The sequence below is a fragment of the Nocardiopsis potens DSM 45234 genome, assembly GCF_000341105.1.
GTDB lineage: Bacteria > Actinomycetota > Actinomycetes > Streptosporangiales > Streptosporangiaceae > Nocardiopsis_A > Nocardiopsis_A potens.
In genome coordinates this window covers 1-114,249 of sequence record NZ_ANBB01000002.1, presented here as the reverse complement: position 1 = coordinate 114,249, position 114,249 = coordinate 1, and the positions used below count along the sequence as shown (strand labels likewise).

Genomic DNA, 114,249 nt, shown 5'->3' with positions numbered 1-114,249 from the left:
AGCTCCACTCCCGCCGCACCCATTCGCGGCCCCGCGCCCCCATCCGGGCGGCGTCCTCCGGGGCGCTCAGCAGGCGGATGAGGGCCCGGGCGGTGGGGCCGGGGAGGGCGCCGTCGACGACCAGGCCGGTCTCGCCGTCCTGCACCGCGTCGGGGGCGCCGCCGGAGTCGCCGGCGACCACCGGGAGGCCGGCCGCCGAGGCCTCCAGGAAGACGATGCCCAGCCCTTCGACGTCCAGGCCGCCGTTGCGGGTGCGGCAGGGCATCGCGAAGACGTCCCCCGCGTCGTAGTGGGCGGGCAGCTCCTCCGCCGGGACGTCGCCGGTGAAGACCACCGACCCCGCGACGCGCCGCTCCCCGGCCAGCGTCTCCAGCCGGGCCCGGTCCGGGCCGCCGCCGACCACCAGCAGCACCGCGTCGGGGACGTCGGCCAGTACCCGCGGCCAGGCCCGCACCAGGGTGTCCTGCCCCTTCCGCCGGACCAGGCGGGAGACGCAGACCACGACCGGGCGCCCGGCGATCCCGTGCCGCTCGCGGACCTCTTCGCCGCCGGCGCCGGGGCGGAAGCGCCCGGTGTCGACGCCGGGGGCGAGCCGGCGCATCCGGGCGGCCGCCGGCGGGGAGAGCGCGCGCCCGATCCTGGCCCTGGTGTAGTCCCCCAGGTAGGTGAGGACGTCCACCGAGTCGCCGACCCGGCGCAGCGCCGAGCGCGCCCCCGGCAGCAGCGCCCAGCCGGCCTCGTGGCCGTGGGTGAGCGCGACCGAGCGGCGCACTCCGGCCCGGCGCAGCGCCCCGCCCATCAGGCCGAGCGGGGCGGCCGCGCCGAACAGCGCGGTGTCGCAGCCCTCCAGGCGGGCGATCCGGCACGCCCTGTCCACCACCCGCGGCACCGGGAGCAGCGCGGGCGTCCGCTCCCGCACCACCGGGAACGGCTGGGCCAGGTCGAACGCCTCGACCTCGCTGCGCGGCACCCGGCGCCCGCTCGGCGCCGAGCAGTAGACGACGACCGACTCCGGCGGCCGGCGCACCGCCAGCTCGTGGACGAACGCCTGGATCCCGCCGGTCTGCGGGGGGAAGTCGTTGGTGACGATCAGAGTGCGCGACACCCGGCCGAGTCTAGGGCGTCGCCGGGGCCCGGCGGCTCCTCCCCGATGATCTTGACGTTGCGGGGGTGTCAGAGCGCTCTGACACCCCCGCAACGTCAAGATCATCGGAGTGGGAAAAGGCCGCGGCGCATCCGGGACAGGGCCGGATGCGCCGCGGCGGGGGGCGGATGCGCCCGATCGGGTCGGGCGCCCCGGGGTCAGGGGCGGATGGCGCCGGTGAACTGCCCGCTCCAGTAGGGGGACATCTGCACCTCCGCGACCGGCTTGGACGGGTTGGAGGCGTGCACCATCTTGCCGTCGCCGACGTACAGCCCGACGTGGGACGGCCCGCTGTAGAAGAAGACGAGGTCGCCCGGCTGCAGGTTGTCGTAGGAGACCGAGGTCCCGGCGTTGATCTGGTCGTAGGTGGTGCGGGGCAGGTTCACCCCGGCCTCGCGCCAGGCCGCCTGGACCAGGCTGGAGCAGTCCCACACGTCGGGGCCGTTGGCGCCGAGGCTGTAGGAGTCGCCGATCTGGGCGTAGGCGAAGTCGATCGCGGTCCGGGCGTTTCCGCTGGCCGAGCCGTTGTAGGAGGCGCCGCCGGTGGAGCCGCCCGAGGAGGAGGAGCCGCCGCCGGAGGAGGAAGAGGAGCCGCCGTCGACGCCCTCGGTGGCCTCGGCGCGCTCGTCCGCGGTGAGGCCGTCCAGGATCTCCTCCTGCTCGGCGATCTTCTCCTCGGCGTCGCTCTTGGCCTCCTTGGACTCCTTCAGCTTCTCCTTGGCCTCGTCGGCCGTGTCGTCGGCCTCGGCCTCGAGCTTGTCGAGCTTGTCCTTCTCCTCGGTGTAGTTGCCCAGCTGGTCCTGCTGGCTCTGGGACAGGTAGCCGAGGTCGGAGGCCTGCGCCAGGGCGTCCTCCGGGCCGGTGGAGGAGGCCAGGAAGGGGACGGAGCCGTAGTCGGAGCCGGAGTAGGCCGCGGTGGCCAGCTCGCGCACGCCCGACCGCATCTCCTCGAGCTTCTCCTGGACGCCCTTCCGCTCCTCGCGGATGTCGGCCAGCTTGCTCTTGGCGGCGTCGTGGTCCTCCTTGGCCTGGTTGTAGGCCTCCGCGAGTCCCGCGTACTCCTCCTGGAGCTTCTCGATCTTGCTGCGGACGTCGTCCGCGGACGGGTCGGCGTACGCCGTCCCGGTGACGGCGGTAGAAGCCAGCAGGGCGCCGGCGGCGATGAAGCCGACGGTCGCGAAGGTGCGGCGGTGCGTGCCGCGCTCGCGTCGTTGGTCCACGGTGGTGGCCCACCTTTCTCCCGTGGTCCGCCTACCGGAAGGACATGAGGGGCGCCTGCTGAGGCGCCGAGCCTTTGGCGAAGGAGCGCTGGGACGCGCGCGCCGGGGGGGCGCGGCCGGGTGCCGCTGCGGTGAAGGGGCGGCGCGCGTGCGGTCCTCCGGTCTCCTGGCCGCGGCGGGGGCCTGCGCGGCGGAGTACGGCGGGTGCGGATCGCAGCCGCCCCGATGGCGGCGAGAGGAACGATCCGGTTCGGCGCGCAACACTAGCCGATCCTCGACCCACTCTCAACCATTTCGTTACCTTAGCGCCCGATTTATGACCTGTCCGAAACCCGGAAAAAGGCCGCGCCGCCCGCCCTCCGCGCTGAGCGGGGGCGGGCGGCGCACCGCCGATATGGCGCTCGCTACACGCGCACGCCGTACATGAACTGGCCGTCCCAGTAGCCGGCCAGCGGCACGACCTCGATGTTCTTGCCGGTGCGCGGGGCGTGCACCATCTGGCCGTTGCCGAGGTAGAGGCCGTCGTGGCCCAGCCCGCTGAAGAACAGGATGTCGCCGGGCTGCAGCGCGTCGCGGCCCACCCGGGTGCCCGCCTCGGCCTGGCCGTAGGTGGTGCGGGGCAGGCTCACGCCGGCCGCGCCCCAGGAGCGCATGACCAGGCCGGAGCAGTCGTAGCCGTCCGGGCCGGCGGCGCCGTACACGTACGGCTTGCCGACCTGGGACAGGGCGAAGTCCAGGGCGGTGCGGGCGTTGCCCGAGGCGCCCTCGGCCGAGCCGCCGCCGGAGGAGGTCTCCTCCCCCTCGGGGGAGGCGTCGGCGTCGGGGAACTGGGCGAGGAGGTCCTCCTGCTCGGAGATCTTCTCCTCGACCTCCTCCTTCTTCTCCTCCGCGGCCTCCTTGTCGTCCTTGGCCTTCTCCAGGGCCTCGTCGGCCTCGTCCTTGAGCTTGAACAGCCGCTCGGAGGAGTCGCTGAACTCGTCCAGCTTGGCCTGCTGGTCCTCGGAGAGCTTGCTGACGTCCGCGGACTGGTCGAGGAGGTCGGAGGGGTCGTCGACGCTCAGCACGACCGAAGTGGAGTCCAGGTCCCGGCCCTGGTAGGCGGCGCTGGCGAACTCCGAGACCTGGTCCCGCAGCTCCTCGTAGCGCTCCTGCTCGTCGCCGACCTCTTCGTCGAGCTCGTCGGCCTTGGCCTTGGCGGCCTTGTAGTCCTCGTTGGCCTTGTTGTACTCGTCGACGACCTTGCCGGCCTCTTCGTTGAGTTCGTCCAGCTTCTCCTGGACGTCCTCCTTGCTCTGCTCCGGCTCGGCGTTGGCCACGCCGGCACCGGTGGACGCGATCAGGCTGCCGGCCGCCACGACCCCGAGGCCGGTCGCTACCCGGCGGGCCGTGCGCCGACCACCGTTGTTCGCCATGGCGGTCCACGCTCCTTGCTGGTCGATCCCCGCTTGGTGGGGACTGGGGACGGGGGACGGGGGTCAGTGCTGCGGATCGGCGCACTCGGACCGGGGAGCGGGGACCGCGGTCGCGAAGAGTCGCTCGGGCATCCGTTCGACACGGCAGCACGACCGCGCGCTCCCGCTGGGGTTCATCGGGGAGCCCCGCGGCGGCCGGCGGCGGACCCGGAAGTGTCGACCCTGCCGGGGCCCGCCTCCTGCGCTGGGGTGCGCGGGGCGGTCAAGCTCCTGGGAAAAACTAGCGGACCCTCCCAGCAGGCTCAACCACAACAACGAAGCGGTAACGGGGGGCGCCGCCCCCGCGACAGGGGCGTTCTTCCTGCCCAGTCGGCCGATCCAGCCCCGGCGGAACCCGCATTACAGATGGGTCACACAGATCACAGATGGGCCACACCGCGTACACGGGCGGCCCCGCGACGCTATCAGGGGCCGCGGCGACCCGGTGCCGCGCCCCGGGCGATGGGGCGGTGGTCTCGGTGCCGCGGCCCCGCCGGAGCGCTCCGGCGGGGCCGCGGCACCGAGACCGTCGGGGAAGCGGGGTCAGACCCGGGCCAGCCGCTGCAGCAGCAGCTCGGAGGGGACCGCGCGGGCCCCCTCGGCGCGCACCGCGGCGATGATCTCCTTGTCCGCGGTGACCACGGCCAGCGGGCGGCCCGGAGGCTCGGCCCGGACCAGCCGCACGATCAGCTCGTCGGCCGTCTCCCCCGGGTCGCTGAACAGCACCCGGGTCCGCCGCCCCTGCACCGTCGGGGCGTCCACGTCGGCGCCGTCGAACACGCAGGTGATCTCGGCCTTGCTCCGCCCGGCGAGCCCGTCCAGCGCGTTCAGCAGCCGGGTGCGCTGGTCGGCCAGGGGCAGCGTGGGGTAGCCGGTCTTGGTCACGTTGTAGCCGTCGACCAGCAGGTGCACCCGGGGCAGCGCGAGCAGCCGGTCGACCAGGGCCGGGTCGTCCCCGGGCAGGCCCAGGTCGCCGACGCCCCGCCCGGCCCCGGAGCGGGCCCGGTCCTCGGCGATCAGCTCCGCGGGGGTCTCGATGGAGGTGGGCAGGGCGAGCTCCCGGCGCAGCCCGTGGGCCGACTCCACCAGCACGTCCAGCAGCACCCTCAGCCTGGCGTCGTCGGAGCTGCGCTCGGCCCGCACCGCCCGCCGGGCCGCCTCCACCTGGGCCTCCGCCGCCGCCAGCCGGCCGCGCAGCCGGCGGTTCTCCGCCTCCGCCGAACCGAGCCGGACCGAGGCGGAGTCGGAGAGGCCGCGCGCCTGCTCCTCGGCCTGCTCCGCCCGGTGCTGGGCCTCCTTGGCCCGCTTCCGCTCGCCGTGCACCCGGCGGCGCAGGTCGGCGACCTCGCTGCGGTACTCGCGCAGCTCCCCGCGGAGCCGGTTGAGCTCCTTGCGGTGCTCGGCCCGCTCCTCCTCCAGCCGGGCCCGGAGCCCGGCCAGCGCCTCGGCGGCCTCGTCCGCCTCCTTGGCGGTCTCCTGCCGCTCCAGTTCGCTGTGGACCCGGCCGACGATCTCCTCCCAGCCCTCGGGGCGGAGCAGGTAGGCGGCGGCCGCCACCACCACCGGGTCGGCCGCGGGCGGCAGCACGCCGCGGCGGAGTCCTTCGGCGAGCTCCGGCCAGACCTGCTCGACCCGCTCGGCGACCAGGCCGCGGAAGGCGGCGTCGGTCTCCAGCTGCGCGGCGATCTGCGGGCCGGCCAGCCGGGCCCGGCGGCGCGGCTCGAACCGGGCGACGCGGCGCAGCGCGGCGGGGACCTCGGCGGCGGGCAGGCCGCCGAGCACGTCCGAGCCGTACTCGATGATCCGGGCGCGCACCGGCTCGGGCAGCGGCCGGTCCGCGGCGCCGCCCGGCGGGTCCGGCCGCGCGTCCCGCTCCTCCCCCGGGTTCCCCCCGCCCTGCGAGCCCATCAGGCCCCCGCGCCGCTTTCCGCGGAGTCCGGGCGCTCCACGGACTCCACCGCGTCCACCGCGTTGCACCAGCGGCAGCGGACCTGCTCGATCCGCTCCTCCAGCACCTCGCGCTCCTCCACCCGGCTCTCCCCCGAGAGCTCGAAGTGGAGGTAGTCGCGCGAGCGCACGGTCCGCACCACGTCGAAGCGGGTGAGGTTGCCGCACTGGGCGCAGCGCCAGCGCCGGTCGCCGGTCGGGGCCTCGATGCTCACTTCGCGTCCTCCTTCTCCCTCGACCCTAGGTCCAGGGCACGCGGAGGCCGCCGGCCGACACGGGCGGCTCCCCCCGATTCCCGTCCCATCCGGTCCGGTAGGAAATATGGTTCCGGCCATCTTTCCACGTCCGGGGGCGGTCGCGTTTACGCTGTGCGGGTGAACGACGGAACGGACCGGGGCGCCGCGGAGGCGGAAGCGGTCCAGATCTCCCTGGACGAGATGGGCACCCCGCTCTCCGAGGGGACCTTCGTCGTGGTCGATCTGGAGACCACCGGCGGCCGCGCCGGGGCCGCGGCGATCACCGAGATCGGGGCGGTCAAGGTGCGCGGCGGGGAGGTCCTCGGCGAGTTCTCCTCGCTGGTGGACCCGGAGATGCCGATCCCGCCCAGCATCACCCTCCTCACCGGCATCACCCAGGCGATGGTGGCCACCGCGCCGCCGATCGGCGCGGTGCTCCCCGCCTTCCTGGAGTTCGCCGGGCTGGACCAGGGCCCGCCGGACACCGTGCTGGTGGCGCACAACGCCCCGTTCGACATCGGGTTCCTCAAGGCCGCCTGCGCGGCCCAGGGCCGCCGCTGGCCGTCCCCGCGGACCGCGGACACCCTGCCGCTGGCCCGGCGGCTGCTCAACCGGGAGGAGGTCCGCGACCACAAGCTGGGCACCCTGGCCCGGTTCTTCGGCGTCACCGACCGGCCCTCGCACCGCGCCCTGCAGGACGCGCGGGCCACCGTCGGCGTGCTGCACGGCCTGTTCGAGCGGCTCGGCCCGATCGGCGTGCACAGCGTCGAGGAGCTGCTCACCTTCCGCACCGCGCCCACCGCCGCGCAGCGCGGCAAGCGGCACCTGGCCGACGGGGTGCCCGACGCGCCCGGCGTCTACCTGTTCACCGACGCCCGCGGCGAGACGCTCTACGTCGGCAAGAGCAACCGGCTCCGCCGCCGGGTGCGCTCCTACTTCACCGCGGCCGAGACCCGGAGCCGGGTCCGGGAGATGATCGGCCTGGTGGAGGGGGTCACCCCGATCGTCTGCGCCACCGGGCTGGAGGCCGAGGTCCGGGAGATCCGGCTGATCTCGGAACGCAAACCGCCCTACAACCGGCGGTCCCGCAACGCCGAGCGGACCGTCTGGCTCACCCTCACCTCCGACGCCCACCCCCGGCTGTCCCGGGTCACCCGGGTCCGCGACGACGGCGCCCCCTACCTCGGCCCGTTCCCGTCGGTGCGCCAGGCCGAGCTCGCTCGGGAGGCGATCCTGGAGGCGTTCCCGCTCCGCAGGTGCACGCACCGGTTCTCCCCGGCCCGCCCCGTCCCCGCCTGCGTCCTGGCCGACCTGGGCCGGTGCGGCGCCCCCTGCGAGGGGCGGGAGTCGCCCGAGGAGTACGCGGTGCACGCCCGGGCCGCCGCCGCGGCGATGACCGGCGACCCGTCCCCGGTGATCGAGGCGGTGCGCGCCGCCATCGGCTCGCTCGCGGCCCAGCAGCGGTACGAGGAGGCCGCCGTCCGCCGCGACCGGCTCACCGCCTTCCTGCGCGGCGCCGCCCGGGCGCAGCGGCTCGGTGCGCTCTCCGCGATCCCGCAGCTGGTGGCGGCCTGCCCGGCGGAGGCGGAGCCGGGCGCCTGGGAGGTGCACGCGGTGCGGCACGGGCGGCTCGCCGGCAGCGCCCTGATGCGGCGCGGCGCCGACCCGCAGGCCTTCGTCGCCGCGCTGACCGCCGCCGCCGAGACCGTCCCGCCCGGCCCCGGGCCCGCCCCGCGCGCCACCGCCGCCGAGATGGAGTGCGTGCTGCAGTGGCTGGACCGGCCCGGGGTGCGCCTGGTCGAGCTGGACCGTCCGTGGACATGCCCGGCCGACGGGGCGGAGCGCCACCGCGACCTGACAGACTGGGCCCGCGCCCCGATGGCCGACGACCTCTGACCGAGCTGAACGGACCAGGCACCCATGGCAGGCATCCCGCTGAGCGACGACTACCCGGTGCGCCGGATCCCGGTCGCCACCTACCTGCTGATCGCCGCCAACGTGCTGGTCTACCTGCTCTCCCCGATGTCGCTCATCGCGGTCTGGTACGGCGCCGACCTGCCGGCCCGGCTCTGCTCCGTCGAGGTGTACATCAACCGGTGGGGGGCGATCCCGGCGGAGCTGCTCGGCGGCGGGCGGGTGCCCCCGCCCCCGGAGTGCCCCGGCGGCGGCGCCGAGGCGGCCTGGATCTCGGCGTTCACCTCGATGTTCCTGCACGGCGGGGTGGCCCACCTGCTCGGCAACATGGTGTACCTGTTCGTGTTCGGCCCGGTGGTGGAGGACCGCCTGGGCCGGCTCCGCTACCTGGCGCTCTACCTGCTCTGCGGGCTCGTCTCGGTGTACGCCTACGCGCTGACCGACCCGGCGGGGCAGTCGCCGCTGGTCGGCGCGTCCGGGGCGATCTCCGCGGTGCTCGGCGCCTACCTGGTGGTGCAGTTCCGCAGCAGGGTGATCACCCTGGTGCTGGTCTTCCCGGTCCGGCTGCCCGGCTGGGCGCTCGTGGGCACCTACTTCGTGCTCCAATATGTTCTCTACATCGGCATGCCGTCCTCGCCGGGCGGCGGGGACAGCGTCGCCTACGCCGCGCACGTCTACGGGTTCATCGCCGGCGTCCTCGGCGGCCTGCTGATCCACCGTGTCCGCTGGCGCTCCGGAACGCGCCTGTCCGACATGTACTGACCCGCGCCGGCCCCGGCCCGCGCGGGCGCCCCGCCCCGGCGGGCGGGCGCGCGGCCCCGCGCCCGGCCGCCGCTTCCGATCCGCACCCGAGCACCCCAGGAGGGCAACAGTGATCACCGCGATCGTCATGATCAAGGCGGACGTCGACCGGATCCCCGAGGTCGCCGAGGAGATCGCCGAGGTCGAGGGGGTCAGCGAGGTCTACTCGGTCACCGGCGACGTGGACCTGATCGCCCTGGTCCGCGTGCGGCGCCACGACGAGCTCGCCGAGGTGATCCCCGGCCGGGTGAACAAGATCCCGGGGGTCCGCTCCTCCGACACCCACATCGCGTTCGACGCCTACTCCCAGCACGACCTGGAGGCCGCCTTCTCGCTCGGCATCTGACCGGGGCCGGGCCGCGGCGGGGCCGCGGACGGCGCAGGGCCCCGCTCCGGCGTCCGGAGCGGGGCCCTCGCCCTTCCGATGGCGGCCGCAACGCGGCCCGTGCGGCTCAGCCGCGCTTGGCGTGCTCCTGGCTGACGCCGACCCAGCGGTCCAGCAGGGTCTCGGCGCGGCCGTCGTCGACCGCCGCCGCCGCCCGCGCCACGCCCTGCTCCAGCATCTCGGTGAGGGAGCCGGGCGGCTCCTCCACCGCGGCGATGGCCGCGCCCGCGTTGAGCAGCACCGCGTCGCGCACCGGGCCGCGCTCGCCGCGCACCAGGTCGCGGACGGCCCGGGCGTTGACCTCGACGTCGCCGCCGCGCAGGTCCTCCGGGAGCGCCCGGGGGATGCCCAGGTCGCGCGGGTCCAGGCGCTCGGCGCGCACCTCCCCGCCGCGGGCGATCCAGACCGAGGAGGTGGTCGTGGTGGTGAGCTCGTCCAGCCCGTCGTCGCCCCGGAACACCAGGGCGGAGACGCCCCGCCGGGCGAACACCCCGGCGACCGTGGCGCACATGCCCTGGTCGAACACGCCGACCGCGGCCGCGCGGGGGGCGGCCGGGTTGGTCAGCGGGCCGAGGAAGTTGAAGACGGTGGGCACCGCCAGCTCGCGCCGGGTCCTGGCGGCGTGCCGCAGCGCCGGGTGGAACAGCGGGGCGAAGCAGAAGGTGATGCCGGCCTCCTCGGCGACCCGCGCGGTCACCGCGGGCGGCAGGTCGATCACCACGCCCAGCCGCTCCAGCACGTCGGCGGTGCCGCAGGAGGAGGAGGCCGCGCGGTTTCCGTGCTTGACCACCTTGGCCCCGGCCGCCGCGGCGACGATCGCCGCCATGGTGGAGACGTTGACGGTGTGCGCCTGGTCGCCGCCGGTGCCGACGATGTCCACGGTGCGGCCGGGGACCTCGATCCGCACCGCGTTGTCCAGCATGCCCTCGGCCAGGCCGACCACCTCGTCGACGCCGGCGCCCTTGGCGCGCAGCGCCACGGCGAAGCCGGCGATCTGCACGTCGCTGGCGGCTCCGGACATGATCTCGTTCATCGCCCAGCCGGTGTCGGCGGAGCTCAGCGATTCCCCGCCGAGCAGGGCGTTGATCAGCGCGGACCAGGTCCGCCGGGTGCTGTTCGCGGTTGTGTTCACGATGCTCTCACGCTCTGTGCTCGCTCTCCTCGGCCGCCCCGGGGCCGGCGGTTCCGGGCCGGAGGCCCTCTCCGGCCGCGCCGGCGGGGCGCCGTTCCTGTCGGGTTCTCAGCGCCGTGCGGACGGCGTGCCGGTGCGCCATCGCCATCGGGCGCCGGCCGTGCCGCGCTGCCAGGCATGGCCGGCGCGGGAGGAGAAGGAGAAGCGGAGGGGTGAACCGCCGTGGCCGGGCACGGCGGCGGCGTATCGATGCATCGGAGATCGGAGTCCGTTCCGTGGATCTGCGGATCGGGCCCCGGCGCGCCGGGGCCCGGTTCCCGAGCCTACCGGCGGCCCTGCGCCGCCGCGAGCCCGGCGGACAGGCCGCGCATCAGCTCGGCCAGCGACTCGGCCAGGGCGACCGGGTCGATCGGGTGGCTGACCACCTTGTCCGCCCGCGACCAGGTGGCGAGCCAGCCGTCGTCGCGGCGGCCGATGAGCAGCAGCACCGGCGGGCAGCGGTAGATCTCGTCCTTGGCCTGGCGGCACAGGCCCATGCCGCCGGTGGGGGCGGCCTCGCCGTCGAAGACGCACACGTCGACGCCGCCGTCGTCGAGCCGCTTGAGCGCCGCCGCCGCGGTGGCGCACTCGACGAACTCGACCCGGGGCACGTCCGCCGCCGGGCGCCGGCCGACGGCCAGGCGGACCTGCTCGCGCGTATCGGCCTTGTCGCTGTAGACGAGCACCCGCACCGCGGGGCCCTGCGCGGCGGCCGCGCCGTCCGCTGGAGTGGAGGAGCTGGCGGCGTTACCCATATCGGACCGTCCCTCACTTGTCGCGTGGCGGTTCTTCGCCACACCGCGGTTGTGACCGAGCCTATTGCCTTGAGACCTTCGACACGACAGGATGCCACCGCCCGTGCGATCCGGGCCACGCCGGGAGGGCGCGGAAACGCCCCTCCGTGACACAGATGAGACCACCGAAGACCGCGAACCCGCCCGAACCGGCCTTCCGGCCCCGTTTCGGGGCGGCGGGAGATAACGGGGGCATCACGGCCCGGCGACGGGCCGCGCCGCAGTTCAGCGCCGAACCGGCGCCTTACGGGGGGTCGTGCACCAACCCCCGCCAGATGCCGCAATAATGCAGGCGTGGCGACAGCAACCGCGAACCAAGAAACAGCACCGACACCAGTACATGGTGCGGCCAAGCGTCCTGACCTGGTGAGCGTTGGCACCATCGTGTGGTTGGCCAACGAGCTCATGTTCTTCGCAGCGCTGTTCGCGATGTACTACACCATCCGATCGGTGACCAAGGGCAACCCGGACCTCGGCGAGTGGCCAGCCGCTCACCTGAACGTGCCGTGGGCCCTGACCATCACCGTCATCCTGGTGGCCTCCAGCTTCACCGCTCAGTTCGGCGTCTGGGCCGCTGAGCGCGGTGATGTCCGGAAGCTTCGCAAGTGGTTCTTCATCTCGTTCCTCATGGGCCTCGTCTTCGTTCTGGGGCAGGCCTACGAGTACTACGAGCTCATCGCGCACGAGGGCCTGACTCTGCAGTCCAGCGCCTACGGCTCGATGTTCTACCTGACCACCGGCTTCCACGGCCTCCACGTCATCGGCGGTCTGATCGCGTTCCTGATCATGCTCGGACGTACGTACGCCGCGAAGCGCTTCACCCACCAGCAGGCCACGAGCGCCATCGTTGTGTCCTACTACTGGCACTTCGTCGACGTGGTCTGGGTCGCTCTGTTCGCAACCATCTACTTCATCCAGTAACCCGAAACGGGGAAACCGTGAAATGGATTACCGCGCGGCGACGGCATCCCCTTGCGGGGTACGTCGTCGTCCTACTCGCGCTCGCCGTGTTCGGCGTCGGGTACGCCGCCCTGGCGCCCAACGCCGAACGGGCTGAAGCACAGGTCCTCGCAGCGCAGAGCAGCGGCCCCGAAGAGGGGGCCGTCGACGTCTCCGAGGGCAGGGACATCTGGAACCGCAGCTGCGCGAGCTGCCACGGCCTGAACGGCGGGGGGTCGGGCAACGCCCCCGACATCACCACCGCCGGCGGCGCCGCGATCGACTTCCAGGTGAGCACCGGCCGCATGCCGTCGAGCAACCCCGACGCGCAGATGCCCCGGAAGTACCCCGCGTTCTCCCGCTCCGAGATCGACAACCTGATCGCCTTCTACGAGCAGGAGATCGGCAAGGGCCCCGCGGTCCCGGTGGACGTCCCCGGCGACGCCCCGCTCCGCGAGGACTTCGAGAGCGAAGAGGCCTACGAGAAGGCCAACGAGGAGTACAAGGCGGAGTACGACGCCTACATCGCCGGCGCCGACGACGTCGAGGCCGGCATGAAGCTCTACCTCGCCAACTGCGCGCACTGCCACTCGTGGTCGGGCGCCGGCGGCGGTCTGACCGGCGGCCACTGGGCCCCGGAGCTCACCGACGCCACGCCGCGCCAGATCTACGAGGCCATGGTCACCGGCCCGGGCCAGATGCCCGTGTTCAACGACCTGGCGATCAACCCCGATGACAAGCAGGAGCTGATCGCCTACGTGAAGGACCTCCAGGCCGAGCCGGACGCCGGCGGCCCCTTCGCCCTGAACCGGGTGGGCCAGGTCGCCGAGGGCCTGATCGGCTGGACGGTCGGTCTGACCCTGATCATCGCGTGCGCGATCTGGATCACCGCGAAGCAGCGAGCCCATGACTGATAACAACGACACCAACGCCTCCGGAGCCTCCGGCGGCCCCGACGACCGGGTCATCGGGACGCCGTCCTCCGCGGAGGGCGAGACGATCGTCTCCGGCGCGGACGAACCGCGCCGCGAGCACGCGGGCCCCTATCCCGCGGAGGAGACGCACAAGCACAGCGAGGAGGAGCAGCGGCGCGCGGAGAAGACCGCCGCCGTCTGGTTCCTCATCGCCTTCCTCGCCGGCATCGGCTTCTTCGTCGCCTACTTCGCGTGGGGGCCGAACGCCGAGGGCGAGCAGGCCATCGCCGACCCGCAGATCGCGCAGTACTCGAACATGGCGCTGGGCGGCACGCTCGCCCTGGCCCTGTTCGGCATCGGCGCCGGCATGACGGTGTGGGCGCGGCGGATCATGCCGCACTACGAGGTCTCCTCGCCCTACGACGAGCTCCCCTCCTCCCCGGAGGAGAAGGGCTCGTTCAGCGAGTTCTTCATGAAGAGCGCCGACGAGAGCGGCTTCACCAAGCGGCCGCTGCTCCGGCGGACGCTGCTGCTCTCCATGGTGCCGCTGGGCCTGGCCCCGATCGTGCTGCTCCGCGACACCGGCCCGCTCCCCGGCGACAAGCTGAAGAAGACGCTGTGGGAAGACGGCACCCGGATGGTCGTCGAGGGGACCAACCAGCTGATCAAGGCGTCCGACCTCGCCGAGGACGGCTCCATGGTCACGGCCTTCCCGGAGTACCCGCACAACGAGGAGCACCCGCACGGACTCAGCCTGAACGACCAGGCCAAGACCGTCATCATGCTGATCAAGATCCCCGAGGGCGACTTCAAGCCCGGGATGAGCGAGCAGCAGATGAACTGGACCCACGACGGGATCATCGCGTACTCCAAGATCTGCACGCACGTGGGCTGCCCTGCGGCCCTGTACGAGCGGGGCTCGCACCGTATCCTGTGCCCGTGCCACCAGTCGACGTTCGACGCCACCGACGGCGCGAAGGTCGTCTTCGGCCCGGCGCACCGGCCGCTGCCGCAGCTGCCCATCGGTGTCGACGACGAGGGGTACCTCATCGCCAAGGGCGACTTCTCCAGTGCGGTCGGCCCGACGTTCTGGGACGCGGAGAAGGGGGACTAGCCGATGAGCACCGATTCTCAGGCGCCCAAGGCGCTCCGCGGCGTCGGAAACTTCATCGACGACCGCTTCCACCTCGCCAAGACCGGTGAGAAGAACCTGCGCAAGGTCTTCCCGAACCACTGGTCGTTCATGCTCGGCGAGATCGCGCTGTACTCGTTCATCATCCTGCTGGTCACCGGTGTCTTCCTGACCCTGTGGTTCAAGCCCAGCATGCAGGAGATCGTCTACGACGGTCCCTACGAGCGCTTGAACGGCGTGCTGATGAGCGAGGCCTACGCCTCGACCCTGCACATCGACTTCGGTGTCCGGGGCGGCTTCCTGGTCCGGCAGATCCACCACTGGGCGGCGCTGATCTTCGTCGCGTCGCTGGTGGTGCACATGTTGCGGGTGTTCTTCACCGGTGCGTTCCGCAAGCCGCGCGAGATCAACTGGCTGATCGGCGTCGGGATCTTCACCCTGGCGATGATCGAGGGCCTCTTCGGCTACTCGCTCCCCGACGACCTGCCGTCCGGCATGGGCGTCCGGATCCTGCAGGGCGTCATGCTCGCCCTGCCGCTGGTCGGAACCTATGTCTCGATGTTCCTGTTCGGCGGGGAGTTCCCCGGCGAGGACATCATCTCCCGGCTGTACATGCTGCACATCCTGCTGATCCCGGGGATCCTGCTGGCGCTCATCGCGGCGCACTTCATGATCCTGTGGCACCAGAAGCACACCCAGTACCCGGGCACCGGCCGCACCAACAAGAAGGTCGTGGGCACCCCGATGTTCCCGGGCTTCGCGGTGAAGGCCGGCGGGTTCTTCTTCTTCGTGTTCGCGGTGACGGTGGGCCTCAGTGCCTTCGTGCAGATCAACCCGATCCACCTGTTCGGCCCGTTCACGCCGACGTCCATCACCTCGGGTCTCCAGCCCGACTGGTACATGGGCTTCATGGAGGGCTCGCTGCGGATCTTCCCGAACTGGCTGGACTTCCAGATCTTCGGGTACGCGGTCCCGATCGGCGTGCTGGTCCCGGGCCTGGTCGTTCCGGGTCTGATCTTCGGCGGACTGGGCGCCTGGCCGTTCATCGAGCGGTGGATCACCGGGGACCACCGTGCGCACAACGTCGCCGACCGCCCGCGCAACGCCCCGGTCCGCACCGGTGTCGGCGTGGCCGGCATCGTGTTCTACGGCCTGCTCTGGCTGGCGGGGTCGAACGACATCCTGTCGCACACGTTCTCCATCAGCCTGTACTGGACGACCTACTTCTTCCGGGTCGCCGTGATCGTGGGCCCGATCATCGGGTTCATCGTCGCCAAGCGGATCTGCCTCGGCCTGCAGCGCCGGGACCGGGAGACGCTGGAGCACGGCTACGAGAGCGGCACCATCCAGCAGCTGCCCAGCGGTGAGTTCATCGAGGTCCACAAGGAGTCCTCGGCGGACACCGTGCACGTGCTGGAGAGCAAGGAGGAGGTGGACCGGATCGACGCGGAGACCATCTCCTCGATCGAGGCGGCCACCGACGCCAACGGTGTGGAGGCCCCGGCCGCCCGCGGCCTCAAGGGCCGGCTCCGCGCCAAGCTCGCCCACTGGTACACGAAGGACAACGTCTCCTTCGAGGGGGTGGAGGCCCACACCGGCCACCACCTGCACCACGGTGCGGCGGAGGAGAAGGAGCCCGCTCAGACGCACTGAGCGCGGCCCGGCGGGTAGGGCTCCGGCCCCGCCCGCGCGCCCGAGCCGAGAGGCCCGGTCCCCGAAGAGGGGGCCGGGCCTCTCGGCGTTCCCGTGCTCCGCTCCCCTCCCCCGCCGGGCGGTCCGTTCCTCCGCCCCCGCGCCCCGGCGCGCTGAGCCGCCCGCTGCCGCTCCCGCCCCTCGGATCGGCCTGGGGGGCCGCCGCGCACGGGAAAGGCCCCCCACCGTGCGGTGAGGGGCCTGTGAGAGCCGTGCGGGCCGAAGGGGCCCCGGGGGTCACTCCTGCGGGTCGCCGTGGACCTCGCCCGGGGTGCCGGTGTCGTCGGTGCGGTCCGGCTCGCCGGTCGCGCTCTTCTCCTGCCACTCCTCCCAGGAGAGCTGCCAGAAGCCCCACCCGTTGTCCCACTCGAGCTCGCGGTCGGTGTTCTCCACGATCAGCGGGTCGCCCATGTAGGAGTTCTCGTAGAACCACTTGGCGTCCGCGGGGGCCATGTTCGGGCAGCCGTGGCTGAGGTTGGCCTCGCCGAGCGAGTTGTTCCACGGGGCGGAGTGGGTGAACTCGCCGCTGTTGGAGAAGCGGACGGCGTAGTCCACGTCCAGCTTGTACCCCTCCGGGCTGTCCACCGGGACGCCGACCGTGGAGGAGTCCATCACCAGCTCCTCGTACTTCTCCATGGTCAGGTGGGTGCCGCTGGTGGTGGTGTAGGCGCGGGTGTCGGCCCGGCCGATGCTGACCGGGAAGTCCTTGACCTGCTCGCCGTCCTGCTCGACCACCATCCGGTGGGTGTCGCTGTCGATGGTGCTGATCTGCTCGCGGCCGACCTCGAAGTTGAGCTGGTGGTTCTCGACCCCGTACACGCCGTCCGAGGCCTCCACGCCGGCCAGCCGCAGGTTGACCCGGATCTTCTGGTTCGGCTCCCAGTACTCCTTGGGGCGGAACACCGCGGTCTGGTCGTCCAGCCAGGCCCAGGAGCCCTCGTTGGGCTGCTCGGAGACGACCTCCATGGAGTTCTCCACCCGCGCCTTGTTCTGCACCGGCAGATCGAAGTTGACGATGAGCGGCATGCCCACGCCGACGGTGTCGCCGCTGGTGGGGAAGTTGGACTGGAGCTCCAGCCGGGCCCCCTCCTCGGCCTGGAGGGTGGTGAACTCCGAGGTGAACTCGCTCTCCTCGCCCGACTCGCCGTCCTTGGCCACCGCGGTGACGGTGACCTCCGCACCGGGGACCAGGTTCCAGTCCGCGACCCAGGCGGTCTCGTCCTCGTTCAGCGCCCCGGTGACCTCGTCGGCCTCGGTGGGCTCCCCGTCCTGCTCACCGCCGGCGGCCTTCTGCTCGACCTTGACGTCGCTGATGGTGCCGCCCTCGGCCTCGACCTTGAGGGGAAGGTCGGGGCGGACGTCCGCGCTGCCGTCCTCGGGGGTGATGGTGACCTTGACCGAGTCGGCACCGCTCCCCGCCCCGGCCGGGTCCGCGCCTTCCGACCCCGAGCAGGCGGCCGTGAGCAGCAGCACGGTCCCGGCCAGTCCCGCGCCGAGCCCGCGGGCCGCGGACGGGTTCGCAGTGAGCTTCACAGGTACGCCCTCCAGACTCTCGCGCACGGAGGCACCCAGTGCGCGTCTGGGTGGGACGTCCGCGCCGAGGAGAAAGTTCCGAAACCGGGTGGTCGAAGCGGCCCGTACCGGACCAGCGGTCGACGGTCGGCGGGCCGTCCCAAAAGAATACCTCGGCCCGCCCCCTCCCCTTGTGGCACAGGGGAAGCGGGCGGGCCGAGGTTGGTCACACGAGGTGCGCCGCTAGTGCTGGAACTCCTTGCGGTAGTACTCGAAGACCCAGCCGATCGCGGTGAGGATGATCGCGAAGAAGCCGAGGAAGACCATCCACCAGCCGATCGCCACGCCGACCGCGGTGAAGGCCACGGACAGCGCCACGAACAGCGGCCACCAGCTGTGCGGGCTGAAGAACCCGTACTCGCCGGCGTTCTCGGCGATGTCGCCGTCCAGGCGCTCCTCCGGCGGCAGGCCGTGGAACCGCTCGCTGCGGCGGGCGGACTGCCAGAGCCAGAAGCCGATCATCCAGCCGAAGCCGATCGAGACGATCAGGGCGACGAAGCCCGTCCACTCGATCTTCCCCTCGGCGGCCCAGCCCCAGTAGCCGTAGAGCGCCGCCGCCAGGCCGAAGAAGGTCGAGACGCCCATAAACAGATATGCCTGCATCTTCATGGTGTGCGCCCTACTTCCCGGATCCTGCTGCTGCGGGGGCCGCTCCAGGGGCCGCCGCGTGCGGGTGGTTCAGGTCGAAGGCCGGCCGCTCGGAGCGGATCCGCGGCAGCGAGGTGAAGTTGTGCCGCGGCGGCGGGCAGGACGTCGCCCACTCCAGCGAGCAGCCGTAGCCCCACGGGTCGTCGACCTCGACCTTCTCCGCCTTGCGGTGGGTGACCCACATGTTCCAGAAGAACACCAGCGTGGAGATGCCCAGGATGAAGGCGCCGATGGAGGAGATCAGGTTGAGCTCGGTGAACCCGTCGGTGGGCAGGTAGTAGGCGTAGCGGCGCGGGAAGCCCGCGGCGCCCAGCCAGTGCTGCACCAGGAACGTCATGTGGAACCCGAGGAACAGGCCCCAGAAGTGCAGCTTGCCCAGGCCCTCGTTGAGCATCTTGCCGGTGAACTTGGGCCACCAGAAGTAGAACCCGGCGAACATCGCGAAGACCACGGTGCCGAACACCACGTAGTGGAAGTGGGCCACCACGAAGTAGGAGTCGGTGACGTGGAAGTCGATCGGCGGGGAGGCCAGCAGGACGCCGGTCAGGCCGCCGAACAGGAAGGTCACCAGGAACCCGATGGTGAACAGCATCGGCGTGGCCATCACGATCTGGCCGCGCCACATGGTGCCGATCCAGTTGAAGAACTTCACGCCGGTCGGGACGGCGATCAGGAACGTCATGAAGGAGAAGAACGGCAGCAGCACGGCGCCGGTCGGGAACATGTGGTGCGCCCACACGGTGACCGACAGGCCGGCGATGGCGATCGTCGCGCCCACCAGGCTCTTGTAGCCGAAGATCGGCTTGCGGCTGAAGACCGGCAGGATCTCGGTCGCGATGCCGAAGAACGGCAGCGCGATGATGTAGACCTCCGGGTGGCCGAAGAACCAGAACAGGTGCTGCCAGAGGATGGCGCCGCCGTGCGCCGGGTCGTAGACGTGGGTGCCGATCATCCGGTCGGCGCCCAGCGCGATCAGCGCCGCGGTCAGCACCGGGAACGCGATCAGCACCAGCACGCTGGTGAGCATCGTGTTCCAGGTGAAGATCGGCATCCGGAACATCGTCATACCGGGGGCGCGCATGCACAGCCCGGTGGTGATGAAGTTGACCGCACCGAGGATGGTGCCCAGACCGCTGACGGCCAGGCCGAGGATCCACAGGTCGCCGCCGAGGCCCGGGGAGCGGACCGCGTCGGAGAGCGGGGTGTAGGCGAACCAGCCGAAGCTCGCCGCGCCACCCGGGGTCAGGAACCCGCCGACGGCGATCAGCGAACCGAACAGGTACAGGTAGTACCCGAACAGGTTGATCCGCGGGAACGCCACGTCGGGCGCGCCGATCTGCAGCGGCATGATGATGTTGGAGAAGCCCACGAACAGCGGCGTCGCGAACATCAGCAGCATGATCGTGCCGTGCATGGTGAACATCTGGTTGAACTGCTCGTACGACATCACCTGCTGTCCCGGGTAGAACAGCTCGGCGCGCATGAGCAGCGCCAGGATGCCGCCGAAGATGAAGAACCCGAACGAGGTGATCAGGTACATGTACCCGATGACCTTGTGGTCGGTCGACGTCAGCCAGCTGACGATGATCGACCCCTTGCGGGTCGTCGGCCGCTTGACGGCCTGAGACTGGGTAGCCGTAGCCATCAGTGGCCTGCCTCCTCGTTCTGGGAGCCCTCGGCCTGGCCGGCGGAGTCGGAGCCGTCCTGCTGCTCCTCCTCGGAGGAGGCGCCCTGGGCGTCCTCTTCCTCGTCCCGGCCCTGCTGGCCCCCGTCCTGCTGCTCGGAGCCGGCGGCCTCGGCGGCCTCCTCGGAGGCCTGCTCGTCGGCGGCCTCCTGCTCGGCGGCCGCAGCGGCCTCGGCCTCGGCCGCCGCCTCCTGCTCGGCGTACCAGGCGTCGTAGGCCTCCGGCTCCATGACCTCGACCTTGAAGAGCATCCGGGTGTGGTCGACGCCGCAGAGCTCGGCGCAGCGGCCCATGTAGGTGCCGGCCGTTCCCTCGTTGACCTTGACCTGGAACTCGTTGTCGTGGCCCGGGATGACGTCCATCTTGAACGCGAACGCCGGGACCCAGAACGAGTGGATGACGTCCGGGCTGTGCAGGTCGAAGTGGACGACGTCGCCCTCGCGCAGCACGAGGGTCGGCATCTGGTCCGGGGTGCCGACCTCGGAGAACAGGGTCTCCGGCTGGGCCTCCTCGGGGTCGACCTCGTCGGCCTCCTTGCCCTCGGCCTCGGCGGCGGCTTCCGCCTCCTCCAGGGCCTCGGCCTTGGACTGGTCCAGGTACTTGAACTCCCAGCTCCACTGGAAGCCGACGACTTCGACGTTGGTGTCGGCCTTCTCGTCGGTCTCCAGCAGGTAGGTCTGGTCGCGCGCGGTGAAGTAGAAGAGCACCGCGATCACCACGATCGGGAGCACGGTGTAGAGCGCCTCGATGGGCATGTTGTACCGCACCTGCGGCGGCAGCTGCTCAGAGCGCTTGCGGTGGAAGATGATCGACCAGATGATCAGCCCCCACACGAGAATGCCGACCGCGAACGCCGCCACCCACGAGCCCTGCCACAGCGCGAGGACGCGCTGCCCCTGCTCGGTGATCGGCTCAGGCACACCCAAACGAGTGAACTCGTTCGACGCGCACCCGGTCGCGGCCAGTCCCAACGCGGCGAGCACGGCGCCACGTGGTGCCCATCGGCGCAGTGCGGCGCGCCGATTCCTATGGCGGGTCGGACTCACGGATTGCCTTCCCAGCGGTGATGCCCGCAGCCGAAGCGCGGGCGGTCGTATATCCAAAGCTTGTCAAGGGGAAACATTATCGCGGACCGTTCGCTCCACCGGTCACGGGCTTGCCGGGCCAGCGTGTCTCCGCTGCCGTCCCGAGCGGCCTCCCCGCGGGTGCGCGCGGCCTCTCCTCCGTCCCCGGCCCCCGTCCCGCCTGGGCGGTCCGTACGGCCGGGAGCGGCGGTCACGATGCCGTTTCCGCCGTTCCCCGTCCCCGCTCCGTCGGGCCTTCCCGGTCGGACAGGGCGCGGACTAAGGCGAGAGTATCGCTGGTTTTACAGCACCCTTAACCGGGTGCCCCTTTGCCGGGGGCGGGGGTAAAGATTGGGATACGACGGGCGCGGCTCCCCTGGCCGCGCCCCGGGCGGGAGGCGCATGGCGGGCAGGCACAGGAGACCGGAGGCGGACGAGCGGCCGCTGGTGACGGTGGAGGCGGTCGGGCGGAAGTGCCCGATCCCGATCATCATGCTCGCGGCGCGGCTGCACGAGGTGCCGATCGGGTCGGTGATCGCGGTGACCGCGGACGATCCGGCGGCCTCCGCCGACATCCCGGCGTGGTGCAGGCTGAAGCTGCACGGCTTCGTCGCGGAGGTGCCGCTGGAGCGCGGCAGCGCGTTCCTCATCCGGCGGGCCTACTGAGCCGGCGGACGGCGGCCGAGGCTCCGCGCCGCGGCGCCCGCTCCGGCGCCGTGGCCGTTCCGTGACCATGGTGACGTTCGTCGTCACGCCCCGGCGCGGGCCCGGGCGGCCCCGGCTCCGCGCCGGGGCTCCCCGGGAACGGCGCGGGGGCCGCGCCCCTTCCGGGACGCGGCCCCCGCCGCGGCAGAGCCTCCGGCTCTAGCGCGCGTAGTACTCGACGACGAGCTGCTCGTCGAAGGGCACCGGGACCTGGTCGCGCTTGGGGCGGTCGACGACCGCGACGCGCAGGTCCTTGTGGCTCACCGCGAGGTAGCCGGCGATCTTGTCGTCGGCGTGCACGCCCTCGGATGCCTCGACGAACGGCACCATCTGGCGCGACTTCTCGCGGACCGAGACGATCTGGCCCGGCTTCACCCGGTAGGACGGGATGTCGACCTTCTTGCCGTCCACGGTGATGTGGCCGTGCGTGACGAACTGGCGGGCCGCGTAGATGGACGGCGCCAGGCCGGAGCGGAGCACCACGGTGACGAGGCGCAGCTCGAGCTCGGCGATCATCTCCTCACCGGTGCGGCCGGTCCGCTTCTTGGCGGTCTCGTAGACGCGGGCCAGCTGCTTCTCGGAGAGGTCGTAGTACCAGCGCAGCTTCTGCTTCTCCGCCTGGCGGACCGCGTAGTCGCTGGTGGAGCGGCGGACGCGGCGGCCGTGCTCACCCGGGGGGTAGGGCCGCTTCTCGAAGTAGCTGACCGCCTTACGGGTCAGCGGGGTACCCGCGCGCCGGGACAACCGCACCTTAGGTCCGGTGTAGCGCATTGAAGTCCTCCGTACTGGATTGCTTGCGTAGGGAATCCCAGGTAAGGCTCGCCTAGTTCTGGGAGGCGTCGGACGACGGCCCCGGCCGCCCGAGGGCGGCGCCGTTCCCGCGCCGGCGCGGCCGACCCCCGCCGCGGCGGCATTGGCGTTGACTGGAAGCCGCCGCGCATCTCAGCGCGGGGCCTGGTCGTGCACGCGCGGCGCGGCCGTCCGCCGTGAGGCGGCCGGCGTTCGGTCCGGGCATGCGGGTCGAGCCTCTACTTTACGCGGTCGAGGGGGATGCCCCGACCACTCCGGGCGCCGTGCACCGGCGGCGGGCGCGCGCCGCGCACCGCGGGCCTCCCCGGAGGCCCCCGGGAAGCGCCGCGGCCCCCGCCCGGTCGGGGCGGGGGCCGCGGCGGTCCCGGCGGGGCCGGTCACAGGTGCGGTTCGACCTCGGCGGCGCTCTGCTCGCCGTAGCTGGCCGAGATCCGGGCCAGCAGCCCGGCCTTGGTCAGCTCGTACTCCTGCGGCCCGTCGACCTCCAGGCTGTGCACCGCGGTGGCGTTGCCGACCTGCGCGGCGCGCTCCAGCGGCAGGCCCCAGGCGGTGGCGGCGAGGAAGCCGGCCCGGAAGGCGTCGCCGACGCCGGTGGGGTCGGCCTTGGTGGCGACCTCGGCGGCGTCGACGCTGATCGGCGGCTCGCCCTTGCGGTCGATCCGGACGCCCTTGCCCCCCAGGGTGGTCACCCGGATGCCGACGCGGTCCAGGATCTCCTCGTCGGTCCAGCCGGTCTTCTGCTCTGCGAGGGCCTTCTCGTACTCGTTGGTGAACAGGTAGGCGGCCCCGTCGATGAGGCGGCGGACGTCCTCGCCGTCCATCAGGGCGAGCTGCTGGGAGGGGTCGGCGGCGAACGGCAGGCCGCGGTCCCGGCAGGCGTCGCTGTGCCGCAGCATCGCCTGCGGGTCGTCGGCGCCGATCAGGGCCAGCTCGATGCCGTGCTCCTCGACCAGGGCGCCCAGGTCGATCTCGCGGGCCTCGGTCATCGCGCCCGCGTAGAAGGAGGCGATCTGGTTCTGGTCGCGGTCGCTGGTGCAGACGAAGCGCGCGGTGTGCCTGCGGTCGGAGATGCGGACGCAGGCGGTGTCCACTCCGTGCCGCTCCAGCCAGGCCCGGTACTCGTCGAAGTCGGCGCCGGCCGATCCGACGAGCAGCGGCCTGAGCCCGAGGCGGCCCATGCCGAAGCTGATGTTGGCCGCGACACCGCCGCGGCGCACATCCAGCTCCTCGACCAGGAACGACAGGGAGACCTGCTCCAACTGGTCGGCGATCAGCTGTTCGGCGAAACGCCCCTCGAAGGTCATCAGGTGGTCGGTGGCGATCGAACCGGTAACCGCGATGCGCACTCGAAGTGCTCCTTGCAGTCGGGGAGATTCTGGACGGTGAACCACCCTACATAGCCTTCGGCGCTCCCAGGGAGGGCCCTGCCCGGGGCCGGGCCCGGGTTAGGGGGTGCGGAGGGGTGCGCGCACGAAAGCAGGGCCCGCGCTCGGCTGCGCGGGCCCTGCGGTGCCGTGGACCGGCTAGTTGAAGGAGTCGCCGCAGGCGCAGGAGCCGGTGGCGTTGGGGTTGTCGATGGTGAACCCCTGCTTCTCGATGGTGTCCACGAAGTCGATGGTGGCGCCGATGAGGTAGGGCGCGCTCATCCGGTCGGTGACGACCTCGACGCCGTTGAAGTCGGCCACCACGTCGCCGTCGAGCTCGCGCTCGTCGAAGAACAGCTGGTAGCGCAGGCCGGAGCAGCCCCCGGGCTGGACCGCCACGCGCAGCCGCAGGTCGTCGCGCCCCTCCTGGTCGAGAAGGGCCTTGACCTTGCCCGACGCGTCGTCCGTCAGGATGATCCCCTGCGCCGTGGCCTCGTCGGTCTTAACCGTCATCTGCTAGCTCCTCCAAAAGGCGTGGGCGGCCGCCGAGGCGGCCTGGTGCTCCTCAGCGTTCCTCAACACCGCGGCCCGGAAGGGCATTCCCGCCCGCGGCGGCACGCGGGACGCGCCGTGCTGCTCCATCCAGGTTAGGTCCTCTCCGGCCGCCCCGCCATCAGCCGCCCAGGCTCTCCGGCACCCCGGAGGCGATGGAGGCGGCCAGGGCGCGCAGCTCCTCGGCGGAGCGGGCCATCGCCGCCTCCTTGGATCCGGCCGACTCCACCAGGGAGTAGGTGGCGGTGACGCCGGCCGCGGCGGCCTCCTCCGGGTCGACCGAGGCCGCTCCGGCGGTGACCACGCAGGGCAGCCCGTGCGCCGCGGCGACCTGCGCCACACCGTGCGGGAGCTTGCCGCGCAGCGACTGGAAGTCGAACGAGCCCTCCCCGGTGATCAGCAGGTCGGCGCCGGCGGCCAGGCCGTCCAGGTCGACGGCGGACAGCACCCGGGCCACCCCGGACTCGACGGTCCCGCCGAGCAGCAGCAGGGCGAAGCCGAGGCCGCCCGCCGCGCCCGCGCCCGGCTCCACCCGCAGCCCGCCGAGCGGGTCGGTGGCCTCGGCGAACGCGGTGAGGGCGGCGTCCAGGGCGCGCACCTGCTCGGGGTCGGCGCCCTTCTGCGGGCCGAACACGGCGCTCGCGCCGTGCTCGCCGAGCAGCGGGTTGTCCACGTCGGTGGCGGCGACCAGGCGGACCCCCTGCACGGCCCGGCGGGCCGGCTCCAGGTCGACCGCGGAGACCGCGGCCAGCGGGGCGCCGCCCCGGTCCAGGGAGTCGCCGGGGGCCGCGCCGAGCGCGGCGAGCATGCCCGCGCCGCCGTCGTTGGTGGAGCTGCCGCCGAGGCCGACGACGACCGTGCGGGCGCCGGCGGCCACCGCGCGGGCGATGAGCTCGCCGACGCCGCGGCTGGTGGTGCGGCCGGGGTCGCGTCGGTCCTGGGGGACCAGGTGCAGGCCGCAGGCCTGGGCGCTCTCGATGTAGGCGGTCTCCCCGTCGAGCAGGTAGTCGGCGGTGACGGTCTCGCCGAGCGGGCCGGTGACGCGCTCGGTGACGGTCTTGCCGCCGAGGGCCGCGTGCAGCACCTCGACGAAGCCCGGTCCGCCGTCGGAGAGCGGGACGGTGGCCGCCTCGTCCTGGGGACGGCTGTCGCGCCAGCCCAGGGCGACGGCCTCGGCGGCCTCGATCGCGCTCAGGGTGCCGGCGAACTTGTCTGGGGCGATAACGATACGCACGTGCCCAGTCTGCCCGCCCGGGGCCGCGCAGACCAGGGGGAAGCGGCAAAATTATCCGCTTTCCGAGAATTGGTTTCCTCTATGTGGAATTCAACCTCGGTTCGGGGTGTTTCTCACAGCCCCGGCGCCCCGTAGACCGGGAACCAGCGCCCCTTGTCCTTCTCGATCGGCAGGTCCCCGCCGATCGAGGCGGCCAGCTGCAGCTCCAGCGCGTTGTCCCGCCGCTGCCCGCCGAGCGGCGCGAACGGGTAGAAGGTGCCGCGCTTGTAGAGGTAGACCAGGGCCGCGCGGCGCCCCCGCCCGTCGGCGAAGGCCGCCAGCGAGCAGAGCAGGGACGGCCCGAACCCGGCCGCCTCCAGCGAGGAGTTGACCGCGTGGACGTCGGTCACCAGGTCGGACAGGCCGCCCCCGGCGGGAGTGCGCAGCACCAGCCAGGTGTAGCCGTACTCGTCCTCGGCCGGCTCCACCGCGGGGCCGTCGTCGGCGTTGAGCAGCTCGGTGACCTCCCGCTCCAGGTCGGCGAAGGCCTTGCCCTCGGCGGCGCGGAACGCCACCGACCCGGTCCCGGTCGGGCGGAACCCGGCCGCGGCCTCCAGGGTCACCGCCGCCGAGGGGAGCCCGAACAGCGCGTCCAGGTCGGGTCGGACCGGCTTCGAGCGGCCCAGCAGGGCCCGGAAGAAACTCACCGCGGCTGCTCCTCACCACTTCGCCCGCCCGGCCGGCGGAACGTCCTCTGCACCGCGAGCCTACGCCCCGGTGCCCAGCTGCCGGGAGATCGCCGCCAGCTGCTCCAGGCGCTGCTCCACCGGCGGGTGGGTGGCGATCAGCCGCCCCATGTTGAACCCGCTCTTGGAGAAGGCCGGGGTGAAGAAGAACGCGTTGAACGGCTCGGCCTGGCGCAGGTCCCGGCTGGGAATGCGGGCCATGTCGCCGGTGATCTTGGTGAGCGCGCTGCCCAGCGCGGAGGGGCGCCCGGTCAGGTAGGCCGCGGCGCGGTCGGCGGAGAGCTCCCGGTAGCGGGAGAGCATCCGGGTGAGCAGGAAGCTCAGCGCCCAGACCACCGCGCTGACCACCACCACGGCCAGCGCGATCACCGCCGGGGAGGGCCCGTTGTTGTTCCGGTTGCCCCCGCCGCCGAAGGCCGCGAACCGCAGGCCCATCTGGGTGAGGAAGCCCGCGACCACGCCGAGGAAGCCGGCGATGGTCATCACCATCACGTCCCGGTGGGCCACGTGCGACAGCTCGTGCGCCAGCACCGCCTCCAGCTCCTCCGTCTCCAGCCGGCGCAGGATGCCGGTGGTCGCGCAGACCACCGCGTTCTTCTCGCTGTGGCCGGTGGCGAAGGCGTTGGGCACGTCGGTGTCGGCGACGGCCACCCGCGGCTTGGGCATGTCCGCCATGGCGCACAGCCGGTCCACCACCGCGTGCAGCTGCGGGGCCTGCTCGGGGGTGACCTCGTGCGCGCCCATCGCGTACAGGGTGAGCTTGTCCGAGGTGAAGTACTGGAACAGCGCGAAGCCGGCGACGACCAGCAGCACCACCGGCCAGGGCAGGCCGACCAGGATCAGGGCGATGATGAACGCGACGTAGACGATGCCGAGCAGGGCCATCGTGCTGACCATGCGGGCGGTCAGGCCGCGGTCGGGAGCGAACTTCGAACCAGCCACAGCGCGCCTTCCTCCGACCGGGGGCACCGCCCGGTCCGCGCGGCTGCGCGGGATCCGGGCCGGATTGCGGGCGCCGGGCATCTCCCGGCTCGCCCCGGTAGCTCCCAGTCTAGGCATCCCCTGGTGAGAGCCGGGTTAGAGAAGGGCGGGACACGCGGAAGGCCGCCGCGGCGCGGTGCCGCGGCGGCCTTCCGTCCCCCTGCCCACGGGGAAGCGCGCTCGCTCGGGGAGAGCCACCGGGGTCAGGAGACGTCGGGGATGAGCCCTTCGTCGCCGAGCATGGCCCGGACCTCCTCCATGGTGGCGTCCTCATGCGGGAGGATGAACTCCGACGGCTCCAGCGAGTCCAGCGGCAGCGCCTTGCCGTGCTCGCGGACCTTGGCCAGCAGGTCGCGCAGGGCGGTTCGGAAGGTCTCCTCGCTGCCCGACTCGATGGCCTGCTCCAGGGTCCGGTCGACGTCGTTGAGCAGCTCCATGTCGGCCTCGGTGAGGTCGATCTGGCCCTCTCCCATGATCCGGACGATCATGCGCCCTCCCCCTGGCGGTAGGGCTGCACCTGGTTGTTCTGGCCGCCGGTGGCCGAACCGCCCTCGATCTGCGGGGTGGAGCCGCCGCTGCCCTGGCCCAGCTCCTGCTTCATCTGCTCCAGCTCCAGCTCGACCCCGCTGGTGCTGGCCATCCGGTCCAGCTCGGACTGGATGTCGTCCTTGGAGGAGCCGGTGACGTCGTCCAGCGCGCCGGAGGCGAGCAGCTCGTCGACGGCGCCGGCCCGGGCCTGCATCTCGGCGGTCTTGTCCTCGGCCCGCTGCACCGCCATGCCGACGTCGCCCATCTCCTCGGAGATGCCGGAGAAGGCCTCGCTGATCTGGGTCTGCGCCTGGGCCGCGGTGTAGGTGGCCTTGATCGTCTCCTTGCGGGTCCGGAAGGCGTCCACCTTGGCCTGCAGCCGCTGGGCGGCCAGCGTGAGCTTCTGCTCCTCGCCCTGCAGCTGCTCGTGCTGCTGCTTGAGGCCGTCGATCTGGGACTGCAGCCCGGACCGGCGGGTCAGCGCCTCGCGGGCCAGGTCCTCGCGGCCCTGCTGCAGCGCGGCGCGGCTCTGGTTGTGCAGCTTGTCGGACTGCTGGTCCAGCTGCTGGATCTGCAGCTCGACGCGCTTGCGGGACGTGGCGACGTCGGCCACCCCGCGCCGGACCTTCTGCAACAGTTCCAGTTGCCTCTGGTAAGAGTAGTCGAGGGTCTCACGCGGGTCCTCGACGGAGTCCAGGGCCTTATTGGCCTTGGACTTGAAGATCATGGAAAGTCGCTGAAACACGCTCATCGGCGTGGCCGTCCCCTTCTCGGTCCGTACATCGGCTGTTCCCGGCGGGCGCTGTCTAACAACCCTACGCGCTCTGGCAAGCGGTCGCCATGAAGCGGGGAGCGGCTACCCTGAAGGATGTGTTCCGACGTCGCTCCGCTTCCGCATCCAAAGAGCCGGCCGCTGCCGGCCCTGCCGGTAATGAGACTACTGAAGCCCCCAAGGACAAGGGATACACCCCCAAAAAGGGTGTCCCCACCCCTAAACGCCGCGAAAGCCAGGCCGATCTGCGCCGCCCGCTGAACGCTCCGCGCACCCGCAAGGAGGCCTACCAGCAGTTCCGCGAGCGCCGCGCGCGCGACCAGCAGCGCAGCGCGGCCAAGTCCGGGGCCCCCAAGGGCGAAGAGCGCTACTTCCGCCCGCAGGACTACGGGCCCGCGCGCGCCTACGCCCGGGACTTCGTCGACTCCCGGCGCAGCGCCAGCGAGTTCTTCCTCTACTTCTCGCTGCTGATCATCGTGCTGCTGATCGCGCTGCCGTACCAGTACCAGGCCGCGGTCACCTACATCGCCTGGCCGCTGATGATGGTGACCATCGTGGTCGAGGGCGTCTTCGTCTCCCGGCAGGTCAAGAAGCACGTCGCCGAGCACTTCCCCAACGACGACAACGTGCGCGGCATCGGCCTCTACGCCGCCACCCGCCAGCTGCAGATCCGCCGCCTCCGGCTGCCCAAGCCGCGGCTCAAGCCGGGCCAGCCGATCGAGTCGGCCAAGCACTGACACCCCCCGGGGCAGCACCGCCCCGCATCCCCCACCGGAACGCCGGCGCGACCCGGGCCCCGATCCCCTCCCGGATCGGGGCCCGGCGCGGTTAGGGTGCCCGCATGGAACACCGGCGGTTGGGCCGCAGCGGCCTCATGGTCAGCGAGATCTCCTACGGCAACTGGATCACCCACGGCTCCCAGGTGGCGGAGGACTCCGCCGCCGCGTGCGTGCGGGCCGCCCTGGACGCGGGCGTCACCACCTTCGACACCGCCGACGTCTACGCCGGCGGCCGCGCGGAGGAGGTGCTGGGCCGCGCGCTGAAGGGCGAGCGCCGGGACGGCCTGGAGATCTTCTCCAAGGTCTACTGGCCGATGGGCGAGGGCCGGAACGACCGTGGGCTCTCCCGCAAGCACATCGTCCGCGGCTGCGAGGACTCGCTGCGCCGGCTGGGCACCGACTACCTGGACCTCTACCAGGCGCACCGGTTCGACTACGCCGCCCCGCTGGAGGAGACCCTGCGCGCCTTCGACGACCTGGTCCGCCAGGGCAAGGTGCTCTACGTGGGCGTCTCGGAGTGGCGCGCGGACGAGATCGAGCGCGCCGTGCGGATCGCCGACGACATGGGGTTCGACCGGCTCGTCTCGAACCAGCCGCGGTACAACATGGTCTGGCGGGTGATCGAGTCGGCCGTGGTCCCGGCCTCGGTGCGGGAGGGGCTCGGCCAGATCGTCTGGTCCCCGATCGAGCAGGGCGTGCTCACCGGCAAGTACCTGCCGGGCCAGGCCCCGCCGGCCGGCTCCCGGGCCACCGACCCGAACGGCGGCGCGAGCGACATCGCCCACCTGGTCTCCGACGACGAGCTGCTCCACCGGGTGCAGCGGCTCAAGCCGGTCGCCGAGGAGGTCGGGCTGAGCATGGCGGCCCTCGCCGTGGCCTGGGTGCTGCAGAACCCGGCGGTCTCCTCGGCGATCATCGGCGCCAGCCGCCCCGAGCAGGTCCGGGACAACGTGCGCGCCGCCGGCGTGGTCCTCTCCCCCGACGTGATGTCCCGGATCGACGAGATCCTCGGCGACAAGGTCGAACGGGACCCGGCCCGCACGGTCAGCCCGGCCGTCCGCCCCTGAACGCCCGAGCCCCCGACCGGTCGCGGCGGCGGGCGGCCGCACCGGCCCCCGCCGCCACCGCTCAGACCTCCTCGGAGAGCGGCATCGAGTAGTGCACCCGCTCGTCCTCCAGCAGGCTCACCCGGCCCACCCCGGCCTCGGCCAGGCCGCGCCACTCCTCACCCAGCCAGGACTCGGCGTCCCCGCGCGAGGTGAACACCTCCGCGGACAACTCCTCGTCCCGCAGCACCTCGCCGTCGTCCTTCTCGTAGCGCCAGCTCCACGCCATGGGGACTCCCTTCCTCGCACCGGCCTCCGCCGGGTGCGGCCGAGCCTACTCTCCGCCCCCTCGGAGGAGAGCGGGCCTCACCGCACCTCCCCTACCCCGTGCACGCGGCGCCGCCCCGCCCGGCCGCGGCCGCCTCCTCGGACCTCGAACACCCGGCGCCCGGCCGGGCCCTCCGGGGGACCGCCCCGCGCGCGGACGCGCGCGCCGGCTCGCCGCCGGGGCGGGCGGGGCGGGGAGCCCTGGCGAGCGGCCCCGCCTTTCGGCCGGGACGTCCCGCCTGAACCGCCCCGCGTGCGGACGGGCGCACCGGCTTCCGCCCCGCCGCCGGGACCCGGGGCGAAGGCACCGGCGGCCGCCGCGCGGCCGGATCGGGCCACCGCCTCCCCTCGGCCGGCGGGCCCCCTCGGCCGGGCCGGAGTCCGTCGCGATGGTGTTGACTGGCGCCCGTGCGAATCAGATTCACCGGAACCGCGGGGGCGACCGGCTGGCCTGCGCCGGGATGCCGCTGCGCCTCGTGCAACCGCGCCGCCGAGGCACCGCGCCGTCCGCTGGAGGCGCTGGTCGACGGAACCGTCCCGATCGGCCCCGGCGGCCTTGCCGGTGCGCCGCCGGCCGGCTACCGCGCCGCTCCGCTGGCCTGCGGGACGCTCCTGGAGGGCCCGGACGGCGCCCGGCTGCTGTGCGCCCCGCCCGCCGGGCCGGACGGCGCCGACCTCTCCGGCGCCCCGGGAGGACCGGTCGACCTGGCCCTGGTCGACGCGGCGCGCCCGGAGCTGATCGGCGCGCTGCGCCGCTCCGGGGTCCTGGACGCCCGGTCCGGGGTGGCCGTGGTCGGCGGCGGGCACGGCGTGCACTCCCCCGCCGAGTTCGCCCGGCGGGCCGCCCTGTGGGGCGCCGAGGCGGTGGCCGACGGCGACGCCCTGGACGTCCTCCCCGGTGGGCCGGGCCGGGCCGCCCCGGGCGCGCGGGCCTCCGCCCGTCCGCGCCGCGTCCTGGTCACCGGCGGGGCGCGGTCCGGGAAGTCCTCCGAGGCGGAGCGGCGGCTGCTCGCCGAGCCCGAGGTCGTCTACGTCGCCACCGGCCCGGCCCCCGACGGCGACGCGGACTGGGCCGCGCGCGTCGCCGCGCACCGCGGCCGCCGCCCGCCCTGGTGGGGCCTGGAGGAGACGCTGGACGCGGCGGGGGCCCTGGACCGCGCGGCGGCCTCCGGCTCCGCGGTCCTGCTGGACTGCGCGGGGACCTGGCTGGCCGGGGTGATGGGCGAGTGCGGCATGTGGGAGGAGGAGCCCCCCGCGGACGCCGGGCAGGCGGTGGAGGCGCGCATCGCCGATCTGCTCTCCGCCTGGGAGCGCTTCCCCGGCCTGCTGGTCGCGGTCACCAACGAGGTCGGTTCCGGGGTCGTCCCGGCCACCCGCAGCGGCGGCCTCTTCCGCGACCTCCTCGGCCGCCTCAACCAGCGGCTCGCCGCCGCCTCCGAGGAGGTCCTGCTCGCCGCCGCCGGCCGGATCATCGAGCTTCCCTGAGCCGTCCCGCTCCTCCGCGGCCCGCCCGGCGGTGGGGAGCGGCGGGCTCGCCGCCGAGGGGGCCGGCGCTTCGGCGTGCGGGCGCGGGGCGGCGGTCCCGAGCGCGGCCGGCCGGCGGTCCGGTGCGGGCTCTGCAGCACCGGGCCGGCCCCCGCGGGGTGCCGGGCCGCCGGCGGGTCCGGGGCGGGGCCGCTCCGCCTCCGGCCGGTCGGCGGGGGCGGGGGCTCGGCCAGACTGGTGGGGTCGGATGCGGGCGGCCGGAGGGCCGGTGAGGGGGCGCGGAGCGGTGCGCGACGCGGTGGACGGGGCTCGGATGGCGGTGGGCACGCTCACCGCGATACCGGTGCGGGTGGACCGGGTGGACCGGGCCGTGGCCGGCTGGGCGATGGCGCTCGCCCCCCTGGTCGGCGCCGGGCTGGGGGCGGCCGGGGCGGCCGTGCTCGCGGCCGGCCTGCTGCTCGGGGCCGGCGGGCCGCTCTCCGCGGTGCTCGCCCTGGGCCTGCTCGCGCTGCTCACCCGGGCGCTGCACCTGGACGGGCTGGCCGACCTCGCCGACGGGCTGGGCAGCGGGCGCCCGGCCGATGAGGCGCTGGTGGTGATGAAGCGCTCCGACATCGGCCCGTTCGGGGTGGTCGCGCTGGTGTTCGCGGTGCTGGTCCAGGCGGCCGCCCTGGTGCGGCTGGCCGAGACCGGCCTGTGGCCGGCGGCGGCCGCGCTGGTGGCGGCGGCCGCCGCCGGCCGGCTGGCGATCACCGCGGCCTGCACCCCGGGGATCCCCCCGGCCCGCCCGGACGGCCTGGGCGCGTTCGTCGCGGGCAGCGTCTCCCGGCCGGCCGCGGCGGCCGCCGCGGCCGGGGTGCTCGCCCTGGCGGCCCTCTGCGGCCTGGCGCACTCCGCCGGTGCGGCGCTGGCCCTGCCCGCCGCCGCGGCGCTGGGCGTCGGCGCCGCGCTCGCCCTGCTCCTCCGGGCCCGGCGGCGGCTGGGCGGCATCACCGGGGACGTGCTGGGCGCGCTCTGCGAGACCGCCTCGGCCACCGCGCTGGCCGCCGCCGCGGTCCTGCTCTGACCTCCTCTTCCCGATGGCCTCGGCGCCGCGGCCCGATCGGGGCGCTCCGCCGCGGCCGCGGCGGCGGGACCATCGGGGCGGGGTGGGGGCCGTCACGGGGCGGGCGGGGCGCCGCGCCCGGTGACCGCACTTGTCAGCATCATCACATTTCTTCACACGACTCCGCCCCGGGCCGGGCCGACCGCCGGTGAGCGGGGCGAAGCCGCAGGTGACAGAAGAAAAGGAGATCGTCACCCAGCGAGCGGTTCCACACCCGAACCGGGGAAAGAAACGCGCTTCTTCACGTTCGGTGCAACGCCGGGGGCCGGGGCCCCGGGGCCGGCGGAGCGCGTTCCGCGTGCCCGCGCGGCCCGCATAAGGACTAGCATCGGTCCCGTGAGCACGTCGCTGTCAGTCATTACGGAATCCCCCTGTTCGCTCGACGTCGACGCGGTTGTCGTCGGCTACCACTCCGGAGCCGACGGCCCGGAGCCCGCGTCGGGCGCTCACGATGTCGACGCCGCCTTCACCGGCGGCCTCGCCCGGACCCTGTCGCTGCTGGGGGCGAGCGGCGCCCTTGAGGAGGTGCACCACGTCCCCTCCGGCGGAGCGCTGACCGCTCCGCTCGTCGTCGCCGTCGGCCTCGGCCCCGCCCCCGAGCAGGGCGACGGCCCCGACCCCGACCACCTGGCCCGCGCGGCCGGCGCCGCGCTGCGCGCGCGGGGCGCCAAGCAGGCCCGCGTCGCCCTCGCCCTGCCCGCCGAGACCGCCGGCCAGGCCGGCGCCGTCGCCACCGGCGCGCTGCTCGGCGACTACTCCTTCACCCGCTACCGCACCGGCGACGGCGCGGAGAAGGCCGCCGCCGAGGCGCTGCTGGTGGTCTCCGCGGCCGAGGGCGCGGAGCGGGCGGCCGAGCGCGCGCAGACCATCGCCGAATCGGTCAACCTCACCCGCGACCTGGTCAACACCGCCCCGGCCGACCTGGTCCCCGAGGACCTGGCCGGCGTGGCCGAGGAGGTCGCCCGGGAGACCGGCATGGAGGTGCTGACCCTCACCGAGAAGGAGCTCGCCGAGGGCGGCTACGGCGGCATCATCGGCGTGGGCCAGGGCTCGGCCAACCCGCCCCGGCTGGTCCGGCTGGCCTACTCCCACCCCGAGGCCTCCTCCACCATCGCCTTCGTCGGCAAGGGCATCACCTTCGACTCCGGCGGCCTGTCGCTCAAGCCGGCCGGGTCGATGGACTGGATGAAGTCCGACATGGGCGGCGCCGCCGCGGTGCTCGCCGCGATGCGCTCGCTGGCCCTGCTCAAGCCGAAGGTGAACGCGGTCGGCTACCTGGCCATCGCGGAGAACATGCCCAGCGGCACCGCCCAGCGCCCCTCCGACGTGCTGACCATGTACGGCGGCAAGACCGTCGAGGTGCTCAACACCGACGCCGAGGGCCGGCTGGTGATGGCGGACGCGCTGGTCCGCGCCCAGGAGGACGAGCCCGACCTGGTCGTGGACGTGGCCACGCTGACCGGCGCGCAGCTGGTCGCGCTGGGCACCCGCGTCTTCGCGGTGATGGCCGGCGACGACGAGACCCGCGAGTCGGTCACCGCCTCGGCCGCGGCCGCGGGCGAGGCCGCCTGGCCGATGCCGCTCCCCGAGGAGCTGCGCAAGGGCCTGGACTCCGCGGTCGCCGACATCGCCAACGTGGCGGGCGAGCGCTGGGGCGGCATGCTCAGCGCCGGCGTCTTCCTCAAGGAGTTCATCTCCGACGGGCAGCGCTGGGCCCACCTGGACATCGCCGGGCCCTCCTTCAACCAGGGCGCCCCCTTCGGCTACACGCCCAAGGGCGGCACCGGCTCGGCCACCCGCACCCTGGTGCGGATCGCCGAGGACCTGGCCGAGAACTGAATCACCTGACGCGGCCGGATGAGACACGCATCCGGCCGCGTTGAACCGTCACACCGACGGACGAACACCATCACATCCACACCAAGGAGTGTCCTTCCCGTGAGTGAGAGCGGCGGCACCTTCGACCTCGTCATTCTTGGCGCCGGCAGCGGCGGCTACGCGGCGGCGCTGCGCGCGGCCGAACTGGACATGAGCGTCGCCCTGATCGAGAAAGACAAGCTGGGCGGCACCTGCCTGCACCAGGGCTGCATCCCGACCAAGGCCCTGCTGCACGCCGCCGAGGTCGCCGACTCCGCCAAGGAGAGCGAGAAGTTCGGTGTCAAGGCCAGCTTCGACGGCATCGACATGCCCGCGGTGCACGCCTACAAGGACAAGGTCATCGGCGGCCTGCACAAGGGCCTGACCGGTCTGATCAAGTCCCGCGGCATCACCGTCGTGCAGGGCGAGGGCAAGCTGACCGGCGCCGACGAGGTCACCGTCGACGGCAAGGTCTACAAGGGCCGCAACATCGTCCTGGCCACCGGCTCCCAGCCGAAGACCCTGGGCCTGGACATCGACGGCGAGAAGGTGCTCACCAGCGAGCAGGCCCTGAAGGACGAGCGCGTCCCGTCCTCGGCCGTGGTGCTGGGCGGCGGCGTGATCGGTGTGGAGTTCGCCAGCGTGTGGCGGTCCTTCGGCGCCGAGGTCACCATCGTCGAGGCCCTGCCGCACCTGGTGCCGGTGGAGGAGGAGTCCAGCTCCAAGCTGCTGGAGCGGGCCTTCCGCAAGCGCGGCATCAAGTACGAGCTGGGCACCCCGTTCGAGAGCGTCAAGACCACCGACTCCGGCGTCGTCGTCACCCTCAAGGGCGGCAAGACCCTGGAGGCCGACGTGCTGCTGGTCGCCATCGGCCGCGGCCCGGTCTCCGAGGGCCTGGGCTTCGAGGAGAACGGCGTCCGGATGGAGCGCGGCTTCGTCCAGGTCGACGAGAACCTGCACACCGGCGTCGGCAACGTCTACGCGGTCGGCGACCTCATCCCGACCCTGCAGCTGGCGCACGTCGGCTTCGCCGAGGGCATCTTCGTCGCCGAGCGGATCGCCGGGCTCAACCCGCCGGCCATCGACTACGACGGCGTCCCGCGGATCACCTACAGCGAGCCGGAGGTCGCCTCGGTCGGCATCACCTCGGCCAAGGCCAAGGAGCGCGGCCTCGAGATCATCGAGACCAACTACAACCTGGCCGGCAACGGCAAGAGCCAGATCCTGCAGACGCAGGGCGCGGTCAAGATCATCGCCGAGAAGGACGGCCCCGTCCTGGGCGTGCACATGGTCGGCAGCCGCGTCGGCGAACTGATCGCCGAGGGCCAGCTCATCTACAACTGGGAGGCCCTGCCCGCGGAGGTCGCCCAGCTGATCCACCCGCACCCGACCCAGTCCGAGGCGCTCGGCGAGGCCCACCTCGCCCTGGCGGGCAAGCCGCTGCACGTCCACGACTGACGCACCGAGCGGGGCGGGCCGGCGCCCGCCCCGCCTCCTTTCGCGTCCACCGCTTCCGGGCCGGTTCCGACCCGGCCGGCGCCGACCGCGTAAGCCTCGCCCGCTCGGAGAGCGGGCGAGCCGTGCGAGCCGGGAATCCCCTTCGCCGCCGAGGGGGAGGGTTCAACAAGCTTCTCTGCTTCTTCACGAAGAGGACCCATGCCGACTTCAGTTGAAATGCCAGCCCTGGGCGAGAGCGTCACCGAGGGCACCGTCACCCAGTGGCTGAAGCAGGAGGGGGACACCGTCGAGGCCGACGAGCCGCTGCTCGAAGTCTCTACGGACAAGGTCGACACCGAGATCCCCTCCCCCGTCTCCGGGGTGCTGACCAAGATCCTCGTCGCCGAGGACGAGACGGTCGACATCGGCGCCGAGATCGCCGTCATCAGCGAGTCCGGGGAGGCCCCCGCCGAGGAGGGTGCGCCCGCGGCCAAGGAGGCGCAGCCCGAGCCGGAGCCCGAGCCCGCCCCGGCGCCCGCCGCGCAGCCGGAGCCCGCTCCGGCGCCGGCCCCCGAGCCCGCTCGCGCCCCGGCGCCCGAGCCGGCCCGCGCCACCCGCGAGGACCGCACCCCGCCGGTGGACGTGGAGACCATCAGCGGCACCGGGAAGGCGTCCGGCACCGACGCGGTCACCGAGGCCTACGTGACCCCGCTGGTCCGCAAGCTCGCCGCGGAGTACGGCGTCGACCTGTCCACGGTGCGCGGCACCGGGGTGGGCGGCCGGATCCGCAAGCAGGACGTGCAGGACGCCGCCGCGGCCGCGGCGGAGCAGCGCGCCGCCGCTCCGGCCGCCGCGAAGGCCGCCAAGCCGGCCCCCGCGGTCGACGGCACGCTGCGCGGGCGCACCGAGAAGATGTCCCCGCTGCGCCGGCACATCGCCGACCAGATGGCGGAGTCGCTGCGCATCTCGGCCGAGGTCACCCAGGTGATCGAGGTCGACATGACCAACATCGCCCGGCTCCAGGACCTGGCCGGCGCCGAGTTCGAGGCCCGGGAGGGCGTCGAGCTGGGCTTCTTCCCGTTCTTCGCGGTGGCCGCCGTGGAGGCGCTCAAGGCCAACCCGAAGCTCAACGCGGTCATCGACAGCGAGAGCTACGAGGTCACCTACCACGACCTGGAGAACCTCTCCATCTCGGTGGACACCGAGCGCGGCCTGCTGGCCCCGGTCATCAAGGACGCCGGCGACCTCAACCTGGGCGGGCTGGCCCGCAAGATCGCCGACCTGAGCGAGCGGGCGCACACCGGCCTGCTCGCCCCGGACGAGCTGAGCGGCGGCACCTTCACCCTGGCCGAGACCGGTGCGGTCGGCGCGCTGTTCGACACGCCGATCATCAACCAGCCGCAGGTGGCGATCCTGAGCACCGGCGCCGTGGTCAAGCGCCCGGTCGTCGTGGAGGACCCGGAGCTGGGCGAGGTCATCGCGGTCCGCTCGATGGCCTACCTGGCGCTCACCCACGACCACCGGCTGATCGACAGCGCCGACGCCGGGCGGTTCCTGCAGACCGTCCGGGAGCGCCTGGAGGAGGGCTCCTTCGAGGCGGAGCTGGGCCTGGCCTGACCGGCCCCGGGCCCCGGGCGCGCCCGGGGCCCGCTCCGGCGCGGCCGGACACGGACGCAGAGGCGGGGCGGCGCCCGAACGGGCGCCGCCCCGCCTTGTTACCCCACCATTCACCATCCCCCTGGTGATCCCCATCACCAAAGGTCGGCTCCGGTAGCCGTGCTCCGGCTCCGGATGCCTCCACGGTATGCCCGGGAGGGTCCGCCGCGCAGGCGTTCGGCGGAAAAACCCGGTGCGGCCCCGGGCGCCGCCCCCTAGGCTCGTCCGCCGTGGAGAAGAGACTGCTGAACGTCGTCGACGTCGAGGCGACCTGCTGGGAGGGGTCCCCGCCGCCCGGCCAGGTCAGCGAGATCATCGAGATCGGGTTGGCCGTGGTCGACCTGAAGGCCGGCGAGCGGATCGCCCGGCACCGGATCATGGTCCGCCCGGCGCGCTCCTCGGTCAGCCGGTTCTGCACCGAGCTGACCGGGATCACCCCGGCCGAGGCGGAGAGCGGCGCGGACTTCGCCGAGGCCTGCCGGATCCTGGCCGCCGAGCACCGGGCCGGCGCCCTGCCCTGGGCCTCCTGGGGCGACTACGACCGCCTCCAGTTCGCCCGGCAGTGCGCGGCGACCGGTACCCCCTACCCGTTCGGGAGGCGGCACACCAACGCCAAGGTGCTCTTCACCGAGGTGCACGGCCTGCGGAAGCGCCCCGGGATGGCGCAGGCGCTGGGCGTCGCCGGGCTCCCGCTGGAGGGGCGGCACCACCGGGGCGAGGACGACGCGTGGAACATCGCCGCCCTGGTGCTCTCGCTGAACGCCCGGGGCGCCTGGCGCACCGGCCCGCCGGCCGGGCCGTGATCGGCGGCCCGCAGCGGGCATACAGGCCGGAGAGCCGAGTACAGGGGGCCAGGATGAAGATCGCGATCTCCGGGGCGAGCGGGCTGATCGGGTCGGCGCTGGGCCGGTCGCTGACCGAGGACGGGCACGAGGTGGTGCACCTGGTGCGGCGGCCTGCCCGCACCCTCGCGGAGGCCCGCTGGGACCCGGTCGGCGGCACCGTGGACACCGGCCCGCTCTCCGGTGCGGACGCCGTGGTGCACCTGGCCGGCGTGCCGATCGGGCCGGCCCGGTGGACCCGGGCCCGCAAGGCGGCCATCCGGGGCAGCCGGGTCCGCGGGACCCGCGTCCTGGCCGAGGCGCTGGCCCGGATGGACCGGCCGCCGGCCCGGCTGGTCTGCGGTTCCGCGGTGGGCTACTACGGCGACACCGGGGGCGAGCCGGCCGGCGAGGACGCGCCGCGGGGCACCGGCTTCCTGGCCGACCTGGTCCGCGACTGGGAGGCGGCGACCGCCCCCGCCGCCGAGGCCGGGATCCCGGTGGCCCACTCCCGCACCGGGATGGTGCTGTCCGCCTCCGGCGGGCTGCTGGGGACGGTGCTCCCGCTGTTCCGGCTGGGGCTCGGCGCCCGGCTCGGCTCCGGTGCGCAGTACATGAGCTGGATCAGCCTGGACGACGAGGTGGCGGCGCTCCGCTTCCTGCTGGAGCGCCCCGGGATCATCGGCCCGGTGAACCTCTGCGCCCCGGAGCCGGTCACCAACGCCGCCTACACCGAGGCCGTCGCGCGTGCGCTGCACCGCCCGGCGGTCCTGGCCGTCCCCGGCTTCGCGATCCGCGCCGCCCTGGGCGGCTTCGCCGACGAGGCGGCCCTGATCGACCAGCGGGCCGTCCCCGACCGCCTCACCGCGGCCGGCTTCGCCTTCCGCCACCCCGACATCGACACCGCCCTGAGCGAACTTCTCTGAAGTCGCCGATGAAGGTTTCGCCCGGCCCGTACCGACTGTACCGGGCACCGGCACGGCCCCCTGTGGTGAAGTCCCACCCGCAGCGCCACCCGCCCGCACCACAGCACCACCTCGAACGTCGCCATGACGATGGCGGGAAGGCGCGGCAAGGGCAGGCGGTGGCGGGCGGAGCCTCGACACGATGACGTTGAGCTGTGGTGTGCGGGCGCGGCCGGAGGTCAGGCGTGCTCGTCCAGGAGCCGGTCGATGAAGGCGCGGTACTCGCGCAGGGTGAGGCGGAGGGTCTCGGTGTCCGGATCGGCCGGGGCCTGCCAGGCGCCGCGCAGCGCGGTGCGGCGGGCCTGGATGCCGGCGATGACCGCGGCGGTGACCTCCTCGGCGAGGTCGTCGGCGTCGCGGACGGAGAGCCCGGGGTCGTCGACGAAGCCGCCCTGCACGTCCCGCCAGCGGGCCCGGACCCCCGGGGCGTCGATCTCCGGGCCGGCGGGCGGCCGGGGCGGCGGGACCGGTGCGGCGGGCGCCCGCTCCGCCGTCGGCTGCATCGCCTGCTCCTCCGGGTCCCCGGCCGGCCCGTCCACCGGTCCGTCCGGGGGCGGCTGCGGGGCCGCGGGCGGCCGCTCCGCCCCCTGCACCCTGCCCTGCTCCGGCGCCGGCTCCGTCACCGGATCCGCCACCGGGTCCCGCTCGGCCGCGGCGGGCACCGGCTCCTCCGGGGCGGTCCGCGGCGGCACCGGCCGCGAGCGGGCCGCCTCCGCCGAGCGCCGCCGCTCGCGGATCCGGAAGTCCCAGCGCGCCTCGCGCCGCTCGCGCTCGGCCGTGTCCTGCGCCTCCGCCCCGGGGGCCTCCCCCGCCTGCCGCTCTTCCCGCTTCACCGCGTCCCTTCCTCTCCTGCTCCGCCCGCTCCGTCCGCGGCCCGCGGGGGCGGCCCGTCCGCCGCTCCGCGCAGGCCGGTGCCGTCCGCTCCGCGCGGCGGGGGCGCTCCCCCGCCGCCCGGCCGCCCCGGTGCCGGGCCGGTGCCGCCCAGCAGCCCGGCGAGCAGCCCGCGGAAGCCGACCATCGCCTCCCTGAGCTCCTCCGTTCCGGCCCCGCCCTCCCGGTCCCGGCGGGCGGTGCCGCAGGCCCGCCGGTAGCCGCCGATCTCGTGCGGGTGGTCGACGGAGAGGTCGTCCTCCCGCCGCTCGCCGTCGGGGTAGCCGCGCTCGGTCGCGGCCTTCTCCACCAGGCGGTGCGCGGCGCGGACCGCCGCCGAGGGGTCGTCGACGAAGTCCCGCTGGATCACGGCCCAGGCCTCGGCGTGCGCCGCGCGCCGCTCGGCGGTGAGGGGCCGGACCTCGATCCCGGCCCGGCGCCGCCGGCGGCGGGCCAGCTCGCGCCGGGCCGCGCGCTCGCCGCCGCCGGCCCGTACGGCGCGGTCGTACTCCGGCCCGAAGCGCTCCGCGAGGGCCCTGCCGCGCCGCGCCGCGGCGGCCCATGCCGCGACGGCGAGGACGGCCGCCGCGGCGAGCGCGGCGAGCACGGCTCCGGTGACCACGCGGCACCTCCTGCGGCCCCGGGGAGGGGGCGGGGCTCGCAACGTCCATTGCCGCCCGCGGCCGCGGCCAAACGGGAACGGCCCGCCCCGGCCACGGGGCGGCGTCGAACACTCCGGCGGAGCGGTTTATTCCACCCCTTTTCCGGCGGGGTGGCCTGCATCACCCGGCAGCGACCGGCGGGTGTCCCAGGCTTTAAGGTGGGATGTATGAGTGAGCTCGTCTTCGCGTGGCTCGGTGACGACCCGGTCCCCTACCAGGAGGGCTGGGATCTCCAGAAGCGACTCCACCAGAGCCGTGTCGCCGACCTCATCCCCGACACCGTGCTGCTGCTCCAGCACGAGCCCGTCTACACGGCGGGCAAGCGCACCGGCGAGTGGGACCGCCGGCAGACCGTCCCCGGGACCCCCATCGTCGACATCGACCGCGGGGGCAAGATCACCTGGCACGGTCCGGGGCAGCTCACCGGCTACCCCATGGTCAAGCTGGCCGACCCGATCGACGTCGTCGCCTACGTCCGGATGCTGGAGGAGGCGATGATCCGCACCATCGCCGAGTACGGCCTGACCGGGCGGCGGATCGAGGGCAAGACCGGGGTGTGGCTGGACGCCGACCCCGGGCGGGGCCTGATCGAGCGGAAGATCGGCGCGATCGGCTGCCGGATCTCCCGCGGGGTGGGTATGCACGGGTTCGCCCTCAACTGCGACAATGACCTCTCGTGGTTCCAGAGGATCGTCCCGTGCGGCATCCCGTCCGACGAGGGGGATGTCACCAGCATCTCCCGCGAGGTCGGCCGGGACGTGACCGTGGCCGAGGTGCTGCCCGCCGTGGAGCGGCACCTGGCCGACGTGCTCGGTGCGACCGTCCACAGCCGCAGCGACGGGGTTCCGGCGCACTTCCCCGGGGCCGCCGCCCCGGTGGAGCCGGCCTCCGCCTGACCCCGACGCGTTCCGGCGCACCGGCACGACGACGACCTCCCCACAAGGGACGAGGAAAGGAAGGGTCCGCGTGACCATCGCTCCCGAGGGGCGCAAGCTGCTGCGGATCGAGGCCCGCAACAGCCAGACCCCCATCGAGAAGAAGCCGCCCTGGATCAAGATCAAGGCGAAGATGGGCCCGGAGTACACCGAGCTCCACTCGCTGGTGAAGAAGCAGGGCCTGCACACCGTCTGCCAGGAGGCCGGCTGCCCCAACATCTACGAGTGCTGGGAGGACCGCGAGGCCACCTTCCTCATCGGCGGCGACCAGTGCACCCGGCGGTGCGACTTCTGCCAGATCGCCACCGGCAAGCCGACCGCCCTGGACCGGATGGAGCCGACCAAGGTCGCCCGCTCGGTGCAGACCATGGAGCTGCGCTACGCCACGGTCACCGGGGTGGCCCGGGACGACCTGGAGGACGGCGGGGCGTGGCTGTACGCCGAGACGGTCCGCAAGATCCATGAGTTCAACCCCGGCACCGGCGTCGAGCTGCTGATCCCCGACTTCAACGCCGACCCCGACCAGCTGGCCGAGGTGTTCGGGTCGCGGCCGGAGGTGCTGGCGCACAACGTGGAGACGGTGCCGCGGATCTTCAAGCGGATCCGCCCCGGCTTCCGCTACGAGCGCTCGCTGGAGGTGATCACCCGCGCCCGCGAGGACGGCCTGGTCACCAAGTCCAACCTGATCCTGGGCATGGGCGAGGAGCGCGAGGAGATCTCCCAGGCCATGCGGGACCTGCACGAGGCCGGCTGCGACCTGCTCACCATCACCCAGTACCTGCGCCCCTCCAAGCTGCACCACCCGATCGACCGGTGGGTCAAGCCGGAGGAGTTCGTGGAGCTGGCCGCCGAGGCCGAGGAGATCGGCTTCGCCGGGGTCATGTCCGGGCCGCTGGTGCGCTCCTCCTACCGGGCCGGCCGGCTGTACCGGCAGGCCGCGGAGAAGCGCGGCCTGGACGTCGCCGCGAAGCTCTGACCTGCCCGGACCGGGCCTCCGGGCCGCCCTGGACACGGGGGCGGCCCGGGGGACCGGCGCCGCGCAGGACAAAAGCGGCAAAGTAATCAAGCTGAAACGGCGGCCGTCGGCCGCCGCTTCACGTCCGCCCGTCCGTTCCCCATATCCTGGAAGCATGGCGAAGAAGCCCAAGGAAACCAAGACAGCCCAGGCCACCGACGCCGCCGGGCAGAAGAAGCCGGGCCGGTTCAAGCAGATCGGCATGGTCGCCAAGGTCGTCCACCAGCAGAGCCCGAAGAGCATCCCGATCGCGGTGGCGATCTTCGTCGGGGTCGTGGCGCTCTCCGTGGTCGGCGCGGTCCTCACCGGCGGCTGGCTCTACTGGATGAGCCTGGGCATCCCGATCGGCTTCCTCGCCGGGTTCATCTTCTTCACCCGCTCGGCCCAGAAGATCCAGTACAAGATGCTCGACGGCCAGCTCGGCGCGGGCATGGCGGTGCTGGAGAACATGCGCGGCGACTGGAGCGTGGACCCCGGCGTCGGCGCCACCCGGCAGATGGACGTGGTGCACCGGGTCGTCGGCCGCCCCGGCATCGTCCTGGTCGGCGAGGGCGACCCGAACCGGCTCCGCAAGGTGATCGGCGCGGAGAAGAAGCGCGTCGCCCGGGTGGCCTACAACATGCCCATCTACGACCTGGTCGTGGGCAACGGCGAGGGCCAGGTCAAGATCGGCGACCTGCAGAAGCACATGATGAAGCTGCCGCGGAACCTGGACAAGACCGAGGTCGCCGAGGTCCGCTACCGGCTCCGCGCGCTGCCCGCCGCGGTCCAGATGCCCAAGGGGCCGATGCCCAAGGGCGTCAAGATGCCGAAGGGGCCCAAGGCGCAGGGACGGGGCTGAGACCCCGGCCGAGCTTCTCGCCATACACGTACCGACGGCGCCGCCCGGATCGAATCCGGGCGGCGCCGTTCCGCGTCCGCGCCCCGCGGGGCGGCGGGGTCACAGCCGCCGGCTGACCGTACCGGCCGCCCGGTCGTGCAGGCCGCGCTGGTCCCGGTCGTAGACGACGGCCGGAATGACCAGGCAGAGCAGGGCGGTGCGGATGACCACCGCCAGCGGCCACGGGAAGGAGCGCTCGCCGGTGGCGGCGATCCCGATGCCGGTGATCCGCTTGCCCAGGGTGGTGCCGAACAGGCTGAGCAGCACCACCGTCATCAGCGCGAAGACCAGGACCGGGGTCAGCTGCTCGGTCTGCGGGTCCGCGCCGATCAGGCCGTAGGCCACGGCCAGGCTGAGGCCCCAGTCCAGGGCGAGGGCCAGCAGTCTGCGCCCCACTCCGGGGACCGACCCCGGCCCCGTCTCCGGCATCCCCAGCCGGTTCCCCCGGTAGGCGAAGGCGTCGTCGCCCCCGCCGGTCTCGCGTTCTCTCTCCATGCGGACCACGGTATCGGCGCCGCGCGGGCCCCGGTTCCGGGCTTCCCTCCAGGCCCCGGGCACCGCCCTCCGCCGTGCCCGGTTTCACCGCCGATCAGGGAGTTCATCCGGACACACCCGGATCGGCGGCGAAAACCCCGGGGAGCGTAACGCGGAGGAAACATTGGAGACATTGCCAAGAAACGGCCTGGTCATAGCTTCGGGACCGTGGCCGGAGAGGTGGCGCGGACAGCGAAGTCCCGACGACGGAGCCCACCCGCGGGCCGCTTCTCACATCTGCTCGGAGGTATGTCTTGTTCAGCAGCGCCGATGAGGCCCTCGCCTTCATCCGCAACGAGGACGTGAAGTTCCTCGACGTCCGGTTCACCGACCTCTTCGGTGGCGTCAACCACGTCACGCTCCCGGTGGAGAACGTCGACGAGGACACGTTCACCAAGGGCCAGATGTTCGACGGCTCCTCGATCCGCGGCTTCCAGGCCATCCACGAGTCGGACATGCTGCTCCTGCCCGACCTGAGCACCGCCGTCCTGGACCCGTTCCGCGAGTTCAAGACGCTGAACATGACCTTCTTCGTGCACGACCCGCTGACGCTGGAGTCCTACAGCCGGGACCCGCGCAACGTGGCCCGCAAGGCCGAGGCGTTCCTGAAGAGCACCGGCATCGCCGACACCGCCTTCTTCGGCCCCGAGGCCGAGTTCTACATCTTCGACGACGTCCGGTTCGAGACCCGGGCCAACGCCGGCTTCTACCAGATCGACTCGATCGAGGGCGCCTGGAACACCGGCGCCGCGCGGGACGGCGGCAACCTGGGCTACCGCCCCCGCTACAAGGGCGGCTACTTCCCGGTCGAGCCGGTCGACCACTACAGCGACCTGCGCTCCCGGATGGTCCGCAACCTGATCGACGCGGGCCTGGAGGTCGAGCTCCAGCACCACGAGGTCGGCACCGCCGGCCAGGCCGAGATCGGCATCAAGTTCGGCACCCTGCTCCAGGAGGCCGACCGGGTGCAGCTCTACAAGTACATCGTGAAGAACACGGCCAACGCCGCCGGCAAGACCGTGACCTTCATGCCGAAGCCGCTCTTCGGCGACAACGGCTCGGGCATGCACTGCCACCAGAGCCTGTGGAAGGACGGCGAGCCGCTCTTCTTCGACGAGTCCGGCTACGCCCAGCTCTCCGACACCGCCCGGTACTACATCGGCGGCCTGCTCAAGCACGCCGACGCGCTGCTGGCCTTCACCAACCCGACGGTCAACTCCTTCCACCGCCTGGTCCCCGGCTACGAGGCCCCGATCAACCTGGTCTACTCCCAGCGCAACCGCTCGGCCTGCATCCGCATCCCGCTGACCGGCCCGAGCCCCAAGGCCAAGCGCCTGGAGTTCCGCGTCCCGGACCCGTCGGCCAACCCCTACCTGGCCTTCTCCGCCATGCTGATGGCCGGCATCGACGGCGTGAAGAACAAGATCGAGCCGCCGGAGCCGCTGGACAAGGACCTCTACGAGCTGCCCCCGGCCGAGGCCGCCGCGGTCAAGACCGTGCCCGCCTCCCTGGAGGCCGCACTGGACGCCCTGGAGGCCGACCACGAGTTCCTGCTCGAGGGCGGCGTCTTCACCTCGGACCTGATCGAGACCTACATCGACTTCAAGCGCACCGAGGAGATCGACTCCCTGCGGCTCCGCCCGCACCCGCGCGAGTTCGAGCTCTACTACGACATCTAAGGGCGATGTCCAAGGGCACCGCGGGCCTTCAGCGGCCGATCCGCCGCTGAGGACCGGTCACGGGCCGCCGGCCGCCGCTCGGGCGCGCCGGCGGCCCCTCGCTTTTCCGTCCCTTTTCCCGAGGCCGGCGCCCGGCCCCGGGAGGCGGGCCCCGGTCACGACTCGGGGTTCCGGTCACGCCTCGGCGGTGAGGGCGTCGCGGAGCCTCCGGTAGCCGGGGGCGGCGCGGCGCAGGAGCGAGGCCAGCTCTTCGTCGTCCCCGGTGGCCAGGGGGTACTGCAGGGCCCCTACCGCCCGGGCCTGCTCGTCCGCGGCGGCCGCGGCCTTCTCCAGGCCGATCAGGGACAGGGAGCCGGCCGCGTCGGCGAGACGGCGGGCGCCGAGGCGGACGCCGAACTCCGCCAGCAGGCCGCGCACCCGCGCGTCGAGGCCCCGCTCGGCCTGTGCGGCCAGGGCTTCGAGCGCCGCCGCCCCGCCGAGCGTCCCCCGGGGCACGGGCCGGTCGCCGCGCCCCTCCAGCCACCGGACGGCGCCGGGCAGCGATGCGCGCAGCGCCTCGGCGGGGTCCACGGCGCGCTCTTCGGTGAATCCGGCCCGCATCACGTACGGCTCGTCGGTGTAGTCGACCGACTCCGCCCGCCAGGCGTCGGCGAACGCCCGGGCCGGCAGGGTCGCGTAGGGATGGCCGTGCGGGTCGTGCAGCAGCACGGTCCCGCCGCCGGCCGCGAGGACCACGGCGTAGTGGTCCCCTTCGCCCGGGGCCGGGGTGCCGGGCCGGTAGAGCAGCAGCCCCATGTCGACCGGCCCGACCAGGACGGGGCCGCGCGCGCAGGCCGCGCGGAGCCGCTCCAGGGCCTCCTCCGCGGTCCCTCCGGCGCTCCGCTCGCAGGACCGGCCGAGCAGGCCGACGGCGGTGTCCAGGCCGATCTCCGGATCCCAGCCGAAGGGGTCGAAGAGCGGCAGGGAGCCGCCGATCAGCTGGGCGCCGAACGGCGAGCCGGTCAGCGTCTCGACGACGCCCGGCGGAGGGGCGGAGGGGCCGATCACCATCCTCAGGGAGTGCGTGTAGCAGTAGGGGCCGGAGCCGGTGTAGGCGGGCATGCGGGGTCCTTCGGTCGGCCGGCGGTCCCCGGACCGGCCGGACGCGCCACCGGCCCCGGGGCCGCCGACGGCGGGCTCGGTGCCCCCAGTGCAGGGCATGACACGGGGGCAGGGTCAACCGGGCCCGGGCGGCCCCTCCCCCAGGGCGATGATCTCGACGCTGCGGCCCTGTCAGAGCGGGTGGCCTCAGTGTCCGTCGCAACACCGCCCACCGGAGGAAAGAAGAGGAGGGGAGGGAAGGGGACCGGCCGGTCGGTCGGGCGGGCGCGGCGCCTCGCAGAGTGCAGGTTCAAGCGAGCGGTGACGGCGCAGGAAGGAGCGGAGCGAAGGTCCTTACCCGGGCGCGGCGTCCCACAGAGCGAAGGTTCAAGCAGGCAGCAAGGGCGGGGAGGGGGACCGGCCGGTCGGTCGAGCGCGGCGCCCCACGGGGCCAGGGCTCAAGCAGGCAGCGACGGCAGAGGTGGGGGCGGAGTGCGGGGGCCGCCCGGGTACGGCGCCCCACAGGGCCAGGGTTCAAACCGGCGGCGACGGCGAAGGTAGGACCGGGGCGAAGGCGGTCACCCGAGCGCGGCGCCTCGCGGAGCGAGGGTTCAAGCGGGCGGCGACGGCGGGAGGACGTGCCGGCCGGTCGGTCGGGTGCGGCGCCTCGCGGGGCCGGGGTTCAAGCAGGCAGCGAGGGCGGGAGGGGCGGGCGCCGCGTTCGCCGGCCAGGGCCGCGAGGGCTCTCGGCGGGGAGCGGGGCGGCGCCCCGGCGAAGGCGGGAGTGGGCCTGCCCGGGCCCACTAGGGGACCTTATCCCTATATGCCGGATTCGCGGCGGGAAGCAGGCAGGGGCGAGGGCACCCTGCGCACCCCGGCGGCACCCCGATTACATCTACCAGCGAGTAGTAAGCCCCCAGACCCCCACCACCCCCCTGCCGGTCACCCAGAGTGGCCAAAGCGAGACCTCCCAGGGAAACAAAAGCGACATCTCGCCCCCACATCGCCCCTGCTCGGGTTCCGGCCCCCTACATCCCGGCCTTCCGGGCGGCTCGAACCCCGATCACCAGCCCGATCAGGGCCAATCGGGCCTCCCGAGAGCCGATCCGGGCCGGGATGCGCGCCCAGGAATCACCGGGGTGCTCTCGCGGTGCGCAGGGCACCCCCCACCACCATCACCGTGTGTATTCACGCAGGTCAGAGAGGTGCAGCGGTTTCAAGGGCAGCCGGCCCCGGCGCTCGGACGACGCGGGCACGGTGAACCCGCCCCCCTACCCGCCCCGGCCGCCTCGCTCTGCTCCGCCGCACTGGACCGACCGGCCGGTCCCCACCGCCGCCTTCGCCGCCCGCTTGAACCCCACCCCGTGAGGCGCCGCGCCCGGGCGACCACCTGCACCCCGCCCCCACCGGTGCCGTCGCCGCCTGCTTGAACCTTCGCTCCGTGAGGCGCCGCGCCGGACCGACCGGCCGGCCCCCACCCCTGCCCTCGCCGCCCGCCTGAACCTTCACTCCGCGGGGCGCCGCGCCCGACCGACCGGCCGGCCCCCACCCCTGCCCTCGCCGCCCGCCTGAACCTTCACTCCGCGGGGCGCCGCGCCCGACCGACCGGCCGGCCCCCACCCCTGCCCTCGCCGCCCGCTCGAATCCTCCCCCCGTGGGGCGCCGCGCTCGGTCGGGGCATCTTCCCGTCCCTCCGTCCCTCGCCCCTCCCCGAGTTCCTCGCTGTTCCTCATTGCAGCGGCCAATTGACGACAAGGCGCTCTGCCAGGGTCGCAGCGTCAAGATCATCGGGAAGGGGCGAGGGCGCGCGCCGGGGCGCGGGGCCCGCCCGGCGGGCGCCCGGGCACCGCGCGTACGGTTGCCGCGTACGGTAACCGGATCACCGAGGAGAGTCACTATGCGACTGGGATTCGCCCTCCCCCAGTTCGGTGCCGCCGCGCACCGGCCGGAGGAGGCCGCGCGGTTCGCCCGGGAGGCGGAGAGGATGGGGGCGGCCAGCCTGTGGGCCGGCGACCGGCTGCTCGCCCCGGTCCACCCGAGCGTCGGCTACGGCGGCTCGGACACCCTGCCGCCGCAGTTCCGCTCGGCGCTCGACCCGTTCGTGCTGCTCACCGCCGCCGCCGGCGCGACGGAGCGGGCGCTGCTGGGCACCAGCGTGCTCAACGCCCCGTGGTATCCCCCGGCGGTGCTCGCGCGCTCGCTCACCGCGATCGACCGGATCAGCGGCGGCCGCCTCCTCCCCGGCCTGGGCACCGGCTGGTCCCCGGAGGAGTACCGGGCCACCGGGGTGCCGATGGGCGAGCGCGGCCGGCGCCTGGACGAGTGCCTGGACGCGCTGGAGGAGCTCTGGTCGGACGGCCCGGCCGAGTACCGGGGCGAGCTGTGGGAGGTCCCGGAGAGCCACGTCGACCTCAAGCCGGTCCAGCGGCCCCGCCCGCCGATCTACCTCGGCGCCTTCGCCCCCGGTGCGCTGCGGCGGGTGGCCCGGCGGGCGGACGGCTGGCTCCCGGTGGCGGTGCTGCCCGGGCGCGCCGACCCCGCCGAGGTGGTGGCCGGGCCGCTGGCCGCCATCCGCGAGGAGGCCGCCCGGCAGGGGCGCGACCCGTCCTCCGTCGACGCGGTCCTGCGGATCAACCCCGCGCGCTCCGTCTCGGTGGCCGAGATCGCCGAAGCGGCGCTGGCCGCCGAGCGGGAGGCCGGGGTGGAGCACGTCTTCGTCGACCTGATGTACCTCGCCGAGGACGCCGACCGGATGCTGGAGCTGGCCGACCGCCTCCTGGAGAAGACCGGCGCGCGGTGACCCGGGGTTGACCGCCGCGCCGAGGGGTGAGAACGGAGGTATGGGACGCACCGGGCGCGCCGCGCGGCGGCCGCGCCCGGGGTGCGCCCCGCGGATCGGGACGGCCCGGCCGGCGCGGAGGCCGGGCCCGAGCAGGGGCCTGCCCCCGGGCCCCGCTGAGGCGGGCGTCGCATGCACTACCACGGCTATCTCTGGCAGGGGTCCGGGGAGGAGCGGCAGTACCGGGTCCCGGAGACCTACCCCGACCACCCCGCCTTCGGGCTGTCGCCGCTGCCGCCGCAGCGGGTCTGCTGGTGGCTGCTGAAGCCGGCGTCGATGGTCGAGGGGACCTGGGAGGACCCGGCCGAGGCCGTCGCCTGGCTGGCGGCCCGGTACCGGGCGGTCTTCCCGCGGATCCGGACCGAGCGGCCGGAGTGGTACGCCCCGCGGGCCCGGAAGGGGTTCTGGCTGGACTCCCTGGACCAGGGCACCGACCTGGTGTGCGCGCATTGGCTGCAGGACGGCGACGGGTTCACCGCCGCGGTGGTCTGCTGCCCCAACCGCTGGGAGGACCTCCCCTGCCCGGTGACCGGCGCCCCGGCACCGCCCGCCGAGCGCATGTGACCGCCCCGCTCCCCGGCGATCTCGGCGGTCCGGCCCTGTCAGAGCGCTCTGACAGGGCCGGACCGCCAAGGCCATCGCCTCGGAGACGGCGCCCTTGAAGCGAACGGCGCCCGGCCCGCCGCCCGTACGCCCCGGCCCGGGAGGCGGGGGCGCACCGGCGGCGGTGCGCGGCGGCTCCGGGGGCGCCGGTGCCGCCGGGGTCAGCCGCCGTGGCCGGAGTGGTCCATGTCCTCCATGTCCTCCGCGCCGCCTCCGCCGGTGCCGGCCATCACGTCCTCCACCTCGGCATCGACGGTGACGTCGCCGGACTCGGCGAAGGAGAGGGTGAGCCGCACCGTGTCGCCCGCCTCCAGCTCACCGGGGTCCATCAGCATCAGGTGCAGCCCGCCGGTGGCGAACTCGACGCTCTCGCCGGCCCGGACCGGGACCTCGTAGCGCTGCTCCATGGAGGTGGTGCCGTCCTCCTCCACGGTGGCGTGCATCTGGACCTCCTCCGCCGCGTCGGTGGTGACGCCGGTCAGGATGTCGTCGGCGCCGCCGGTGTTCTCGACGGTCAGGTAGCCGGCGGTGACGTCGGGGTTGCTGGGCACCCGGACGGTGGCGCCGGTCGCGCTGATCTCCGGGGCTCCGCCGGAGCAGCCGGCCAGCAGGGCCGCGGCCAGGGCGGCGGTCGCCGCGGCGGCGGTGCGCGCGGTGGCGGCGGGCATCAGGCGCCCTCCTCGTCCAGCAGCGCGCCGAAGTCCTCGGCGATGGCGTCCGGGCCGGTCCCGTAGCGCCACATCAGCTCCGACTCGCCCTCCGGGGAGAACAGCAGCACCTGGCTGCCGTGGCCGACCTGGTAGTCGCCCTTGCGGTCCTCCTCCTCCGGGCGGTCGATGGAGATGCCCAGCTCGGAGGCTGCGGCGTCGGTGGTCTCCAGGTCGCCGCTGAGCCCGGTGAAGGAGGGGTCGAAGCTGCTCAGCCACATGTCGAGCAGCTCCGGGTCGTCCCGGTCCGGGTCGGCGGTCACGAAGACCACGTTGAGCCGGTCCCGCTCCGCCTCGTCCAGCTCGGCGACGGCCTGCGCCATGTCGGCCATGGTCGTCGGGCAGATGTCCGGGCAGTTGGTGAAGCCGAAGAAGACCGCGGTGTAGGCGCCGGCCGAGTCCTCCCTGAGGTTGTACTCCTCGCCCTTGGAGTCGGTGAAGTCGGCGTCGGGCAGGGTGAAGGCGCCCTGCACCTCGCTGCCGTTGTAGGGGGAGTCGTCGCCGGTGGCGGCCTGCGGGCCGCCGCAGCCGGCCAGCAGGACGGCCGCCGCCGCGCCCGCCGCGGCGGTGGTCAGGGTTGTGCGCATGCTCGTTCTCTCGTGCTCGTGCGGGCGCGCCGGCGCGTCCGCGCGGTCGGCGGAGGCCGGGGCCCGTGGGGTCGGGACTGCTCAGCGGGCCGCGCGGAGCGGCCGGGGCGCGAGCGGCGGCGCGCGCCCGTCCAGGGCGTGCCGGAGCATGCGCGGGCGCAGCCCCGGGGCCGGCGCCGGGAGGGCCCGCGCCGCGGGGGCGGCGAGCAGCGGCGCCGGGGCGGCGGGAGGGGCGTCCAGCGCGGCCCGGAGCCGGTGCAGCAGCGTCCACAGCGCCTCTTCGCCGCCGGCCAGCCACCAGCCGGTGACCAGCGCGGCCCACAGGTGGGCGGCGAGCATCCCGGTGCCGCCGCCGTGCTCCGCCCCGCCGGAGCACATGTGCTCGGCGGCGGGGAGCAGCCCGCCGGCCGGCAGCGGGCCCGCGGCCAGGGTGAAGAAGAGGTGGAGCAGGAGCTGGGCGCCGAGGACGCCGGCGATGAGCGCCGGGGCCGAGCGCGGTGCCCGGGCCGGCGGTGTGCCGAGGAGCGTGAGGCCCGCCCAGGCGGCGGCGAAGACGCCGGCGTCCGGCCCGGGCGCCCCGGCGGCGACGTGCCCGAGCAGCGCGACGGCCGTGCACACGGCCGCGAACATCGCGGCCCTGGGCACGGCTACGGCGAGCGGGTACCGGGCGTCCGACATGGCGTGACACATCATCTCAGCCCTCGGCGGCGCGCCCCGCCGGGGTGGGGCGCCGGCCGGGTGTGACCTCCGCCCGGGTGCCGGCGCGCCCCCTGCCGGGCGGCCTCGGGGGCCCTTCCGCCCCGCACCCTCCGGCGTTCCGGCGGTACGCCCGCACCCGGTCGGCCGGCGGGGCCCGGCGGGGTCAGTCCGCGCCGGGCTCCTCCGGTGCGGGGGCTCCGGCTCCCAGTACGTGCCGCAGCACCGCGGCCATCTCCTCGGCGGAGACGTCCTCCTCGGCGAGCAGCGCCTCCATGGAGAGGCCGTTGGCGGCGGCGACCGCGGCCCGGACCGCGACCGGGTCGTCGGTGTAGCGGCGGGCGACGCCGGCCACCAGGTCGTTCCAGCGGCGGACGACGGGGCGCAGCGACGGCCGGCGGGCGGCGAGCAGGGAGAGCTCGAACTCGGCGAGGACGCGCTCCCGGCCGCCGGGGCGGCAGCCGTCGGACAGCACCCCGCCCAGCGCCCGCACCGGGTCGTCCCCGGCGTGCAGGGCCTCGCGGAGGCGGCGCAGGTAGTCCTCGGTGGCCTCGGTGAGGGTGGCGACGAGGAGGTCGTCGATGGTGGCGAAGTAGTAGACGGCCGAGCTCGGCGGCGCGCCCGCCTCCTTGGCGACCGCCCGGTGGGTGACCTTGGCCGCGCCGTCCCGGGCGACCACCCGCAGCGTCGCCGCGAGCAGCTCCGCGCGCCGCCGCTCGCCGCGGGCGCGGCGGCCGTCGACCGCCTCCCCCATCAGTGCGCACCGCCCGTCTCCAGGGCCAGCACCCCGGCGATGACCAGGGCGATCCCGCCGACCTGGATCCAGCTGAGGCTCTCCCCCAGGAAGACCGCGCCGATGATCGCGACCAGGGACACCCCGACCGCCGCCCAGATCCCGTAGGCGACCCCGACCGGCATCCCCTGCTTGAGGGCCGCCCCGAGCATCCAGAACGCGGCCCCGTAGGCCAGCACGGTGACGACCGACGGCAGCGGCCGGGTGAACCCCTCGGAGAACCTCAGCGAGATCGTCCCGGTGACCTCGGCGACGATCGCGACGGCGAGCAGCAGCAGCGGGGGCACGGCCCCTCCTCTCCCTCGTCCTTCGGCGGCGCGGACTCCGGCGGCGCCGGCGCCGGGCGACTAGTTGAACAGAAGTTCAACTTATCTCATTCCGCTGGGCGGCCGGCCCCGGTCCCCTGCCGCGGCGGCGGGCGCGGGCCGCCCCGCCGGCGTCCGGTGCCGACGGGCTAACGTTGTCCCGTGGCGACGCGCGACGGACTCTCAATGACGGCGGGTGCCCTGGCCCGGCAGGGCTTCGGGGACGGGGCGCGGGCACTGCGCCTGTTCTCCGGTGCCGGGATCGACCCGGGGGACAACCCCGAGCTGGTGGAGGCGCTCGGCGCCTCCGCCGACCCGGACCAGGCGCTGACCGGGCTGACCCGGATCATCGAGCGCTCCGGGGAGGGCTCCGAACTGCTGGAGGCCCTGGCCGCCGACCCGGACCTGCGCGCCCGGCTGACCGCGGTGCTCGGGGCGAGCATCGCGCTCACCGACCACCTGGTGCGCCACCCGGGCGACTGGCGGGAGCTGTGCGGCCCGGACGCCGCCCGCACCCCCTCCCCCGCCGAGCTCCGCGCCGGCCTGCTGCACACCGTGGGCGCCGACCCCAACTCCGCCGCCCCCGCCGCCGCCCCGGAGGCGTTCGGGACCGAGGGGCCGGCCCCCGCGCTGCGCGCCGCCTACCACCGCCGGGTGCTCCGGCTGGCCGGGCGCGACCTGACCGGGGCGGCCGACGTCGCCGAGGTCGGCGCGGAGCTGGCCGACCTGGCGGCGGCGGTGCTGGACGCCGCGCTGGCCATCGCCCGGGCCGAGGCGCCCGAGGACGCCGCCGCCTGCCGGATCGCGGTGATCGGCATGGGCAAGTGCGGCGGCCGGGAGCTGAACTACGTCAGCGACGTCGACGTGGTGTTCGTCGCCGAGCCCGCCGAGGACGCCCCCGGGGACGGCGATCCGATGGCCTCCGCCACCCGCCTGGCCTCGCGGATGATGGCGATCCCCGCGGACACCGACGGCGAGGGCACCCTGTGGGAGGTGGACCCCGCGCTGCGCCCGGAGGGCCGGAACGGGCCGCTGGTCCGGCCGCTGGCCGGGCACATCGCCTACTACGAGCGGTGGGCCAAGACCTGGGAGTTCCAGGCGCTGCTCAAGGCCCGCCCGATCGCGGGCGACGCCGCCCTCGGCGCCGCCTACGCCGAGGCGATCGCGCCGATGGTGTGGAGCGCGGCGGGCCGCCCCAACTTCGTGGACGACGTGCAGGCCATGCGGCGGCGGGTGGTCGCGCACATCCCCGCGGCCGAGGCGAACCGGGAGCTCAAGCTCGGCCCCGGGGGCCTGCGCGACATCGAGTTCAGCGTCCAGCTGCTCCAGCTGGTGCACGGCCGGGCCGACGAGACGCTGCGCTCCGGCAACACCCTGTCCGCGCTGGAGGCGCTCTCCGCCGGCGGCTACGTGGGGCGCGCCGACGCCGCCGGGCTGGCCTCCTCCTACCGCTTCCTGCGGGACGTGGAGCACCTGCTGCAGATGCACCGGCTGCGCCGCACCCACCTGCTGCCCGACGGGCGGACCGAGGCGGGGCAGGACGCGCTGCGTCGGCTGGGCCGGGCGCTGGGGCACACCGCGAACCCGGTGACCGACGTGACGGCGGCCTGGCGGCGGACCGCGGGCGAGGTCCGGCGGCTGCACGAGAAGCTGTTCTACCGGCCGCTGCTCAACGCGGTGGCGCGGCTGCCCGAGGACGGGGTCCGGCTCAGCGCCGAGCAGGCCGGGCAGCGGCTGGAGGCGCTGGGCTTCGCCGACCCGGCGGGGGCGCTGCGCCACCTGGAGTCGCTGACCTCGGGGGTCTCCCGGCGGGCGGCGATCCAGCGCACCCTGCTCCCGGTGATGCTCGGCTGGTTCTCCGACGCGCCCCGCCCGGACGCCGGCCTGCTGGGGTTCCGGCAGGTCAGCGAGGCCCTCGGCACCACGCCGTGGTATCTGCGGCTGCTCCGCGACGACGTGCGGGTGGCCGAGCGGATGGCGCGGCTGCTGGGCACCGGCCGGTACACCACCGAGCTGCTGCTCCGCGCCCCGGAGGCGGTCGCGATCCTGGACGACGACGCCGACCTGGAGCCGCGCCCCACCGAGCTGCTGCAGGCCGAGGCCGCCGCGGCGCTGCGCCGGCACGACTCGATGGAGACCGCGGTCGCCGCGGTGCGCGCGCTGCGCCGCCGGGAGCTGTTCCGCACCGCCGCCGCCGACCTGCTGGAGGTCTCCGGGATCGACTCCGTGGGGCGGGCGCTGACCGCGATCGCCCGGGTGACCGTCGACGCCGCGCTGCAGGCCGCCGGCCGGGTGGTCGCCGAGGAGCTGGGCGAGGAGCCGCGGACCCGGATGGCGGTGATCGGCATGGGCCGGTTCGGCGGCCGGGAGCTGAGCTACGCCAGCGACGCCGACGTGATGTTCGTGCACGACCCGCTGCCCGGCGCCGACCCGGCGGTCGCCGGCCGGCACGCCGAGATGCTCGTGCGCGAGCTGCGCCGGCTGCTGGAGATGCCGGCGGCGGACCCGCCGCTGCCGGTCGACGCCGACCTGCGCCCGGAGGGCCGCAGCGGCCCGCTGGTGCGCACCTTCGACTCCTACGCCGCCTACTACCGGCGGTGGGCGTCGGCCTGGGAGTGGCAGGCGCTGCTGCGCGCCGAGCCGGTCGCGGGCGACGCCGAGCTGGGCGGGCGCTTCGTCGAGCTGGTGGACCCGGTGCGCTACCCCGAGGGCGGGGTGGGCGACGCCGAGGTGCTGGAGATCCGCCGGCTCAAGGCCCGGATGGAGGCCGAGCGGCTGCCCCGCGGCGCCGACCCTACGCTCCACACCAAGCTGGGCCGGGGCGGGCTGTCCGACGTGGAGTGGGTGGCGCAGCTGCTGCAGCTGCGGCACGCGCACCGGGTCCCGGCGCTGCGCACCACCGGCACCCTGCCCGCGCTGCAGGCCGCGGTGGACGAGGGGCTGCTGGACCCGGAGGACTGCGGCACCCTGGAGGTCGCCTGGCGGCTGGCGGCCCGGGTGCGCGGCGCGATCATGCTGGTCCGGGGGCGCGCCGGCGACTCGATCCCCTCCGACACCCGCGAGGCGGCCGTCCTCGCCGGGGCGCTGGGCTACGGCGGCGACGAGGACGGGGAGGGCCCCGCCGCCCGGCTGCTGCAGGACTACCGCCAGGCCACCCGGCGCGCCCGCGCGGTGATGGAGCGGGTCTTCTACGACGACTGAACCGGGCGGGGGCCGGCGAGCGCCCTCCCGCCCCCGCACATGACCGAGGCGCCCGCCGGTGGGCGGGCGCCTCGGGCGGCTCCTCCGGTGCGCGGCCCCGGCGGGGCCGGTTCCGGGCGGAGCCCTGCTGCGTGCGCGGAGGGTGCGGACGTCACTGCCAGAAGACGGCGACGGCGACGTTCAGCACGGCCAGCGCGCCGGCGATGATGCCGAGGCGGGTGGCGGGCTTGCGGACGTTGAGCACCGCCACGACCGTCACGGCGATCGCCACGACCAGCTTGACCCCGATCTTGACGTGGTCGACGGCGCCGTCGCCCATCTCGGCCAGCCCGACCAGCACCAGTCCGGTGACCAGCTGCAGCAGCGAGCTGTGCAGGATCGCCTTGGGCGCCTTGATGCTGTCGGTCGCGACCTGCATCAGGAAGCCGGCGATGATCCCCGCCATGCCGAGAAGGTGGAGGAACACGAGGAGCGAGTGAATGAAAGCCATGCCCCAGACGCTACTACACCTTGTAGTGGCAAAACGTCGTGACGGCGGCACAGCCGGGTAACGGCGATGCACCCGCCCGGCGGCCCCGCAGGGGCGCCATGAGGCACGACGCCGGAGCCCGGCGCGGAGTTCCCGCCCGCCGGGCCGGGGGCCGGCGCACCGGCCCCTGCACCGCCCCGCCGGCTCCTCCCCCGCGCTGCCGGAGGCGGGCCGGGCACGCCCCGCCCGGCCCGGCCCCGATCCCGGGCCGGGGTCCCGGCGGCCCCGGCCCCGGTCACCACCCCTCGTCGAACTTCTTCAGTTCGCGGCGGCGCCACAGGGCGTAGCCGACCGCGCCGACGGCCAGCAGGGCGATGGAGGCGCCGCCGACGACGGCCTCCTCGATCCCCGGCCGGGCCGGCCCGGAGGGGACCGCGGCGGCGCCGGCCTTCGCCGGGTCGGGCCGCAGGTCGGCGTCGGTGGCGCAGGCCAGCGGCGGGGCGTCCCGGTCGAGGCCGGCGCAGGCCGTGGTCGCGACCCGCCAGGGGGCGCCCTCCGCCGAGTCCAGCCTCCCGGTGACGCGTCCGGTGGCGCTCTCCCCCGGTTCCAGGTCGACCCGCCAGAACGCGACGCCGTCCGCCGGGCGCCCGGAGTCGGAGGGCCGCTCCCCGTCGGTCTCCACGAGCTCGAGCTCCGGGGCCAGGGTGAGGTAGAGCAGGACGTCCTCCACCGCCTCCCCGCCTTCGTTGCGGAGCGTGACGACGTACTCGGCCTCGCCGCCCGGCTCCAGCCGGTCCACCCCGTCGGTCACGTCCACGGAGAGCCCCTCCGAACCGACTCCCGCCCAGGCCGCACCTCCCCCGGAGACCCCTGCTGATACCGCCACCACCAGCGCCGCCGTCCCGCGAACGGCGTTCCTTCGCACCCGCTCGGCCACCCTCGCCGCACCCCCTCGGAGCATGGGCCGCCGCCGACTCGGCGGACCTGCACACTCGATAAGTACTCACAACGTGACCGTGACGGAGAGTGACACGCCCGGGCGGCCCGCATCGGATGCCCGCACCCGGCAGGGGCCGTCCCGCCCCGGGGGGTCTTAGTCCGCCGGGCGTCTTAGCCGCCGCCTCATGCCGGCCCCGGCCGGATATAAGGCATCCGTCCGATGCCCCTCCCCCCGTCTTAGAACGAATCTGGGACCACACCGGAACGGCGACCCGCGCCGCTCCCACCGGGAGGGACCACGATGATGCACAGCGCCCTGATCAACGACCTGGCCCGCGAGCGCGTCGCCGACCTGATGCGCGAGGCGCGGCGGACCGGGCCCGCGGTGACCGAGCCCGCCGGCGACGGCCCCGGCGGGGGCCGGCCCCGCGCCGGCCTGGAGACGCTCCTGCGCTACCTGGGCGGCGCCGGTGCCGCGGAGAGCTGGATGCCGGCCCCGCGCACCCCTTCGGAGAAGTGACCGGCCGCGCGGCCGCCGCACCGGCGGCCGGAGCCCCGGCGGACACCCGGCCGGGCGGGCCTGCACGGCCCGTCCGGCCGCTCCGTTCCGGCGGAGCGGCCCGGTTCGCCCCCGCGCAGAACGAAAATCAGGCATGAAACCCCACACGGCCGCCATAATGGGCATCATGTCCACCCCTGGCATCCGCCACGAGCTCGTCGGCCGGCGAGCGGAACTCAGCATCCTGCTCGACCACACGCAGCGCACCCGCTCCGGCAAGACCGGGACGATCATCGTCGGCGGCGAGGCGGGGATGGGCAAGTCCCGCCTGCTCACCGAGTTCGCCCGGCACGTCCCGGAGGGCCGGCTCATCGCGGGGGGCTGCCTGGAGCTGGGCGTCGACGGCCTCCCGTTCGCCCCCTTCGTCACCGTGCTGCGGCAGCTGATCCGGATGCACGGCCCCGAACTGACCACCGCCGCGGGCGGCGGCAGCGAACTCCCCCGCCTCCTCCCCGAGCTCGGCGCGGTCCCCGACGACCGGCGCGACGCCCGCGGCCTGCTCTTCCAGCAGATCCTGCTGCTGCTCACCGCGGCCGCCGGCACCGAAGGGCTCACCGTCGTGCTGGAGGACCTGCACTGGGCCGACAGCGCCACCCGCGACCTGCTGGTCTTCCTGGTCCGCAGCCTGGACACCGCGCCGGTGCAGATCGTGGCCACCTACCGCAGCGACGAGCTCCACCGCGACCACCCGCTCCGCCCGCTCCTGCCCGAACTGGAGCGGCTGCCCGACGTCGAGCGGCTGGACCTGGCACCGCTCACCCCGGAGGAGGCCGCCGAGCTGGCCGGCGCGATCCGCGGCGCCCCGCTGAGCGGCGCCGAGGCCGAGGCGCTCTACTCCCGGTCCCAGGGCAACGCGCTGTTCGTGGAGTCGCTGGCCGAGCAGCCGATGCTGCTCGACTCCCCCGTCCCCGAGCGCCCGCGCGAGATGCTGCTCTCCGCGCTGCGCCGGCTGGACGAGCGCGCCGCCGACGTGGTCCGCACCGCCAGCGTGGGCGCGGTCAGCGGCGGGCACGTCGAGCACGAGCTGCTCGCGCACGTCTGCGGGCTGCCCCACGGCGAGCTGGACGCGGCGCTGCGCAGCGTGGTCGACGCCAACGTGCTGCACCCCACCGAGAGCGGGTTCCGGTTCCGGCACGCGCTGCTGCGCGAGGCCGTCCACGCCGATCTGCTCCCCGGCCGGCACACCCGGCTGCACCTCGCCTTCGCCGAGGCGCTGGACGCCCTGCCCGACGCGGTCCCGGCGCACCGGCTCGCCGCCGAGCAGGCGCACCACTACCACGCCGCGCACGAGCTGCCGCGCGCGCTCAGCGCCTCCTGGTGGGCCGCGGTCTACGCCGGCCGCAAGCTGGCCCACGCAGAGGAGCTCCGGATGCTGGAGCGGGTGCTGGAGCTGTGGGACCGGGTCCCCGACGCCGCCGAGCGCACCGAGGGCAACGACCGGTTCGCGGTGCTCAACCGGGCCGCCGACGCCGCCCTGGAGAAGGGCGACCCGCTGCGCGCCATCGAGCTGTGCGAGGAGGGCCTGCGCGACCTGCCCGCCGAGGGCGGCACCGGGGTCCAGGCCAAGCGCGGCCTGCTGCTGCGCCGCCGCGCCCAGGCCCGCTACGACGCCGCCGACCGCAGGGCGATGGACGACCTGTTCGGCGCGCTGGAGGTCTTCCCGCCGGACGCCCCCGGCTACGCGATGCTGCTCTCGCTGCTGGCCCGCGGGTGCATGCGCGCGCCCGACGTCGACCCCGCCGAGCACCCGGTGCTGCGCCGCCTGCTCGACGTCCCCGAGCAGGACGGCGCCCCCGGCCCCGGGGTGGTGAACAGGCGGCTGCGGCTCTCCCAGCACGCGCTGGCGCAGGCCGCGCTGGACGCCGCCCGGCGCACCGGGGACCGCTGCGCCGAGGCCGACGCGCTCAGCTCGATCGGCTCGGCGCTGTTCAACGAGAGCGACTTCGAGGCCGGGCGGAGCGCGATGGAGCGCGGCGCCCGGCTCGCCCGGGAGCTGGGCGAGTCCACCGTGGAGACCAGCAACCACTCGGTGCTCGCGCACTACCTGCGCGAGTTCGGCCGGCACGGCGAAGCGGTGGAGCTGCTGCTGGAGGCGCTGGATCGGCTGCGCCGGATGGGGCAGTCCAACAGCGGCGCCCCGTTCGCCGCCTCCAACCTGGCCGAGACCTACTGGGAGACCGGCGACCTGGCCGAGTGCGAGGAGTGGGCGCGCAGGGGCGAGGCGCTCTCCCCTCCCCCGAAGATCCGCATCTACCTGGCCACCTCGCTGGTCCGCGCGGCCCTGGCCCGGGGCGACCTGGCGGCGGCGCGCCGCGCGGGCGTCCTGCTGGAGGACCTCGACCCGTTCGGCCAGCCGCACATGCAGGCGGTGCAGCTCTCGGTGACCGCCCGGGTCGAGCTGCTGCTGGCCGAAGGGGAGGTCGCCGAGGCCGCGGAACTGGCCCGGACCGCGCTCTCCAGCGGCGACTTCACCACCTCGCCCGGCTACGGCTGGGAGATGCTCGACCTGTTCGCCGAGGTGCTGGCGGTCTCCGCCGCCGACCGCAGGGTCACCGCGGAGGGCGCGGCGGGGCTGCGCGCGGTGGTCGACCGGAACATCGGGGTGATGCCGCTCCGCGGCCCGGTGACCCGGGCCCGGCAGGCCACGGTGGCGGCGCGGCTGAGCGAGGTGTCCGGTGCCTCGCCGGCCGAGTCGGCCCGGCTGTGGCAGGAGGCCGTGGAGCTGTGGCGGCCGCTGCCGCTGCGGCTGCGGCTGGCCGACGCCCTGCTCCGGTCCGCCGAGGCCCGGGCGGCGGCCGACGGCGACCGGGACCGCAGCGCCGAGGAGGTGCGCGAGGCCGCCGGACTGGCCAAGGACTGCGGGGCGCCGGTGCTGCGCAACCGCGCCGAGGACCTGGCCCGGCGCCTGGGCCTGCCGCTGGACGCGTCCTCCGGTGCGCCCCCGGCCCGCCCCTCCGGGCTCACCCCGCGCGAGGTCGAGGTGCTGCGCCTGCTGGCCCGCGGCAGCACCAACGCCGAGATCGGCGCCGAGCTGTTCATCAGCGCCAAGACGGCCAGCGTGCACGTGTCCAACATCCTCGCCAAGCTCGACGTCGCCAACCGGGCCGCCGCCGGCGCCCGCGCCCGCGAACTGGGCCTGGCCGAACCCCAGAGCACCTCGGGCTGAGCGGCGGTTTCTCCCAGCAACGATCCGGGGTCCGGCCGGACGGAAACGGGCCGGAAGCGGCCGACAGGTCAGCCGCCGTGCCCCGGCGACCAGCCCGGGTCCCGGCCGAGCGCGCCGAGGAGCCGGTCCTGCAGGGACGCCTCCCCGGGGACCCCCACCTCGGGGCCGTACACCTCGACGCCCTCGCCGAAGGCCCCCGGCGTCCGCAGCCGCTCCATCGTTTCGGCGGGGACCGCGTTCACCCGCGCCCACAGCGCGGCCGCGTCGCCGGGGTCGAGGTCGGCGTCCTGCCCGGTGGCCTTGGCCAGGTCCCAGCAGTGCAGGACGATGTCGTCGCTGAGCACCTCGTCGATGTGCCGCTCCGCGGACACCGTGCCGGCGGGCGTGTCGCAGGGGGCCGCGGCGAGCGCGGGATCGGCGAGCACGGCCTCGACGTCGGCGCGGGCGGACAGGAAGGCGGCGAGCGGGTCGTCGGCCGCGGCGGGCGCGGGGCCGAGCGTGCGGCCGAGCGGCCGCAGCATGGCCTCGTGCATGTCGACGACGTGGCCGACCACGTCCAGTGCCGACCACCCCTCGCACGGGGACGGCCGGTGCCACTGCCCGTCCCCGGTCCCCTCGATCCTCCGCTGGAAGGCGTCGGCCCGGTCCCGGTAGCGCTGCGCGATGGCGGTCATACCGGGAAGTCTGGCACCGCCGCGCCCTCGGCGCCAGGCGGCGGCGCAGGCGGCGGCCCCGTCCGGCCGGGCCTCGCCGGTGCCCGCCGCCCGCTCTTTCCCGATGATCTCGACGGCTGTCAGAGCGTTCTGACAGGGCCGCGACGCCAAGATCATCGCGTGGGGGCGGGCTTCTCCCGGCGGCGGTCTAAGGCGTCCAGCGGTTGGTGATCGGCAGCCGGCGGTCCCGGCCGAGGTTGCGGGAGCTGATCTTGGTGCCGGGCGGGTACTGGCGGCGCTTGTACTCGGCCCGGTCGACCAGCCGGATCACCCGCTCGACCAGCGCCGGGTCGAACCCGTCGTGGACCAGTTCGCGCAGCCCCTTGTCGGTGCCGATGTAGGCGTCCAGCAGCGCGTCGAGCAGCTCGTAGTCGGGCAGCGAGTCGGTGTCCAGCTGGTCCGGGCGGAGTTCGGCGCTGGGCGGCTTGGTGATGGAGTTCTCCGGGATCGGCGGGGTGGCGCCCTCGGCGCGGGCCTGCTCGTTGCGCCACTCGGCCAGCTCCCAGACCAGGGTCTTCCAGCAGTCCTTGATCGGCGCGTACCCGCCGACCGAGTCGCCGTAGAGGGTGGAGTAGCCGGTGGCCAGCTCGCTCTTGTTGCCGGTGGCCAGCACCAGGTGGCCCTCCTGGTTGGAGAGCGACATCAGCAGCGTGCCGCGCACCCGGGCCTGGAGGTTCTCCGCGGCCAGCCCGTCCAGCCCGACGGCCTCGCCGAAGGCGTCCACGATCGGCTGCACCGCCAGGGTGCGGGTGCGCACGCCCTGCCGCGCGGCCAGCTCCTCGGCGTCGGCGACCGAGTGGTCGCTGGAGTACTTGCTGGGCAGCAGCAGCCCGTGCACGCTCCCGGCGCCCAGGGCGTCGACGGCGATGGTGGCGGTGAGCGCCGAGTCGATGCCGCCGGAGAGCGCGACCAGGGCGCTGCGGAAGCCGTTCTTGCGCACGTAGTCGCGGAGGCCGGTGACCAGCGCCCGGTAGACCTCGCCGGTGTCGGAGATCGGGTCGGGGCGGGGCGCGACCAGCGGCGGCTCCGGTTCGTAGGGCGCCACCGGGCGGGCGGAGACGGTGTACCGGACGATGCGGACCCCGTCCACCCGGTCCGCCTCCGGGGCGGGGTCGGGGGCGTCGGGCAGCCGCAGGTCGGTGACGAGCAGCGCGTCGGTGAACTGCGGGGCGCGCGCCACCAGCTCGCCGTCGGCGTCGACGATGAGCGAGTCGCCCTCGAAGACCAGCTCGTCCTGGCCGCCGGTCATGTTCACGTACCCCACCGCGGCGCCGGTCTCCCGGGCCCGGCGCTGGCACAGCTCCAGCCGGACGTCGTCCTTGGCCCGCTCGTAGGGCGACCCGTTGAGCGTGATGAGCATCCCGGCCCGCGCCGCGCGCACCGCGGTGACCGGGCCGCCCTCCTGCCAGAGGTCCTCGCAGATGGCGAAGGCGATGTCGGCGCCGCGCACCCGCACCACGGGCAGGGCGTCGCCGGGGACGAAGTTCCGGAACTCGTCGAAGACCCCGTAGTTGGGCAGGTGGTGCTTGGCGGAGATGAGCCGCACCTCGCCGCCGTGCAGCAGCGCGGCGGAGTTCTGCGGGGCGCCGGCGGGCTGGCCGAACCGGGCGCCCACGCCCTCGCGGCGGTTGAGGAAGCCGACCACGGCCGGCAGCTCGCCCAGGCCCTCCTCGGCGAGCCGCGCGGCCAGCGCGTGCACCGCCTTGACCGAGGCGGACACGAAGGAGTTGCGCAGCGCCAGGTCCTCCACCGGGTAGCCGGTGACCACCATTTCCGGGAAGACGACGAGGTGCGCCCCGGCGGCGGCCGCCTCGCGGGCGGTGTCCAGCACCAGGCGGCAATTGCCCTCCAGGTCGCCGACGACCGGGTTGACCTGTGCCAATGCGATTCTCAGCTGTGCCACGCCCTGAGCCTACCCGGCGCGGGCCCGGCCCGCCGGGCGCCGTGTCGCACGTTTCCCGTGGGGCCTGTGATAATGCCGACGGACCCCCTTTCCACATTGCCCACCTGCGTTAATGCGCCGGAAACGTATACCCGGCAGACTGGAGGGGGTGCCGTCCCGCCGGGGCCCGGACCGGGGGCCGCGCGGCCCGGCACCGACGATCGACGAGGAAGGTGAACCGTGAATCGACAGCAGGAATTCGTGCTCCGGACGCTGGAGGAGCGCGATATCCGGTTCGTCCGCCTGTGGTTCACCGATGTGCTCGGTTACCTCAAGTCGGTGGCGGTGGCCCCCGCCGAGCTGGAGGCCGCCTTCACCGAGGGCATCGGCTTCGACGGATCGGCGATCGAGGGCTTCGCCCGCGTCTACGAGGCCGACATGCTGGCCCAGCCGGACCCGACCACGTTCCAGGTGCTCCCGTGGCGGAACGAGCCGCACGGCACCGCGCGGATGTACTGCGACATCCTGATGCCGGACGGCTCGCCCAGCTACGCCGACCCGCGGCACGTCCTCAAGCGCCAGCTGAGCAAGGCGTCCGACCTCGGGTTCAGCTTCTACACCCACCCCGAGATCGAGTTCTATCTGCTGAAGAAGATGCCCGCCCCGGGCGAGTTCCCCGAGCCGAACGACTCCGGCGGCTACTTCGACCACACCCCGCACAACAGCGCGCACGACTTCCGGCGCAACGCCATCAACATGCTGGAGGCCATGGGCATCTCGGTGGAGTTCAGCCACCACGAGGGCGGCCCGGGCCAGCAGGAGATCGACCTGCGCTACGCCGACGCGCTCACCACCGCGGACAACATCATGACGTTCCGGCTGGTGATGAAGGAGGTCGCGCTGGAGCAGGGCGTCTACGCCACGTTCATGCCCAAGCCGTTCACCGAGTTCCCCGGTTCGGGCATGCACACCCACATGTCGCTGTTCGAGGGCGAGCGGAACGCGTTCCACGAGCCGGGCGCCGAGTACCGGCTCTCCAAGGTGGGGCGGGGTTTCATCGCGGGGCTGCTGCGGCACGCCGCGGAGATCACCGCGGTGTGCAACCAGTGGGTCAACTCCTACAAGCGGCTGTGGGACAACGCCGCCGCCTCGGCCGGTGCCGGCGGCGAGGCGCCCGCCTACATCTGCTGGGGCCACAACAACCGCTCCGCGCTGGTGCGGGTGCCGATGTACAAGCCCACCAAGAGCAACTCCAGCCGGATCGAGTTCCGCTCGCTGGACACCGCCTGCAACCCCTACCTGGCCTACGCGGTGATCCTGGCCGCCGGGCTGAAGGGCATCGAGGAGGGCTACGACCTGCCTCCGGGCGCCGAGGACGACGTGTGGGCGCTGACCGACGCCGAGCGCCGGGCGATGGGCATCGCGCCGCTGCCGCAGAGCCTGGACGAGGCGATACGGGCGATGGAGGGCAGCGAACTGGTCGCCGAGACCCTGGGCGAGCACGTCTTCGACTTCTTCTTGCGCAACAAGCGGGCGGAGTGGGAGTCCTACCGCCGCCAGGTGACGCCGTACGAGCTCCAGCGCTACCTGCCGACGCTGTGACGGCGCCGCGCCGGGCACAGGACCGGGCGCAGGGGTAAGGAGCGGGCCGGAACCCCGCCCGAGGGGGTTCCGGCCCGCTCCCTCACTCCACTTCGACGACCTTCTCCCGGACCGCGTAGACCGCGGCCTCGGTGCGCGAGTGCAGCTGGAGCTTCTCCAGGATGTTGCGGATGTGGTTCTTCACCGTGTTCTCGGAGATGAAGAGCTCGTCGGCGATCTCGCGGTTGTTCAGGCACCTGGCCACCAGGCGGAGCACCTCGGTCTCCCGGGCGGTGAGCTGCGGGGCCGCGGGGCGGGCCGCGGCGGCGTCCCGCTTGGCCAGCTGGGTGAACTCCCCGATGAGCTTGGTGGCCATGGAGGCGTTGATGAACGACTGGCCGTCGGCGATGGCGCGGACCGCGTCGGGCAGCTCGTCCACGGAGATCTCCTTGAGCAGGTAGCCGTCGGCGCCGGCCTTGAGCGCCTGGAACAGGTCGTCCTCCTCGTCGCTCATGGTGAGCATGGTGATCTTGGCTCTGGGCAGGCGCCGCCGGATGGCCGCGCAGGCCTCGATCCCGTTGCCGCGCGGCATCCACACGTCCATCAGCACCACGTCGGGGGCGAGCGCGGCGGCCCGGCCGACGGCCTCCTCCCCGCCGCCGCACTCCCCGACGACGTCGATGTCGGGCTCCTCTTCCAGGACGGAGGCCAGCCCGCGCCGGAAGAAGGCGTGGTCATCGACGAGCATGGTGCGGATGGGTCCGCCGCGTTCCGCGGCACCGCCGTGATCGGCCGGTCGGGGGACCGGCACCTCGGTCATATCGGAGGGGTGCCCACTCACTGCGGAATTCCTTCCTGGCGCAAGTCGTCCCGGGTCAAGGAAATCGAACCCTTCCGCCGTCGCCGGAACAGCCTATTGCATTCGGCGCGCGAGTCACAGGGGCTCGGACCGGCACTCTTCACCGCTTGGAGCTGGGAAATCCGGAGACCTCCCGGAGCGCTACACCCTACCTCGAAAACGGATCGGTAACTTACGCCCGGCGCCCCTTTGAAAGGGACAATTGGCTTCCCCGTTCACTCCAGTCCGGAATCGCGCGCTTTCAGGGCGGCCGCATTCCGATTCGAAACACCGAGCTTGGCCAGCACGTTCGAAACGTGGACGCTCACTGTTTTGACGGATATGACCAGTTCCGCGGCGATCTCCCGGTTGGTTCGGCCGTGCGCCACCAGCCGCAGGACCTCCAGCTCACGCGGGGTGAGCGCGGCCAGCGGACCGGCCGCCCGCCCGTCCCGGCCCGGCTCCGCCGCCTCCGGGGCGCCCGGCTCCGCCGCCCCCTCCGGCCCGGCCGGCGCGGGGAGGGCGATCCCGTGCTCCTCCATCAGCCGCACCGCGTCCCGCAGGTACCGGCCCGCGCCCATCTCCGCGGCGAGCGCGTGCGCCTCCAGGACCAGCGGCTCCGCCTCCTCCCGCGCGCCCGGGAGCAGGTTGCGGGCCCGGCAGAGCAGCGCGGCAGGCAGCCACAGCCGCAGCTCCGAGGAGCGGAGCCACCCGATGGTGCGGCGCCGCAGCGCGTCGTCCTCCTCGGTGCGGCCGCCGAGGACGCCCAGCGCCAGCCCCAGCGAGATCCGGCCGAACACCCCCATGCCGGCGCCGTCGCCCAGCGGCACGGCGCGCTCCCGCAGCACCTCGCGGAGCCGGTCCACCGTTCCGTCGGGCCCGCCGCCCCCGCGCCCCGATTCGTCGAGCAGCCGCCAGACCTCGGCCGCGTCGAACAGCCACATCGCCAGCCGGAACCCGCGCAGCCAGGGCCGCTCCCGCTCCATCAGCGCGGTGACCCCCTCCACCGCCCGGGCCGGCCTCCCCTGCTCCGCGTCGACCCACGCCTGGAGCAGCCGCACCCCGACGAACTCGATCTCGGCCACCGCCTCGTCGGGGTAGCACCGGTGGACGGCGTCCAGTTCGCGGGCGGTCCCGGAGACCGACCCGCGCACCTGCTCGATCTGGGCCAGCAGGTCGTGCCGGCGCCCCTGGGTGCGCGGGTTGGCCGCCGGGGGCGCGCTGCGCAGCAGCGTCGCCGCCTCGCCGACCTTCCCGGAGTTGAGCAGGCCGATCGCCAGCCCGTTGAGGAAGCCGCCGCCGCGGGTGCGGGACACCCCCAGCTCGGCGGCGCGCTCCAGCGCCGCCCGGTTCAGCCGCAGCCCCTCGGCGATCCGGCCCGCGTCGTTCAGCACCGCCGCGGTGTTGTTCATCCCGCGCAGCTCGGTGGGCATGTCCCCGCTGCGCCGCGCCAGCTCGGTGCCCTGGCGGAGCGGGTCGAGGGCGGGCTCGCCGCCGGCCCTGTTGGAGCGGGCCCCGCCCAGGGTGATCAGGGCGTCGGCCTCGGTGTGCACGTCCCCGGCCTCGCGGGCGCGCAGCAGCGCGGCCGCGGCCGTGCGCTCGGCCTCCTCGTCGTGGCCGCGCACCGACAGCGTGGCGGCCATCGCCGCGGTGACCGCGGGGCGCAGCGGGTGCCGGTCCGGCAGCACGGTCAGCGCCTCGCCGAAGTCCTCCAGGGCGCCGTCCCGGGACATCTCCCGGGCCGCCTGGCCCCGGGCGTACAGCAGCATGCCCATCGCCACCGCGTCCTGCTCCGGGATCTCCCGGGAGGCCCGCACCGGGCACATCCCGGTGTCCAGCCACCGGGCGTGGGTCCGCAGCCCGGTGTCGGCGTAGTCGTGCGCGCGCCGCGGGTTGTCCAGCGCCTTCGCGGTCTCGCTGGCGGCGCAGAGCACCTCGGCGTGGGACCGGCCGATCCGCTCCGCGGCGTCGGGGACCCGCTCCCACAGCTCCAGGACCCGGTCGAGCAGGGCGAGCCGCTCGGGGGCGGCCGCGGCGCGCCGGGCCGCCTCGGCTGCGCGCCAGGCGCTCTCCAGCGCCCGCGGCAGGTCGTGGGCGGCGTAGGCGTGGTGGGCGAGCATGGCGGCGGCGCGCCCGTCGTCGATCCCGGGGACGCCGGCGGCCAGCGCGTCGGCGTAGCGGAGGTGCAGCCGGATGCGCTCGCCGGGGAGCAGGTCCTCCTGGACCGCCTCGGCGAGCAGCGCGTGCCGGAACCTGTACCCCTCGGCCAGCGGGTGCAGCGCGTTGGCGTCCACCGCGGCGCGCACCGCGGCGTCGAACCGGTCCGCGGGCAGCTCGCAGACGGCCTCCAGCAGGGCGTGGTCGACCCGGTCCCCGGTGAGCGAGGCCGCCTTGAGCACCGAGAGCGCGGTCCGGTCCAGCGGGCGCAGCGCGCCGAGCAGCATCTCCCGGGGGCCGGCCGGCACCGGAGCCCCGGCCAGGTCCGATTGGTCCAGGAAGGACTCGACGAACAGCGGGTTGCCGCCGCTGCGCTGGTAGACCAGGTCCACGTCGCCGGCGGAGAGCGCCCCGCCGCGCAGCGCGGCGGCCTGGTCGGCGACCTCGTCCCTGGAGAGCGGGGCCAGGTCGAGCCGGGTGACCGGGTCCAGCCGCTCCAGTTCGGGGAGGAGGCGGCGGAGCGGGTGGGTGCGGTGCAGGTCGTCGGTGCGGACCGTGGCGATCAGCTGGACCCGGGCGGCGTCCAGGTTGCCCAGCAGGAAGACGAGCAGGTCCCGGGTGGAGGCGTCGGACCAGTGCAGGTCCTCCAGGACCAGGGTGAGGCCGCCGGCTCCGGCGGCCTTCTCCAGCAGGACCAGGACCTCCTCGAACAGCCGGGCGCGGCCCTCGCCGGAGGGTTCCGGGACCGGGCCGAGCTCGGGCAGCAGCCGGGCCAGCTCGCCGGGGCGCGGCCCGGTCTCGACCGCCCCCTCCCGGACCAGGCGGCGCAGCGCGGTGGCGAACGGGGCGAAGGGGAGCCCGTCCACGCCCAGCTCGGGGCAGCCCCCGGCGACGGTCCGGAGCATCGGCGAGCCGGCCGCGTACTCGCGCACCAGGCGGGACTTGCCCACCCCGGCCTCGCCGGCGACGAGCACGGCGGTGGCGCCGTCCCGCAGCGCCCGCCGGGCGTCGCCGCGGAGGGCCGCCAGCTCCGCCTCCCGGCCGACGAAGGCGGATTCCCGGTCGGTTCTGTCCATGGCGCCCAGTATTCCGGGCTCCGCCGGCGGAGCGCTCACCCCGCTTCTGCTCCGCGGCGGCCCGCGCGCGGGCGGCCGCCCCGGGCCGGGCGCCGGGGCCCGCGCCCCGCCCGCGCTGGGCACCGGGCCGCCGTCACTCCGCCGTCCCGTACCCGGACCGGCCCCGGCGCCCCCGTGCGGAGCCCTCCGGGCCCTCGGGATCGGGGCGGGGGCGCCGGCCGCGCCGCTCCCTGCGGCGCTGCTCCCTGCGGGCGCGCTCGGCGGCGGCCTCGGCCTCGGCGCGCTCGCGGTTCTGCCGGGCGAGCTCGGCCATGTGGTCGTGGTGCAAGGTCATCGCGGTCCCTCGTTCCGTTCCGGTCGATGCGTTCTCAGGAACCACGATCGCGCTGAGAAAGGCGCCCCGCCATCCGAAGATCGCCCTATCTTTCCTGCTCAGATGGGCCTTAGGGAGGCCGCCGAGCGCCTCGGCCCTCCCTAGGGAACCCGCCGGGCGGCCCGGTGTGACCTCCGGCTCGGCGCCGGACGGGATGGGCGAAAGGGGCGATCGCGTTGCCCCGGGAGGAGAGCGGCATATCCGCCCGTGCGAGGATGAGCCGACAAGTTACCGACAACGTCCGGGGACGCCGAGAGGCGCTTCGAGACAGTGGAGGAACGCATAATGAGCACCACGTCCGCCCCCGCCCTCTACGGGGGAACGTCCACCCGCCGGGTGACCGTGCGCGACATCGCCGCCGCCAAGGCCCGCGGCGAGCGCTGGCCCATGCTCACCGCCTACGACGCGCTCTCCTCGCGCGTCTTCGACGAGGCCGGGATCCCGGTGCTGCTCGTCGGGGACTCCGCGGCGATGGTCGTCTACGGCTACGAGTCCACGCTCCCGGTCACCGTGGACGAGCTCGTCCCGCTCACCGCCGCGGTGGAGCGGGCCACCTCCCGCGCGCTGGTCGTCGCCGACCTGCCGTTCGGGTCCTACCAGGCCTCGCCCGAGCAGGCCCTGGGCACCGCCGCCCGGTTCATGAAGGAGGGCCGCGCGCACGCGGTCAAGCTGGAGGGCGGGCGCCGGATGGTGCCCCAGGTGGAGACGCTGGTCTCGGCCGGCGTCCCGGTGATGGGGCATATCGGCCTGACCCCCCAGTCGGTCAACACCCTGGGCGGCTACCGGGTCCAGGGGCGCAGCGACGAGCAGGCCGCCGAGCTGCTGGCCGACGCCAAGGAGCTGGAGCGGGCCGGGGCGTTCGCGGTCGTGCTGGAGTGCGTGCCCAACGCCGTGGCCGAGCGGATCACCGGCGAGCTGAACATCCCCACGGTGGGCATCGGCGCCGGGCCGGGCACCGACGCGCAGGTGCTGGTCTGGCAGGACATGGCCGGCCTCAGCCCGCGGGTGGCCAAGTTCGTCAAGACCTACGCCGCGCTGAACGAGACGCTGGCCGAGGCGGCCCGCGGCTTCGCCGAGGAGGTCGTCTCCGGCGCCTTCCCGGACGAGGCGCACTCCTACGCCTGACCCCTGCCCCCCTGACTCCCCGGGCGCACACCGCTGAGGCGCCCGGGGCCGGGCGCCGCCCCCTCCGCGGGGCGGCGCCCTTTTCTTCTGCTTCTCCTGCGCCGGGCCCTCCGGGGCGGACCGGCAGCGCGCCGCCCCACCCCGGCCACGGAACCGAACGCCGCTCGGTTGTAGAGTTTCGCCGACCCGGGCGAGACGACCCAACGGAGGCACCATGCGCATCTCCATGCCGCTGCAGTACGCGGGCGACCCGAAGCAGTCCGTCGAGCAGGTCGCGGAGCTGGAGAAGGTCGGACTGGACACCGTCTGGGTGGCCGAGGCCTACGGTTACGACAGCCCCACCCTGATGGGCTACATCGCGGCGCGCACCGAGCGGGTCCGGATCGGCGCGGCGATCCTCCCGGTCTACACCCGCACCCCCACCCTGATCGCGCAGACCGCCGCCGGCCTGGACTACCTCTCCGACGGGCGGGCCGTGCTCGGCCTGGGCGCCAGCGGGCCGCAGGTCATCGAGGGCTGGCACGGGGTGCCCTACACCAGGCCGCTGGCCCGCACCCGCGAGGTGGTGGAGATCTGCCGCAAGGTGTGGGCCCGCGAGGAGCGGCTCACCCACGACGGCCGGGTCTTCACCCTGCCGCTCCCCCCGGAGCAGGGCACCGGACTGGGCAAGCCGCTGAAGATCATCAACCACCCGGTGCGCAGCGCGGTCCCGGTCTACCTCGCCTCGCTCGGCGAGAAGAACGTGCGGATGACCGCCGAGATCGCCGACGGCTGGCTGCCCATCTTCTTCATCCCGGAGAAGGCCGACGAGGTGTGGGGCGGGTCGCTGCGCGCCGGCGCGGCCGACCGGGACCCCTCGCTGGCCCCGCTGGAGATCGCCGCCGGCGGCATGCTCGCCATCGGCGAGGGCGAGGAGACCAAGAAGCTGCTGGACTTCGTCCGCCCGATGATCGCGCTCTACGTCGGCGGCATGGGCGCCAAGGGCCGGAACTTCTACAACACCCTGGCCCGCAGGTACGGCTACGAGGAGGCCGCGGAGAAGATCCAGGACCTCTACCTGGCCGGGAAGAAGGACGAGGCCGCGGCCGCCGTCCCGGAGGAGATGCTGGAGCTGACCAACCTGGTCGGCCCGGAGTCCTACGTCCGCGAGCGGGTCGAGGCGTTCCGCGCCGCCGGCGTCACCGACCTCAACGTCACCCCGGTCGGCGACGACCCGGTCGCCCTGGTCGAGAAGGTCAAGAGCTGGCTCTGAGCCCCGCCCCTCCCGGACGGTCTCGGCGCTGCGGCCCTGTCGGAGCGCTCCGATGGGACCGCAGCGCCGAGATCACCGGGCTCAGCGACCGATCAGGGAGAGCGTCTCCCGCTTGCGGATCCAGGCGACGGCCAGCAGGAGGACGGTGAGCACCGCGGGCGTCGTCCAGCCGGAGTCGACCAGGATGAACAGGTGGGTGAGGACCGCGCCCACCACGATCACCGCCAGGCCGAGCGCGGCCAGCCCGGCCAGCCTGGGCACCAGCAGCAGGAGCGCTCCGGCCACCTCGGCCGCGCCCACCGCGTAGCGCAGCCACTGCCCCATCCCGATCTCCTCGAAGACCTGGACGTGGTCCGGCCAGCCCAGCAGCTTGCCCGATCCGAACATCGCGAACGCGGCGAAGCAGAGCACCTGGAGAACCCAGGCCAGCACGGTGAGGGCGGTCGCCCTCCCGGCCGCCGGATGCTGTGCGGTCCGTTCCATCGTGGCCTCGCTTCCCTGGGCCGGCGCCCCCGCTCCGCCGCGGGCGGGCCGGCTACGCCCTGTCCTCGACGCCATGCTCGCACGCCGCGCCGCCGCACGGGAGGGCCCTTTCCGCGGCACCGTCGACGCACGCTCGGCGCGGGCTCGGAGCGCGGTCGAGGCGCGCTCGACGCGCGGTCGGGCGCGGCCGGCGCCGGTGCCCTCCGATCCGGTTCTAGGCTGGAAGCGGCCGCCTTCGGCGGCCGCCCGCCCCGTCCCGAGACTCCCAGCAGCGAGGTGCACGTTGTCCCAGCCGGACGTCCCGACGGAGGCCGCCGGGCTCGGCGCGACCGCGGCCGAGGCCGTCTTCCGCCCGGTGCGCACCGGCAACGCCTTCGAGGAGACGGTGGAGCGGCTGCTGTCCGCGATCAAGCTCGGCGTGGTCGCCCGCGGCGACCGGTTCCCGCCCGAGCGGGAGCTGGCCGCCCGGCTCGGGGTCAGCCGGATCACCCTGCGCGAGGCCATCCGCGCGCTGCAGGAGGCGGGGTACGCGGAGTCGCGCCGGGGCCGGGCCGGCGGCACCTTCGTCACCTACATCCCGCCGCGCCCGAGCAGGGCCGAGGCGCAGCGGGTGCTGGAGCGGATGAACGCCCCGCTGGACGACCTGTTCACCTTCCGCCGGGCGCTGGAGGTCGGCGCGGCCGTCCGGCTCGCCGAGGACGGCCTGGGCGAGGAGGGCGAGCGGCTGCTGAGCGCCCGGCTGGCGGCGGTGGACTCCGCCTGCACCGACGACTACCGCCGCCTGGACACCGTCTTCCACCTGACCCTGGCCGAGCTGACCGGTTCGGCCTCGCTCACCTCGGCCCTGGCCGACACCCGGATGCGGATCAACGACCTGCTCAACGCCATGCCCATCCTCGCCCGCAACCTGGAGCACAGCAGCCGGCAGCACCGCGCCATCGTCGCCGCGGTCCGCGCCGGCGACCCGGAGGGGGCGCGCCGGGCGGTCGGCGAGCACCTGGACGGCACCGCCGCGCTGCTCCGGGCCTTCCTCGGCTGACCGGGGCCCGGCGCTACTTCAGCTCCGACTCGGCCTGCTCGACCAGGGCGAACTCCTCCTCGGGGGCGTCGGCGACCAGCCGGTGCCGGGAGTGGAACCAGAAGTAGGCCAGGAAGGCGGCCAGGATCCCGGCGGCCACCGCGGCCCCGGCCATGTCGACCAGGAAGGTGGCGACCACCGCGCACAGCGCCAGCACCAGGGCGATGCCGGTGGTCACCGCGCCGCCGGGGGTGCGGTAGGGCCGCTCCAGGCCGGGCTCGCGGCGGCGCAGCACGATGTGCGAGACCATCATCAGCGCGTAGGAGACGGTCGCGCCGAACACCGCGATGTTGATCAGCCTGTCGCCGTCGCCGACCGCCGCCGCCAGCGCGAACCCGATGGTGCCGGGCACGATGAGCGCGGTGTAGGGGGTCTTGCGCCGCCCGGTCAGCGACAGCCAGCGCGGCAGGTAGCCGGCGCGGGAGAGCGCGAAGAGCTGCCGGGAGTAGGCGTAGATGATCGAGAAGAAGCTCGCCACCAGCCCGGCCAGGCCCACGTAGTTGACGATGTCGGCGATGACCGCGGAGCCGCCGTAGGCCTCGCGCAGCGCCTCCGGCAGCGGGTTGCTGGAGTCGGCCATCACGCTCGCGCCCGCGCCGCCGGGAGCCAGCAGCAGCACGCCGAACCCGGTCACCAGCAGCACCGCCATCGCCGCGATGATGCCGCGCGGCATGTCCCGGGCGGGTTCGCGGGCCTCCTCGGCGGCCAGCGGAACGCCCTCCACCGCGAGGAAGAACCAGATGCCGAAGACGAAGGCGCCGAGCACCCCGGCGAAGCCGAACGGGAGGAACGGGCCGGCCCCGGCGGCGTCGGTGGGGGCGATGTCGAACAGGTTGGCCGGGTCGAACCGGGGCACCATGCCCACCGCGAACACCGCGAGCGCCAGCACCGCCACCCCGGTGATGGCGAACATCAGCCGCAGCGCCTCGCCCACGCCCCACAGGTGGACGCCGACGAACACCAGGTAGCAGACCAGGTAGACGGGCCAGGCGTCGGTCAGGCCGAACAGCCCAAGCGCCTCCACGTAGCCGCCGATGAACACCGCGATCGCGGCGGGCGCGATCGCGTACTCGATGAGGATGGCGGTGCCGGTGGCGAACCCGCCGAGCGGGCCCAGGGCGCGGCGCGCGAAGCCGTAGCCGGCGCCGGCGGTCGGCAGCGCGGAGGCCATCTCGGCCAGCCCCAGCACCATGAACAGGTACATGGTGCCCATCAGGACGGTGGCGATGAGCAGGCCGCCCCAGCCGCCCTCGGCGATGCCGTAGTTCCAGCCGGCGAAGTCGCCGGAGATGACGTAGGAGACGCCGAGCCCGGCGAGGAGCAGCCACCCGGCGGCGCCGCGGCGCAGGGTGCGGCGCTCCAGGTAGTCGGCTCCCGCTCGGGCGTACCCGGCGCCCTGGACGTGTTCACGCGGTCGATCGGACAACGGTGTTCCCCTCGCTCGGGAATGTCGTGCTCCGCCGGGGGCCGCCTCCGCCTCCGCTCGCCGGGCGGCACCTCCGGGCCACCGGCCGTCCGAAAAGGTATGCCATCGGTCCTTTTCGGTGGTGACCGGTGATGATGCGCCGCTGCGACACGCCTTGTCAAGGGGGCCGAACAGGCCGGACAGGTCCGGTCGCTCCCGGTTTTCCCCCTGGACACAGGGGTTTCCGGCGGATTTACCGGCGCCCGGGGATTGACACCCCCGGCCCCGCCTGCTTCCATGCGGCAGAGGTCTGGTACTGAACCTTAAGGAGACCTCCGGTGCTATCGAACGACGGCGGACACCCCCTGACGGTGGAACGGCTCGGCACCGACATCCGTGCGGGGACGGTCGACACCGTGCTGGTCGCCTTCACCGACATGCAGGGCCGGCTGCAGGGCAAGCGGATCTCCGGGCGCTTCTTCCTGGACGAGGTCCTCGCGCACGGCACCGAGGCCTGCGACTACCTGCTGGCGGTGGACGTCGAGATGAACACCGTCGGCGGCTACGCCATGTCGTCCTGGGAGACCGGCTACGGCGACTTCGTGCTCCGCCCCGACCTGGGCACGCTCCGCCTCACCCCCTGGCAGGAGGGGCAGGCCATGGTCACCGCGGACCTGCTGCGCACCGACGGCGCGGACGTCGCCGTCTCGCCCCGGCAGATCCTCAAGCGGCAGACCGACCGGCTGGCCGAGCGCGGCTGGACCGCGATGGTCGGCACCGAGCTGGAGTTCGTCGTCTACCGGGACTCCTACGAGGAGGCGTGGAACCGCGGCTACCGCGAGCTCACCCCCGCCAACCGGTACAACGTCGACTACTCGGTGCTGGGCGGGGCCCGGGTGGAGCCGCTGCTGCGCCGCGTCCGCAACGAGATGGCCGGCGCGGGGATGTACGTGGAGTCCGCCAAGGGCGAGTGCAACCTGGGCCAGCACGAGATCGCGTTCCGCTTCGACGACGCGGTGACCACCTGCGACCAGCACTCGATCTACAAGAACGGCGCCAAGGAGATCGCCGACCAGGAGGGCATGTCCATCACCTTCATGGCCAAGCCCGACGAGCGCGAGGGCAACTCCTGCCACGTGCACATCTCGCTGCGCGGCGAGGACGGCGCCCCGGTGCTCGCCGACGGGTCGGCCCCCCACGGCCTCTCCGCCACCGGCCGGCACTTCCTCGCCGGGCAGCTGGCCTCGCTGCGCGAGCTCACCCTCCTGCTCGCGCCGAACATCAACTCCTACAAGCGGTACGCGCCGGGCAGCTTCGCGCCGACCTCGGTCGCCTGGGGGGTGGACAACCGCACCTGCGCGCTCCGCCTGGTCGGCCACGGGCCGAGCCTGCGGGTGGAGAACCGGGTGCCCGGCGGCGACGTCAACCCCTACCTGGCGGTCGCGGCGCTGATCGCGGGCGGCCTGGACGGCATCGAGCGGGAGCTGGAACCCGGGGAGGCCTGCGCCGGCAACGCCTACGCCGGCGACGCGCCGAGCGTCCCCGCCACCATGCGCGACGCCCTGGCGCTGTGGGAGGACAGTCCGCTGGCCCGCAAGGCCTTCGGCGACGAGGTGGTGGAGCACTACGCCAACTACGCCCGGGTGGAGCTGGCCGCCTACGACTCCGCGGTGACCGACTGGGAGCTCCGCAGAGGCTTCGAGCGGCTCTGACCGCTCTTTCACACCCGGCGGCGCGGGCTTCCGCCGGCCGCCGCCGGGTGCCGCAGGACCGACCGAGCCAGGGGGGGAGCAGTGATGGCCGGCGCACCGTCGCAGCAGCATGTCATCGATCCGGCGACCGAGGAGGTCATCACGGCCGTCCCGCTCGCCTCGGCGGAGGAGGTGGACGCGGCGGTCGCGCGCGCCCGCGCGGCCTTCCCGGCCTGGAGATCCCTCGCCCCCGGGGACAGGGCCCGGATCCTGCGCGCCTTCGCCGACCGGGTCGACGCGCACCGGGCCGAACTCGCCGACCTGGAGGTGCGCAACGCCGGCCACCCGGTCGGCCAGGCCCGGGGCGAGGCGGCGATGGTGCGCGACGTGTTCGAGTACTTCGCCGGGGCGCCGGAGCGGGCCTGCGGGCGGCAGATCCCGGTGCCGGGCGGGTGGAGCGTCACCTTCGCCGAACCGCTGGGCGTGGTCGGGCTGATCGTGCCGTGGAACTTCCCGATGCCGGTCCTCTCCTGGGGGGCCGCCCCGGCGCTGGCCGCGGGCAACACGGTGATCGCCAAACCCGCGGAGCTCACCCCGCTCACCGCGGTCCGCCTGGGCGAGCTGGCCCTGGAGGCCGGGGTCCCGGAGGGCGTGCTCCAGGTGCTTCCGGGCGCCGGCCCGGTCGCCGGCGAGGCGCTGGTGCGCCACCCCGGCGTCGCCAAGATCGCCTTCACCGGCTCCACCGCGGTCGGCAAGCGGATCATGGCGCTCTGCGCCGGCGACCTGAAGCGGGTCACCCTGGAGCTGGGCGGCAAGAGCGCCAACATCGTCTTCGCCGACGCCGACCTGGAGCGGGCCGCGGCGGCCGCGCCCTACGGGGTGTTCGACAACGCCGGGCAGGACTGCTGCGCGCGGTCCCGGCTGCTGGTCCAGCGGTCGGTGTTCGACCGGTTCATGGAGCTGCTGGAGCCGGCGGTGAAGGGCGTCGCGGTCGGCGACCCGCACTCCCCCGCCACCGAGATGGGCCCGCTGATCTCCGCGGAGCACCGGGAGAAGGTCGCCTCCTACGTCCCCGACGGCGCGCCGGTGGCGTTCCGCGGCTCCGCGCCGTCCGGCCGGGGCTTCTGGTTCCCGCCGACCGTGCTCACCCCGCCCTCCGCGAACGACCGGGCGTTCACCGAGGAGATCTTCGGCCCGGTGGTGTCGGTGCTGCCGTTCGAGGACGAGGCGGACGCGGTGCGCATCGCCGACGACACCCCGTTCGGCCTGGCCGGCTCGGTGTGGACGCGCGACGTCGGGCGGGCGCTGCGGGTCTCCCGCGCGGTCACCGCCGGGAACCTGTCGGTCAACTCGCACTCCGCGGTCCGCTACTGGACCCCGTTCGGCGGGTTCAAGCAGTCGGGCATCGGCCGGGAGCTGGGGCCGGACGCGCTGGACGCGTTCACCGACACCAAGACGGTCTTCATCTCCGACGGCCCGCAGGGCTGACCGCGGCGCGCCCGGACCGGCCGGGCCCGGTGCGCGGCGCGGAGCAGGAGGGGCGCGGACACCGGTGCCGGGCCGCCCGGTGCCGGACGACGGCCCCTGTCTTCATCAGGTTCAAGGGAGGGGAGCAGCACATGCAGCGGTTCGAGGGGCGCGTCGCGGTGATCACCGGCGCGGGCAGCGGCATCGGCAGCGCCACGGCGCTCCGGCTGGCCTCGGAGGGGGCCAGGGTCGTCGCGGTCGACCTGGACGCCGAGGCGGGCGCGCAGATCGCCAAGGAGACCGGCGGGATCTCGGTGGTCGCCGACGTCACCAGCGAGGAGCAGGTCCGCGACGCCTTCGCGGCGGCCGAGGAGGCCTACGGCTCGGTCGACGTGGCGTTCAACAACGCCGGGATCACCTCGCCTGAGGACGGCTCCGTCCTGGAGACCGGCCTGGACGCCTGGCGCCGGGTGCAGGAGACCAACCTGACCTCGGTCTACCTGTGCTGCAAGTACGCGCTGCCGTACATGCGCGCGCAGGGCAAGGGGGCGATCGTGAACACCGCCTCGTTCGTGGCGACGATGGGCGCGGCGACCTCGCAGATCTCCTACACCGCGAGCAAGGGCGGGGTACTGGCGCTCAGCCGGGAGCTGGGCGTGCAGTTCGCCCGGGAGGGCATCCGGGTGAACGCGCTCTCCCCCGGGCCGGTGAACACCCCGCTGCTCAAGGAGCTGTTCGCCAAGGACCCGGAGCTCGCCCGGCGCCGCCTGGTGCACGTGCCGTTCGGCCGGTTCGCCGAACCGGAGGAGATGGCCGCCGCGGTGGCCTTCCTGGCCAGCGACGACGCCTCGTTCATCACGGCGAGCAACTTCCTGGTCGACGGCGGCATCTCCGGCGCCTACGTGACCCCGCTGTAGGGCCGGCCCCGGCGCGGTGCCGGGGTAGGTTCCGGGACGGGCGGCGGCCCCTCGAACCCCGCCGCCCTCCCCTCCTCCCTTCTCCCCTCGCGGCATCCCCGGCCCGGATCCTCCGACCGCGATTCCGACGTCATCCGAACGGCATTCAGCCGACAATCAGACGGCACTCAGACGGTAAGGAGCATCGATGCCCCACGCCCGCCCGATCATCGGCATCTCCGCCTACGCCGAGCGCGCCCGCTGGGGCGAGGCGTGGGACCTGCCCGCCGCGCTGCTGCCCCGCGCCTACGTCGACTCGGTGGCGCGCTCGGGCGGTGCGCCGGTGATGCTGCCGCCGGCGGACGGCATCGCCGACGCGGTGGCCGGCCTGGACGGGCTGGTCCTGGCCGGCGGCGGCGACATCGACCCGGCCCGCTACGCGGCCCCGCGCGCCGAGGAGACGGCGGGCGTGCGGAAGGCACGGGACGCGGCGGAGTTCGCGCTGCTGGAGGCGGCGCTGGAGCGCGGGCTCCCGGTGCTCGGCATCTGCCGCGGCATGCAGGTGATGAACGTGGCCCGGGGCGGGACGCTGCACCAGCACCTCCCGCCGGTCGTCGGTTCCCGGCTGCACCGTCGGCGCACGGCGGCGTTCGACCCGCACCCGGTGAAGGTCGATCCGCAGAGCATGACGGCGGAGGTCCTCGGCCGCACCGCCTTGGACGTGCCCTCCTACCACCACCAGGGCATCGCCGAGCTGGGCGAGGGCGTCACCGCCACCGCCTGGGCCGAGGACGGCGTGGTCGAGGCGGTCGAGTACGCGGGGACGCCGCACGTGCTGGGCGTGCAGTGGCACCCGGAGATGGGCGACGACCCCGCGCTGTTCGACTGGCTGGTGGCTACAGCCTCCCGCGCTGAGCGGCGCTGAGGAAGGCGGACCACTCGGCGGAGGGGAAGGAGATGTGCCCGGCCCCGGGGTACTTGGAATCCCGGACGGCGGCGCCGAAGGCGGTGTCGGCCACCTCGACGCATTCCACCCGGTCACTGCTGTAGCTGCTCTTGCGGAAGCCTGCGACCTCGACACAGTCCTGATCCTGGCCGCTGTGGCTGCTCTTCCGGAAACGGGCTACCTCGACACACTCTTGGTGCTGTGCACTGTAGCTGCTCTTCTGGAACTTGAGTTCATCCGTCTTCATTGGGCGCTTTCTAGGGACTTGACCACGTCTTCGATGAAGGTAGCGGAACGAGCAGCGCTGAGGGCAGAACCCTGTATGTCTCCGAAGGTCACATTGAACCGGTGGATGTCGTCGGGCTGCTCGAAGAAGACCGAGTCGGTCACCGTACCCACATGAACGATGGGGGTGTCCAACGGCTCCGGGAACTCCAAGATCGAGAAGGAACCTGCCATTCCAGCGTGCGCCCCGACTTCAAAGGGGAGCACCTGAACATCGATGTTCGGGAGCTGGGCCATGGCAAGAAGGTACTTCAGCTGTTCGATCATCACATCCGGCCCACCAACGAGGCGCCTGACCGCGGACTCGTCGATGATCGTGCGCAGGTGAACTGGATCGAACCTGGTGAGAATGTCCCTGCGCGCCAGCCTGAACTCCAGACGGCGCCCCACCTCTTCCGGGCTGAAGTAGCGTCCCCCCTTCAGCACTTCTTCCGCATACCTAGGCGTCTGCAGTAGCCCTGGTATGTCCATGCCTGCGAAGACTCGGATCACCGATGCTTCCGCTTCGAAGTCGGGCAGGGCCTTGTCTTTGAAGACGTCTTTGTATCTCGACCACCAGCCGCGCTCCTTCGCATCACGGGCCAGCGCCTGCATCGCCTCCCGCTTCTGCGGGTCGGTGATCTCGTAGAGGTCCATCAGCCTGTCGAGGTCCGCTGGGACGATCCTGCGCGTCTCCGTCGTCTCGATCTTGCTGATCTTCGAGGCCGTCCAGCCCAGCGCCTTCCCGGCTTGAGTGACGGTCAGCTTCTGTTTCTCTCGGCCTTGCTTCAGCTCTGCGGCCAGCCGACGGAGCCGGAGTGTGGGGCTGTGGGGGTCTCGCATGCTCGGAGTCTAGAACATGTTTTCTCGACAATGTCGGAGAATCGCTTGACTCTCGACATTGTCGAGTTACTGTTGGAGCGTAGCCGGTGATCAACTCATCACTCAGCGTCTACACAGGTCAGGCTACGGGGCACCCGCACGCGCCGTACCCGCTTCCGCTGAATCCGCGGGCGCCCGAATCCCAGTCCTCTTCCTCATGCCGTGAGGTGTATTCGCCATGCGCTCCACTCTCGCCCCCGTGCCGCCGCTGCCCGAGGTGACCGTCCCGCTCAACCGGTTCATCCCGCCCGGGACGCGGCACTACTTCAACGGCTCGCCCGACCGCCCCTACCGGCGGCGCCGGTTCGACTTCAACGGCCACCCGCAGTTCATGCCGCTGGTCCGCGCCTTCCTGGACACCTGCGCCGCCCGGCGGGACGGCGACTACCGCTACCTGTTCACCCTGCTCGGCTCGGAACTCGCCACCAACGCCATCCGGCACAGCCGCTCCGGCGGACCGGGCGGAGTGTTCACCCTGCTCGCCGAGCGCTCCGCCGCCGGCATCACGCTCACCTGCCGCGACGGCGGGAGGGCCGACACGGGCCGGTGGGACGCCCGCGCCCGCTCCTACCTCTCCCCCCGCCCCGGCGCCCTCTCCCCCGACACCGAGTGCGGGCGCGGGCTCGCCCTGGTCGAGCGGCTGGCCAGCGAGTGGGGCGACAACGGCGTCCCGGACTACCGCCAGGTCTGGTTCTTCCTCGCCTACGACCTGGCCGGCAGCGCCTGGCGCACCGCACGGCCCGCGCCCCGCACGTCCTCCGCGTCCCCCGAGTCCTCGGCGTCGGCGTCGGCCTGAGCGGACCGGCCGGGCGGGCGGCCCCCGGCCGGCCGCCTCAAAGCGCGTGCCCGCCGGCGACCTGGAGGACCTGGCCCGTGATCCAGCGCGCCTGGCGGGAGGCGAGGAAGACGGCCCCGTCGGCGATGTCCTCGGGCTCGCCGACCCGGCCGAGCGGCACGATGCCGCGCACCTCCTCGGCCTCCTCCTCGGAGAGCCACCCGGTCTGCACCGGACCGGGGGCGACCGCGTTCACCCGGATGCCGGAAGGGGCCAGGTCGAGCGCGGCGCCGCGGGTGAAGCCCTCCAGGGCGGCCTTGGAGGTTCCATAGCCGATCTGGCCGGGGAAGGCCCGGGCCGCGTCGGTGGAGATGTTGACGACGCAGGCGCCGCCGCCGGGCCGGCCGCGGCGGGCCAGTTCCGAGGTGAGCAGGATCGGCGCGATCGCGTTCACCTTGTAGCTGCGGTCCAGCGCGGCGTAGGTGGCGGTGTCCACGGTGTCCGGCGACTCGCAGTGCGCCGCGTTGTTGACCAGCACGTCGACCGTGCCCAGGGCCGCCTCCACCTGGTCGAACAGGTGCGCCGCGGCGTCCGGGCCGGACAGGTCCGCCGAGACCGCGATCGCGCCGTCCAGTCCGGCGGCCAGCGCCCGGGCGGCCTCCTCGCCCGGAACGGCGTGCTCCCACCGGGTCCCGGGCGGCGGCGGATCCTGGCTCTCCAGGTAGTGCACGGCCACCCGTGCCCCCTGCACCGCGAAGGCGCGGGCGATCGCCGCGCCGATCCCTCCGCTCGCGCCGGTCACGAGCACCGTCTTCCCGGCGAGTCCGGTATCGATCATGGCCCCACACTGTCGGTGCCGTGCGGACGGGGCAAGCCGTTATCCCGGGGCTCGACACCTCGGGCGCCTTCGACCTGCGGACCTTCCGCGAAAGCGGCCGGGCCCGGCTGAGGGGCCGGACTCGGCCGCTCCCCGGGGTCCTCCCTCCCCGGGGCCGGGGCGCCGCGGGGCCGGAGGGGTGCTCCGCCCGGTCCCGCGGCGCGTCGTCAGGGCTTGGCGTCCTCGGCGGACGTGCGCTGCTCGGGGAGGGCGCCCTGCGCCGCCTTCGCGCCGTCCTCCGCGCCGCCTTCGGCGGCGGGCTCCGGCTCGGCGCGGCCGTCCAGCACGGCACGCATCCGGTCCATGTCGAGCTGCCCCTCCCAGCGGGCCACGACGAAGGTCGCCACGCAGTTGCCGAGCAGGTTGATGGAGACCCGCATGGTGTCCATCAGCCGGTCGGCGCCGAGCAGCAGGGCGACGCCGGCGGCGGGGAAGGCGCCCAGCGCGGTCGCGGTGGCGGACAGCGCGAGGAAGGCCGAACCGGGGACGCCCGCCATGCCCTTGGAGGTGAGCAGCAGGATGAGCACCATCATCAGCTGGTCGGCCATGGTCATGTCCACGCCGAACGCCTGGGCCAGGAAGATCCCGGCAATGGACAGGTAGATGGCGGCGCCGTCCAGGTTGAACGAGTACCCGGTGGGGATGACCAGGCCGGTGGTGGCCTTGGAGCAGCCGGCCGCGGTGAGCTTCTGCATGATGCGCGGCATCACGGCCTCGGAGGAGGCGGCGCCGATGGCCAGCGCGAACTCGTCCTTGGTGTACCGGAGGAACTTCCACAGGCTCACCCCGGCGAAGACCTTGGCGATCAGCGCCAGCACGAACAGGAAGAGCAGCGCCGCGCCGTAGCAGGCCAGCACGAGCATGCCGAAGCTGCTCAGCGACTCCAGCCCGTAGGAGCCGACCACGAACGCCATCGCGCCGAACGCCCCGACCGGCGCGATCCGCATGATCCAGCCGATGATGACGAAGATCGCCTCGTTGACCCGCTCGATCAGGTCGAGGACCGGCTTGCCGCGCTCCCCCATCGAGGCCAGCGCCAGGGCGAAGAAGACCGAGAAGAACAGCACCTGCAGCAGGGCGTTCTCGGCGAAGGCGGAGACCAGGCTCTCCGGGATGACGTCCATCAGGAACTGCGCCGCGCCGGGCAGCTCCTCGCCGTGGGTCACCTCGTCGACCGCGGAGGCGTCCAGCTGCGCGGGGTCGACGTCGAACCCGGCGCCGGGGCGCACCACGTTGGCCACGACCATGCCGTAGACCAGGGCGAACGCGGTGACCACCTGGAAGTAGACCAGCGCCTTCACGCCGATCCGGCCGACCGAGCGGAGGTCGCCGACCTTGGCGATGCCGGTGACGATCACGCAGAAGATCAGCGGGGCGATGGCCATCTTGATCAACCGGATGAAGCCGTCGCCCAGGGGGCGGAGGGCCTCGCCGATGGTCGGCCAGTAGTGCCCGATCAGCACACCGGCGATGACGGCGACGATGACCTGGAAGAACAGGGAGCGGTAGAACCGCTTCCGGGGCCGGGGGGTGAGCGGGGGGCCGTCCGCCGCGTCATTGGCCATGGGCGCGCCTTCCTCGAAGCCACAGGCTCGAAGCCACAGGGGGTGTCTCACCATTTGGAAAGCCTTTTCCTCATGGCGAAACATGAGTGCGGCGCAACGGTAATATGCGCCACATCCGCACCGCAAGACCTCTCGACTTTTCGTGTTTCCGCACCGTTGACCCGCCCTTCCCGGTGCGGAGGGCCGCGGTCACGCTCCGCACGGCCGCGCGTGACGGCCCGGGCCCGGCCTCGCGGACGGCGGACGCACCGCCCCGGCACGGCACGGCAGAGCAGTCCCCCCTTCCCACCGCCCGGGTTTCGGGGTCCGGGGTCCGGGGTCCGCCGGATCGCGGAGCCCTGCTCTGGAACCGCGCTGGAGGCGGACCGGGTCGGAGCGGGTCGGCGCCGCCTTGCTCAGCCGGTGCGGACCGGAAGCAGCTCCGGGCGCTTCGCCGTGCGGCCGTCGCCCGAGGAGCGGCCGCGGATCCGGCGGGCGATCCACGGGCCGAGGAAGAGGGCCGCCCAGCGGAGTTCGGCTGCAGTGCGGCGGACCGGCCCCGCCGGTGCGAGCGGGGGCAGCGGCTCCGCCCAGGAGCCGTCGGCGCCGGGCAGGCCGAGGGCCTCCGCGGCGGCCGCGGCGATCCGGGTGTGGCCGAGCGGGGAGGCGTGCAGCCGGTCCGCGCTCCACAGCCGGGGGTCGGTGACCACGGGGTGCCCGGCGGTGTCCAGCAGGTCGGCGCCGTGCCGGCGGGCCGAGGCGGCGATCCGGGCGTTCAGCGCGTCCACCCGGCCGCGGAGCGCGCGGGCCGCCGGGACGATACGGCCGACGTCGGGGAAGGTGAAGGTGAGCACGCGCGCCCCGGAGGCGGCGAGGGCGGCGATCATCGCGTCGATCTCGGCGGCGACCGCCTCGACGTCGCAGGAGGGGCGGATGAGGTCGTTCATCCCGGCCATCACGGTGGCCAGGTCGGGCCGGAGCGCCAGCGCCGCGTCCAGCTGCCCGGCGCGGACCTCCCCGGCCCGCCGCCCGCGCACCGCGAGGTTGGCGTAGTGCACTCGGGGCTCGGCGGCCGCGATGTGCTCGGCGAGCCGGTCGGCCCAGCCCCGGTGGCCCCGGACGTCGTCGCCGTCGTTGAGCCCTTCGGTCTGGCTGTCGCCCAGTGCCACGTAGCGCTCGAACACCGCGTCCCCGTCCTCTCCCGACCTCCACCGATATTACTCAAAAAAGCGAATATCAAAAGAGGCGAGTACAGCTTCTTCTCGCCAGAGGCCTCCTTGCCCGCAGGCCCGGAGCGTGTCCGGCACATCCCGTCGGCGATGCGCACGACGGCGCGCCCCTGCGGCCGCGCCCTCCCGCCATCAGGCCGACCGCGGTCGGCGGCGGCTGCGGCCAGGGCGTCCTTTCCGAGCGGGCCGCCGAAGAGCGGGAAGAGCGGAGGGCGCGGTGCGAGGTCGAACGGCTCGCCACCCTCCCGTGGGTCCGACCGGGAGGAGCGCCGCCCCGCCGCCGCGCTGAACGCACCGTGACCGCGCCGGTCAGGCCTTGCTTCCGCCGGCGGCCAGCGCACCGGCGAAACCGAGCAGCGCGGCGCCGGTGCCCGCGTCCAGCGCGCGCCGGAACCGGCGCCGGGTCACCCAGGCCCGGGCGCGGTGCAGGACCAGCACGATCGAGGTGAGCCAGAGCAGGCTCAGCGCGGCGTGCGAGTAGGCGAGCAGCGCACCCGCGGCGAGCCCGGCGCCGCCCGCCAGGAACTGCGGCAGCACGGACAGGTAGAACGCCAGGACCTTCGGGTTGGAGATGTTGGACAGGAAGCCCTGGCCCCAGCTGCGCACCAGCCCGACCCGGCCGCGGTCGTCCGCGGGGGCCGCCGCGTACTCCCCCTTCCAGGCCGACCGCAGCGCCTGGATCGCCAGGTAGCACAGGTAGGCCGCGCCGATCCAGCGCACCGCGGTGAACACCTGGTGCGAGGCGACCAGCAGCGCCCCCAGCCCCACCGCGGCCACGGTTCCGTGCACCAGGTTGCTGGTGGAGATGCCCACGGCGGCGGCCAGCCCGGAGGCGCGCCCGCCGGACAGCGCGTTCTTCACGGTCACCGCGAAGTCCGGCCCGGGAGCGATGACGACGACGGCCGCGAAGGCCAGGAAGGTGAGATAGAGGGTCCAGGTCATTCCGTCATCGTAGGTTCCCGGCCCGGCGCATCGCCGTGGCGGCCCCGGTTCCGCCGGACCCGGCGCCGCCCTCCGGAGGCCGTCCGTCCCTTCCCCTCCCAGCACCGCCCTGCCAGGATCGGCGCATGCCCGGACAGCGGAGGCGGCGCGACCGTCGGCGCCGGCTCGACCAGCGAAGAAGCGAACACCTCACCCGCCTGGAGGAGGCGGGCGGCCGGTGGGAGGTCCTCTTCGAGACCACCGACCCGCAGGAATGGCACGCCTACCGCAGGCGGTACGCCGCCGAACTCGACCGGATCGCCCCCGATCGGCTCCGGGTCGACCTGCTGTGCACACGGCCGGTGGAGAGGAGCGGCTACCGGCTGAGCATGCTCCTCCTCCCCGGAGAAGAGCCCCCGGCGGGGACCGGGGCGGCCCTCCGAGGCGGGGAGCGGAGCCGAGGGGCCCGGCGGAGGCGGACGCGGAGTAAAACGACGAGAACCCCGCCTGCGGCCGGAGCGCTAGCGTCCCCCTCCGTCCGCGCCGGGGTGCACCAGGTCCGTCAGGACGGCCATGTGGTCGGAGGGCCAGACGCCGCCGATCGGTGCGGTGCCCGCGCGCTCGACCGCCCGGACCCGCCCCAGCCCGCCGGGGCCGGGCAGCCCCACGTGAACGTAGTCGATCCGGATGTTCGGGCCGCCTCCGGCGGCGACCTGCGGGTTGGCCATGTCCCAGGTGGCCGAGGGCGCCGAGGGGTCGGCGTACTCGCCCCAGGCGTCCACCATGACGTGGCCCGGGAGCGGCGGCGCGGTCTTGTACCCGCCGAACATCCGCACCTCATCGGAGTCCGGCCAGGCGTTGAAGTCACCGGTGCTGACCGGCGGGAACGCCGAGGCCTCCCGGTGCTCGGCGATGAACCCGGCCAGGGCCGCCACCTGGCGGCAGCGGAGCGCCGAGGCGTCCGGGGCCGGCTCCAGGTGCGCGGTGAAGAACGGGACCGGGTGCTCCGGCGCATCGACCAGGGCGTGCAGCGCCAGTCTCCCGTCGTCCGCCCCCTCGGCCCCGGGAAGCGGCACCACGGCCCGCTCCAGGACCGGCCACCGGCTCAGCACCGCCACCCCGATCCCGACCTCGGCCCCGAGGCGGGCGTGCCACCGCTCCGGCCGCTCCCATTCGGCCCACGCCCAGTGCATGCCGAGCCGCTCGGCCAGCCATCCGGCCAGGTTCTCCCCGTCGGCCTGCCACACCTCCTGCAGCCCGACGACGTCCGGTCGCCGCCTCCGCAACTCGGCGAGGATCGCCTCCCTCCGCTGTTCCCACTCCCCGAACCGCCACCAGACGTTCCAGGTCATGACCCGCACACAGACCTCCTCCGAGACAGGGCGAACAGAGCCGTCCCCGCACGTGCGGGGCTTACCGCGCCAAGGCCGCCGACGCCCGCAAGGGCTACGGTTCATCCCCGCGCGTGCGGGGCTTACGAGTACGTGCAGCTCCACGTCTACTGCCGCGGCGGTTCATCCCCGCGCGTGCGGGGCTTACCTCGGCCCCGTGCGGCTCCGCATCCGCCGGGGCGGTTCATCCCCGCGCGTGCGGGGCTTACCTCGGCCCCGTGCGGCTCCGCATCCGCCGGGGCGGTTCATCCCCGCGCGTGCGGGGCTTACCCGCAGCGGGCGCCGGACGCGGCCGGCCGGGGCGGTTCATCCCCGCGCGTGCGGGGCTTACCCGGCCCGGGTCGCCGACACCTCGGTGCACGCCGGTTCATCCCCGCGCGTGCGGGGCTTACTTCTCCTGGCCCGAGATCGACTGCGCCTCCGGAGGTTCATCCCCGCGCGTGCGGGGCTTACAGCGAGCGACCTGCGGTTTTGTGGAGCGTTACGTTCGTGTGATCGGGCATGCCCCTTCCCCCTGGGGTGCCGGGCGGTCAGATGTCGGTGATGCGCAGGCCGGCGTGGGCCTTGTAGCGGCGGTTGACCGCGATGATGTTGGCGGTGAAGGCCTCGACCTGGTGGGCGTTGCGCAGGCGGCCGCCGTAGATGCCGCGGACGCCGGAGATCCGGGCGGCCAGGGCGCGCACGATGTCGGTGGCCTCGCGGTCGTCGCCGAGGACCAGGACGTCCAGGTCGACCTCGTCCACCTCCGGGTCGAGCAGGACGACCGCGGAGACGTGGTGGAACGCGGCGGTGACCCGGCTGCGCGGCAGCACGGCCTCGGCCTGCTGGGCGGCGCTGCCCTCCTCCACCGGCAGGGCGTAGGGGCCCTTCTTGTCGAAGCCGAGCGGGTTCACGCAGTCGACCACGATCTTGTCCGCGAGCGCGTCCTCGAGGGAGACGAGCAGATCGCGGTGGCCCTCCCAGGGGACCGCGATGATGACGATGTCGGCCGCCCGCGCCGCCGCCTCGTTGTCCGCGCCGCGCACCGCGAGCCCGGTGTCCAGGCCCTCCGCGGCGGCCTGGGCCCGCTCCGCGCTGCGTGAGCCGATGATCACCTCGGTGCCGGCCATCGCCAGCCGGCGGGCCAGTCCTCGGCCCTGGTCTCCGGTGCCGCCCAGCACGGCGACGCTCAGCCCGGACACGTCCGGGAGGTCGTGGGGAGTCTTCTGGTCTGCCATGGCTCCGATCATCGCACCCGCGACCGCCCGCCGCCGAGGCGGAGCCGCCCCTGTGCACGGCGGGCTGTGGAAAGGGGCTGTGGAAAACCGGGGTGGTGCGCGGCCGGGCGAGCGCCTACCGTGGTCGGCGACCGGTCGCGGCCGGCGGGCGAAGGGCCGAGAGCACGGAGAACGGACAGGGCCCCGGGGAATGCGCGCCGCATCGGAGACCCGGCCGACCGGCCGGAGCATCCCTGTCCCATCTGCTCTTCACCGTGCTCGGAGGTCCCCGTGGACGCACTCTCGCCCGGTGCCGGCCCTTTCGGCCGCGCCGCTTCCCTGCTCGCCCTCCTCGGACGGGCCGTTCGCGCCCTGCTCCCCCGCACCCGGCCGCAGAAGGCGCCGACGCGCCGGCGGGCGACGCCTCCCGGCGGCGCGCCGCCGGTGCCGGCCCCGCACCGGGCCGACCGCCGCCGAGCGGGCCCGGTGGCGGTCGGGCTTCGGGTGTGCGGCGGAGGGCCGGGGCTCCGTTCGTCCGGCCGTACGCGCGGGGACGGGTGTCGGGGTGCCGCCTCCGGGCGGCGGCGCCCTGCGGCGGGCGTTCAGTCGACCGGGAGCCCCAGTTCGCGGAGTTCCCGGATGCGGGCGGCCTCGGCCGCGAGGCGGGAGACGGTGCGCGGGTCGGCTGCCCCGGTCTCGGGGAGCCCGGCCTCGTGCTGGAAGCGGGCCAGGGCGACCGGGCGGACGCCGGGGAGCGCGCCCGGGTCGAGGTGCCCGGTCTCGATGAGCAGCCGGCGGATCTCGGCCGGTTCCGCCTCCGGAAGGACCCGGGCGCCGTCGAGCAGCGCCCGGAGCAGCCCTCTGGCGGCGTGCAGCAGCCGGCCGGCGCGGGTGCGCCCGCTCCTCTCCCGGGTGAGCGCTCCGGGTCCTGCCGCGCCTGCGTCGACGGTGGCCATCGGGGATCCCCCTTCCCTCTGCGGTGCCGGACGGCGGTTCCTCCCACCGTCCTGCTCCGAGTATGGGCACGGGAAGGTGAGAGGACATCGGCCGCGAGGTCGGAATCCCGTTGGTCCGAAAGGCGGACGCCCCCGGCCCGGCACCGACGAAGGTCCGGGGTGCCGGCCCCACCCGGAAGGCAGGGCCGGCCCCCGCTCCTCGGTCGGCGGGTCCTCAGTCGGCGGGCTCCAGGGCCGGCTCGTCCAGGACCAGCGTCCCGGCGTCGGCGTCCAGGGTGGCGGCCGCCCCCAGCGCGATGGTGAGCTGGGCCGGGATGTGGCCGAAGCCGAACCCGTCGACCACCGGGACGCCCAGCGGGGCGAGCCGGTCCAGCAGCATCGCGCGGATCACCTCCGGTCCGGGGGTGCAGTCCGCCCAGGAGCCGAGGAGGACGCCGCGCACCCCGTCCAGCCATCCGCTGCGCAGCAGCTGGGTGAGCATCCGGTCCAGCCGGGACACGTCCTCGCCGACGTCCTCCAGGAGCAGCAGGCCGCCCTCGGCGGAGGGGCGCGAGTACGGGGTGGCCAGCCCGTCGGAGAGCAGGCTGAGGTTGCCGCCGATCAGCACCCCCCGGGCCGAGCCGCCGACCAGCGGTTCGGCGCCCGGCGGGGCGATGCGCAACCGCGACTCCGGCTCGAACAGGTGCGCCCGCAGGTCCTCCTCGGCGGCGGGGTCGCCGGCGAAGTAGGCGGTCCCCACCACCGGGCCGTGCAGGGTGACCGCGCCCAGCTCCACCGAGAGCGCCTCGTGCAGCGCGGTGACGTCGCTGAACCCGATGAACGCCTTGGGTACGGCGCCGCGCAGCGCGCCCACGTCCAGCCGCTCCAGGGTGCGGTGCGCCCCGTCCCCGCCGCGCGCGCAGAACACCGCGGCGACGTCCGGGGCCGCCAGCGCGTCCTGGAGGTCCTTGGCCCGGTCGGCGTCGGATCCGGCCAGGTAGCCCAGGTCGGGGTGGCGGTCCCGGGCGTGCGGCTGCACCCGCACCTCCAGCCCCCACCCCTCCAGCACCCGGACCGCGGCGTCCAGCCGCTCCGGGTCGGGCGGGCTGCACGGTGAGGCCACCGCGACCAGGTCGCCGCGGCGCAGCGCCCGGGGGCGCCACCGCCGGGTCACGGCCGCAGCTCCACGGCCGGCACCCCCGCGTCGAAGCCGAACACCCGGGCGTACAGGGAGAGCTCCGCCTCCAGCGCGGCGCGGATCGTCTCCGCCTTGCGGAACCCGTGCTGCTCGCCCTGGAATTCCAGGTAGGCGTGCGGGACCTCGCCCACCCGCTCCAGCAGCCGACGGGCCTGCACCGGCGGGCAGATCTCGTCCTCGTCGCCCTGCATCAGCAGGAACGGGGCGGAGATGCCGTCGGCCCGGTTCACCGGGGAGCGCTCCTCGTACCGGGACCGGGCCTGCGGCCACGGCCCGATCAGGCTCTCCAGGTACTGCGACTCGAAGTCGTGCGTCTCCCCGGTCCGCCAGCCGACCAGGTCGACGATGGGGTACTGGATCACCCCGCAGGCGAACACGTCGGAGAAGGCCAGTGCTGCGGCGGTGGTCCAGCCGCCGGCGCTGCCGCCCCGGATCGCCAGCCGCTCCGGGTCCGCGGTCCCCTCCTCCGCCAGGGCGCGGGCCACCGCGACGGCGTCCTCGACGTCGACCACGCCCCACTCGCCGCGGAGCCGCTCCCGGTAGGCCCGGCCGAACCCGGTCGACCCGCCGTAGTTGACCTGGACCACGCCTATGCCCCGGCTGGTGAAGTAGGCGATCTCGGAGTCGAGGACGCTCACCGCGCGGCCGGTGGGGCCGCCGTGCACCCACACCGCGTACGGCGGGCGCTCCACGTCGGCGGCCTGCGCCTCCGGGTTGCGCGGCCGGTAGACGGTGGCGTGCACCTCCCGCCCCTGCGGGCCGGTGAACACCCGCTCCTCCGGCCGGGGGACGTACTCGGGCGGCACCTCGGGCCCGCCCGAGGTGCGGCTCAGCGCGCGCCAGGAGCGGTCGGCCACCGACACCGCGACGACCTCGGGGGCCAGGTCCGGCGATGCGGCGACGGTGACCACCGTCTCGCCCGCGCGGCCCGCGGCGACCAGCCGCGGGGACCACTCGGTGTGCGGGGCGTCCACGTCGTCCAGGGCGCCGGAGTCGGGGCACAGGATCGCCAGCCGGGTGCTCGCGGTGCCGTGCACCGCCGCGATCAGGCCGCTCTGCAGCGGCAGCAGCCAGCGCGGGCCGAGCTGCCACAGCGGGCCGCCGAACTCCTCGGTGAGCGGGGCCAGTGCGACCGGGGCCCGCGCGGTGCCGTCCGGCTCCAGGGTCAGCTGGTAGGGGTTCCACCAGCCGGAGGCGTCGGAGACCAGGTAGAGGGTGTTCTCGCCGGCCCACTCGGCCTGCACCACCGATTCCCCGGGGCCGCCGGCGACGTCGTGCGCGGAGGAGGCGGTGCCGTCCCCGTCCAGCGTGGCGACGGTGAGGAAGGTGGAGTCCCAGGGCATGTCCGGGTGGTCCCAGCCGATCCAGGAGACCCGGCGCCCGTCCGGGGAGAGCCGGGGGCAGGCCAGGAAGCGGCGCCCGGAGGCGACCACCCGCACCGCGCCGGGGTCCTGCGCCGCGGAGCCGTCCAGCGGCACCGCGACGACGGCGCGCTCGACGTCGGTGGGGGCCGGCCCGGTGTGCTCCTCGCGGATGCACCAGACCTCCCCCTCCTTGCCGGGCACCGGTTCGACGTAGCGCAGCGCCGAGGGGGTCCCGGGAGCCGGGGTCAGCGGCACCGGGCCGGTCCGCTCCCCCGGCCGGTAGAGGTAGAGCCGCTGGTCGCTGAACTCGGTGAAGACCACGGCGGGGGCGCCGCCCCCGGCGTCCAGCAGGAGGTAGGGGCGGCCGCCGTACTCGTGCACCCGGGACCGGGCGTTCCACGGCGCGGGCAGCATCTCCTCCGGCCCGCCGTCGGGCTCGTCCAGGCGGGCCCGGCAGAGGGTGACCCTGCCCTGCTCCAGGGGGCGGGGCTCGGTCCACCACACCTCATCGCCGAAGGCGGCGGGCCATCCCGGCGCGCCGTCGGCGCGGGCGACGCTCTTGGCGTCGATCGGCGAGGGCCAGGCCCCGTAGGGGAGGATCGGCATGGCGGTCACCGCGTCCCTTCTGTTGTCGGTGGATCGGAGCGGCTCCGGGGGGACGGCTCACTCCACCCCGGAGAGGAACCGGGACAGCACCCGGACGCCGGCCCGCAGCGCCTCCTCGGGGACCCGCTCGTCCACGCCGTGGAAGAGCGCGCCGTGGTCGAACCCGGGCGGAAGCAGCAGCGGGGTGAAGCCGTACCCGGCGATGCCGAGCTCGGCGAACTGCTTGGCGTCGGTGCCGCCGGTCAGGCAGACCGGGACGACGTGCGCCCCGGGGTCCTCGGCCAGCAGGGCCGCGCGCGCCGCGGCGAACAGGGCGGACTCCACCGGCGCCTGCACCGGCGGGGAGTGGTGGGCGTACTCCCACTCCACCCGGGGCCCGGTGAGCTCGTCCATGGTGCGGGTGAACAGGTCCTCGCCGCCGGGCAGCACCCGGCCGTCCACCCCGGCGGTGGCGGTGCTCGGGATGACGTTGACCTTGTAGCCGGCGTCCAGCATGGTCGGGTTGGCGCTCTCCCGCAGGGTGTCGCGGACCAGCCCGGCCGCATCGCCCATCCGGTCCAGCAGCGGCGGCAGGTCGCGCTGCGGGTCGAACCCGGGGGCGTCCAGGTCGATCTTGACGTTGACCGCGGCGCCGAGTTCGACGAGCGCCGCCGCGGTCACCGGGGTGAGCCGGTACGGCCATTCGTGGGCGTCGATCCGCGCCACCGCGGCGGCGAGCGCGCCGACCGCGTTGTCCGGGTTGCCCTTCGACCCGTGCCCGGCGGTGCCGTTCGCGGTGAGCTTCAGCCAGGAGCTGCCGCGCTCGCCCGCACCCACCGGGTAGATGCGCAGGTCGCGCCCGTCCGGCGCGCGCACGTGCATGGTGTGTCCGCCGGATTCGCCGATGGCCTCGGTGCACCCGGCGAACAGCTCGGGGTGCATCCGCACCAGCCATTCGGCGCCGTAGGCCGCGCTGTCCTCCTCGTCGGCGGTGAAGGCGAGCACGATGTCGCGGCGGGGCCGGACGCCGGTGCGGGCCCAGTGCCGCGCCACCGCGATCATCATCGCGACGGCGCCCTTCATGTCGATGGCGCCGCGGCCCCACACCATGCCGTCCCGGACCTCCCCGGAGAACGGGTGCACGCTCCACAGCGCGGGGTCGGCGGGGACCACGTCCAGGTGGCCGTGGACCAGCAGGCCCGGGGCCTCCCGGTCGGTGCCGGGGATGCGGGCCACCACGTTGGCCCGGCCCGGCGCCGACTCCAGCACCCGCGGCTCCAGGCCCGCCTCGGCCAGCAGCCCGGCGGCGTACTCCGCCGCGGGCCTCTCGTTCCCCTCGCCTCCGCCGCCGTTGGTGGTGTCGATCCGGATCAGCTCGGAGGTGAACCGCACGACCTCTTCACCGGCGGCGGCCCAGTCTTCGGTGTCGCGCACGAGGCGCCCTTCTGCTCTCGGTCTGCGTTCCGCTGCCCCGCGGACCGCGGCCGCCCTGCGGCCCGCGGCCCTTCCGGGTCACCCGTAGTCCTTCTCCACCGCGTTGGAGATGAGCGTGGTGACCGCCTTGAAGCAGCGGATCATGTCATGGGCGGTGGGCGAGGCATAGCGGACGCGCCGCTCCGAGACCTGCTCGACCCCGGGCACGATCGCCGCGGCCCCGGCGAGGTGGGCGGAGTCGACCTCGACCTCCACGGTGAGCGTCCCGTGCCGGACCGGCTCGACCCGGCCGGCCAGCTCCATCGCGGACTCGGCGGCCTCGGCGATGGCCGCGTGGGTGCGGCCCGGCGGCCGGCACACGGCCGCGTAGCGGGACACGTAGTCCTTCACCGCCACGGTGCGGGCGCGGGGCGCGTACCCCGCGGCGTCGGCGCAGGCCCGGTCGTCGCCGGTGACCAGGACGACGGGGGCGCCGTACTCGGCGACCACGTAGGAGTTGAGCCGCCCCTCGCTGGCCGGCTCCCCGTCCAGCCACACCCCGGTGACCGAGTTGGGCAGGTAGGTGTGGGCGAGCACGCCCTCCTCGCCCGCCCCGCAGTGGTAGCCGACGAACGCGACCGCGTCGACGTCCCCGCGCTGCACGCCCTCCACCATGGAGAGGTCCTTGTGCCGGCCGGTGAGCATCTCGGCCCGCTCGTCCAGCCGCTCCAGCAGCAGGTTGCGCATGGTGGCGTGGGCCTCGTTGACGAGGACCTCGTCGGCGCCGCCGGCGTGGAACCCGGCGATGGCCGCGTTGACGTCGGAGGTGAACATCGACCGGCAGCGCTGCCATTGCTCGGTGCCGGGCTCGACGTCGGCGGGCCAGGTGACGCCGGTGGCGCCTTCCATGTCTGCGGAGATCAGAACCCTCACGGGGGCGACACTATCCGGTACGCCGCAGGGGCCGCCAGGGCCGCGCAGGACCCGCTCGCGCTTCTTCCGCCGCGCGGTGCGCACGCGCGCCCGCCGCCCCGCGGGCGGTGTTCTCCCGCCGCGGGGAGGGCCCGGGCCGCCGGGTCAGGGCAGGGTGAGGATCTCCGCGCCGTCCTCGGTGATCACCAGGGTGTGCTCGAACTGCGCGGTCCACTTGCGGTCCGCGGTGACCGCGGTCCAGCCGTCGTCCCACACGTCGTACTCGATGCCGCCCAGGGTGATCATCGGCTCGATGGTGAAGGTCATGCCGGGCTCCATGACGGTGTCCGCGCGCGGGTCGTCGTAGTGCGGGACGATCAGCCCGGAGTGGAACTCCGGCCCGACGCCGTGCCCGGTGAAGTCGCGGACCACGCCGTAGCCGAACCGCTTGGCGTAGGACTCGATGACCCGGCCGATGACGTTGATCCGCCGGCCGGGGCGGCACGCCTTGATGGCGCGCATCGTCGCCTCGCGGGTCCGCTCCACCAGCAGGCGCGCCTCCTCGCTCACGTCCCCGGCGAGGAAGGTGGCGTTGGTGTCGCCGTGCACGCCCTTGTAGTAGGCGGTGATGTCGATGTTGACGATGTCGCCGTCGGAGACGACCGTGTCGTCGGGGATGCCGTGGCAGATGACCTCGTTCAGCGAGGAGCACAGCGACTTGGGGTAGCCCTTGTACCCCAGCGTGCTGGGGTAGGCGCCGTGGTCGAGGAGGAACTCGTGGCCGATCCGGTCCAGCTCGTCGGTGGTGACGCCCGGCACGATGTTCTTGCCGACCTCCTCCAGGGCCCGAGCGGCGATCCGGCCGGCCTCCCGCATGGCCTCGATGGTCTCCGGGGTCTGCACGTCCCCGAGCACCCCTTCGACCGGCCTCTTCTTACCGACGTACTCCGGCCGCTCGATGGAGGCGGGGACGGAGCGCTGCGGGGAGATGCGGCCGGGAACAAGAGGAGTGGTCATGGTCGTGAAGTCTAGTTCGCCTTCTGGGCCCCCGTGACCGGGCATGGTATCGCCGGACCGGGGGAAGACCCGGGTAGGAACTGACGAGGTGCGCCCGGCTCCGGTCCGGTGCGAGACGATGGGCTCCTCATCTCGGTTGGGAGCGTGACGATGCCTGCGAACCCGATGGATCTCCCCGATGACCAGCGCTGGTGGTACTGCCTGAAGCACGATGCCCCGGAGAAGGGCCCCGGCTGCCCCGACAAGTACCGCCTCGGCCCCTACGCCGACGAGGACTCCGCCGTGCGCGCCCTGCAGACCGTCGCCGAGCGGAACGAGGCCTGGGACGACGGCGAGGACGCGGAGAACCGCGACGACTGGTAGCCGCGGGCCGGCCGGAGCGGCGCCCCGGACGGGGCCGCGCCGGAGGAAGGGTCAGTCCGGGTGCCGGGGACCGCTCACCACGTCGAGGAAGCGGGAGAGCCGCTCCCGGAAACCGCCCTTGCGGCGGTCCTCGACGCGCCCGGCGGCGGTGCTCACCAGGTGCTGCAGCCCCTCGAAGGTGACCGGGGAGCGCCCCGGCTCCAGGCTGATCGCGTCGTGCGCCAGCATCTCCAGCTCGCGGTCGCCGTGGTCCAGGGCGAGGACGGTGGCGCCGGAGCGCCGGGCGTCGTCCACCCGCTCCAGGAGCGGGATCGGCGCCTCGGGCGCGTCGTTGACCACGAACAGGGTCTGGCCCCGGCCCGCGCCGGCCAGCCGGTCCAGGCCGATGGCCAGGTGCGGCGGCGCACCGGGCGGCGGGTTCCACCGGACCAGGCTGGGGGCGAGCTGGGGCAGGCCGGAGAAGCGGGCCTCATCGCCCAAATGGGCGGCGAGGTGCCACGGCTCGTCCTCCGGGGTGCCCAGCAGCATCAGCCCGCCGGGCGTGTTCGTCCGGCGCAGCGCACGGGCGAAGTCCTCGGTGCGCTCGACCCACGGCGTCGAGGCCAGGAGCTCGCGCAGCAGCGCGACATGTTGGGCGTCCACCCGCTCCATGGTGCCGTACGGCCGCCCGTCCGCGCAGCACTTCGCCCTGATCCGGGAGCGGCCGGAGCGGGCCGCCCCGCGGCGGAGCGCCGTGCCGCGGCTCAGCGGACCGCGTGGTCGGCCAGCGCGACCACCGCCGCGACGAGCTCCTCCCCGTCGAAGAGCACCGGATCGTTGTGGCCGGCCCCGGCCACCGCCACCTCGGCGTACGGCTCGGCGGCGGAGGCCGCGACCCGGCGGCTCTGCTCCGGCGGCACGACGGCGTCCTCCTCCCCGTAGACCACGGTCACCGGGGCGTCGAGGGCGGCGACGTTCTCCGCGACGGGGTAGCGGTCCCGGAGCAGCGCCCCGACCGGGACCAGCGGGTAGTGGTGCCGGCCCAGCGCCGCCAGGCCGGTGAACGGGGAGCGGAGCAGCAGGGCGGCCGGCGGCCGCTCGACCGCGAGCCGGGACGCGACGCCGGTGCCGATGCTCTCCCCGAAGTAGACGGTGCGCTCCGGCGGGAATCCCAGCTCCTCTTCGAGCGCGCGCTGCGCGGCCCGCGCGTCGGCGGCGAGGCCCTCCTCCGAGGGGCTGCCCGGGTTGCCGCCGAAGCCGCGGTAGTCGAAGAGGAGGACGGAGAAGCCCTCCGCGGTGAGCGCCTCGGCCAGCGGGAGCCGGTTCTCCCGGTCCGCCGCGTTGCCGTTGGCGACCAGCACCGCGGTGTCCCGGCCGGCCCCCTGGGCGGGCAGGAACCAGGCGCCCAGCCGCAGCCCGTCCTCGGTGCGCAGCTCGACGTCGCGGGCGCCGGCGACGCGCCCGGCGATGGGCGGGACCTCCCGGTCGCCGGGAAAGTAGATCACCGACCGCTGGAACGCGTAGACCGCCCCGGCCGCCAGCGCCGCGGCCAGCACCACGGCGACCGGCAGGATCACCGCGACGCGCGCCAGCGCACTCCAGGCCCCCGCCGAGGCTCCGCCCACGCTCTCCTCCTCCCGCCGCTCCGGCCCCTCCACGATCACCGCGCGGGGCACCGGAGGCAAGGCCGCGCCCCTGCCTTCCCGGCGCGGACTCCGTCCGCCGGCCGCCCCTCCCCTGGCGGTCTTGCGGCGGGCCTCCCCGCCGGCGGCCCCGGGGCGGCCGGGCGGTTCCGGACGGGGCGGGGCGGATCCCTCCGGCGGCCCCGCCCGGCCGCCGGGTTCCGGCCCCCTGGCCCCGGAGGCGGCGGGCCGCGCTCCGGCCCCCGCGGACCTGCTGGAAGGAACCGGTTCCGGGATCCGGATCCCGGAACCGCGGAGCCGGAGCGACCGGCCTTCCGCCGCCCTCCCCGCTTCGGATCCGCGCTCCGGGGAAAGACGCGTTCACTCCCGGTCTTCCCGGCGGTAACGGGGTTCCGGCATCATCGGAGCCCCCTTCGACCGCAACCGGAAAGGCGCAGGAGTGTCCCGCTCACCGAGAACCGCGCTCCCCTTCCTCCCCCTCTCCCGCCTCACGCCTCCCCCCGGCCGGCGCCGCGCGCTGCGCGCCGGTGCGGCGGTCGCGGCGGCCGCCGCCCTCGCCGCGCCCGCCGGAACCGCCGCGGCCGACACCGCGGACGTGCGCATCCACGACATCCAGGGCACCACCCGCACCTCGCCCTACGCCGACCGGCAGGTCTCCGACGTGCCCGGGGTGGTCACCGCGGTCGCCGGCTCCGGCTCGGTCCGCGGCTTCTGGTTCCAGGACGCCGAGGGCGACGGCGACCCGCGGACCAGCGAGGCGCTGTTCGTCTACACCGGGGACGCCACCCCGGAGGTCTCCCCCGGCGACGAGGTCGCGGTGACCGGGACGGTGGACGAGTACTCCCCCGCCGACGGCGCGCAGACCGTCACCCAGATCTCCCGGGCCGACTGGGAGGTCCGCGGGAGCGGCGCCGAGCCGCCGGCCGCGGTGCGGCTCGCCCCCGGCACGCTCCCGGAGGCCTACGCCCCCGAGGGCGAGGACATCGGCGGCCTGGAGCTCGATCCGGAGGCCTACACCCTCGACTTCTGGGAGGCCTCCGAGCACATGCTGGTCGAGGTGGCCGACGCCCGGGTGGTGGGGCCCACCGACTCCTACGGCGCCCTGTGGGTCACCACCGAGCCGGAGCAGAACCCGACGCCGCGCGGCGGGACCGCCTACAACTCCTACGACGACCCCAACGGCGGCCGGCTCAAGGTCGAGCCGCTCGACCCGGACGAGGTGCCCGAGGCGAACGTCGGCGACGAGCTGGCGGGGACGACCCGGGGGCCGCTGTACTACTCCTCCTACGGCGGCTACCTGGTGAAGGCCGCCGAGGTGGGCGAGCACGTCGACGGCGGCCTGGAGCGGCCCCGCGCCGAGGAGCCGGAGGACGGGGAGCTCTCGGTGGCCACCTACAACGTGGAGAACCTGTCGGCCGGCGCCGAGCAGGAGGTGTTCGACCGGCTCGCCGAGGGCATCGTGGACAACCTCGCCGCGCCCGCCGTGATCGGCCTGGAGGAGGTGCAGGACGACAGCGGCCCGGACGACGACGGCACCGTCACACCCGAGGCGACGCTGAAGCGGCTGACCGACGCGGTCTCCGCCGCGGGCGGCCCCGACTACCGGTGGCGGCAGATCGACCCGGAGGACGGCGCGGACGGCGGGCAGCCCGGCGGCAACATCCGCAACGTGTTCCTGTTCGACCCCGAGCGGGTCTCCTTCACCGACCGGGAGGGCGGCGACGCCACCACCCCGGTGGAGGTGGTGGACGGCGCCGACGGGCCGGAGCTCAGCGTCTCCCCGGGCCGGATCGCCCCCGCCGACGAGGCCTGGCGGGAGACCCGCAAGCCGCTGGTCGGCGAGTTCGAGTTCGAGGGGCGCCGGGTGTTCGTGGTGACCGACCACTTCTCCTCCAAGGGCGGCGACCAGCCGCTGCACGGGCTCACCCAGCCGCCGCGGCGGACCACCGAGGAGCAGCGGCACGCCCAGGCCGAGCTGGTCCGCTCCTTCGCCGACGAGCTGCACGCCGCCGACCCTGAGGCGGACGTCGTGGTGATGGGCGACCTCAACGACTTCTGGTTCTCCGACACCCTCACCGTGCTCACCGGCGGCGGCCTGCACAACCCGATGGAGGAGCTGCCCGCCGAGGAACGGTACAACTACGTGTTCGACGGCAACTCCCAGTCGCTCGACCACATCCTGATCGGCGGGGCCTCCGCCGGCACCGCCGAGTACGAGATCGTCCGGATCAACTCCGAGTTCCACGACCAGGTCAGCGACCACGACCCGCAGGTCCTCCGGTTCACCCCGGGCGGCGCCGCGGAGGACGACGGCTCCTGACCCGCCCCTCGGCCCCGGCCCGGACTGCCGGGGCCGTCTCTTCTCCCCTCCCCGGGCGGCGGGCCGCCGGCGCGGACGGGCCCGGTCCCGCGGGCGCGCCCGGCGGATGCGGCGCCCTCCGCTCCTCCGGCCCTCTGCCCGGAACGCCGCCCTCGGAGGGCGGACGGCCCGCGAGCGCCCTTCCCCGGGCCCGTCCGCGCCGGGCGTCAGTCCAGCGGGACGGCGGTGCGGACGAACCGGACGACCGCCGGGGCGATCGGGTTCGAGGTGCGGATCAGCGTGCTCCGGGCCGTTCCTCCGGTGAACAGCCCCTGCTCCTTCGCCGCCCGGTCGAGGATCCGGAACGGGGCCCGCGGGACGTCGTAGACGACCAGCCGCCCGCCGGGCCGCAGGACCCGGTGGAGCTCGGGCACGGCCGCCGCCGGATCGCCCCAGTGGTGCAGGCTGAAGCTGGACAGCACCACGTCGAACGAGGCGTCGGGGAACGGCAGGTCCCCGGAGGAGCCCTGGAGGACCCGGGCCCCCGCGCCCAGCGGCCCCAGCCGGCGGCCCGCCTCGGCCACCATCCCCGGTGCCGGGTCCACCCCGCGCAGCTCCAGGTCCGGACGGTACCGGGCGATCTGCCCGAGCATGGTGCCCGGTCCGGTCCCCACGTCGAGCAGCCGACCGCCGTCCGGTGCCGTGTCCGCGACGTCCTCGGCGAACCTGCGGTACACGCCGCGCAGCAGCCGGGGGACGAGCGCGGCGTAGATCCTGCTGCCGCGCTCGCCGAAGAGGACGTCGTCGGCATGCTGCCGGGCCTGCGTCGAAGCGACGGGAGCGGTGCCCCCGCCGGACGGGTCGGTTCCGGTCGTCGTCGGCATGACTCCTCCAGAAAGTTGTATGGTGCAACTGTTTTGACGGTACGCCAATTGGTTGCGCGACACAACCTTTCTTGGCCCTGCCCCTCGAGGAGCCCGGACATGCCCGACAAGGAAACGGCCGGAGAGGCCACCGCCGCACGGCTGCACGCCCTGGTCATGGACCTGGTCCGCACCGGCGGCTTCCTCGACCCCGACCAGTCGGCCCTCCCGGACCGGCCGCTCACCCTCTCCCAGGGGTTCGCCCTCTACGAGCTCGACGTCTCAGGACCGCTCTCCCAGCGCGCCCTCGCCGAGCGGCTCCGCCTCGACAAGAGCAGCGTCAGCCGGATCGCCGCCGAGCTCCAGGGCCAGGACCTCGTCGAGCGAGAACGCGACCCCGCCGACCGGCGCGTGCTGCTCCTGCGCATCACCGACGCCGGCCGCGCCGTCCGCACCCGTCTGGCCTCCGGCTTCAACACCCGGTTCGACGACTGGACCTCCCGGATGGCCCCCGCCGAACTCGACGCGCTCCTGGTCGGCCTGCCCGCACTGATCCGCGTCATGCACGAGGAGCGGGAGGAGGAGCCCCGCTTGCCTCAGGGCCCCGGAGCCGGCTCCCCCGCCCCTTGACCCCGCCGCGATCCGCGCCCGCGCTCCTCCCTCGACGCGGCGAGCGCGCCGACGACGTCGACGGCGGTCACCGCGGCCACGGAGCGAGTTCCCGCGCCCGCTCGGCGGCCTCCCCCGGGGAGAGCGCCTCCGCCTCCTTCTCAAGGACACGCAGGACATAGGCCTGCAGCGACCGCCCCGACCGGGCGGCCCTCCGCCGCAGGATCTCCAGGGTCTCTTCGGGAACGCCCCGTACATGGATGTCGGCCACGGGGCCGAGCGTATCCGCGGGCGCCCGGTTCCCGGGGCGGAAAGCCGGACCCGCATATGCTCGACGGACCGGACCGGGGGTCCCGTAGCCGGCGGGGCCCTCCAGAGCGGGGGGAGAATCCGCATGCTCGTCATCACCAACTCCGCCGCGGGCGGCAGCGACGACGACCTGGTGAAGGCGGCCGCCGCCGAGCTGGGCGGGGCCGAGGTCGCGCACTGCTCCTCCCCCGAGGAACTGGACGACGCGCTGGAGCTCGGCCACGGCACCGTGGTCGCCGCGGGCGGGGACGGCAGCCTGCACGCGCTGGCCAACGCGCTGCGCCGGCGGGGCGAGCTGGCCGAGCGGACCGTCGGGCTGATCCCGATGGGGACCGGGAACGACTTCGCGCGCACCCTCGGCCTGCCGGACGACCCCGTGCAGGCCGCGGCGCTGCTCCGGGAGGGCGCCGAGCGGCGGCTGGACCTGATCGCCGACGACACCGGGGAGATCACCGTCAACGCCGTGCACCTGGGCGCGGGGGCCGACTCCACGCTGGCCGCCGAGGCGTGGAAGGCCGTGCTCGGCCCGGCGGGCTACCCGGCCGGGACGATCAAGGCCGGGCTGGGCACCCGCGGGCACCGGGTGCGGATCGCCGCCGACGGGCGGACCGTGCTGAAGGACCGCAAGGTGCTGATGGTCGCGGTGGCCAACGGCCGCTACATCGGCGGCGGCGCCGAGCTCTCCCCGAAGAGCCTGCCCGACGACGGCGCGATGGACCTGATCGTCTCCCGGGCGCTGCGCTTCCGCCGCCGGATCCGCTACGCGCTGCGCCTGGCCGGCGCCTCGCACATCGCCGAGCCGGACGTCCGCCACCTGCGCGCCCGGACCGTCTCGGTCCGCACCGACCCGGCCAACACCAGCTCCGACGGCGAGGTCCGCCAGGGCGTCACCGCCCGCACCTGGCGGGTGCTCCCCGGGGCGTGGAACTTCCTGGTCCCGCCGGACGGCGGCCGCCCCCGGCCCTGACCGGGGCCGAAGGCCGCACCGGGGTCCCCGGAAGGCCCGCGCGGCGCACGTCCCCGTGTGTCCCGCCCGGCCGTTCCCCCGATGGCCGCGGCCCGCCGATCCGCGGCCGGTCCGCCGAAGCGCCCGCCCGGACCGCCTCGGCCGAGCGGCGGAAGCGGAACCGCTCCACCGACGGCGGCGCGGGCCGGACAGGCCGCGCAGGCGGGTAGACCGGCCCGCGTCCTCGGCCGGGTCCCCGGCGAACCGGCCGGGAAGCGGCTCCCCGGGCGGCGGTGCCGGCCGGGCCCGGCTCCGGGCCGGCCTACCCGTGCAGGCGGGCGTGGTGGCAGGCGGCCCGGTCCCCGCCGGAGGCGGGGAGGATGCCGGGGTCCTCGGTGCGGCAGCGGTCCGCGATGCCCTCCCGCTCGGCCTCGCCCGAGGCGAGCACCGGGCAGCGGGCGTGGAACCGGCAGCCGGACGGGATCCGGGTGGGGTCCGGCGGCTCTCCGGCCAGCACCACCGGTTCGCCCGCGTCGGACTCGGGGAGCACCGACAGCAGCGCCCTGGTGTAGGGGTGGCGCGGTTCGGAGAGCACCTCCTCGACCGTGCCGACCTCCACCACCCGGCCGAGGTACATCACCGCGACCCGGTCGGCGATGTTCCAGGCCAGGCCGAGGTCGTGCGTGACGACCAGGGCGGACAGGCCCAGCTCGGCGCGGAGGTCGAGGATCAGCCGGAGGATCTCGCCGCGCACCGAGGCGTCCAGCGAGGCCACCGGCTCGTCCGCGACGATGACCTCGGGGTCCAGGATCAGCGCTCCGGCGATGACCACGCGCTGCCGCTGCCCGCCGGAGAGCTCGTGCGGGTAGCGGGTGAAGAAGCGCTCCGGCGGGCGCAGCCCGGCCCGGGACAGCGCGTCGGCCACCCGCCGCTCCTCCTCCGCGGTGGCGCCCTCGTGGATGCGCAGCCCTTCGGCGACCGCCTCGTAGACGGTGTGCCGCGGGTTGAGCGAGCCGCTGGGGTCCTGCTGGACCAGCTGGACCCGGTGCCGGTAGCGCTTGAGCGCCCGGCTCCGGTAGTCCAGCGGCTCGCCGGAGAACAGCACCCGCCCCTCGGTCGGGCGGACCAGCCCGAGCAGCGCCCGGGCCAGCGTCGACTTGCCGCAGCCGGACTCGCCGACCAGCGCCACGATCTCGCCCGCGCCGACCTCCAGGTCGACCCCGTCCACGGCGCGCGCGGTGCCCCGCCCTCCCCTGCCGGGGAAGGCGACCCGCAGCCCGGCCGCGGCGAGCACCGGCGGCGCCGCCGTCTCCCCGGCCGCCTCGGCGCCCTCGTTCTGCAATCGGACCGTCATCCGGCCTCCTCCTCTGCCCCGCCCCTGGTCACTGCGGTCTCCGCCGGCCCCGCCGGGGAGCACCGGGCACCGGCCCCCTCCGGCCCGCCGGAGCCGGAGGGGGACCGGGCCGGCCGCCGTGCCGCCCGCGGCGGTCGGCGGGTCATGCCGGCTCCTCCGCCCGCACCTTGATGCAGGCGGCGCTGCGGCCGCCCGGCACCGGGTACAGCACGGGGTCCACCTCCGCGCAGCGCTCCTCGGCGACCGGGCAGCGCGGGCGGAACGAGCACCCCACGGGGAGGTCGGCCGGGTCCGGGGGGTCGCCGGGCAGGCCGCGGGGGGCGCGGCGGGAGGCCGGGTCGCCGATCCTGGGGAAGGCGGCGCTGAGCGCGGCGCCGTAGGGGTGCCGGGCGTCGGCGACGACGGCGGCCGCGGGCCCCTCCTCGACGATCCGGCCGGCGTACATCACCGCCAGCCGGTCGCAGGTGTCGGCCAGTACCGCCAGGTCGTGGCTGATCATCAGCATGCCGATGCCCTGCCCGCCGACCAGGTCGTCGATCAGCCGGAGGATCTGCGCCTGGATCATCACGTCCAGGGCGGTGGTGGGCTCGTCGGCGACGATCAGCTTCGGTTCGCAGGCCAGCGCCATCGCGATCATCACCCGCTGGCGCTGGCCGCCGGAGAGCTCGTGCGGGTAGGAGCGGGCCCGCCAGCGGGGCAGGCCGACCCGCTCCAGCAGCGACCCGACCCGCTCCGGCACCTCCGCCCGGGGGGCGGTGCCGTGCAGCAGGATCGGCTCGGCGATCTGGTCGCCGACCCTGCGCACCGCGTTCAGCGAGTGCATGGCGCCCTGGAAGACGATGGAGGCGCCGGCCCAGCGCACCGCGCGCAGCCGGCCCCAGCGCATCCCGAGGACGTCCTCGCCGTCCACCCGGATCGTCCCGCCGATCCGGGCGGTCTTGGGCAGCAGCCGCAGCAGCGCCAGCGCGACGGTGGACTTGCCGCACCCGGACTCCCCGGCCACGCCCAGCTTGCTGCCGGGCTCCAGGGAGAAGGAGACGCCGCGCACCGCGGGCGCCTCCCCTCCGGCGATGCGGTAGGAGACGGTCAGGTCCTCGACTTCGAGCAGGGTCATCGGCGCTCCCGGAGCCTGGGGTTGAACACGCCCTCCAGGGCGCGCCCGCACAGCGTGAAGGAGAGGGCGACCAGGGCGATGGCCAGCCCCGGCGGGACCATGTACCACCACATGCCGGAGCTGATCGCCCCGGAGTTGCGGGCGTCCTGCAGGATGCCGCCCCAGGAGATCGCGCCCGGCGAGCCCAGGCCGAGGAAGGACAGCGTGGACTCCATCACGATCGCCTCCGCGACCAGCAGCGTGGTCTGCGCGATCACCACCGGCATGACGTTGGGCAGCACGTGCCTGAGCATCACGTGCAGGTGTCCGCCGCCGAGCGCGCGGGCCCGCTCGATGTAGGGCCGGGCCTCCACCGACAGCGTCTGCGCGCGGACGATCCGGGCGGTGGACGGCCAGGAGGTCACGCCGATCGCGATGATGATGGTGAGCGTGCTGCGCTCCATGACCGCGGCCAGGGCGATCGCCATGACCAGGGTGGGCAGCACCAGGAACCAGTCGGTGATCCGCATCAGCACGTTGGAGGCCAGGCCGCCGAAGTGGCCGGCGATGACGCCGATCACGGTGCCCAGGGCGACCGAGACGGCCGCGGCGAGGAAGCCGACCGTCAGCGAGATCCGCGCGCCCCAGACCACCAGGTCGAGCACGGAGCGGCCGTAGGTGTCGGTGCCCAGCGGGAACTCCGCGTCGGGCGGTTCGAACCGCTCCCCGGGGGCGCCGGTGACGCTGAGCGCCTCGGCCGGGATGAACAGCGGTGCGGCCAGCGCGACCAGGACCGCGAGCGCCAGTGCGGCCAGGCCGAACAGCCCGGCCCTGTTCTCCGCGTAGGAGCGGGTGTACTTCCGCAGGGCCGCCCGGCGGCGGGCCCGGACCACCGCGCGGCGCGACGCCGCCGGGGCGGTCACGTCCGCACCCGCGGGTCGAGGAGCGGGTAGACCAGGTCGGCCAGGAGGTTCATGATGATCACCGCGCCCGCGAAGATGACGAACAGGGCCTGCACCAGCGGCAGGTCGGGCACCTTGAGCCCGGAGTAGAACAGCGACCCCAGCCCGGGCCAGGCGAAGACGGTCTCGATCAGGATGACGCCGCCGAAGACCCGGCCGAGGTTGAGGAAGATCAGGGTGACGGTGGGCAGCAGCGCGTTGGGCACCGCGTGCCGGCGCAGCACCAGGTCGTCGCGGAGCCCCTTGGCCCGCGCGGTGGTGAGGTAGTCCGCGCCCATCTCGTCCAGCACCGAGGAGCGCATGATCATCAGGTACTGGGCGTAGACCACGGCGACCATGGTGGCCACCGGCAGCACCATGTGGTGGGCGACGTCGACCGCGGTGTCCAGCGCGCCGGTGGTGCCCGGCGAGACCATCCCGCCGGTGGGGAAGAGGCCGGGCAGCCAGCCGGTCCCGGAGGCCAGCAGCACGATGAGCAGCAGGCCCAGCCAGAACGACGGCACCGACCAGAGCAGCAGGGCCACCGAGGAGCTGATCCGGTCGCCGGCCGAGCCGCGGCGCCAGGCGGCGCGGGTGCCCAGGACCAGGCCGAGCGCCGCGGCGATCAGGGTGCCGGTGCCGGCCAGCAGCACGGTGGGGCCGATCCGCTCGGCCACCAGCTCGGCCACCGGGCGGTGGAACTCGTAGGAGACCCCGAGGTCGAACCGGAGCATCCGGGCGCAGTAGTCGAGGAACTGCTGCCACAGCGGCTGGTCCAGGCCGAACTCGCGGCGCAGCGCCTCCATCTGCTCGACGCTGACCTCGCGGCCCTCGGTCATCGCGGCGACCGGGTCGCCGGGCAGGATGCGGAAGAGGAAGAACGAGGTGACCATCACCGCGGCCAGGGAGACCGCGGCGGTCAGCAGGCGGCCGCCCAGGTAGCGCAGGACGCGGCCGGCCCTGGGCCGGGGGCCGGGCGCGGCGTCCGGGGCGGGCGGCGCCGCCCCGGAGGTCTGGGTATCGGTCAACGGAGGCCTTTCGCTCGGGCCCCGCCCGGCCCCCGGCGGGGCCGGGCGGGGCGCGCGGCCGAGTCGTTCGCGGCCGCCTCTGCTATTCGCGGTCGTCTGCGGTCGCCGAGCGGCGCCGCACCAGCAGGAACACGGCCCCGCCGACGACCAGCACCACGGCCGCCGCGATGCCGGCGATCACGCCGCCGGACGGGCCGGTGCCGCCGGATCCCCCCTCGGCCGGGACCGCACTGGAGAAGCTCCAGTGGCCGTCCTGGCCCCAGAGGTTGCCGCCGGGGTCCGGCTGGGGCTGCATCGAGGCGATCTGGTCGGAGCGGTAGGCCTCCAGCGTGTCGGCGTAGGTCAGCACGTCGACCACGGCCTCGTCGTAGAGGACGGCCTGCATCCGCTTGATGATCTCGGCCCGCCCCTCCGGGTCGTCGTAGGCGGCGAGCTGCTCGGCGTAGAGCTCGTCGTACTCCTCGTTGCAGAAGTAGGCGTCGCCGCGCATCGTGCCCGGCTCCTCGGGCAGCGCGTCGCAGGTGTGGATGCCCAGCACGTAGTCCGGGTCGGGGTTGACCGACCAGCCGGTCCAGATGAGGTCGTACTCGCCGCTGTGCAGCGCGTCGCTGAGCACACCGGGGTCGACCTCCTTGTTCTCCACCTCGATGCCGATGTCGGCGAGGCGCTCCACGATGATCGGCGCCATGGCGACGTAGTCCGGCCGGTCGTTGTGCGTGTGCATGCGCAGTTCGAGCCGGTCGCCGTCGGGGGATTCGCGGACCCCGTCCTCGCCCTCCTCGTAGCCGGCCTCGTCCAGCATCGCGTTGGCGGCGTCGGGGTCGAAGGGGAGCCGGTCGTCGCCCTCGGGCTCCCAGTAGTAGTCCGGGTAGCGGGAGGGGATGTAGCCCTCGGCCGGCTCGGCGTAGCCGCCGTAGGCGGTGTCCACCAGCTCCTGCTTGTCGATGGCCATCATGATGGCCTGGCGCAGGGTCTTGTCCTCCAGTGCGGGGTGGCCGTCGCCGAACTCCTCGCCGTCCTGGGTCTCGGCGCCGGGGTTGACGGTGAACGCCTGGAAGCGCTTGCCGCTGGCCTTGTTGACGGTGATGCCCTCCTGGCCCTCCAGCGAGTCGGCCTGGGCCGGGGTGAGGCCGGAGACCAGCGAGACCTCGCCCTTGCGCAACGCCTCGACCTGGGCGTCCTGGTCGGAGAAGTAGCGGAAGACGACCTTCTCGAACTCCGGGGCGCCGTCGTAGTACTCGGGGTTGGCCTCGATGGTGACCGACTGGTTGGGCTCGTGCCCGGTGATGGTGAACGGCCCGCTGCCGACCACCGGGAACTCCTCGTTGTGGAAGTCGCCGTAGTCGCCGGCCTCGGCCCAGACGTGCTCGGGGAGGATCGGCACGTCCATGGAGAGCATGGTGGCCTGGGGCTCCTTGAGGGTGACCTCCAGGGTGCGCTCGTCGACCGCCTCGGCCTTCTCGAAGTTCTCCACGTAGTTGCCGTTGGCGGTGGCCGCGTCGGAGTCCTCCATCATCGTGGTGAAGGTCCAGGCGGCGTCATCGGCGGTGATCGGCTCCCCGTCGCTCCACTTCATCCCCTCGCGGAGGGTGTAGGTCCAGGTGAGCCCGTCCTCGGAGGGCTCCCAGGACTCGGCGAGCATGGGGTGGGGCTCGTTGGTCTCCGGGTCGTAGCCGACGAGGCCCTCGTAGACCATCTTGTGGATGCTGGTGCTGATCAGCCGCTGGGCGAGGAAGGGGCTCAGCGAGTCGACCGGCTGGGAGATCGCGACGGTCATGGTGTCCTGCTCGGCCTCGGCCGCGGCGGCCCCGGCGGGCAGCAGGGCGCCGGCCAGGCCGAGGGAGGCGGCGCCGGCGAGGAGTCTCGTCGCGGTGCGCCGGCGCGCTCGGGGAGCGCCCGGCGCGCCGTCCGCGCCCGGAGCGGGCGCGGTCGGGGGGATTACGGTGGACATGGTCGGCAACCCCTCTTCACGCTGGGAAAACGGGGGGACCTCAAACCCGTTAAGTTGGTTGTCTACCAGCGTGCGCAGAAAAGCGTCAACGACTTACACCCGCCTCGTCACAGGATGTTCACGATCCTTCCCTCCCGTTCCCCTCGCCGCGGGCCTATCATTCCGGTGCGCGGATTCAGCCGCACGGAAACACCGCCGAAGAATCGCCATAATCAGCCGTGATTCGCCAGGAATGCGGACGGCCGCTACCGTTTCCGCTCATGATGGGGCACTCTCACGCGCTGAGCGGCGCGGTCGGCTGGATGGCTGTCGTTCCTCTGCTGGACGGCGCCGAAATACTCGGCACCACCTTCCACATGGGCCCCGGCGAGATCATCGCGGGCGCGCTGGTCTGCGCGGGCGCCGCGCTCATCCCCGACCTCGACCACAAGAGCGCCACCATCACCCAGACCTACGGGGCCCTCACCCGGACCCTGGGCGCCTTCATGAACTGGGTGTTCGGCGGCCACCGCAACGGCACCCACTCGCTGCTGTTCGCCCTGCTCATGGGTGCCATCGCGCAGGGCCTGGCGCTCTGGTCCGAAATGGCCGTGCAGATCTTCGTGTTCCTGCTGGTCGGCATCGCCTTCAACGGCCTGGGGCTGGGCCTGGACAAGAACCGCACCGCGGCCGGGGTGATCAACGCGCTGCTCACCGCGGGCGTCACGCTCTCGCTGTACAGCGCCGGCACCGACTACACCTGGATGGGCGCCGCGGTGGCCTTCGGCTGCCTGCTGCACTTCATCGGCGACATGGCCACCCACATGGGCGTCCCGCTGCTGTGGCCGTTCACCGGCTACCGGGTCGGCCAGAACGTCGGCTTCAAGACCGACGGCAAGATCGAGCGGAACGTGGTCACCCCCGGGCTGACCATCGCCATCGTCATCTACGCCTTCTACCTGTTCGACTGGCCGGCGCTGCTGCCCGAGGTCTGACCCCGCCCCTCCCGCGCCGGTCCCGGCGCCGCCGCAGAGCAGTCCGAACCGGCGGCGGCGCCGGGATCATCGCTCTGGGCCCGGTGGGGCGCGCGGGACTAGCATTGCCCTGTGACGAGAACCACCGAGTCCATGACGCCCGAGCTCCACGACTACCTGGTGGCGCACAGCACGCCGGTCGACCCGGTCCTGCGCGACCTCGCGGAGGAGACGCTGCGCGCCCTCCCCGATCAGGCCGGCATGCAGATCGGCCCCGAGCAGGGCCGGTTCATGACCATGCTGGCGCAGGTCCTCGGCGCGCGGAGCGCCGTCGAGATCGGCACCTTCACCGGATACTCCTCGATCTGCCTGGCCCGCGCCCTGCCGGACGCCCCCGGCGCGCTGCTCGCCTGCGACATCAGCGAGGAGTGGACCGGCATCGCCCGCCGCTACTGGGAGCGCGCGGGCCTGTCCGGCCGCATCGACCTGCGGATCGGCCCGGCCCTGGAGACCCTGCGCGCGCTGCCCGCCGGGCACGCGTTCGACCTGGCCTTCATCGACGCCGACAAGGAGGGCTACATCGGCTACTGGGAGGAGCTGGTCCCCCGGATGAGGCCGGGCGGCGTGCTGCTCGCCGACAACACCCTCTCGCACGGGCGCGTCGTCGACCCGGCCCAGACCTCCGCCGCGGTGCAGGGCATCCGCGACTTCAACGACCACGTCCTCGCCGACGGGCGGGTCGAGGTGGTCCTGCTGCCCATCGGCGACGGCCTGACCATGGCCCGGCTGACCGGCTGACCCGGACGGCGGGCGGGGCGCCGGGGCGGCCTCCCGCCCCCGCCCCGCCCGCCGTCCACAGCCGCCCGGGATTCCCCGCAGGGCCGGGCGGAACTGCAGTACGCTCGCGGATCATGCGGATCTTGCACACCTCCGACTGGCACCTGGGGCGCACCTTCCACCGGGAGAGCCTGCTCGGGGCCCAGGCCGCCTTCATCGACCACCTGGTGGAGACGGTCCGCGCCGAGCGGGTCGACGTGGTCGCGGTCGCCGGTGACCTCTACGACCGCGCCCTGCCCCCGGTGGACGCGGTGCGGCTGCTGGACGAGGCGCTGCGCCGCATCCGGGACACCGGCGCCCGGGCCGTGCTGATCAGCGGCAACCACGACTCCATGGTCCGGCTCGACTACGGCTCCGGGCTGATCGACGCGGCCGGCGTGCACCTGCGCAGCTCCCTGGACGGCATCGGCGCCCCGGTGCTGATCGAGGACGGGCACGGGCCGGTCGCCTTCTACGGCATCCCCTACCTCGAACCGGAGCTCGCCCGCCCGCACTGGGGGCTGTCCGAGCGCGGCCACCCCGCCGTCCTCGGCCACGCCATGGACCTGGTCCGCGCCGACCTGGCCGCCCGCCCGGCCGGCACCCGCTCGGTGGTGCTCTCGCACGCCTTCGTCACCGGCGGCGCCCCCTCCGACAGCGAGCGGGACATCTCCGTCGGCGGGGCGTCGCACGTGCCCGCGTCGCTCTACGACGGGGCGGACTACGTCGCCCTGGGCCACCTGCACGGCCGCCAGCGCATGTCGGAGCGGGTCCGCTACTCCGGCTCCCCGGTCGCCTACTCCTTCTCCGAGGAGCACCAGGTGAAGGGCTCCTGGATCGTGGAGCTGGACCGGGGCGGCGCGGTGCGCGCCGAGTTCGCCGAGGCCCCGGTGGAGCGCCCGGTCTCGCGGATCTCCGGCCGGCTGGAGGACCTGCTCGCCGACCCCGCGCTGGAGCCGCGCACCGGGCACTGGCTGGAGGTCGCGCTGACCGACCCGGTCCGCCCGGAGCGGCCCATGGAGCGGATCCGCGAGCGCTTCCCGCACACCCTGCACCTGGTCTTCGAACCGGAGGGCGCCCCGGACCCGGAGGACCGCCGGTGGGCCCGGCCCGCCGACCGCGCCGAACCCGACCTGGTGTTCGACTTCGTCGACTGGGCGCGCGGCGCCCCCGCCTCCGACGAGGAGCGGGCACTGGTCCGCACCGCCCTGGAGGAGCTGCGGATCAAGGAGGCCTCTTCCTGATGCGGCTGCACAGCCT

General features: G+C 74.2%; 103 protein-coding genes and 1 CRISPR repeat array (1 of these 104 only partly in view). Of the genes, 42 read left to right on the top strand and 61 right to left on the bottom strand.

The features are described 5' to 3' along the window. The 5 genes from D459_RS0100875 to D459_RS0100855 all read right to left on the bottom strand — a co-directional run. Positions 1–1,105: the 5' portion of a glycosyltransferase family 4 protein gene (locus D459_RS0100875; protein ID WP_017591094.1), read on the bottom strand. Its footprint begins 44 nt before the window's first position; 1,105 of the gene's 1,149 nt are visible here — the first part of the coding sequence; the start codon lies at positions 1,103–1,105; its stop codon lies off the left edge, out of view. A 197-nt stretch (positions 1,106–1,302) separates the two neighbouring features. Next, positions 1,303–2,364, bottom strand: coding sequence for a C40 family peptidase (locus tag D459_RS0100870; protein WP_017591093.1), 1,062 nt, complete (start codon positions 2,362–2,364; stop codon positions 1,303–1,305). Positions 2,365–2,768: 404 nt separating this feature from the next. Beyond that, positions 2,769–3,776, bottom strand: coding sequence for a C40 family peptidase (locus D459_RS0100865; protein WP_017591092.1), 1,008 nt, complete (start codon positions 3,774–3,776; stop codon positions 2,769–2,771). Between the two features lie 582 nt (positions 3,777–4,358). After that, complete coding sequence (locus tag D459_RS0100860; RefSeq protein WP_017591091.1) at positions 4,359–5,723, bottom strand: NYN domain-containing protein; 1,365 nt, start codon at positions 5,721–5,723, stop codon at positions 4,359–4,361. Next, on the bottom strand, positions 5,723–5,977 hold the full coding sequence (locus D459_RS0100855) for a hypothetical protein (protein ID WP_017591090.1): 255 nt from the start codon (positions 5,975–5,977) through the stop codon (positions 5,723–5,725). The genes D459_RS0100860 and D459_RS0100855 overlap by 1 nt, the downstream gene beginning before the upstream one ends. Before the next feature lie 153 nt (positions 5,978–6,130). Here D459_RS0100855 and D459_RS0100850 point away from each other — a divergent pair, with 153 nt between their 5' ends. From D459_RS0100850 to D459_RS0100840, 3 genes are all read left to right on the top strand, one after another. Continuing rightward, entirely contained in the window at positions 6,131–7,894 is a 1,764-nt protein-coding gene (locus tag D459_RS0100850; RefSeq protein WP_017591089.1) for a DEDD exonuclease domain-containing protein, read from the top strand. Between the two features lie 24 nt (positions 7,895–7,918). After that, entirely contained in the window at positions 7,919–8,674 is a 756-nt protein-coding gene (locus tag D459_RS0100845) for a rhomboid family intramembrane serine protease (protein WP_017591088.1), read from the top strand. Between the two features lie 109 nt (positions 8,675–8,783). Further along, positions 8,784–9,059: an Lrp/AsnC ligand binding domain-containing protein gene (locus tag D459_RS0100840; RefSeq protein ID WP_017591087.1), complete on the top strand. Its 276-nt coding sequence runs from the start codon at positions 8,784–8,786 to the stop codon at positions 9,057–9,059. A 106-nt stretch (positions 9,060–9,165) separates the two neighbouring features. Here the strand turns inward: D459_RS0100840 and trpD are convergent, their stop codons facing one another. Together trpD and D459_RS0100830 are read right to left on the bottom strand one after the other, a co-directional pair. Then, complete coding sequence (gene trpD / locus D459_RS0100835; RefSeq protein ID WP_017591086.1) at positions 9,166–10,230, bottom strand: anthranilate phosphoribosyltransferase; 1,065 nt, start codon at positions 10,228–10,230, stop codon at positions 9,166–9,168. A gap of 323 nt (positions 10,231–10,553) precedes the next feature. Beyond that, a complete protein-coding gene (locus tag D459_RS0100830; RefSeq protein ID WP_017591085.1) occupies positions 10,554–11,024 on the bottom strand; it encodes a hypothetical protein in 471 nt (156 codons plus the stop codon). A 333-nt stretch (positions 11,025–11,357) separates the two neighbouring features. Between D459_RS0100830 and ctaE the strand changes: the two genes are divergently transcribed. Genes ctaE through qcrB form a run of 4 tightly spaced genes read left to right on the top strand, consistent with a single transcriptional unit; the run spans position 11,358 to position 15,701 of the window. Continuing rightward, complete coding sequence (ctaE, locus tag D459_RS0100825) at positions 11,358–11,984, top strand: aa3-type cytochrome oxidase subunit III (RefSeq protein ID WP_169558442.1); 627 nt, start codon at positions 11,358–11,360, stop codon at positions 11,982–11,984. A 17-nt stretch (positions 11,985–12,001) separates the two neighbouring features. After that, positions 12,002–12,916: a cytochrome bc1 complex diheme cytochrome c subunit gene (gene qcrC, locus D459_RS0100820; RefSeq protein WP_081620392.1), complete on the top strand. Its 915-nt coding sequence runs from the start codon at positions 12,002–12,004 to the stop codon at positions 12,914–12,916. Then, complete coding sequence (gene qcrA, locus D459_RS0100815) at positions 12,909–14,030, top strand: cytochrome bc1 complex Rieske iron-sulfur subunit (protein WP_017591082.1); 1,122 nt, start codon at positions 12,909–12,911, stop codon at positions 14,028–14,030. Before qcrC ends, qcrA begins: the two co-directional genes overlap by 8 nt. 3 nt (positions 14,031–14,033) lie before the next feature. Further along, positions 14,034–15,701, top strand: a complete 1,668-nt coding sequence (gene qcrB / locus D459_RS0100810; protein WP_017591081.1) for a cytochrome bc1 complex cytochrome b subunit — start codon at positions 14,034–14,036, stop codon at positions 15,699–15,701. Positions 15,702–15,977: 276 nt separating this feature from the next. Here qcrB and D459_RS0100805 read toward each other — a convergent pair whose 3' ends face one another. From D459_RS0100805 to ctaC, 4 genes are all read right to left on the bottom strand, one after another. After that, positions 15,978–17,273, bottom strand: a complete 1,296-nt coding sequence (locus D459_RS0100805; protein ID WP_017591080.1) for a L,D-transpeptidase — start codon at positions 17,271–17,273, stop codon at positions 15,978–15,980. A 222-nt stretch (positions 17,274–17,495) separates the two neighbouring features. Further along, positions 17,496–17,921, bottom strand: coding sequence for a cytochrome c oxidase subunit 4 (locus D459_RS0100800; protein ID WP_026119937.1), 426 nt, complete (start codon positions 17,919–17,921; stop codon positions 17,496–17,498). A gap of 10 nt (positions 17,922–17,931) precedes the next feature. Beyond that, a complete protein-coding gene (ctaD, locus tag D459_RS0100795; RefSeq protein WP_040708736.1) occupies positions 17,932–19,605 on the bottom strand; it encodes an aa3-type cytochrome oxidase subunit I in 1,674 nt (557 codons plus the stop codon). Then, positions 19,605–20,690, bottom strand: a complete 1,086-nt coding sequence (gene ctaC / locus D459_RS0100785) for an aa3-type cytochrome oxidase subunit II (protein ID WP_449289436.1) — start codon at positions 20,688–20,690, stop codon at positions 19,605–19,607. The genes ctaD and ctaC overlap by 1 nt, the downstream gene beginning before the upstream one ends. Positions 20,691–21,110: 420 nt before the next feature. On the opposite strand from ctaC, the gene D459_RS0100780 reads away from it, so the two are divergent. Then, a complete protein-coding gene (locus tag D459_RS0100780; protein WP_017591075.1) occupies positions 21,111–21,374 on the top strand; it encodes a sulfurtransferase TusA family protein in 264 nt (87 codons plus the stop codon). A gap of 198 nt (positions 21,375–21,572) precedes the next feature. Here the strand turns inward: D459_RS0100780 and rpsD are convergent, their stop codons facing one another. The 8 genes from rpsD to D459_RS0100735 all read right to left on the bottom strand — a co-directional run bounded on the left by rpsD (position 21,573) and on the right by D459_RS0100735 (position 28,358). Further along, complete coding sequence (gene rpsD / locus D459_RS0100775) at positions 21,573–22,184, bottom strand: 30S ribosomal protein S4 (protein WP_017591074.1); 612 nt, start codon at positions 22,182–22,184, stop codon at positions 21,573–21,575. A gap of 416 nt (positions 22,185–22,600) precedes the next feature. Beyond that, complete coding sequence (locus D459_RS0100770; protein WP_017591073.1) at positions 22,601–23,569, bottom strand: carbohydrate kinase family protein; 969 nt, start codon at positions 23,567–23,569, stop codon at positions 22,601–22,603. Positions 23,570–23,746: 177 nt separating this feature from the next. Further along, positions 23,747–24,100, bottom strand: coding sequence for a HesB/IscA family protein (locus D459_RS0100765; RefSeq protein WP_017591072.1), 354 nt, complete (start codon positions 24,098–24,100; stop codon positions 23,747–23,749). A 160-nt stretch (positions 24,101–24,260) separates the two neighbouring features. Beyond that, positions 24,261–25,373 (bottom strand): glycerate kinase family protein, encoded by a 1,113-nt coding sequence (locus D459_RS0100755; protein ID WP_017591070.1) that lies wholly within the window; start codon positions 25,371–25,373, stop codon positions 24,261–24,263. Between the two features lie 113 nt (positions 25,374–25,486). After that, positions 25,487–26,059: a PspA-associated protein PspAB gene (pspAB, locus tag D459_RS0100750; protein WP_017591069.1), complete on the bottom strand. Its 573-nt coding sequence runs from the start codon at positions 26,057–26,059 to the stop codon at positions 25,487–25,489. A gap of 60 nt (positions 26,060–26,119) precedes the next feature. Then, the gene (gene htpX, locus D459_RS0100745) at positions 26,120–27,040 is read right to left on the bottom strand and encodes a zinc metalloprotease HtpX (RefSeq protein WP_017591068.1); all 921 of its coding nucleotides are present in this window, start codon (positions 27,038–27,040) and stop codon (positions 26,120–26,122) included. A 242-nt stretch (positions 27,041–27,282) separates the two neighbouring features. After that, positions 27,283–27,567: a PspA-associated protein PspAA gene (pspAA, locus tag D459_RS0100740; protein ID WP_017591067.1), complete on the bottom strand. Its 285-nt coding sequence runs from the start codon at positions 27,565–27,567 to the stop codon at positions 27,283–27,285. After that, a complete protein-coding gene (locus tag D459_RS0100735) occupies positions 27,564–28,358 on the bottom strand; it encodes a PspA/IM30 family protein (protein WP_081620391.1) in 795 nt (264 codons plus the stop codon). The genes pspAA and D459_RS0100735 overlap by 4 nt, the downstream gene beginning before the upstream one ends. 119 nt (positions 28,359–28,477) lie before the next feature. Here D459_RS0100735 and D459_RS0100730 point away from each other — a divergent pair, with 119 nt between their 5' ends. Both D459_RS0100730 and D459_RS0100725 read left to right on the top strand, forming a co-directional pair. Beyond that, on the top strand, positions 28,478–29,116 hold the full coding sequence (locus D459_RS0100730) for a DUF3043 domain-containing protein (RefSeq protein ID WP_017591065.1): 639 nt from the start codon (positions 28,478–28,480) through the stop codon (positions 29,114–29,116). A 104-nt stretch (positions 29,117–29,220) separates the two neighbouring features. After that, positions 29,221–30,225 (top strand): aldo/keto reductase family protein, encoded by a 1,005-nt coding sequence (locus tag D459_RS0100725; protein ID WP_026119936.1) that lies wholly within the window; start codon positions 29,221–29,223, stop codon positions 30,223–30,225. Between the two features lie 61 nt (positions 30,226–30,286). On the opposite strand, the gene D459_RS0100720 is transcribed toward D459_RS0100725, so the two are convergent. Beyond that, the gene (locus D459_RS0100720; RefSeq protein WP_017591063.1) at positions 30,287–30,493 is read right to left on the bottom strand and encodes a hypothetical protein; all 207 of its coding nucleotides are present in this window, start codon (positions 30,491–30,493) and stop codon (positions 30,287–30,289) included. 446 nt (positions 30,494–30,939) lie between these two features. On the opposite strand from D459_RS0100720, the gene D459_RS0100715 reads away from it, so the two are divergent. The 7 genes from D459_RS0100715 (at position 30,940) to D459_RS0100685 (ending at position 39,818) form a co-directional block, all read left to right on the top strand. Then, on the top strand, positions 30,940–32,016 hold the full coding sequence (locus D459_RS0100715; RefSeq protein WP_017591062.1) for a bifunctional adenosylcobinamide kinase/adenosylcobinamide-phosphate guanylyltransferase: 1,077 nt from the start codon (positions 30,940–30,942) through the stop codon (positions 32,014–32,016). Between the two features lie 313 nt (positions 32,017–32,329). After that, a complete protein-coding gene (locus D459_RS0100710; protein WP_020380004.1) occupies positions 32,330–33,082 on the top strand; it encodes an adenosylcobinamide-GDP ribazoletransferase in 753 nt (250 codons plus the stop codon). A 375-nt stretch (positions 33,083–33,457) separates the two neighbouring features. After that, entirely contained in the window at positions 33,458–34,960 is a 1,503-nt protein-coding gene (locus D459_RS0100705; RefSeq protein WP_020380003.1) for a leucyl aminopeptidase, read from the top strand. 99 nt (positions 34,961–35,059) lie between these two features. Continuing rightward, positions 35,060–36,436, top strand: a complete 1,377-nt coding sequence (gene lpdA / locus D459_RS0100700; protein WP_017591059.1) for a dihydrolipoyl dehydrogenase — start codon at positions 35,060–35,062, stop codon at positions 36,434–36,436. Positions 36,437–36,652: 216 nt separating this feature from the next. After that, on the top strand, positions 36,653–38,032 hold the full coding sequence (sucB, locus tag D459_RS0100695) for a 2-oxoglutarate dehydrogenase, E2 component, dihydrolipoamide succinyltransferase (RefSeq protein WP_017591058.1): 1,380 nt from the start codon (positions 36,653–36,655) through the stop codon (positions 38,030–38,032). 269 nt (positions 38,033–38,301) lie between these two features. Further along, entirely contained in the window at positions 38,302–38,874 is a 573-nt protein-coding gene (locus tag D459_RS0100690; protein ID WP_017591057.1) for a 3'-5' exonuclease, read from the top strand. 53 nt (positions 38,875–38,927) lie between these two features. Then, on the top strand, positions 38,928–39,818 hold the full coding sequence (locus D459_RS0100685; protein ID WP_017591056.1) for a TIGR01777 family oxidoreductase: 891 nt from the start codon (positions 38,928–38,930) through the stop codon (positions 39,816–39,818). Between the two features lie 218 nt (positions 39,819–40,036). Here D459_RS0100685 and D459_RS33420 read toward each other — a convergent pair whose 3' ends face one another. Together D459_RS33420 and D459_RS30320 are read right to left on the bottom strand one after the other, a co-directional pair. Continuing rightward, the gene (locus D459_RS33420; RefSeq protein WP_017591055.1) at positions 40,037–40,690 is read right to left on the bottom strand and encodes a hypothetical protein; all 654 of its coding nucleotides are present in this window, start codon (positions 40,688–40,690) and stop codon (positions 40,037–40,039) included. Continuing rightward, positions 40,687–41,349, bottom strand: coding sequence for a hypothetical protein (locus D459_RS30320; RefSeq protein ID WP_017591054.1), 663 nt, complete (start codon positions 41,347–41,349; stop codon positions 40,687–40,689). The genes D459_RS33420 and D459_RS30320 overlap by 4 nt, the downstream gene beginning before the upstream one ends. A 207-nt stretch (positions 41,350–41,556) precedes the next feature. Between D459_RS30320 and lipB the strand changes: the two genes are divergently transcribed. The 3 genes from lipB (at position 41,557) to D459_RS0100660 (ending at position 44,180) form a co-directional block, all read left to right on the top strand. Continuing rightward, a complete protein-coding gene (gene lipB / locus D459_RS0100670) occupies positions 41,557–42,285 on the top strand; it encodes a lipoyl(octanoyl) transferase LipB (protein WP_017591053.1) in 729 nt (242 codons plus the stop codon). Between the two features lie 70 nt (positions 42,286–42,355). Next, entirely contained in the window at positions 42,356–43,300 is a 945-nt protein-coding gene (gene lipA / locus D459_RS0100665; protein WP_017591052.1) for a lipoyl synthase, read from the top strand. Positions 43,301–43,454: 154 nt separating this feature from the next. After that, a complete protein-coding gene (locus D459_RS0100660; protein WP_017591051.1) occupies positions 43,455–44,180 on the top strand; it encodes a DUF4191 domain-containing protein in 726 nt (241 codons plus the stop codon). Between the two features lie 99 nt (positions 44,181–44,279). On the opposite strand, the gene D459_RS0100655 is transcribed toward D459_RS0100660, so the two are convergent. Continuing rightward, positions 44,280–44,714: an RDD family protein gene (locus D459_RS0100655; protein ID WP_026119932.1), complete on the bottom strand. Its 435-nt coding sequence runs from the start codon at positions 44,712–44,714 to the stop codon at positions 44,280–44,282. Between the two features lie 293 nt (positions 44,715–45,007). On the opposite strand from D459_RS0100655, the gene glnA reads away from it, so the two are divergent. Then, the gene (glnA, locus tag D459_RS0100650; protein WP_017591049.1) at positions 45,008–46,432 is read left to right on the top strand and encodes a type I glutamate--ammonia ligase; all 1,425 of its coding nucleotides are present in this window, start codon (positions 45,008–45,010) and stop codon (positions 46,430–46,432) included. Between the two features lie 174 nt (positions 46,433–46,606). Here the strand turns inward: glnA and D459_RS0100645 are convergent, their stop codons facing one another. Further along, positions 46,607–47,533 (bottom strand): hypothetical protein, encoded by a 927-nt coding sequence (locus D459_RS0100645; protein ID WP_017591048.1) that lies wholly within the window; start codon positions 47,531–47,533, stop codon positions 46,607–46,609. Between the two features lie 1,876 nt (positions 47,534–49,409). Between D459_RS0100645 and D459_RS0100640 the strand changes: the two genes are divergently transcribed. Beyond that, positions 49,410–50,312 carry a TIGR03619 family F420-dependent LLM class oxidoreductase gene (locus tag D459_RS0100640; RefSeq protein WP_017591047.1) on the top strand — a complete coding sequence of 301 codons (903 nt, stop codon included), beginning with the start codon at positions 49,410–49,412 and terminating at the stop codon, positions 50,310–50,312. Positions 50,313–50,483: 171 nt separating this feature from the next. Continuing rightward, a complete protein-coding gene (locus D459_RS0100635) occupies positions 50,484–50,915 on the top strand; it encodes a hypothetical protein (RefSeq protein ID WP_017591046.1) in 432 nt (143 codons plus the stop codon). 200 nt (positions 50,916–51,115) lie between these two features. Here D459_RS0100635 and D459_RS0100630 read toward each other — a convergent pair whose 3' ends face one another. The 5 genes from D459_RS0100630 to D459_RS0100610 all read right to left on the bottom strand — a co-directional run bounded on the left by D459_RS0100630 (position 51,116) and on the right by D459_RS0100610 (position 54,024). Further along, positions 51,116–51,622, bottom strand: coding sequence for a copper chaperone PCu(A)C (locus tag D459_RS0100630; RefSeq protein ID WP_017591045.1), 507 nt, complete (start codon positions 51,620–51,622; stop codon positions 51,116–51,118). Continuing rightward, a complete protein-coding gene (locus D459_RS0100625) occupies positions 51,622–52,248 on the bottom strand; it encodes an SCO family protein (RefSeq protein ID WP_017591044.1) in 627 nt (208 codons plus the stop codon). Before D459_RS0100625 ends, D459_RS0100630 begins: the two co-directional genes overlap by 1 nt. Before the next feature lie 81 nt (positions 52,249–52,329). Continuing rightward, positions 52,330–52,926, bottom strand: coding sequence for a hypothetical protein (locus tag D459_RS0100620; RefSeq protein ID WP_017591043.1), 597 nt, complete (start codon positions 52,924–52,926; stop codon positions 52,330–52,332). Between the two features lie 184 nt (positions 52,927–53,110). Continuing rightward, the gene (locus D459_RS0100615; RefSeq protein ID WP_017591042.1) at positions 53,111–53,698 is read right to left on the bottom strand and encodes a TetR/AcrR family transcriptional regulator; all 588 of its coding nucleotides are present in this window, start codon (positions 53,696–53,698) and stop codon (positions 53,111–53,113) included. Then, complete coding sequence (locus D459_RS0100610) at positions 53,698–54,024, bottom strand: DMT family transporter (RefSeq protein WP_017591041.1); 327 nt, start codon at positions 54,022–54,024, stop codon at positions 53,698–53,700. Before D459_RS0100610 ends, D459_RS0100615 begins: the two co-directional genes overlap by 1 nt. A 204-nt stretch (positions 54,025–54,228) precedes the next feature. Here D459_RS0100610 and D459_RS0100605 point away from each other — a divergent pair, with 204 nt between their 5' ends. Next, on the top strand, positions 54,229–57,243 hold the full coding sequence (locus D459_RS0100605) for a bifunctional [glutamine synthetase] adenylyltransferase/[glutamine synthetase]-adenylyl-L-tyrosine phosphorylase (protein WP_017591040.1): 3,015 nt from the start codon (positions 54,229–54,231) through the stop codon (positions 57,241–57,243). 151 nt (positions 57,244–57,394) lie between these two features. On the opposite strand, the gene D459_RS0100600 is transcribed toward D459_RS0100605, so the two are convergent. Together D459_RS0100600 and D459_RS0100595 are read right to left on the bottom strand one after the other, a co-directional pair. Continuing rightward, on the bottom strand, positions 57,395–57,733 hold the full coding sequence (locus D459_RS0100600) for a hypothetical protein (RefSeq protein WP_017591039.1): 339 nt from the start codon (positions 57,731–57,733) through the stop codon (positions 57,395–57,397). 274 nt (positions 57,734–58,007) lie between these two features. After that, on the bottom strand, positions 58,008–58,529 hold the full coding sequence (locus D459_RS0100595; RefSeq protein WP_017591038.1) for a COG1361 family protein: 522 nt from the start codon (positions 58,527–58,529) through the stop codon (positions 58,008–58,010). Positions 58,530–58,952: 423 nt separating this feature from the next. Between D459_RS0100595 and D459_RS0100590 the strand changes: the two genes are divergently transcribed. Together D459_RS0100590 and D459_RS0100585 are read left to right on the top strand one after the other, a co-directional pair. Beyond that, the gene (locus D459_RS0100590; protein ID WP_017591037.1) at positions 58,953–59,171 is read left to right on the top strand and encodes a hypothetical protein; all 219 of its coding nucleotides are present in this window, start codon (positions 58,953–58,955) and stop codon (positions 59,169–59,171) included. Positions 59,172–59,337: 166 nt separating this feature from the next. Further along, positions 59,338–62,376 (top strand): helix-turn-helix transcriptional regulator, encoded by a 3,039-nt coding sequence (locus tag D459_RS0100585; protein ID WP_338044387.1) that lies wholly within the window; start codon positions 59,338–59,340, stop codon positions 62,374–62,376. A gap of 68 nt (positions 62,377–62,444) precedes the next feature. Here the strand turns inward: D459_RS0100585 and D459_RS0100580 are convergent, their stop codons facing one another. After that, positions 62,445–63,050 (bottom strand): TIGR03086 family metal-binding protein, encoded by a 606-nt coding sequence (locus D459_RS0100580; protein WP_017591035.1) that lies wholly within the window; start codon positions 63,048–63,050, stop codon positions 62,445–62,447. A 187-nt stretch (positions 63,051–63,237) separates the two neighbouring features. Next, entirely contained in the window at positions 63,238–64,992 is a 1,755-nt protein-coding gene (locus D459_RS0100575; protein WP_026119930.1) for an NAD+ synthase, read from the bottom strand. A 219-nt stretch (positions 64,993–65,211) separates the two neighbouring features. Between D459_RS0100575 and D459_RS0100570 the strand changes: the two genes are divergently transcribed. Further along, a complete protein-coding gene (locus D459_RS0100570; protein ID WP_026119929.1) occupies positions 65,212–66,573 on the top strand; it encodes a glutamine synthetase family protein in 1,362 nt (453 codons plus the stop codon). A gap of 82 nt (positions 66,574–66,655) precedes the next feature. Here the strand turns inward: D459_RS0100570 and D459_RS0100565 are convergent, their stop codons facing one another. The 3 genes from D459_RS0100565 to D459_RS36055 all read right to left on the bottom strand — a co-directional run bounded on the left by D459_RS0100565 (position 66,656) and on the right by D459_RS36055 (position 70,957). Next, the gene (locus tag D459_RS0100565; RefSeq protein ID WP_026119928.1) at positions 66,656–67,393 is read right to left on the bottom strand and encodes a response regulator; all 738 of its coding nucleotides are present in this window, start codon (positions 67,391–67,393) and stop codon (positions 66,656–66,658) included. Positions 67,394–67,626: 233 nt separating this feature from the next. Next, a complete protein-coding gene (locus D459_RS37280; RefSeq protein WP_017591031.1) occupies positions 67,627–70,623 on the bottom strand; it encodes a helix-turn-helix transcriptional regulator in 2,997 nt (998 codons plus the stop codon). A gap of 133 nt (positions 70,624–70,756) precedes the next feature. Next, the gene (locus D459_RS36055; RefSeq protein WP_017591030.1) at positions 70,757–70,957 is read right to left on the bottom strand and encodes a hypothetical protein; all 201 of its coding nucleotides are present in this window, start codon (positions 70,955–70,957) and stop codon (positions 70,757–70,759) included. Between the two features lie 321 nt (positions 70,958–71,278). Here D459_RS36055 and panB point away from each other — a divergent pair, with 321 nt between their 5' ends. Continuing rightward, the gene (gene panB / locus D459_RS0100550) at positions 71,279–72,121 is read left to right on the top strand and encodes a 3-methyl-2-oxobutanoate hydroxymethyltransferase (protein WP_193790217.1); all 843 of its coding nucleotides are present in this window, start codon (positions 71,279–71,281) and stop codon (positions 72,119–72,121) included. A 214-nt stretch (positions 72,122–72,335) separates the two neighbouring features. After that, positions 72,336–73,373: an LLM class F420-dependent oxidoreductase gene (locus D459_RS0100545; RefSeq protein ID WP_017591028.1), complete on the top strand. Its 1,038-nt coding sequence runs from the start codon at positions 72,336–72,338 to the stop codon at positions 73,371–73,373. Positions 73,374–73,454: 81 nt separating this feature from the next. Here the strand turns inward: D459_RS0100545 and D459_RS0100540 are convergent, their stop codons facing one another. Beyond that, positions 73,455–73,856: a DoxX family protein gene (locus D459_RS0100540; protein ID WP_017591027.1), complete on the bottom strand. Its 402-nt coding sequence runs from the start codon at positions 73,854–73,856 to the stop codon at positions 73,455–73,457. Between the two features lie 283 nt (positions 73,857–74,139). On the opposite strand from D459_RS0100540, the gene D459_RS0100535 reads away from it, so the two are divergent. Continuing rightward, positions 74,140–74,895, top strand: a complete 756-nt coding sequence (locus tag D459_RS0100535) for a FadR/GntR family transcriptional regulator (protein WP_017591026.1) — start codon at positions 74,140–74,142, stop codon at positions 74,893–74,895. 13 nt (positions 74,896–74,908) lie between these two features. Here D459_RS0100535 and eat read toward each other — a convergent pair whose 3' ends face one another. Then, a complete protein-coding gene (gene eat / locus D459_RS0100530) occupies positions 74,909–76,360 on the bottom strand; it encodes an ethanolamine permease (protein ID WP_017591025.1) in 1,452 nt (483 codons plus the stop codon). A 317-nt stretch (positions 76,361–76,677) separates the two neighbouring features. On the opposite strand from eat, the gene D459_RS0100525 reads away from it, so the two are divergent. The 4 genes from D459_RS0100525 (at position 76,678) to D459_RS0100510 (ending at position 81,318) form a co-directional block, all read left to right on the top strand. Then, positions 76,678–78,051: a glutamine synthetase family protein gene (locus tag D459_RS0100525; RefSeq protein WP_026119927.1), complete on the top strand. Its 1,374-nt coding sequence runs from the start codon at positions 76,678–76,680 to the stop codon at positions 78,049–78,051. Positions 78,052–78,135: 84 nt separating this feature from the next. Then, positions 78,136–79,518, top strand: a complete 1,383-nt coding sequence (locus D459_RS0100520) for an aldehyde dehydrogenase family protein (RefSeq protein WP_017591023.1) — start codon at positions 78,136–78,138, stop codon at positions 79,516–79,518. Positions 79,519–79,649: 131 nt separating this feature from the next. Continuing rightward, positions 79,650–80,414: a 3-oxoacyl-ACP reductase gene (locus tag D459_RS0100515; RefSeq protein ID WP_017591022.1), complete on the top strand. Its 765-nt coding sequence runs from the start codon at positions 79,650–79,652 to the stop codon at positions 80,412–80,414. Between the two features lie 187 nt (positions 80,415–80,601). Further along, positions 80,602–81,318 (top strand): gamma-glutamyl-gamma-aminobutyrate hydrolase family protein, encoded by a 717-nt coding sequence (locus tag D459_RS0100510; protein WP_017591021.1) that lies wholly within the window; start codon positions 80,602–80,604, stop codon positions 81,316–81,318. Here D459_RS0100510 and D459_RS0100505 read toward each other — a convergent pair. Both D459_RS0100505 and D459_RS0100500 read right to left on the bottom strand, forming a co-directional pair. Next, positions 81,290–81,586 carry a DUF397 domain-containing protein gene (locus tag D459_RS0100505; protein WP_017591020.1) on the bottom strand — a complete coding sequence of 99 codons (297 nt, stop codon included), beginning with the start codon at positions 81,584–81,586 and terminating at the stop codon, positions 81,290–81,292. The two genes, D459_RS0100510 and D459_RS0100505, sit on opposite strands and share 29 nt — an antisense overlap. Then, positions 81,583–82,446, bottom strand: a complete 864-nt coding sequence (locus D459_RS0100500) for a helix-turn-helix domain-containing protein (protein ID WP_017591019.1) — start codon at positions 82,444–82,446, stop codon at positions 81,583–81,585. Before D459_RS0100500 ends, D459_RS0100505 begins: the two co-directional genes overlap by 4 nt. A gap of 217 nt (positions 82,447–82,663) precedes the next feature. Between D459_RS0100500 and D459_RS0100495 the strand changes: the two genes are divergently transcribed. After that, positions 82,664–83,281, top strand: a complete 618-nt coding sequence (locus D459_RS0100495) for an ATP-binding protein (RefSeq protein WP_017591018.1) — start codon at positions 82,664–82,666, stop codon at positions 83,279–83,281. A gap of 37 nt (positions 83,282–83,318) precedes the next feature. Here D459_RS0100495 and D459_RS0100490 read toward each other — a convergent pair whose 3' ends face one another. From D459_RS0100490 to map, 12 genes are all read right to left on the bottom strand, one after another. After that, on the bottom strand, positions 83,319–84,098 hold the full coding sequence (locus D459_RS0100490; RefSeq protein WP_020380002.1) for an SDR family NAD(P)-dependent oxidoreductase: 780 nt from the start codon (positions 84,096–84,098) through the stop codon (positions 83,319–83,321). Positions 84,099–84,304: 206 nt separating this feature from the next. After that, positions 84,305–85,702 (bottom strand): C4-dicarboxylate transporter DctA, encoded by a 1,398-nt coding sequence (gene dctA, locus D459_RS0100485; RefSeq protein ID WP_017591016.1) that lies wholly within the window; start codon positions 85,700–85,702, stop codon positions 84,305–84,307. A 395-nt stretch (positions 85,703–86,097) separates the two neighbouring features. After that, positions 86,098–86,865 (bottom strand): SGNH/GDSL hydrolase family protein, encoded by a 768-nt coding sequence (locus D459_RS0100480; protein ID WP_017591015.1) that lies wholly within the window; start codon positions 86,863–86,865, stop codon positions 86,098–86,100. A gap of 354 nt (positions 86,866–87,219) precedes the next feature. Further along, a complete protein-coding gene (locus tag D459_RS0100475) occupies positions 87,220–87,852 on the bottom strand; it encodes a LysE family translocator (protein ID WP_017591014.1) in 633 nt (210 codons plus the stop codon). Between the two features lie 500 nt (positions 87,853–88,352). Further along, positions 88,353–89,183, bottom strand: a complete 831-nt coding sequence (locus tag D459_RS0100470) for an endonuclease/exonuclease/phosphatase family protein (RefSeq protein ID WP_020380001.1) — start codon at positions 89,181–89,183, stop codon at positions 88,353–88,355. Between the two features lie 97 nt (positions 89,184–89,280). Further along, positions 89,281–89,675: a CRISPR direct-repeat array (repeat unit 29 nt; unit sequence CGGTTCATCCCCGCGCGTGCGGGGCTTAC). Positions 89,676–89,752: 77 nt separating this feature from the next. Next, the gene (gene npdG, locus D459_RS0100465; protein ID WP_017591012.1) at positions 89,753–90,439 is read right to left on the bottom strand and encodes an NADPH-dependent F420 reductase; all 687 of its coding nucleotides are present in this window, start codon (positions 90,437–90,439) and stop codon (positions 89,753–89,755) included. A gap of 581 nt (positions 90,440–91,020) precedes the next feature. Then, positions 91,021–91,374, bottom strand: a complete 354-nt coding sequence (locus D459_RS30310; RefSeq protein WP_017591011.1) for a peptidoglycan-binding domain-containing protein — start codon at positions 91,372–91,374, stop codon at positions 91,021–91,023. Positions 91,375–91,588: 214 nt separating this feature from the next. Then, on the bottom strand, positions 91,589–92,527 hold the full coding sequence (locus D459_RS0100455) for a S66 peptidase family protein (RefSeq protein WP_017591010.1): 939 nt from the start codon (positions 92,525–92,527) through the stop codon (positions 91,589–91,591). Beyond that, on the bottom strand, positions 92,524–94,521 hold the full coding sequence (locus D459_RS0100450) for a S9 family peptidase (protein WP_026119926.1): 1,998 nt from the start codon (positions 94,519–94,521) through the stop codon (positions 92,524–92,526). Before D459_RS0100450 ends, D459_RS0100455 begins: the two co-directional genes overlap by 4 nt. 57 nt (positions 94,522–94,578) lie before the next feature. Beyond that, entirely contained in the window at positions 94,579–95,934 is a 1,356-nt protein-coding gene (locus tag D459_RS0100445) for a M20/M25/M40 family metallo-hydrolase (protein WP_017591008.1), read from the bottom strand. Between the two features lie 78 nt (positions 95,935–96,012). After that, entirely contained in the window at positions 96,013–96,846 is an 834-nt protein-coding gene (locus D459_RS0100440; RefSeq protein WP_026119925.1) for a M55 family metallopeptidase, read from the bottom strand. 144 nt (positions 96,847–96,990) lie between these two features. Beyond that, a complete protein-coding gene (map, locus tag D459_RS0100435; RefSeq protein ID WP_081620390.1) occupies positions 96,991–97,842 on the bottom strand; it encodes a type I methionyl aminopeptidase in 852 nt (283 codons plus the stop codon). A 165-nt stretch (positions 97,843–98,007) separates the two neighbouring features. Between map and D459_RS0100430 the strand changes: the two genes are divergently transcribed. Next, positions 98,008–98,205 carry a hypothetical protein gene (locus tag D459_RS0100430; RefSeq protein WP_017591005.1) on the top strand — a complete coding sequence of 66 codons (198 nt, stop codon included), beginning with the start codon at positions 98,008–98,010 and terminating at the stop codon, positions 98,203–98,205. 51 nt (positions 98,206–98,256) lie between these two features. On the opposite strand, the gene D459_RS30305 is transcribed toward D459_RS0100430, so the two are convergent. Both D459_RS30305 and D459_RS0100415 read right to left on the bottom strand, forming a co-directional pair. Next, the gene (locus D459_RS30305) at positions 98,257–98,856 is read right to left on the bottom strand and encodes a hypothetical protein (RefSeq protein WP_017591004.1); all 600 of its coding nucleotides are present in this window, start codon (positions 98,854–98,856) and stop codon (positions 98,257–98,259) included. A 92-nt stretch (positions 98,857–98,948) separates the two neighbouring features. Beyond that, positions 98,949–99,860: an alpha/beta hydrolase gene (locus D459_RS0100415; RefSeq protein WP_017591003.1), complete on the bottom strand. Its 912-nt coding sequence runs from the start codon at positions 99,858–99,860 to the stop codon at positions 98,949–98,951. 406 nt (positions 99,861–100,266) lie between these two features. On the opposite strand from D459_RS0100415, the gene D459_RS0100410 reads away from it, so the two are divergent. Beyond that, positions 100,267–102,147, top strand: a complete 1,881-nt coding sequence (locus D459_RS0100410; RefSeq protein ID WP_017591002.1) for an endonuclease/exonuclease/phosphatase family protein — start codon at positions 100,267–100,269, stop codon at positions 102,145–102,147. Between the two features lie 206 nt (positions 102,148–102,353). Here D459_RS0100410 and D459_RS33415 read toward each other — a convergent pair whose 3' ends face one another. Then, positions 102,354–103,010, bottom strand: coding sequence for a class I SAM-dependent methyltransferase (locus D459_RS33415; RefSeq protein WP_017591001.1), 657 nt, complete (start codon positions 103,008–103,010; stop codon positions 102,354–102,356). Between the two features lie 99 nt (positions 103,011–103,109). On the opposite strand from D459_RS33415, the gene D459_RS33410 reads away from it, so the two are divergent. Then, positions 103,110–103,619, top strand: a complete 510-nt coding sequence (locus D459_RS33410) for a MarR family winged helix-turn-helix transcriptional regulator (protein ID WP_017591000.1) — start codon at positions 103,110–103,112, stop codon at positions 103,617–103,619. Positions 103,620–103,686: 67 nt separating this feature from the next. Here D459_RS33410 and D459_RS36455 read toward each other — a convergent pair whose 3' ends face one another. After that, positions 103,687–103,869: a FitA-like ribbon-helix-helix domain-containing protein gene (locus tag D459_RS36455; protein ID WP_017590999.1), complete on the bottom strand. Its 183-nt coding sequence runs from the start codon at positions 103,867–103,869 to the stop codon at positions 103,687–103,689. Positions 103,870–103,992: 123 nt separating this feature from the next. On the opposite strand from D459_RS36455, the gene D459_RS0100390 reads away from it, so the two are divergent. Continuing rightward, a complete protein-coding gene (locus D459_RS0100390; protein WP_017590998.1) occupies positions 103,993–104,874 on the top strand; it encodes a diacylglycerol/lipid kinase family protein in 882 nt (293 codons plus the stop codon). 301 nt (positions 104,875–105,175) lie between these two features. Here D459_RS0100390 and D459_RS0100385 read toward each other — a convergent pair whose 3' ends face one another. The 5 genes from D459_RS0100385 to D459_RS0100365 all read right to left on the bottom strand — a co-directional run bounded on the left by D459_RS0100385 (position 105,176) and on the right by D459_RS0100365 (position 111,220). Next, the gene (locus tag D459_RS0100385) at positions 105,176–106,207 is read right to left on the bottom strand and encodes an ABC transporter ATP-binding protein (protein WP_026119923.1); all 1,032 of its coding nucleotides are present in this window, start codon (positions 106,205–106,207) and stop codon (positions 105,176–105,178) included. A gap of 142 nt (positions 106,208–106,349) precedes the next feature. After that, positions 106,350–107,321, bottom strand: coding sequence for an ABC transporter ATP-binding protein (locus D459_RS0100380; protein ID WP_017590996.1), 972 nt, complete (start codon positions 107,319–107,321; stop codon positions 106,350–106,352). Next, positions 107,318–108,223 carry an ABC transporter permease gene (locus tag D459_RS0100375; RefSeq protein ID WP_017590995.1) on the bottom strand — a complete coding sequence of 302 codons (906 nt, stop codon included), beginning with the start codon at positions 108,221–108,223 and terminating at the stop codon, positions 107,318–107,320. Before D459_RS0100375 ends, D459_RS0100380 begins: the two co-directional genes overlap by 4 nt. Further along, on the bottom strand, positions 108,220–109,269 hold the full coding sequence (locus D459_RS0100370) for an ABC transporter permease (protein ID WP_017590994.1): 1,050 nt from the start codon (positions 109,267–109,269) through the stop codon (positions 108,220–108,222). Before D459_RS0100370 ends, D459_RS0100375 begins: the two co-directional genes overlap by 4 nt. A gap of 82 nt (positions 109,270–109,351) precedes the next feature. Continuing rightward, positions 109,352–111,220: an ABC transporter substrate-binding protein gene (locus tag D459_RS0100365; RefSeq protein WP_017590993.1), complete on the bottom strand. Its 1,869-nt coding sequence runs from the start codon at positions 111,218–111,220 to the stop codon at positions 109,352–109,354. 260 nt (positions 111,221–111,480) lie between these two features. Here D459_RS0100365 and D459_RS0100360 point away from each other — a divergent pair, with 260 nt between their 5' ends. The 3 genes from D459_RS0100360 to D459_RS0100350 all read left to right on the top strand — a co-directional run bounded on the left by D459_RS0100360 (position 111,481) and on the right by D459_RS0100350 (position 114,233). Further along, positions 111,481–112,194 (top strand): metal-dependent hydrolase, encoded by a 714-nt coding sequence (locus tag D459_RS0100360; RefSeq protein WP_017590992.1) that lies wholly within the window; start codon positions 111,481–111,483, stop codon positions 112,192–112,194. 111 nt (positions 112,195–112,305) lie between these two features. Continuing rightward, positions 112,306–112,971: an O-methyltransferase gene (locus D459_RS0100355; RefSeq protein WP_026119922.1), complete on the top strand. Its 666-nt coding sequence runs from the start codon at positions 112,306–112,308 to the stop codon at positions 112,969–112,971. Positions 112,972–113,084: 113 nt separating this feature from the next. Next, the gene (locus tag D459_RS0100350; RefSeq protein ID WP_017590990.1) at positions 113,085–114,233 is read left to right on the top strand and encodes an exonuclease SbcCD subunit D; all 1,149 of its coding nucleotides are present in this window, start codon (positions 113,085–113,087) and stop codon (positions 114,231–114,233) included. Positions 114,234–114,249: the final 16 nt, after the last annotated feature.

Bases quoted from the DNA above. Each gene is read 5' to 3' on its own strand.
- D459_RS0100710 (WP_020380004.1), top strand. From the start codon at position 32,330: ATGGCGGTGGGCACGCTCACCGCGATACCGGTGCGGGTGGACCGGGTG.
- D459_RS0100630 (WP_017591045.1), bottom strand. From the start codon at position 51,622: ATGCCCGCCGCCACCGCGCGCACCGCCGCCGCGGCGACCGCCGCCCTG.
- D459_RS0100365 (WP_017590993.1), bottom strand. From the start codon at position 111,220: ATGTCCACCGTAATCCCCCCGACCGCGCCCGCTCCGGGCGCGGACGGC.
- D459_RS0100385 (WP_026119923.1), bottom strand. From the start codon at position 106,207: ATGACGGTCCGATTGCAGAACGAGGGCGCCGAGGCGGCCGGGGAGACG.
- D459_RS0100475 (WP_017591014.1), bottom strand. From the start codon at position 87,852: ATGACCTGGACCCTCTATCTCACCTTCCTGGCCTTCGCGGCCGTCGTC.
- D459_RS0100590 (WP_017591037.1), top strand. From the start codon at position 58,953: ATGATGCACAGCGCCCTGATCAACGACCTGGCCCGCGAGCGCGTCGCC.
- npdG (WP_017591012.1), bottom strand. From the start codon at position 90,439: ATGGCAGACCAGAAGACTCCCCACGACCTCCCGGACGTGTCCGGGCTG.
- D459_RS0100450 (WP_026119926.1), bottom strand. From the start codon at position 94,521: ATGCCGATCCTCCCCTACGGGGCCTGGCCCTCGCCGATCGACGCCAAG.
- D459_RS0100780 (WP_017591075.1), top strand. From the start codon at position 21,111: ATGGCGGGCAGGCACAGGAGACCGGAGGCGGACGAGCGGCCGCTGGTG.
- D459_RS0100350 (WP_017590990.1), top strand. From the start codon at position 113,085: ATGCGGATCTTGCACACCTCCGACTGGCACCTGGGGCGCACCTTCCAC.
- ctaD (WP_040708736.1), bottom strand. From the start codon at position 19,605: ATGGCTACGGCTACCCAGTCTCAGGCCGTCAAGCGGCCGACGACCCGC.
- D459_RS0100800 (WP_026119937.1), bottom strand. From the start codon at position 17,921: ATGAAGATGCAGGCATATCTGTTTATGGGCGTCTCGACCTTCTTCGGC.
- D459_RS30305 (WP_017591004.1), bottom strand. From the start codon at position 98,856: ATGGAGCGGGTGGACGCCCAACATGTCGCGCTGCTGCGCGAGCTCCTG.
- D459_RS0100725 (WP_026119936.1), top strand. From the start codon at position 29,221: ATGGAACACCGGCGGTTGGGCCGCAGCGGCCTCATGGTCAGCGAGATC.
- D459_RS0100390 (WP_017590998.1), top strand. From the start codon at position 103,993: ATGCTCGTCATCACCAACTCCGCCGCGGGCGGCAGCGACGACGACCTG.
- D459_RS0100860 (WP_017591091.1), bottom strand. From the start codon at position 5,723: ATGGGCTCGCAGGGCGGGGGGAACCCGGGGGAGGAGCGGGACGCGCGG.
- D459_RS0100685 (WP_017591056.1), top strand. From the start codon at position 38,928: ATGAAGATCGCGATCTCCGGGGCGAGCGGGCTGATCGGGTCGGCGCTG.
- D459_RS0100540 (WP_017591027.1), bottom strand. From the start codon at position 73,856: ATGGAACGGACCGCACAGCATCCGGCGGCCGGGAGGGCGACCGCCCTC.
- D459_RS33415 (WP_017591001.1), bottom strand. From the start codon at position 103,010: ATGCCGACGACGACCGGAACCGACCCGTCCGGCGGGGGCACCGCTCCC.
- D459_RS36055 (WP_017591030.1), bottom strand. From the start codon at position 70,957: ATGACCTTGCACCACGACCACATGGCCGAGCTCGCCCGGCAGAACCGC.
- dctA (WP_017591016.1), bottom strand. From the start codon at position 85,702: ATGGCCAATGACGCGGCGGACGGCCCCCCGCTCACCCCCCGGCCCCGG.
- D459_RS0100655 (WP_026119932.1), bottom strand. From the start codon at position 44,714: ATGGAGAGAGAACGCGAGACCGGCGGGGGCGACGACGCCTTCGCCTAC.
- map (WP_081620390.1), bottom strand. From the start codon at position 97,842: ATGACCACTCCTCTTGTTCCCGGCCGCATCTCCCCGCAGCGCTCCGTC.
- D459_RS0100360 (WP_017590992.1), top strand. From the start codon at position 111,481: ATGATGGGGCACTCTCACGCGCTGAGCGGCGCGGTCGGCTGGATGGCT.
- qcrB (WP_017591081.1), top strand. From the start codon at position 14,034: ATGAGCACCGATTCTCAGGCGCCCAAGGCGCTCCGCGGCGTCGGAAAC.
- D459_RS0100380 (WP_017590996.1), bottom strand. From the start codon at position 107,321: ATGACCCTGCTCGAAGTCGAGGACCTGACCGTCTCCTACCGCATCGCC.
- D459_RS0100545 (WP_017591028.1), top strand. From the start codon at position 72,336: ATGCGCATCTCCATGCCGCTGCAGTACGCGGGCGACCCGAAGCAGTCC.
- D459_RS0100510 (WP_017591021.1), top strand. From the start codon at position 80,602: ATGCCCCACGCCCGCCCGATCATCGGCATCTCCGCCTACGCCGAGCGC.
- D459_RS0100845 (WP_017591088.1), top strand. From the start codon at position 7,919: ATGGCAGGCATCCCGCTGAGCGACGACTACCCGGTGCGCCGGATCCCG.
- sucB (WP_017591058.1), top strand. From the start codon at position 36,653: ATGCCAGCCCTGGGCGAGAGCGTCACCGAGGGCACCGTCACCCAGTGG.
- D459_RS33410 (WP_017591000.1), top strand. From the start codon at position 103,110: ATGCCCGACAAGGAAACGGCCGGAGAGGCCACCGCCGCACGGCTGCAC.
- D459_RS0100585 (WP_338044387.1), top strand. From the start codon at position 59,338: ATGTCCACCCCTGGCATCCGCCACGAGCTCGTCGGCCGGCGAGCGGAA.
- D459_RS0100830 (WP_017591085.1), bottom strand. From the start codon at position 11,024: ATGGGTAACGCCGCCAGCTCCTCCACTCCAGCGGACGGCGCGGCCGCC.
- D459_RS0100470 (WP_020380001.1), bottom strand. From the start codon at position 89,183: ATGACCTGGAACGTCTGGTGGCGGTTCGGGGAGTGGGAACAGCGGAGG.
- D459_RS0100660 (WP_017591051.1), top strand. From the start codon at position 43,455: ATGGCGAAGAAGCCCAAGGAAACCAAGACAGCCCAGGCCACCGACGCC.
- pspAA (WP_017591067.1), bottom strand. From the start codon at position 27,567: ATGATCGTCCGGATCATGGGAGAGGGCCAGATCGACCTCACCGAGGCC.
- rpsD (WP_017591074.1), bottom strand. From the start codon at position 22,184: ATGCGCTACACCGGACCTAAGGTGCGGTTGTCCCGGCGCGCGGGTACC.
- D459_RS0100615 (WP_017591042.1), bottom strand. From the start codon at position 53,698: ATGGGGGAGGCGGTCGACGGCCGCCGCGCCCGCGGCGAGCGGCGGCGC.
- D459_RS0100865 (WP_017591092.1), bottom strand. From the start codon at position 3,776: ATGGCGAACAACGGTGGTCGGCGCACGGCCCGCCGGGTAGCGACCGGC.
- D459_RS0100500 (WP_017591019.1), bottom strand. From the start codon at position 82,446: ATGCGAGACCCCCACAGCCCCACACTCCGGCTCCGTCGGCTGGCCGCA.
- D459_RS0100645 (WP_017591048.1), bottom strand. From the start codon at position 47,533: ATGCCCGCCTACACCGGCTCCGGCCCCTACTGCTACACGCACTCCCTG.
- D459_RS0100635 (WP_017591046.1), top strand. From the start codon at position 50,484: ATGCACTACCACGGCTATCTCTGGCAGGGGTCCGGGGAGGAGCGGCAG.
- D459_RS0100735 (WP_081620391.1), bottom strand. From the start codon at position 28,358: ATGAGCGTGTTTCAGCGACTTTCCATGATCTTCAAGTCCAAGGCCAAT.
- lipB (WP_017591053.1), top strand. From the start codon at position 41,557: ATGAGTGAGCTCGTCTTCGCGTGGCTCGGTGACGACCCGGTCCCCTAC.
- D459_RS0100515 (WP_017591022.1), top strand. From the start codon at position 79,650: ATGCAGCGGTTCGAGGGGCGCGTCGCGGTGATCACCGGCGCGGGCAGC.
- D459_RS0100430 (WP_017591005.1), top strand. From the start codon at position 98,008: ATGGATCTCCCCGATGACCAGCGCTGGTGGTACTGCCTGAAGCACGAT.
- D459_RS0100620 (WP_017591043.1), bottom strand. From the start codon at position 52,926: ATGTCGGACGCCCGGTACCCGCTCGCCGTAGCCGTGCCCAGGGCCGCG.
- D459_RS30310 (WP_017591011.1), bottom strand. From the start codon at position 91,374: ATGGCCACCGTCGACGCAGGCGCGGCAGGACCCGGAGCGCTCACCCGG.
- D459_RS0100520 (WP_017591023.1), top strand. From the start codon at position 78,136: ATGGCCGGCGCACCGTCGCAGCAGCATGTCATCGATCCGGCGACCGAG.
- D459_RS0100600 (WP_017591039.1), bottom strand. From the start codon at position 57,733: ATGGCTTTCATTCACTCGCTCCTCGTGTTCCTCCACCTTCTCGGCATG.
- D459_RS0100720 (WP_017591063.1), bottom strand. From the start codon at position 30,493: ATGGCGTGGAGCTGGCGCTACGAGAAGGACGACGGCGAGGTGCTGCGG.
- D459_RS0100640 (WP_017591047.1), top strand. From the start codon at position 49,410: ATGCGACTGGGATTCGCCCTCCCCCAGTTCGGTGCCGCCGCGCACCGG.
- D459_RS0100495 (WP_017591018.1), top strand. From the start codon at position 82,664: ATGCGCTCCACTCTCGCCCCCGTGCCGCCGCTGCCCGAGGTGACCGTC.
- qcrA (WP_017591082.1), top strand. From the start codon at position 12,909: ATGACTGATAACAACGACACCAACGCCTCCGGAGCCTCCGGCGGCCCC.
- D459_RS0100490 (WP_020380002.1), bottom strand. From the start codon at position 84,098: ATGATCGATACCGGACTCGCCGGGAAGACGGTGCTCGTGACCGGCGCG.
- D459_RS0100505 (WP_017591020.1), bottom strand. From the start codon at position 81,586: ATGAAGACGGATGAACTCAAGTTCCAGAAGAGCAGCTACAGTGCACAG.
- D459_RS0100580 (WP_017591035.1), bottom strand. From the start codon at position 63,050: ATGACCGCCATCGCGCAGCGCTACCGGGACCGGGCCGACGCCTTCCAG.
- D459_RS0100625 (WP_017591044.1), bottom strand. From the start codon at position 52,248: ATGCGCACAACCCTGACCACCGCCGCGGCGGGCGCGGCGGCGGCCGTC.
- D459_RS37280 (WP_017591031.1), bottom strand. From the start codon at position 70,623: ATGGACAGAACCGACCGGGAATCCGCCTTCGTCGGCCGGGAGGCGGAG.
- D459_RS0100605 (WP_017591040.1), top strand. From the start codon at position 54,229: ATGACGGCGGGTGCCCTGGCCCGGCAGGGCTTCGGGGACGGGGCGCGG.
- D459_RS0100765 (WP_017591072.1), bottom strand. From the start codon at position 24,100: ATGACGGTTAAGACCGACGAGGCCACGGCGCAGGGGATCATCCTGACG.